The organism is Virgisporangium aurantiacum, from assembly GCF_016863635.1.
Lineage (GTDB): Bacteria > Actinomycetota > Actinomycetes > Mycobacteriales > Micromonosporaceae > Virgisporangium > Virgisporangium aurantiacum.
Genome location: NZ_BOPG01000047.1, coordinates 1 through 114,805, shown reverse-complemented (window position 1 = coordinate 114,805; position 114,805 = coordinate 1). Strand labels below are relative to the sequence as shown.

103 protein-coding genes, 1 tRNA gene and 1 pseudogene (1 of these 105 cut by a window edge) are annotated in these 114,805 nt (G+C 71.4%); 39 read left to right on the top strand and 66 right to left on the bottom strand.

What is annotated here, in order from left to right:
* A protein-coding gene (locus tag Vau01_RS35155) for an acyl-CoA dehydrogenase family protein (protein ID WP_204002051.1) crosses the window boundary here: on the bottom strand, positions 1-807 show its 5' portion. Its footprint begins 327 nt before the window's first position; the window shows 807 of its 1,134 coding nt (coding positions 1-807); the start codon lies at positions 805-807; its stop codon lies off the left edge, out of view.
* Positions 800-1,954: a CaiB/BaiF CoA transferase family protein gene (locus tag Vau01_RS35150; protein WP_204002047.1), complete on the bottom strand. Its 1,155-nt coding sequence runs from the start codon at positions 1,952-1,954 to the stop codon at positions 800-802. Before Vau01_RS35150 ends, Vau01_RS35155 begins: the two co-directional genes overlap by 8 nt.
* Positions 1,955-2,010: 56 nt before the next feature.
* Between Vau01_RS35150 and Vau01_RS35145 the strand changes: the two genes are divergently transcribed.
* Positions 2,011-2,658, top strand: coding sequence for a GntR family transcriptional regulator (locus Vau01_RS35145; protein ID WP_204002045.1), 648 nt, complete (start codon positions 2,011-2,013; stop codon positions 2,656-2,658).
* Here Vau01_RS35145 and Vau01_RS35140 read toward each other — a convergent pair.
* The gene (locus tag Vau01_RS35140; protein ID WP_204002043.1) at positions 2,655-3,872 is read right to left on the bottom strand and encodes an acyl-CoA thioesterase/bile acid-CoA:amino acid N-acyltransferase family protein; all 1,218 of its coding nucleotides are present in this window, start codon (positions 3,870-3,872) and stop codon (positions 2,655-2,657) included. The two genes, Vau01_RS35145 and Vau01_RS35140, sit on opposite strands and share 4 nt — an antisense overlap.
* Positions 3,873-3,935: 63 nt before the next feature.
* On the opposite strand from Vau01_RS35140, the gene Vau01_RS35135 reads away from it, so the two are divergent.
* A complete protein-coding gene (locus Vau01_RS35135; protein ID WP_204002034.1) occupies positions 3,936-4,328 on the top strand; it encodes a helix-turn-helix transcriptional regulator in 393 nt (130 codons plus the stop codon).
* On the opposite strand, the gene Vau01_RS35130 is transcribed toward Vau01_RS35135, so the two are convergent.
* Both Vau01_RS35130 and Vau01_RS35125 read right to left on the bottom strand, forming a co-directional pair.
* The gene (locus tag Vau01_RS35130; RefSeq protein ID WP_239152107.1) at positions 4,318-5,169 is read right to left on the bottom strand and encodes a glycoside hydrolase family protein; all 852 of its coding nucleotides are present in this window, start codon (positions 5,167-5,169) and stop codon (positions 4,318-4,320) included. The two genes, Vau01_RS35135 and Vau01_RS35130, sit on opposite strands and share 11 nt — an antisense overlap.
* 20 nt (positions 5,170-5,189) lie before the next feature.
* Positions 5,190-6,014 carry an amidohydrolase family protein gene (locus Vau01_RS35125; protein ID WP_204002031.1) on the bottom strand — a complete coding sequence of 275 codons (825 nt, stop codon included), beginning with the start codon at positions 6,012-6,014 and terminating at the stop codon, positions 5,190-5,192.
* Between the two features lie 74 nt (positions 6,015-6,088).
* On the opposite strand from Vau01_RS35125, the gene Vau01_RS35120 reads away from it, so the two are divergent.
* Both Vau01_RS35120 and Vau01_RS35115 read left to right on the top strand, forming a co-directional pair.
* Entirely contained in the window at positions 6,089-6,535 is a 447-nt protein-coding gene (locus tag Vau01_RS35120) for a MarR family winged helix-turn-helix transcriptional regulator (RefSeq protein ID WP_204002028.1), read from the top strand.
* Entirely contained in the window at positions 6,532-16,938 is a 10,407-nt protein-coding gene (locus tag Vau01_RS35115) for a non-ribosomal peptide synthetase (RefSeq protein ID WP_204002025.1), read from the top strand. The genes Vau01_RS35120 and Vau01_RS35115 overlap by 4 nt, the downstream gene beginning before the upstream one ends.
* Here Vau01_RS35115 and Vau01_RS35110 read toward each other — a convergent pair.
* Positions 16,868-17,554, bottom strand: a complete 687-nt coding sequence (locus tag Vau01_RS35110) for a GntR family transcriptional regulator (protein ID WP_204002012.1) — start codon at positions 17,552-17,554, stop codon at positions 16,868-16,870. The two genes, Vau01_RS35115 and Vau01_RS35110, sit on opposite strands and share 71 nt — an antisense overlap.
* 49 nt (positions 17,555-17,603) lie before the next feature.
* On the opposite strand from Vau01_RS35110, the gene Vau01_RS35105 reads away from it, so the two are divergent.
* Positions 17,604-18,875: an aspartate aminotransferase family protein gene (locus Vau01_RS35105; RefSeq protein ID WP_204002009.1), complete on the top strand. Its 1,272-nt coding sequence runs from the start codon at positions 17,604-17,606 to the stop codon at positions 18,873-18,875.
* Here the strand turns inward: Vau01_RS35105 and Vau01_RS35100 are convergent.
* From Vau01_RS35100 to Vau01_RS35090, 3 genes are all read right to left on the bottom strand, one after another.
* Positions 18,872-19,903, bottom strand: coding sequence for a glycoside hydrolase family 6 protein (locus Vau01_RS35100; RefSeq protein WP_204002006.1), 1,032 nt, complete (start codon positions 19,901-19,903; stop codon positions 18,872-18,874). The genes Vau01_RS35105 and Vau01_RS35100 overlap by 4 nt on opposite strands.
* 671 nt (positions 19,904-20,574) lie before the next feature.
* A complete protein-coding gene (locus Vau01_RS35095; protein WP_204002003.1) occupies positions 20,575-21,069 on the bottom strand; it encodes a DinB family protein in 495 nt (164 codons plus the stop codon).
* On the bottom strand, positions 21,066-21,656 hold the full coding sequence (locus Vau01_RS35090) for a TetR/AcrR family transcriptional regulator (RefSeq protein WP_204002000.1): 591 nt from the start codon (positions 21,654-21,656) through the stop codon (positions 21,066-21,068). Before Vau01_RS35090 ends, Vau01_RS35095 begins: the two co-directional genes overlap by 4 nt.
* A 14-nt stretch (positions 21,657-21,670) precedes the next feature.
* Here Vau01_RS35090 and Vau01_RS35085 point away from each other — a divergent pair, with 14 nt between their 5' ends.
* The 4 genes from Vau01_RS35085 to Vau01_RS35070 are packed head-to-tail and all read left to right on the top strand — an operon-like array spanning position 21,671 to position 23,348.
* Positions 21,671-22,117 carry an SRPBCC family protein gene (locus tag Vau01_RS35085; protein ID WP_204001997.1) on the top strand — a complete coding sequence of 149 codons (447 nt, stop codon included), beginning with the start codon at positions 21,671-21,673 and terminating at the stop codon, positions 22,115-22,117.
* Between the two features lie 52 nt (positions 22,118-22,169).
* Positions 22,170-22,421, top strand: a complete 252-nt coding sequence (locus tag Vau01_RS35080) for a hypothetical protein (protein ID WP_204001994.1) — start codon at positions 22,170-22,172, stop codon at positions 22,419-22,421.
* Entirely contained in the window at positions 22,418-22,900 is a 483-nt protein-coding gene (locus Vau01_RS35075) for a DUF6325 family protein (RefSeq protein ID WP_204001992.1), read from the top strand. The genes Vau01_RS35080 and Vau01_RS35075 overlap by 4 nt, the downstream gene beginning before the upstream one ends.
* A gap of 1 nt (position 22,901) precedes the next feature.
* Positions 22,902-23,348, top strand: coding sequence for a hypothetical protein (locus Vau01_RS35070; RefSeq protein ID WP_204001990.1), 447 nt, complete (start codon positions 22,902-22,904; stop codon positions 23,346-23,348).
* 2 nt (positions 23,349-23,350) lie between these two features.
* Here Vau01_RS35070 and Vau01_RS35065 read toward each other — a convergent pair whose 3' ends face one another.
* From Vau01_RS35065 to Vau01_RS35050, 4 genes are read right to left on the bottom strand one after another with little or no spacing between them, the layout of a single operon-like run.
* Positions 23,351-24,007: a Rossmann-fold NAD(P)-binding domain-containing protein gene (locus tag Vau01_RS35065; protein ID WP_204001988.1), complete on the bottom strand. Its 657-nt coding sequence runs from the start codon at positions 24,005-24,007 to the stop codon at positions 23,351-23,353.
* A complete protein-coding gene (locus Vau01_RS35060; RefSeq protein ID WP_204001985.1) occupies positions 24,004-24,705 on the bottom strand; it encodes a hypothetical protein in 702 nt (233 codons plus the stop codon). The genes Vau01_RS35065 and Vau01_RS35060 overlap by 4 nt, the downstream gene beginning before the upstream one ends.
* Positions 24,702-25,508 (bottom strand): ATP-binding cassette domain-containing protein, encoded by an 807-nt coding sequence (locus Vau01_RS35055; RefSeq protein ID WP_204001983.1) that lies wholly within the window; start codon positions 25,506-25,508, stop codon positions 24,702-24,704. The genes Vau01_RS35060 and Vau01_RS35055 overlap by 4 nt, the downstream gene beginning before the upstream one ends.
* Positions 25,505-25,843: a PadR family transcriptional regulator gene (locus Vau01_RS35050; RefSeq protein WP_204001980.1), complete on the bottom strand. Its 339-nt coding sequence runs from the start codon at positions 25,841-25,843 to the stop codon at positions 25,505-25,507. The genes Vau01_RS35055 and Vau01_RS35050 overlap by 4 nt, the downstream gene beginning before the upstream one ends.
* Before the next feature lie 279 nt (positions 25,844-26,122).
* Between Vau01_RS35050 and Vau01_RS35045 the strand changes: the two genes are divergently transcribed.
* Entirely contained in the window at positions 26,123-30,382 is a 4,260-nt protein-coding gene (locus tag Vau01_RS35045; protein ID WP_204001977.1) for a galactose-binding domain-containing protein, read from the top strand.
* A 48-nt stretch (positions 30,383-30,430) separates the two neighbouring features.
* Here the strand turns inward: Vau01_RS35045 and Vau01_RS35040 are convergent, their stop codons facing one another.
* Complete coding sequence (locus tag Vau01_RS35040) at positions 30,431-31,108, bottom strand: carbonic anhydrase (protein WP_204001962.1); 678 nt, start codon at positions 31,106-31,108, stop codon at positions 30,431-30,433.
* 192 nt (positions 31,109-31,300) lie between these two features.
* On the opposite strand from Vau01_RS35040, the gene Vau01_RS35035 reads away from it, so the two are divergent.
* Positions 31,301-33,628 (top strand): M20/M25/M40 family metallo-hydrolase, encoded by a 2,328-nt coding sequence (locus Vau01_RS35035; protein WP_239152106.1) that lies wholly within the window; start codon positions 31,301-31,303, stop codon positions 33,626-33,628.
* A 12-nt stretch (positions 33,629-33,640) separates the two neighbouring features.
* Here Vau01_RS35035 and Vau01_RS35030 read toward each other — a convergent pair whose 3' ends face one another.
* On the bottom strand, positions 33,641-34,282 hold the full coding sequence (locus Vau01_RS35030; RefSeq protein WP_204001959.1) for a GNAT family N-acetyltransferase: 642 nt from the start codon (positions 34,280-34,282) through the stop codon (positions 33,641-33,643).
* 121 nt (positions 34,283-34,403) lie between these two features.
* Here Vau01_RS35030 and Vau01_RS35025 point away from each other — a divergent pair, with 121 nt between their 5' ends.
* Positions 34,404-36,029, top strand: a complete 1,626-nt coding sequence (locus Vau01_RS35025; RefSeq protein WP_204001956.1) for a M20/M25/M40 family metallo-hydrolase — start codon at positions 34,404-34,406, stop codon at positions 36,027-36,029.
* Here Vau01_RS35025 and Vau01_RS35020 read toward each other — a convergent pair.
* Positions 36,009-36,440: a VOC family protein gene (locus Vau01_RS35020; RefSeq protein WP_204001943.1), complete on the bottom strand. Its 432-nt coding sequence runs from the start codon at positions 36,438-36,440 to the stop codon at positions 36,009-36,011. The genes Vau01_RS35025 and Vau01_RS35020 overlap by 21 nt on opposite strands.
* 37 nt (positions 36,441-36,477) lie before the next feature.
* Here Vau01_RS35020 and Vau01_RS35015 point away from each other — a divergent pair, with 37 nt between their 5' ends.
* Positions 36,478-36,999, top strand: a complete 522-nt coding sequence (locus tag Vau01_RS35015; protein ID WP_239152105.1) for an RNA 2'-phosphotransferase — start codon at positions 36,478-36,480, stop codon at positions 36,997-36,999.
* On the opposite strand, the gene Vau01_RS35010 is transcribed toward Vau01_RS35015, so the two are convergent.
* From Vau01_RS35010 to Vau01_RS35000, 3 genes are read right to left on the bottom strand one after another with little or no spacing between them, the layout of a single operon-like run.
* Complete coding sequence (locus tag Vau01_RS35010; RefSeq protein WP_204001923.1) at positions 36,992-37,648, bottom strand: SRPBCC family protein; 657 nt, start codon at positions 37,646-37,648, stop codon at positions 36,992-36,994. The two genes, Vau01_RS35015 and Vau01_RS35010, sit on opposite strands and share 8 nt — an antisense overlap.
* Positions 37,645-37,998: an ArsR/SmtB family transcription factor gene (locus tag Vau01_RS35005; RefSeq protein WP_204001920.1), complete on the bottom strand. Its 354-nt coding sequence runs from the start codon at positions 37,996-37,998 to the stop codon at positions 37,645-37,647. The genes Vau01_RS35010 and Vau01_RS35005 overlap by 4 nt, the downstream gene beginning before the upstream one ends.
* A 44-nt stretch (positions 37,999-38,042) precedes the next feature.
* The gene (locus Vau01_RS35000) at positions 38,043-38,969 is read right to left on the bottom strand and encodes a proteasome assembly chaperone family protein (RefSeq protein WP_204001916.1); all 927 of its coding nucleotides are present in this window, start codon (positions 38,967-38,969) and stop codon (positions 38,043-38,045) included.
* A gap of 129 nt (positions 38,970-39,098) precedes the next feature.
* Here Vau01_RS35000 and Vau01_RS34995 point away from each other — a divergent pair, with 129 nt between their 5' ends.
* Positions 39,099-40,682: an ABC-F family ATP-binding cassette domain-containing protein gene (locus Vau01_RS34995; protein WP_204001913.1), complete on the top strand. Its 1,584-nt coding sequence runs from the start codon at positions 39,099-39,101 to the stop codon at positions 40,680-40,682.
* On the opposite strand, the gene Vau01_RS34990 is transcribed toward Vau01_RS34995, so the two are convergent.
* Positions 40,654-41,112 (bottom strand): MarR family winged helix-turn-helix transcriptional regulator, encoded by a 459-nt coding sequence (locus Vau01_RS34990; RefSeq protein ID WP_239152104.1) that lies wholly within the window; start codon positions 41,110-41,112, stop codon positions 40,654-40,656. The two genes, Vau01_RS34995 and Vau01_RS34990, sit on opposite strands and share 29 nt — an antisense overlap.
* A gap of 51 nt (positions 41,113-41,163) precedes the next feature.
* On the opposite strand from Vau01_RS34990, the gene Vau01_RS34985 reads away from it, so the two are divergent.
* Together Vau01_RS34985 and Vau01_RS34980 are read left to right on the top strand one after the other, a co-directional pair.
* A complete protein-coding gene (locus tag Vau01_RS34985; RefSeq protein ID WP_204001910.1) occupies positions 41,164-41,751 on the top strand; it encodes a TIGR03086 family metal-binding protein in 588 nt (195 codons plus the stop codon).
* A gap of 9 nt (positions 41,752-41,760) precedes the next feature.
* Positions 41,761-42,447, top strand: a complete 687-nt coding sequence (locus Vau01_RS34980) for a VOC family protein (protein ID WP_239152102.1) — start codon at positions 41,761-41,763, stop codon at positions 42,445-42,447.
* Here Vau01_RS34980 and Vau01_RS34975 read toward each other — a convergent pair whose 3' ends face one another.
* Genes Vau01_RS34975 through Vau01_RS34965 form a run of 3 tightly spaced genes read right to left on the bottom strand, consistent with a single transcriptional unit; the run spans position 42,448 to position 43,666 of the window.
* Positions 42,448-42,843, bottom strand: coding sequence for a GNAT family N-acetyltransferase (locus tag Vau01_RS34975; RefSeq protein WP_239152101.1), 396 nt, complete (start codon positions 42,841-42,843; stop codon positions 42,448-42,450).
* The gene (locus tag Vau01_RS34970; RefSeq protein WP_204001907.1) at positions 42,840-43,361 is read right to left on the bottom strand and encodes an SRPBCC family protein; all 522 of its coding nucleotides are present in this window, start codon (positions 43,359-43,361) and stop codon (positions 42,840-42,842) included. Before Vau01_RS34970 ends, Vau01_RS34975 begins: the two co-directional genes overlap by 4 nt.
* Positions 43,358-43,666 (bottom strand): ArsR/SmtB family transcription factor, encoded by a 309-nt coding sequence (locus tag Vau01_RS34965; protein WP_239152100.1) that lies wholly within the window; start codon positions 43,664-43,666, stop codon positions 43,358-43,360. Before Vau01_RS34965 ends, Vau01_RS34970 begins: the two co-directional genes overlap by 4 nt.
* 57 nt (positions 43,667-43,723) lie before the next feature.
* Between Vau01_RS34965 and Vau01_RS34960 the strand changes: the two genes are divergently transcribed.
* Positions 43,724-44,725, top strand: a complete 1,002-nt coding sequence (locus Vau01_RS34960; protein WP_373320345.1) for an aminotransferase class V-fold PLP-dependent enzyme — start codon at positions 43,724-43,726, stop codon at positions 44,723-44,725.
* On the opposite strand, the gene Vau01_RS34955 is transcribed toward Vau01_RS34960, so the two are convergent.
* Positions 44,712-45,437: a ZIP family metal transporter gene (locus Vau01_RS34955; protein WP_204001901.1), complete on the bottom strand. Its 726-nt coding sequence runs from the start codon at positions 45,435-45,437 to the stop codon at positions 44,712-44,714. The genes Vau01_RS34960 and Vau01_RS34955 overlap by 14 nt on opposite strands.
* Positions 45,438-45,491: 54 nt before the next feature.
* On the opposite strand from Vau01_RS34955, the gene Vau01_RS34950 reads away from it, so the two are divergent.
* Together Vau01_RS34950 and Vau01_RS34945 are read left to right on the top strand one after the other, a co-directional pair.
* Positions 45,492-46,250 carry a class I SAM-dependent methyltransferase gene (locus Vau01_RS34950; protein ID WP_204001898.1) on the top strand — a complete coding sequence of 253 codons (759 nt, stop codon included), beginning with the start codon at positions 45,492-45,494 and terminating at the stop codon, positions 46,248-46,250.
* 122 nt (positions 46,251-46,372) lie between these two features.
* Positions 46,373-47,137, top strand: a complete 765-nt coding sequence (locus Vau01_RS34945) for a hypothetical protein (protein ID WP_204001896.1) — start codon at positions 46,373-46,375, stop codon at positions 47,135-47,137.
* Here Vau01_RS34945 and Vau01_RS34940 read toward each other — a convergent pair.
* The 5 genes from Vau01_RS34940 to Vau01_RS64765 form a co-directional block, all read right to left on the bottom strand.
* Positions 47,131-48,441 carry a hypothetical protein gene (locus tag Vau01_RS34940; RefSeq protein WP_204001894.1) on the bottom strand — a complete coding sequence of 437 codons (1,311 nt, stop codon included), beginning with the start codon at positions 48,439-48,441 and terminating at the stop codon, positions 47,131-47,133. The two genes, Vau01_RS34945 and Vau01_RS34940, sit on opposite strands and share 7 nt — an antisense overlap.
* Positions 48,442-48,492: 51 nt before the next feature.
* Positions 48,493-49,401, bottom strand: coding sequence for an aminoglycoside phosphotransferase family protein (locus Vau01_RS34935; RefSeq protein WP_204001893.1), 909 nt, complete (start codon positions 49,399-49,401; stop codon positions 48,493-48,495).
* Positions 49,402-49,429: 28 nt separating this feature from the next.
* The gene (locus Vau01_RS34930) at positions 49,430-51,646 is read right to left on the bottom strand and encodes a hypothetical protein (RefSeq protein ID WP_204001875.1); all 2,217 of its coding nucleotides are present in this window, start codon (positions 51,644-51,646) and stop codon (positions 49,430-49,432) included.
* A gap of 423 nt (positions 51,647-52,069) precedes the next feature.
* Positions 52,070-54,640: a M14 family zinc carboxypeptidase gene (locus Vau01_RS34925; protein WP_239152099.1), complete on the bottom strand. Its 2,571-nt coding sequence runs from the start codon at positions 54,638-54,640 to the stop codon at positions 52,070-52,072.
* A 118-nt stretch (positions 54,641-54,758) separates the two neighbouring features.
* Positions 54,759-55,103: a DivIVA domain-containing protein gene (locus tag Vau01_RS64765; protein ID WP_275423983.1), complete on the bottom strand. Its 345-nt coding sequence runs from the start codon at positions 55,101-55,103 to the stop codon at positions 54,759-54,761.
* Between the two features lie 50 nt (positions 55,104-55,153).
* On the opposite strand from Vau01_RS64765, the gene Vau01_RS34915 reads away from it, so the two are divergent.
* Positions 55,154-55,903 carry an NAD-dependent epimerase/dehydratase family protein gene (locus tag Vau01_RS34915; RefSeq protein ID WP_204001870.1) on the top strand — a complete coding sequence of 250 codons (750 nt, stop codon included), beginning with the start codon at positions 55,154-55,156 and terminating at the stop codon, positions 55,901-55,903.
* Here Vau01_RS34915 and Vau01_RS34910 read toward each other — a convergent pair.
* Positions 55,900-57,795 carry an ABC transporter ATP-binding protein gene (locus Vau01_RS34910; protein WP_204001868.1) on the bottom strand — a complete coding sequence of 632 codons (1,896 nt, stop codon included), beginning with the start codon at positions 57,793-57,795 and terminating at the stop codon, positions 55,900-55,902. The genes Vau01_RS34915 and Vau01_RS34910 overlap by 4 nt on opposite strands.
* Positions 57,796-57,853: 58 nt before the next feature.
* On the bottom strand, positions 57,854-58,312 hold the full coding sequence (locus Vau01_RS34905; RefSeq protein ID WP_239152098.1) for an XdhC family protein: 459 nt from the start codon (positions 58,310-58,312) through the stop codon (positions 57,854-57,856).
* 30 nt (positions 58,313-58,342) lie between these two features.
* Here Vau01_RS34905 and Vau01_RS34900 point away from each other — a divergent pair, with 30 nt between their 5' ends.
* Positions 58,343-59,719 carry a M1 family metallopeptidase gene (locus tag Vau01_RS34900; protein WP_204001866.1) on the top strand — a complete coding sequence of 459 codons (1,377 nt, stop codon included), beginning with the start codon at positions 58,343-58,345 and terminating at the stop codon, positions 59,717-59,719.
* Positions 59,720-59,725: 6 nt separating this feature from the next.
* Here Vau01_RS34900 and Vau01_RS34895 read toward each other — a convergent pair whose 3' ends face one another.
* A complete protein-coding gene (locus tag Vau01_RS34895) occupies positions 59,726-61,285 on the bottom strand; it encodes an acetolactate synthase large subunit (protein ID WP_239152097.1) in 1,560 nt (519 codons plus the stop codon).
* Positions 61,275-62,216 carry an anti-sigma factor RsbA family regulatory protein gene (locus Vau01_RS34890; RefSeq protein ID WP_204001862.1) on the bottom strand — a complete coding sequence of 314 codons (942 nt, stop codon included), beginning with the start codon at positions 62,214-62,216 and terminating at the stop codon, positions 61,275-61,277. The genes Vau01_RS34895 and Vau01_RS34890 overlap by 11 nt, the downstream gene beginning before the upstream one ends.
* A 159-nt stretch (positions 62,217-62,375) precedes the next feature.
* On the opposite strand from Vau01_RS34890, the gene Vau01_RS34885 reads away from it, so the two are divergent.
* On the top strand, positions 62,376-63,983 hold the full coding sequence (locus Vau01_RS34885) for an amidase (protein ID WP_204001860.1): 1,608 nt from the start codon (positions 62,376-62,378) through the stop codon (positions 63,981-63,983).
* Here Vau01_RS34885 and Vau01_RS34880 read toward each other — a convergent pair.
* A complete protein-coding gene (locus Vau01_RS34880; protein ID WP_204001846.1) occupies positions 63,965-67,153 on the bottom strand; it encodes an AfsR/SARP family transcriptional regulator in 3,189 nt (1,062 codons plus the stop codon). The two genes, Vau01_RS34885 and Vau01_RS34880, sit on opposite strands and share 19 nt — an antisense overlap.
* 54 nt (positions 67,154-67,207) lie before the next feature.
* Positions 67,208-68,296, bottom strand: a complete 1,089-nt coding sequence (locus tag Vau01_RS34875; protein ID WP_239152096.1) for a serine hydrolase — start codon at positions 68,294-68,296, stop codon at positions 67,208-67,210.
* Between the two features lie 110 nt (positions 68,297-68,406).
* On the opposite strand from Vau01_RS34875, the gene Vau01_RS34870 reads away from it, so the two are divergent.
* Positions 68,407-68,865, top strand: a complete 459-nt coding sequence (locus tag Vau01_RS34870) for a PPOX class F420-dependent oxidoreductase (RefSeq protein WP_204001842.1) — start codon at positions 68,407-68,409, stop codon at positions 68,863-68,865.
* Between the two features lie 32 nt (positions 68,866-68,897).
* Entirely contained in the window at positions 68,898-69,323 is a 426-nt protein-coding gene (gene arfB, locus Vau01_RS34865; RefSeq protein ID WP_204001840.1) for an alternative ribosome rescue aminoacyl-tRNA hydrolase ArfB, read from the top strand.
* Here arfB and Vau01_RS34860 read toward each other — a convergent pair.
* Complete coding sequence (locus Vau01_RS34860; protein ID WP_204001838.1) at positions 69,289-70,008, bottom strand: CmcI family methyltransferase; 720 nt, start codon at positions 70,006-70,008, stop codon at positions 69,289-69,291. The genes arfB and Vau01_RS34860 overlap by 35 nt on opposite strands.
* Positions 69,983-70,948, bottom strand: coding sequence for a hypothetical protein (locus Vau01_RS34855; protein ID WP_204001836.1), 966 nt, complete (start codon positions 70,946-70,948; stop codon positions 69,983-69,985). Before Vau01_RS34855 ends, Vau01_RS34860 begins: the two co-directional genes overlap by 26 nt.
* 3 nt (positions 70,949-70,951) lie before the next feature.
* Here Vau01_RS34855 and Vau01_RS34850 point away from each other — a divergent pair, with 3 nt between their 5' ends.
* Entirely contained in the window at positions 70,952-71,281 is a 330-nt protein-coding gene (locus Vau01_RS34850) for a hypothetical protein (RefSeq protein WP_204001834.1), read from the top strand.
* On the opposite strand, the gene Vau01_RS34845 is transcribed toward Vau01_RS34850, so the two are convergent.
* Positions 71,262-71,408, bottom strand: a complete 147-nt coding sequence (locus Vau01_RS34845; protein WP_204001831.1) for a hypothetical protein — start codon at positions 71,406-71,408, stop codon at positions 71,262-71,264. The genes Vau01_RS34850 and Vau01_RS34845 overlap by 20 nt on opposite strands.
* Before the next feature lie 138 nt (positions 71,409-71,546).
* Here Vau01_RS34845 and Vau01_RS34840 point away from each other — a divergent pair, with 138 nt between their 5' ends.
* Positions 71,547-72,419: a DUF559 domain-containing protein gene (locus Vau01_RS34840; protein WP_239152095.1), complete on the top strand. Its 873-nt coding sequence runs from the start codon at positions 71,547-71,549 to the stop codon at positions 72,417-72,419.
* Here Vau01_RS34840 and Vau01_RS34835 read toward each other — a convergent pair whose 3' ends face one another.
* The 5 genes from Vau01_RS34835 to Vau01_RS34815 are packed head-to-tail and all read right to left on the bottom strand — an operon-like array spanning position 72,420 to position 78,544.
* Entirely contained in the window at positions 72,420-73,283 is an 864-nt protein-coding gene (locus tag Vau01_RS34835; RefSeq protein ID WP_204001827.1) for an endo alpha-1,4 polygalactosaminidase, read from the bottom strand.
* Positions 73,280-73,912 (bottom strand): spherulation-specific family 4 protein, encoded by a 633-nt coding sequence (locus tag Vau01_RS34830; protein ID WP_204001825.1) that lies wholly within the window; start codon positions 73,910-73,912, stop codon positions 73,280-73,282. Before Vau01_RS34830 ends, Vau01_RS34835 begins: the two co-directional genes overlap by 4 nt.
* Entirely contained in the window at positions 73,909-75,246 is a 1,338-nt protein-coding gene (locus Vau01_RS34825; protein ID WP_204001822.1) for a hypothetical protein, read from the bottom strand. The genes Vau01_RS34830 and Vau01_RS34825 overlap by 4 nt, the downstream gene beginning before the upstream one ends.
* Positions 75,243-76,646: a GT4 family glycosyltransferase PelF gene (gene pelF, locus Vau01_RS34820; RefSeq protein ID WP_204001819.1), complete on the bottom strand. Its 1,404-nt coding sequence runs from the start codon at positions 76,644-76,646 to the stop codon at positions 75,243-75,245. Before pelF ends, Vau01_RS34825 begins: the two co-directional genes overlap by 4 nt.
* Positions 76,643-78,544 (bottom strand): hypothetical protein, encoded by a 1,902-nt coding sequence (locus Vau01_RS34815; protein WP_204001810.1) that lies wholly within the window; start codon positions 78,542-78,544, stop codon positions 76,643-76,645. The genes pelF and Vau01_RS34815 overlap by 4 nt, the downstream gene beginning before the upstream one ends.
* 118 nt (positions 78,545-78,662) lie before the next feature.
* Between Vau01_RS34815 and Vau01_RS34810 the strand changes: the two genes are divergently transcribed.
* The gene (locus tag Vau01_RS34810; protein ID WP_239152094.1) at positions 78,663-79,484 is read left to right on the top strand and encodes a DUF1206 domain-containing protein; all 822 of its coding nucleotides are present in this window, start codon (positions 78,663-78,665) and stop codon (positions 79,482-79,484) included.
* 44 nt (positions 79,485-79,528) lie between these two features.
* Here the strand turns inward: Vau01_RS34810 and Vau01_RS34805 are convergent, their stop codons facing one another.
* Positions 79,529-79,960, bottom strand: a complete 432-nt coding sequence (locus Vau01_RS34805) for an SsgA family sporulation/cell division regulator (RefSeq protein ID WP_203928863.1) — start codon at positions 79,958-79,960, stop codon at positions 79,529-79,531.
* Between the two features lie 557 nt (positions 79,961-80,517).
* Here Vau01_RS34805 and Vau01_RS63760 point away from each other — a divergent pair.
* On the top strand, positions 80,518-81,243 hold the full coding sequence (locus Vau01_RS63760; protein ID WP_239152093.1) for a TIGR02611 family protein: 726 nt from the start codon (positions 80,518-80,520) through the stop codon (positions 81,241-81,243).
* Between the two features lie 68 nt (positions 81,244-81,311).
* Positions 81,312-81,383, top strand: a tRNA-Val gene (locus tag Vau01_RS34795).
* A 309-nt stretch (positions 81,384-81,692) separates the two neighbouring features.
* On the opposite strand, the gene Vau01_RS65360 is transcribed toward Vau01_RS34795, so the two are convergent.
* Positions 81,693-81,920, bottom strand: a complete 228-nt coding sequence (locus tag Vau01_RS65360; RefSeq protein ID WP_373320344.1) for a LexA family protein — start codon at positions 81,918-81,920, stop codon at positions 81,693-81,695.
* On the bottom strand, positions 81,917-82,150 hold the full coding sequence (locus tag Vau01_RS65355; RefSeq protein WP_373320343.1) for a LexA family protein: 234 nt from the start codon (positions 82,148-82,150) through the stop codon (positions 81,917-81,919). Before Vau01_RS65355 ends, Vau01_RS65360 begins: the two co-directional genes overlap by 4 nt.
* Between Vau01_RS65355 and Vau01_RS65350 the strand changes: the two genes are divergently transcribed.
* The gene (locus Vau01_RS65350) at positions 82,052-82,411 is read left to right on the top strand and encodes a DnaB-like helicase N-terminal domain-containing protein (protein WP_373320342.1); all 360 of its coding nucleotides are present in this window, start codon (positions 82,052-82,054) and stop codon (positions 82,409-82,411) included. The genes Vau01_RS65355 and Vau01_RS65350 overlap by 99 nt on opposite strands.
* Before the next feature lie 539 nt (positions 82,412-82,950).
* Here the strand turns inward: Vau01_RS65350 and Vau01_RS34780 are convergent.
* Genes Vau01_RS34780 through Vau01_RS34765 form a run of 4 tightly spaced genes read right to left on the bottom strand, consistent with a single transcriptional unit; the run spans position 82,951 to position 84,579 of the window.
* Positions 82,951-83,361 carry a hypothetical protein gene (locus Vau01_RS34780; protein ID WP_204001805.1) on the bottom strand — a complete coding sequence of 137 codons (411 nt, stop codon included), beginning with the start codon at positions 83,359-83,361 and terminating at the stop codon, positions 82,951-82,953.
* A 35-nt stretch (positions 83,362-83,396) separates the two neighbouring features.
* The gene (locus Vau01_RS34775) at positions 83,397-84,044 is read right to left on the bottom strand and encodes a hypothetical protein (protein WP_204001804.1); all 648 of its coding nucleotides are present in this window, start codon (positions 84,042-84,044) and stop codon (positions 83,397-83,399) included.
* The gene (locus tag Vau01_RS34770) at positions 84,041-84,301 is read right to left on the bottom strand and encodes a hypothetical protein (RefSeq protein WP_204001800.1); all 261 of its coding nucleotides are present in this window, start codon (positions 84,299-84,301) and stop codon (positions 84,041-84,043) included. The genes Vau01_RS34775 and Vau01_RS34770 overlap by 4 nt, the downstream gene beginning before the upstream one ends.
* Before the next feature lie 14 nt (positions 84,302-84,315).
* On the bottom strand, positions 84,316-84,579 hold the full coding sequence (locus tag Vau01_RS34765; RefSeq protein ID WP_204002340.1) for a hypothetical protein: 264 nt from the start codon (positions 84,577-84,579) through the stop codon (positions 84,316-84,318).
* A gap of 251 nt (positions 84,580-84,830) precedes the next feature.
* Here Vau01_RS34765 and Vau01_RS34760 point away from each other — a divergent pair, with 251 nt between their 5' ends.
* The 5 genes from Vau01_RS34760 (at position 84,831) to Vau01_RS34740 (ending at position 95,583) form a co-directional block, all read left to right on the top strand.
* Positions 84,831-87,440, top strand: a complete 2,610-nt coding sequence (locus Vau01_RS34760) for an FtsK/SpoIIIE domain-containing protein (protein WP_204001797.1) — start codon at positions 84,831-84,833, stop codon at positions 87,438-87,440.
* 190 nt (positions 87,441-87,630) lie between these two features.
* Complete coding sequence (locus tag Vau01_RS34755; RefSeq protein WP_204001794.1) at positions 87,631-87,930, top strand: hypothetical protein; 300 nt, start codon at positions 87,631-87,633, stop codon at positions 87,928-87,930.
* A 2-nt stretch (positions 87,931-87,932) separates the two neighbouring features.
* The gene (locus Vau01_RS34750) at positions 87,933-90,275 is read left to right on the top strand and encodes a DEAD/DEAH box helicase (RefSeq protein ID WP_204001791.1); all 2,343 of its coding nucleotides are present in this window, start codon (positions 87,933-87,935) and stop codon (positions 90,273-90,275) included.
* A 73-nt stretch (positions 90,276-90,348) separates the two neighbouring features.
* Positions 90,349-91,260: an SEC-C domain-containing protein gene (locus Vau01_RS34745; RefSeq protein ID WP_204001789.1), complete on the top strand. Its 912-nt coding sequence runs from the start codon at positions 90,349-90,351 to the stop codon at positions 91,258-91,260.
* 102 nt (positions 91,261-91,362) lie between these two features.
* A complete protein-coding gene (locus Vau01_RS34740) occupies positions 91,363-95,583 on the top strand; it encodes a HEAT repeat domain-containing protein (RefSeq protein WP_204001786.1) in 4,221 nt (1,406 codons plus the stop codon).
* Here the strand turns inward: Vau01_RS34740 and Vau01_RS34735 are convergent.
* Both Vau01_RS34735 and Vau01_RS34730 read right to left on the bottom strand, forming a co-directional pair.
* Positions 95,555-96,535, bottom strand: a complete 981-nt coding sequence (locus Vau01_RS34735) for a TrmH family RNA methyltransferase (RefSeq protein ID WP_204001783.1) — start codon at positions 96,533-96,535, stop codon at positions 95,555-95,557. The genes Vau01_RS34740 and Vau01_RS34735 overlap by 29 nt on opposite strands.
* On the bottom strand, positions 96,532-97,230 hold the full coding sequence (locus tag Vau01_RS34730; protein WP_204001780.1) for a hypothetical protein: 699 nt from the start codon (positions 97,228-97,230) through the stop codon (positions 96,532-96,534). Before Vau01_RS34730 ends, Vau01_RS34735 begins: the two co-directional genes overlap by 4 nt.
* Positions 97,231-97,350: 120 nt before the next feature.
* On the opposite strand from Vau01_RS34730, the gene Vau01_RS34725 reads away from it, so the two are divergent.
* The 4 genes from Vau01_RS34725 to Vau01_RS34710 all read left to right on the top strand — a co-directional run bounded on the left by Vau01_RS34725 (position 97,351) and on the right by Vau01_RS34710 (position 101,888).
* On the top strand, positions 97,351-99,696 hold the full coding sequence (locus tag Vau01_RS34725) for an acylase (protein WP_204001778.1): 2,346 nt from the start codon (positions 97,351-97,353) through the stop codon (positions 99,694-99,696).
* 184 nt (positions 99,697-99,880) lie between these two features.
* Positions 99,881-100,312, top strand: a complete 432-nt coding sequence (locus Vau01_RS34720; RefSeq protein WP_204001776.1) for a hypothetical protein — start codon at positions 99,881-99,883, stop codon at positions 100,310-100,312.
* Entirely contained in the window at positions 100,309-100,674 is a 366-nt protein-coding gene (locus Vau01_RS34715) for a YciI family protein (RefSeq protein ID WP_204001773.1), read from the top strand. The genes Vau01_RS34720 and Vau01_RS34715 overlap by 4 nt, the downstream gene beginning before the upstream one ends.
* Positions 100,671-101,888, top strand: coding sequence for an RNA polymerase sigma factor (locus tag Vau01_RS34710; protein WP_204001771.1), 1,218 nt, complete (start codon positions 100,671-100,673; stop codon positions 101,886-101,888). Before Vau01_RS34715 ends, Vau01_RS34710 begins: the two co-directional genes overlap by 4 nt.
* A gap of 6 nt (positions 101,889-101,894) precedes the next feature.
* On the opposite strand, the gene Vau01_RS34705 is transcribed toward Vau01_RS34710, so the two are convergent.
* The 14 genes and pseudogenes from Vau01_RS34705 to Vau01_RS34640 form a co-directional block, all read right to left on the bottom strand.
* Positions 101,895-102,359: an alpha/beta fold hydrolase gene (locus tag Vau01_RS34705; protein ID WP_204001768.1), complete on the bottom strand. Its 465-nt coding sequence runs from the start codon at positions 102,357-102,359 to the stop codon at positions 101,895-101,897.
* Positions 102,360-102,363: 4 nt separating this feature from the next.
* On the bottom strand, positions 102,364-103,443 hold the full coding sequence (locus Vau01_RS34700) for a VWA domain-containing protein (protein ID WP_204001765.1): 1,080 nt from the start codon (positions 103,441-103,443) through the stop codon (positions 102,364-102,366).
* Positions 103,443-104,402 (bottom strand): VWA domain-containing protein, encoded by a 960-nt coding sequence (locus Vau01_RS34695; RefSeq protein WP_204001762.1) that lies wholly within the window; start codon positions 104,400-104,402, stop codon positions 103,443-103,445. The genes Vau01_RS34700 and Vau01_RS34695 overlap by 1 nt, the downstream gene beginning before the upstream one ends.
* The gene (locus tag Vau01_RS34690) at positions 104,399-105,325 is read right to left on the bottom strand and encodes a DUF58 domain-containing protein (RefSeq protein ID WP_204001760.1); all 927 of its coding nucleotides are present in this window, start codon (positions 105,323-105,325) and stop codon (positions 104,399-104,401) included. The genes Vau01_RS34695 and Vau01_RS34690 overlap by 4 nt, the downstream gene beginning before the upstream one ends.
* Before the next feature lie 5 nt (positions 105,326-105,330).
* Positions 105,331-106,317, bottom strand: coding sequence for an AAA family ATPase (locus tag Vau01_RS34685; protein ID WP_204001757.1), 987 nt, complete (start codon positions 106,315-106,317; stop codon positions 105,331-105,333).
* Between the two features lie 17 nt (positions 106,318-106,334).
* Positions 106,335-107,102: a S1C family serine protease gene (locus Vau01_RS34680; protein WP_204001755.1), complete on the bottom strand. Its 768-nt coding sequence runs from the start codon at positions 107,100-107,102 to the stop codon at positions 106,335-106,337.
* A 54-nt stretch (positions 107,103-107,156) separates the two neighbouring features.
* Complete coding sequence (locus Vau01_RS34675; RefSeq protein ID WP_204001753.1) at positions 107,157-107,942, bottom strand: ABC transporter permease; 786 nt, start codon at positions 107,940-107,942, stop codon at positions 107,157-107,159.
* Positions 107,942-108,763 carry an ABC transporter permease gene (locus tag Vau01_RS34670; RefSeq protein ID WP_204001743.1) on the bottom strand — a complete coding sequence of 274 codons (822 nt, stop codon included), beginning with the start codon at positions 108,761-108,763 and terminating at the stop codon, positions 107,942-107,944. Before Vau01_RS34670 ends, Vau01_RS34675 begins: the two co-directional genes overlap by 1 nt.
* Positions 108,760-109,740 (bottom strand): ABC transporter ATP-binding protein, encoded by a 981-nt coding sequence (locus tag Vau01_RS34665; protein ID WP_204001735.1) that lies wholly within the window; start codon positions 109,738-109,740, stop codon positions 108,760-108,762. The genes Vau01_RS34670 and Vau01_RS34665 overlap by 4 nt, the downstream gene beginning before the upstream one ends.
* 337 nt (positions 109,741-110,077) lie before the next feature.
* Positions 110,078-110,827: pseudogene (locus tag Vau01_RS34660) on the bottom strand (ABC transporter ATP-binding protein); the annotation flags it as partial.
* The gene (locus tag Vau01_RS34655; RefSeq protein WP_204001721.1) at positions 110,827-111,651 is read right to left on the bottom strand and encodes an ABC transporter permease; all 825 of its coding nucleotides are present in this window, start codon (positions 111,649-111,651) and stop codon (positions 110,827-110,829) included. The gene Vau01_RS34655 and the pseudogene Vau01_RS34660, both read right to left, overlap by 1 nt.
* Complete coding sequence (locus tag Vau01_RS34650; RefSeq protein WP_239152091.1) at positions 111,648-112,460, bottom strand: class I SAM-dependent methyltransferase; 813 nt, start codon at positions 112,458-112,460, stop codon at positions 111,648-111,650. Before Vau01_RS34650 ends, Vau01_RS34655 begins: the two co-directional genes overlap by 4 nt.
* Before the next feature lie 4 nt (positions 112,461-112,464).
* Entirely contained in the window at positions 112,465-113,577 is a 1,113-nt protein-coding gene (locus Vau01_RS34645) for an ABC transporter substrate-binding protein (protein WP_239152090.1), read from the bottom strand.
* Positions 113,578-113,592: 15 nt separating this feature from the next.
* Positions 113,593-114,805 (bottom strand): ABC transporter substrate-binding protein (locus Vau01_RS34640; protein ID WP_204001719.1); only part of this gene is annotated, 1,213 nt, incomplete at its 5' end.

Sequence of the window (114,805 nt, the reverse complement as noted above, 5' to 3'; positions counted from 1 at the left end):
CCGGTCCTTGCAGTACGCCAGCGTCAGCTCGAAGACCTTCTCCGCGGCCGCCAGCGCCGCGGTGGCGATCGACAGCCGCTCGGCCGGCAGGTTGCGCATGAGGTACAGGAAGCCCTGCCCCTCCTCGCCCAGGAGGTTCGCGGCCGGAACCCACACGTCGGCGAAGAACAGCTCGGCGGTGTCCTGCGCCTTCTGGCCGATCTTCTCCAGGTTTCGCCCGCGGTCGAACCCGGCCATCCCCCGCTCGACCACGAGCAGGCTGATGCCGCGGTGGCCCGCGTCGGGATCCGTGCGGGCCACCACGATCACGAGGTCGGCGAGGATGCCGTTGCTGATGAACGTCTTCTGTCCATTGAGGACGTAGCTGTCGCCGTCGCGTACGGCCGTGGTGCGGATCCCCTGGAGGTCGCTGCCGGCACCCGGCTCGGTCATCGCGATCGCGGTGATGATCTCGCCGCTGCAGAAGCCCGGCAGCCAGCGGCGCTTCTGCTCCTCGGTGGTGAGGTCGGTGAGGTACGGACCGATGATGTCGTTGTGCAGACCGAACGCCGGCCCGCTCGCACCGGCGCGGGCGGCCTCCTCGGCGAACACGGCCGAGTAGCGCCGGTCACGCACGCCCGCGCCGCCGTACTCCTCGTCGACGAAGAACCCGAGCAGGCCGGCCTTCCCGGCGGCGAGCCACACCTCGCGGTCGACGACGCCGGCGGCCTCCCACCGCTCGTGGTTCGGCACGACCTCCTTGGCGAGGAACGTACGGCACAGTTCCCGGAACGCGTCGTGCTCCGGCGTGAAGATGGTCCTACGCATCCGATGCCTCCTTGGCCGCGCCGTCGCTGATCCATGACTCGATGCCGTCGACACCCCACGCCTCGAGGGCCGACCGGGTGTGTTCGCCGGGAAGCGGCGGCGGAAGCGGTGCCGGGCCACCGTCGGCGTCGCCGGAGAACCGGGGCGCCGCCGCCGGTTGGACGACGCCGTCGCGCTCCTCGTACGTGCCGCGCGCGACGAGGTGCGGGTCGTGCGGCGCCTCGGTGACCGACAGCACCGGTGCCACACAGGCGTCGGTGCCGCTGAACACCTTGGTCCACTCCTCGCGCGTGCGCGACGCGAACACCGCGGCGATCCGCTCACGCATCTCCGGCCAGCGGTCCAGCTCGTACTGCGTCGGGAAGTCGGGTCGGTCGAGGCCGAGCAGCCGCACCAGTTCGGTGAAGAACTGGGGTTCCAGCGCGCCGACCGCCATGTGGCCGCCGTCGGACGTCTCGTAGACGTCGTAGAACGGGGCACCGGTGTCGAGCAGGTTGGCGCCCCGGTTCGGCGTCCACCGGCCACCGGCCATGAGGCTGTGCACCATCGTGGTGAGATGTGCGGCGCCGTCGACGATCGCGGCGTCGACCACCTGCCCGCGTCCCGTTGCTTCAGCCTGGCGGAGCGCGGCCAGGACGCCCACGACCAGATAGAGGGAACCGCCGCCGAAGTCGCCGACCAGGTTGACCGGAACCTGCGGCGGACCGCCCGCGCGGCCGATCGGGTGCAGCGCGCCGGCGACCGCGATGTAGGCGATGTCGTGCCCGGCGGAGTGCGCCAGCGGACCCTCCTGGCCCCAGCCGGTCATGCGGCCGTAGACCAGTTTCGGGTTGCGCGCCCAGACGTGTTCGGGACCGACACCGAGCCGCTCGGCGACGCCCGGCCGAAAGCCCTCGATGAGGACGTCGGCCCGCTCGGCCAGCGCGAGCACCACCTCCGCCCCGCGCGGGTGCTTGAGGTCGACGGCCACCGAACGCTTGCCGCGGTTGAGCAGGTTGAGCCGGGGGTCGCCGGTGATCGGTGACACCGGGCCCGGCCGGTCGACGCGCACCACGTCGGCACCGAGGTCGGCGAGGTGCATCGCCGCGAACGGACCCGGACCGATGCCGGCCAGTTCGACCACCCGCAGCCCCGACAGCGGCCCCATGCATACCTCCGCAGATTTGATATTTGATACCGTATCCCGGCCGGGGAGGAGGAGCAATGAGACCGCAGCTTTCCGAGGAGGTCGCGGGGCACCTGCGGTCGCAGATCATGTCCGGTCGGGTGCGGCCGGGCGAGCGGATCCGGTTGGAAGAGGTCGCCGAGCAGCTCGGCGTGAGCATCACCCCGGTGCGGGAGGCGCTGCTGACGCTGCGCGGCGAGGGCATGGTCGAGCTGGAGCCGCGGCGAGGGTACGTGGTGGCGCCGATGTCGCGCCAGGACATCCTCGACGTGTTCACCCTGCAGGGCGACATCGCCGGTGAGCTGGCGGCCCGGGTGGCCGCCCGGATCACCGCCTCCGAGCTGGCGGAACTGTCCACACTGGACAGAAAGCTCGGCACGGCCACCCGGACCCGCCGGGTGACCGACATCGAGCGGCTGGAGTTCGAGTTCCACCGCGCCGTCAACCTGATCGCCGAGGCGCGCAAGCTCGCCTGGTTCCTGCGCACCGCGACGCTGTACACCCCGGCCCGGTTCCTGTCGTCCGATCCGGGCTGGCGGGCCGCGATGCGCACCGACCACGAGGCGTTGCTGGCGGCGCTGCGCGACGGCGACGCGGCGGGCGCCCGGGCGTCGATGAGCCGCCACTTCACCGACGGCGCCGACCGGTTGGTCAAGCACCTCGACGATCTCGGGCTGTGGAGCTAAAGGCTCGCGAGGAACGCGAGCACGCGGCGATGGGCGTCGGCCCGGGCGGCCGCCGTTGCCGCCGGCGTGCCGCCGTGCCGGAACCGCACTCCGGGGCCGGGGCCGATCGAGACGGTGGTCGGTGTGTACGGCGGCGCGGCGATGAGATGACCGGCACCGGCGTACACGACGTGCTCGTGCGGCCGGCCGTGCGCCGCAAGGCGGTCTGCCGCCACCTGATGGAACGCCGGGCCGTAGCCACCGTCGTCCTCAGTGGACAGTAACAGCACCGGTCCGGAGATCCGTTCGACCGGGATCGTGGCGGCGGCCAGGATGTCGAGCGACAGGCCGGGTTCGAAGACGTCGCGCAGCCGCACCGGCTCCCCGTCGGCGATCGCCTTCTCCACCTCGGGCGTCACGACGTTCGGCACGAACGGCAACGGTTTGCCGCCCTGCGTCCAGTTCGGGACCGGGGTGGTGACGATGTCGAGGAACGAGCCGGTGAAGATGCTCTGGTCGATGCCCTGCGTCATGACCCCGCTGCCGACGATGCTGACCACGCCGGCTATCCCGGGCCACGTGGCGCCGGCGACCAGGGCCGCCTCGCCGCCCTTGGAACCGCCGACGAACGCCACCTTGCCGGGGTTCACGACCGGTAGACCACTCAGGTGTTCCAGTGCCCGGGCGAAGTACTCGACCGGGATGTCCTTCATCGTCGGTGGGCGGTTGGGCGCGCCGTAGACCGCAAGCGCGAGGGCCGCGTATCCGTGCGCGGCGAACAACGCCGCGTCGTCCTCGTGGATGCCGCCTTCGGCGCCGCACAACAGCACCGCCGTGGTGAGGTTCGCCGCCGCTTCCGGGTGATAGAGGACGCCGTACAGATCGCCGTCGGTCACCTCGGTGCGCACGAGACCGGCCGGAATCCGGTGCCTCACAACGGTTGTGGCGACACCCGACGCGCTGAGCGTCAGCTCCGGCGGGTCGCCGACCGCATCGTCCGCCGGGCGCATCGACCACACGGGTCCCATCGGGTCGACGCCCTCGTAGGAGCCGGCAACGGGCGCGTCGCGGGCCAGATCGACCGTGCCGTCGGCGTCCACGACGAAGTTCGCCTCCGACGCCCAGCCGGGCTGCGAGGCGCGCAATCGCACCGTTTCGCCGGGCGGGAAGCCGGTGAGGCGGATCCGCAATTCGGTGTCGAGGGCGGGTTGGTCCGGGGAAATCTCGATCCGCATGTTCCGACCGTAGGATCGAATAACCGACCGCGCTATGTCGGTCTTTGGAAATTGGGGGTGCCCGTGCCGCGACTGGTGGGACCCGGCAACCGGGCCGGCTTCGTGCAACTGCATCAGGCGCTGCCGCTGATCGAACGGCAGCACGCGTTGATCGAGGAGCTGCGCGCGCGGGCGCCCCGGTTCGTCCCCGGCCGGGATCTCGCGCTGCGCACCGGAACCACGGTTCGCACGGTCGAGCGCGACATCGCGCGGCTCGTGGAGGCCGGCGTTCCGGTGCAGGTGCGGCGGGGACGCGGTGGCGGTTACCGGATCGACGCCCGGCGCGAACTGCCGGCGGTGACGTTCACGCCGGGCGAGGCGTCGGCCCTCCTGGCGTCGCTGGTGGCGGTCGGGCCGTACATCTCGGCGTCGGCGCAGTCGGCGCTGCGCAAGCTGTTGGACGCGCTCACGCAGTGACCAGTTCGGTGCGGAGTTCGTGGCTGCCGTCGGGGAGCGGAGCCTCGTAGTAGAGCCGGAATCCGCCGTCCGGCAGGGGCAGCACGTCGAGATAGCGCACCGCCGCCACCGGTTCGCCGGCCGCTTCGAGACGCCCGTCGACCGGGTCGGCGACGCCGGTGCGCTCGTCGAAGTTCTCCTCGGCGGTGGCCCGGCCGTCGTACGCCGCCCGGCCGTCGGGAAGGATCGCGGTGACGCGGGCACCGCGCGCGTCCCACTCCCCCGGGCGACCGGCGAGCACGGTGCCGTGCCACTCCCAGGTGAGGCCGTCGTCGCTCGTGGCGTAGGCGGTGGTCATCCGGTCCTCGGCATCGACGATGTCGAGCGGGTGGCAGCAGATCCAGGCGTGCCAACGGCCGTCGATCACCCGGATCACCGGGTCCTTCACGCCCGTCCTGTCGTCGCCGGGGAAGACGGTTCGCGGCTCGGCCGTGGCGAGGCCGGCGAGATCGTCGGCGTCGAGGGCGTCGATCCACCAGTGCTTGCTGCCCGGCGTCGCGCAACACACGTAGACGCGCCACCCACCGTCGGGCCGACGGACGAGCGCCGGCCGCTCCAGGGACTCCGCGCCGAAGCGGTCCTTGTCGAGCGTGGCAACGGTTTCGGTGCGCACACCGTCCACTGAGGACACGATGACCACCGCGGCGCCGCGCTGATCGACGCGCCTCAGCCGGTACGCGATCGCGATCCCGTCGTCGGTGAGCGCCGCGCTGGGCGCGCCCACCCACTGCCCGAAGCCGGGCGCGGGTGCGGGAACGACGACGGACGGCGTGGCGGAACCGGGAATCGGGAAGGTGCGCATACGTGATCTTATCGCCGGGGTCACGACCTCGCGAAGAAGAGGCGCCTCGCGGTGCCGGCGAGGAACAGGGCCCGCGCCTCGTCGTCCAGACCGAGTTTGTCGAGGTGTTCGAGGCATCGCGCCGGGCTCAGCATCGGCCAGTTCGACCCGAACAGCACCCTCCCCCGCCCGCGGCCACGCATGAAGTCGACCAGTTCGGGCGGCAGCCGGTGCAGCGCGTAGGCAGAGGTGTCGATGTGGAAGTTCGGGTACTTCGTGGCCAGCGACAGCACCTCGCCCATCCACGGATAGCCGACGTGGCCACCGATCACCACGAGGTCGGGGAAGTCGAGCAGCACCTCGTCGAGGTACGGGATGGGGCGTCCCGGCTCGGACGGGAACAGCGGCCCGGTGTGGCCGATCTGGGTGCACAACGGCACGCCGAGTTCGACGCACGTCACGTAGAGCGGATAGTAGCGGCGGTCGTTCGGCGGCAGTTTCCACAACCAGGGGACGATGCGGACGCCGACGAAACCCAGTTCGGTGACGGCGCGGCGGATCTCACGCACGGCGGCGACGGGGTTGTCCAGGTCGACCGCGGCGAGCCCGGCGAACCGGTCCGGGTGCGCCGTGACCACCTCGGCGACCTCGTCGTTCGAGATCAGTGATCCGGTCGGTGCGTGCCATGCCGACAGCAGCGCCGTCCTGACGCCGGCCTGGTCCATAGCACCGACCGTGGCCTCCACCGGCAGGGTGCGGCCGACGGTCGGGCCGGCGCTCTGGGTCCACCGGAGCAGCGGCTCCAGCCACGGCATCGTGGTGAACCGCTCGGTCGGGTGCTGTGCCCAGACGTCGACGATGTCCATGCGTCACCTCACTTCAGTAGTGAAGTGAGCCTAGGAAGCCGGGTCGGTGGGGTCAAGTCTGTCAGGATGACGCGATGGGTGACGAGGCCGACAGCGAACCGGACCAGCGCGTGTTCCTGCTGCTCCAGCAGGCCGCGCACCGGTTGCGGATCTGGGCCGACCGGCGCTGCGTCGACCTCGCCGGTGTCACCACCGCACAGACCGGTGCACTTTTCGCACTGCACGACCGTCCGATGAGCACGCAGCGGGAGCTGGCCGCCGCACTCGGGCAGCGGGAGTCCGCCGTCACGGCGATGGTGCGCCGCCTGCTCGACGCCGACCTGGTCAGCCGCCATCCCAGCCCGGACGACCACCGCGCCCACCTGCTCGCGCTGACCCCCGCCGGAACGGCCGCCCTGAACCTCGTACGCCCGATGGTCGCCGAGTTCAACACGATGTTGAAGCGGGTGCTGGGCGCCGACGGTCCGGCGTCGCTCGCCGCCGCGTTGCGGACCCTGCGCGACACCGACGAGTTCCGGTGACCCTCGTCGACGTGCTCCTGCACGCGGCCGACGAGGCGCCCGACCGGGTGATCGTGCACGTCGACGGCGACGGCGCCGAGCACCCGGTCACCTTCCGCGAACTTCGCGACGACGCGTTGCGGGTGGCCGGGGGCCTGCGCGCCATCGCGGGAGCGCCCGGCACACCGGTGATCCTGCGCCTCGACCGGAGCGCGGACTTCCAGGCCGCGTTCTGGGGAGCGGTGCTCGCCGGACTCGTACCGGTCCCGCTGGCCCCGGACCAGGCCCGGGTCGACGCCGTGTCGACGGCCCTCGACCATCCACCGATCGTCACGCGGAGCGAGCTGGATTCGTTGCGGCGCAACGCTTCCGTGGAGCCGCACCGGCCGGCGCCGGGCGACCTGGCGTTCCTGCAGTACTCGTCGGGCAGCACCGGCGATCCGCGGGGCGTCGAGGTGACGCACGCCAACGTCGTCGCGAACCTGGAGCAGGCGGCGGTGGGGGGCGGGCTCACCGCGTCCGATGTGATCGTCACCTGGTTGCCGTTCCACCACGATCTGGGCCTGATCGGCGGCCATCTCGCGCCGCTCGCCGCGCGGATGGGGCAGGTGGTGCTGAGCCCGGTCGCGTTCGCGAAGCGGCCGGCGCGGTGGCTGGAGATCGCCGCGCGGCACCGCGCGACCGTGCTGCCGGCGGTGAACTTCGCGCTGGCGCTGGTGGTCCGGCGGGTACCGGACCGGGTGCTGGCGGGCCTCGACCTGAGCGCGGTGCGGCTGTGCGCGGTCGGCGCCGAACCGATCGCGCCGGCCGTGTGGCGGTCGTTTCTCGCGAAGACCGCTGCCGCCGGACTCGATCCCCGTGCGCTGCAACCGGTGTACGGGCTGGCGGAGGCGACGCTCGGCGTGTGCGCGCCGCCGCTGGGCGAGATCGCGGTTCCGCTGGAACTCGACCGCGCCGCGCTGGCCGCCGGCCGCGCCGTGCTGACGGCCGACACGGCCGCGCTGGCCGCCGGCCGCGCCACGCCGGCGGCCGACACCGTCGCGCTGGCGGCCGACACCGTCGCGCTGGCGGCCGACACCGCCGCGCCGGCGGCCGGCCGGGCGGAACCGGGTGGGGACGTCGCCGAGTTCATGGACGTCGGGTTCCCCGTGCCGGGGTGTACGGTCCGGATCGTCGACGACGGCCGGAACCCGTTGCCGGACAACCGGATCGGCCACATCGAGGTGCGCGGGCCGAACGTCGCCCGGGGCTATCACCGCGATCCGGAGGCCACGGCCGAGTCCTTTGTGGACGGCTGGCTGCGCACAGGCGACCTCGGGTTCCTCCGAAGTGGACGGTTGTGCGTCACGGGGCGGGCCAAGGACGTGGTGTTCGTCAACGGGGCGACGTTCCACGCGTCCGACCTGGAGGCGGTGGCCGCCGCCACACCGGGCCTGCCGGCGGGACCGTGCGCCGTGGTCGGGTCGCCCGATCCCGCCACCGGCGCCGACCGCGTGGTGGTGTTCGTGCCGCGCCGGGCACCGCTCGACGCCGTCGCGAAACGGATCGCCGCCGCGACCGGGCACTCCGACGTGCGCGTGGTGCCGCTCGCGACGTTTCCCCGCACCACGAGCGGGAAGGTGCGCCGCGGGCTGCTCCGCGAACGGTTCGAGGCCGGCGGGTACGCACCCGTCTCCGCCGACAGCGTCGTGCGGCGCGCATGGGGTCGCGCGTTGCGACGCGATCCGGCGACCATCGGGCCGCACGACCGGTTCCTGGAGATCGGTGGCACGTCGCTGACCGCGATGGAGGTGCTCGCCGATCTCGAGGACGCGTACGGCGTCGACCTCGATCCGGTGGTGCTCCGCGACCACGGGACGATCGCGGCGTTGACCGGGCTGTTGAGCGGGCAGCGTTCGCCGGCCGCGCGGACCGGACCCGGCGCCGGGCGGGACGGTGGGCCGGTCGCCGTCATCGGGATGGCGTGCCGGTTTCCGGGCGCCGACACACCGGAGGAGTTCTGGGACGCGCTCCTCGCCGGGCGCGATGCCGTCACGGCGTCCGCCCGCTGGGCCGGATCCGGTTCCTTCCTCGCCGATCCGGCCGCGTTCGACGCCACGTTCTTCGGAGTGGACGCCGACGAGGCGCGCCACACCGACCCGCAGACCCGCATCCTGCTGGAGGTGGCGCACGAGGCGCTGGAGCGCGCCGGCTACGCGGGCGTGCGCCGGAACGGCCTGCGGGTCGGGGTCTTCGCCGTCGCCGGCGAGAGCGGATACCTGGAGCTGGTGCGCCGCAACGCCTCCCCCCGGGCCGGCCTGATCGGCGGTCTGCGCAACCTCGTGGCGGCGCGCCTCGCGCACGCGTTGGACCTCGACGGCCCGGCCCTCGTCGTCGACACCGCGTGCTCGTCGGCCCTCGTGGCGCTGCACCTGGCCCGGCTCAGCATCGCCGCCGGCGAGTGCGATCTGGCCGTCGTCGGCGGGGTCAACCTCAACCTGACCGCCGACGCGTACCACGCACTCGACGACGCACAGGCGATCTCGCCGACCGGGCGGTGCCGGGTGTTCAGCGCCGACGCCGACGGCATCGTGCCGGGCGAGGGCGCGGCGGCGCTCGTGCTCACGGGTGCGGCGGCCGCCCGCCGGCGCGGCGATCCGGTGCTGGCGCTGGTGCGTGGCAGCGCGGTCAACAACGACGGACGCTCGCTGAGCGTCCTGACGCCGAACCCGCCCCGCCAGGCGGCGGTGATCGCCCGCGCGTACCGTGACGCCGGCGTCGACCCGGCCCGGGTGTCCTATGTGGAGGCTCACGGCACCGGAACGGTGCTCGGCGATCCGATGGAGGTCCGGTCGCTGGCCCGCGCCCTGCCGCCGCGGGCGGACGGCGGGCCGCGCTGGCTGGGCTCGGTCAAGGCCAACCTCGGTCACCTGCTGAACGCGGCCGGCATGCCGGCGCTCGTCAAGGTGGTGCTGGCGTTGGGCCACCGGCGGCTGCCGCCGTCGCCGCACCACGAGCCGGTCTCGGCCCGGCTCGGCCTCGACACCGCCGGGCTCGCCGTGGTCGACCACCCGGTCGAGTGGACGGGCACCGGCCCGTTGCTGGCCGGCGTCAACGGATTCGGCTTCGGCGGAACGAACGTCCACGTGATCCTGGAGGAGGCGCCGCCACCGGTCCGGTCGGGCCGGCGGCCGGGGCCGCATCTGCTCACCCTGTCGGCGCACACGCCGGCGGCCCTCACGGCGGCGATGGCCGCGCTCCGTGCGCACGCGCTCGCCCGGCCGGACCTCGGGGCCGCGGATATCTGCGCGGCGGCCGGGACCGCCCGCGATCACGGGCCGCACCGATGGGCGGTGGTCGTCGACGGCGACTCGGCCGATGACGTGGCCGCGGCTCTGCCCACGGAGCCGCCCCGGGACGGCGGCGGGACCTCGGCTGGGCGGGTCGCGTTCGTGGTGCCCGGGGTCCGGCCGGCGGTCGGGGTCGGCGTCGCGTTGGCGCGGCGACTCGTCGCGGCCGGGATCCGGCCCGACGCGGTGCTCCGGGCCGGGAGCCGGGACGGGAGCATAGCCGGGTTCGACGTCGTGGTGGCCTTCGCCTGTTCGGCTCCGGTGCCGGGTGGCCGCGTCTACGACGTGCCCGCCGACGCCGACGGGCGGTGGCTGCTCGCCCTCGCCGGGCGGCTCTGGGAGAGCGGCCTTCCGCTGGATCGCACCGCACTGGACGCGGGAACGGTTCGGGTGCCCGTGCCGACCTACCCGTTCCAGCGTCAGCGGTACTGGATCGATCTCCCGATCGCGCTGCACCGTCCGGTCTTCCGGCCCGCACCGATCGTGGATACCGGCACCCGTCCCGTGGTGGTGCACCGGGTCGGATCGGCATCCATTGTGGACAGTGTCGAGGCGCTCGACGCGGCGGTCGGTGCGGCGGTCGCGGCCGTCCGGGAGTTGACCGGGCTTCTCGTCGAGCGGCCCGCGGTGCTCCTGGTGACCGAGGACATGTGCGGCACCGGTGCGCCCGGCGAGGTGGTCCGGCCGACGCAGGCGGTGGCGGCGGGGCTGGCGTTGGCGCTGCCGGCCGAGTTGGCCGGGGTCGGCGTCCGGGTGGTCGATCTCTCCACGATGGACAGAGCCGGTGAGCACGCCGCCGCCCTGGCCCGGGAGCGGGCCGCACCGCCGTCGCCCGGCACGGCCGAGGTGGTCGCGTGGCGTTCCGGCACCCGGCTGTCCCGCGTGCCGGAGCGGGTCGACGTCGCCGGTCCGTCGCGGAGCGCTGGCACCTGTCTCATCACCGGCGGCACCGGCGGCGTGGGCCGCGCACTGGCCCGCGACCTGGCCGCGGACGGCTCGGCGCGGCTGCTCATCCTGGCGGCCCGCGCGGCCGAATCACCGGACGGACTGTTGCCGGAGCTACGGGCGCTCGGTGCGCGAGCCCGCTACATCCGGTGCGACGTCACGGATCCGGGCTCCGTCGACGCGCTCGCCGCGGCCGTGGCCGACCTGACCCCCACGCTGGATGCCGTGTTCCATCTGGCCGGCGCGCTCCGCCCGGGCACGCTGACCGCCAAGGGGGACGACGAGATCGGCGCCGTACTGGCGCCCAAGGTGCGGGGCACGTACCTGCTGGCGGCGGCGCTCGACCGGCACGACCGCACGCCGCGCCGGTTCGTGTGCGCGTCGTCGATCGTGGCGATCCGGCCGGACCTCTCGGGGACCCTCGCCGATTACGCCGCCGCCAACCGCTTCCAGGCGGCGTTCGCCGCGGGCCGCCCCGGTGCCGTGACCGTCCACCTTCCGGTGCTGGCGAACACGGGGATGGCCACGCCGGGGTTGACGGCGGCGTTGACGGCCGGCGGGGTGCCCGTCCACGAACCGGCCACCGCGCTGCGGGCGCTGCGGGCGGCCCTGACCGCCGACGGCCCGGAACTGATCGCGGGCGACGGCGCGGGGAACGGCCGGGCCGCGGTGCGGCGCGGATCGCGGACGGACGACGCCGCGTCACCCGGAACCGGGCGCGCCGACATCAGGCTTCTCATCGAGCGGCACATCGGCCGGGAACTGCGAACGGACGAGTCACTGCTACGACAGGGAATCGACTCGTTGACGGCGGTCGACCTCGTCAAGAAGCTGGAGCAGCGGCTGGGGCGCGAGCTGCCCACGACGCTCCTCTTCGAGCACGACACCGTCGACGCGCTCGCCGCGTTCCTCGACGCCGAAGGCGCCCCGCTGACGCCCGTGCAGCTCGCCTTCCACACGGCCGGCCGCATGTATCCGGACGTGGCCGCGTTCGGCTACGTGCGGCAGACGGTCGCCGGCCCGCTGGACGGTGCCCGCGTCGGCCGCGCGTTGGCGGTGCTGGCGGCGCGCCATCCGATGCTGCGGATGCGACTGGTCGGGCCCGAGCCACGGCAGGTGATCGGGCCACCGGACACAGTGGACGGACCGCCGCCGTGGTTCACCGAGACGGAGTTGCGGACGTCCGTCGCGGCGCTCGAGGAGGAGGCGAGCAACCGGCCGATCGACCTGACCCGGGAGGCGCCGTTGCGAGCGGTGCTCGCCCGCGAGCCACGCGACGACGTGGCGCATCTGGTGCTCGTCGGCCATCACGCCGCCGTCGACGGGTACAGCCTGCACCGCCTGTGCCAGGAACTGTGGACGATCTACCGCGACGGTGCTGATTCTGCACCACCCGGTCCGTTCACAGCACTGCCGTCGGCGCAGCCGTCCCCAGCGGATCTCGCCTATTGGCGGACGGCGCTCGCCGGTTATCCACAGGGCCTGCGGCTGCCGTACGACGGCGACCCGTCCGAGTCACCCGCTCCGCCGCTGGTCTCGTACCAGGTGCGGACCGGCGCGGATGCGTTGGTGGCGACGGCTGCCGCGGCCGGCGTCTCGCTGTTCCACCTCGTGCTCGCGTCCTACCTGCGGTGCCTCGCCACGTGGACCGGGCAGGAGCGGATCGCGGTGAACGTGGCCCGGTCCGGCCGGCATGTCCGGGTTCCCGGGATCGAGACGCTGATCGGGCCGCTCGCCGACGTCCTGCCGGTGGTGGTCGACGTGCGGCCGGCGGACGGCGTCGCCGACATTGCGGTCCGGGTGCGGCAGGCGTGGTTGGAGTCGGAGCGGCACGGCTCGGTGTCCGGTGTGGACATCGGGCGGCTCGCGTCGGCCGCCGGTGGGCGGGCACCGGCGGCGGGGTTCAGCTTCGCCCGCTTCCCGGTCACCGTCGACACCGACGGCCTGCCGGAGGTGACGGCCACCGCGGCGGGCACGGGGTCGGCGGCCACCCGGCTCAGCCTGCTCGCCTGGGAGGTCGACGGCGTCCTGCACCTGTCGTGGAACTTCCCGTTGGCACTGTTCCGCCGGGACACCGTCGCCCGTCTCGCGGACGAGCACCTCGCCGCGCTGACGACAACGGACGCGCGGAGTGTCGTCCGGCGGATCCTCGACCGGTGTGCCGTCGCACCGACCGCGGTCGCCGTCGACGACCTGAACGGTGGACGGCTCACCTACGGGGAACTGGAACGGGCGTCCGCGCGGCTGGCCGGTGCGCTCCGCCGGCGCTCGACCGGTGCGCCTGTCGGGCTGTTGACCGCGCCCGGCGTCGACACCGTCGTCGGCGTGGTCGGTGTGCTGGCCGCCGGTGCCGCGTACGTCCCGTTGGACGCCACGCATCCGCCCGGCCGGCTGCGCGATCAGCTCGACCGGTGCGGCGCCCGGCTGGTCGTGTGCCACGCGGCCACCGCGGCGACGGCGGCCGCGATCGGCCTCGACCGGCTCGACCTCTCGACCGTCGACGACGACGCGTCCACTGTGGACCCTCAGCCGGGCGACCTCGCCTACATCATGTTCACGTCCGGGTCGACCGGACGCCCGAAAGGCGTTCCGGTGACGCACGGCGCGCTCGCCAACTACCTCGACTGGGCCGTCGACACGTTCGGCTACCGGCCGGGCGACCGGATGCTGCAACCCGCGCCGATCTGTTTCGACGCCTCCGTGCGGCAGATCCTGGCGCCGCTGCTCGCCGGAGCGACCGTGGTTCCGGTCGGCCGTGACCTGCTGCTGGACCCGGATGCGTTGCTGCGCCTGGTCGAGCGCGGCCGGATCACCGTGTGGAGTTCGGTGCCGGCGCTGTGGGAACGGCTGCTCGTCGCCGCGGAGAAGCGGGGGGACCGGCCGGAGCTGTCCGCGCTGCGCTGGGTGCACGTCGGCGGCGAGCCCCTGCGGGCGGATCCGGTGCGGCGGTGGTTCGACCTGTTCGGCGCCGGGCCGCGGATCACCAACCTGTACGGCCCGACGGAGACCACCATCAATGCCGCGTACCACGTCGTCGACCGCCGGCCCGACGACGGCGCCCGCACGGTTCCGATCGGACGGCCCGCCGCCGGTGCGACTCTGGTGATCGTCGACGACGAGTTGCTGATCGGCGGCCCGGGCCTGAGCCCCGGCTACCTCGACGATCCGGAGCGCACCGCGGCCGCGTTCCGGTGGCACGAGGGGCAACGCCTGTATGCCAGCGGCGATGTCGTGCGTCGACGGCCCGACGGTGCGCTGGAGTTCGTCGGCCGCCGTGACGACCAGGTGAAGGTGCGTGGTCACCGCGTCGAGCCCGGCGAGGCCGAGGCCGTGCTGCGCGGACATCCCGACGTCGAGCACGCCGCCGTGCTGCCCGACGGGAACCGGCTCGTCGCGTACGTCCAGGTGCGCGCCGGGTCCGGTGCCGACCTGCGCGCGTACCTCGACGAGCGGTTGCCGGAATATCTGGTGCCCGCGCGCGTTCACACGGTCGCGGTGCTGCCGTTGACCGCGGCCGGGAAGGTCGACCGGAGCCGACTGGTCGAGGCGCCGCGCGAGGGCGCGATCGGCGGCCCGCCGCGCGGTCGCACCGAGGAGTCGGTCGCGGCGGTGTGGTCGCTTCTGCTCGGCGTCGGTCCGGTGGGACGCGGGGACGACTTCTTCGCGCTCGGCGGCGACTCGATTCTCGCCCTGGACCTGTTCGCCCGCCTCGCCGACGAGTTCGCCGATCTCCCCCGCCCCACGGCGATCTACCGGAACCGCACCGTGCAGGCACTGGCCGCCGCGATAGACACGGCCGGCACAGACGCCGGCACAGACGCGGCCGGCACAGACGCCGGCGGCGCAAACGTCGGCGACACCGGCGGCAGCCGGCCCGGGCGACAGCCCGCACCGGGCGGCAGCGCGGAACCCTTCCCGCTCACCGCTTCCCAGCGCGGCTTCCTGCTCGCCGAGGCCGTCGACCCGGACGGCAACCACGGCTGGCTCGCGCGCGTCCGGCTCCGGGGACCGCTCGACCGCGACCGGTTCCAGCGCGCCGTCGACGCGCTCGTCGAGCGGCACGGCATGCTGCGCACCGTGTTCCCGGCCGGCGCCCGGCCGCCCGTGCAGCAGGAGCTGCCGCCTTCCCTGCGCCTGCCGGTCACCTATGAAACGTCCGAAGTGGACACCGCGGTCGCCGATGAACGGGCGCGCCGCTTCGAGCCGTGGGCGTGGCCGCTGATCCGCCTGCGGCTGGTGCGCGTCGGCGCGGACGAGCATGTGCTGATCGTCCACGCGCACCACCTCATCGGTGACGGGTACAGCGCGGCGCTGTTGAGCCGCGAGCTCCTCGACCGCTACCGCGACCCGGACCATCGGCCGCCGCCGCTGCGCTGCACGTTCCGCGACTACGTGGCGATCGCCGATGCCGGCGCCACGCTACGGCCCCGCCCTGCAGAAGCGAAAACCAGCACCGCCGAGTCCCTTGTGGACACCCGCACGACGGACCGGCTGCGCCGGCTCACCATGGCGCACGGCGCCACCCCGCATGCCGCCGTGCTCACCGCCTACCTGCGCGCGTTGCGGCGGCACACCGGCCGGCGCGACGTCGTGATCGGCGTCGCCACCACCGGACGCGAGTACCCGCTCCCCGACCTGAACCGCCTCTTCGGCCCGTGTGTCGGCGCGATCACCATCCGCCCCGCATCGGGTTCGACGTTCGACGCCGACCTGCGTCACACGATCGCCGCGGTGACCGCCGCCCGCGAGGCCGAAGACGCGGGAACGCCTGACGGCGACGTCGACGCCTTCTTCACCTACCTCGACTTCAGTGCCCTCGCACGAACCACGGAACCAGCCACCGGGCTGACCGCCGAGTGGGAACCCGGCACCGAACTCGAACCGCCCGCCGCCGGCACGGACTTCTTCCTCGCCGCCCGCCCGACCGCCGACGGGCTGCTGCTCACCGTGCGCGCCGCCGGCGAATCGCAGGCCCTCGTCGACGAGATCCGCACGGACCTGATGCGGGCCACTGCGCACCGGAGCGCCGGGTCGTGGAGCGGGACGCTCGACGCCGCGCTCGTCGGATACCTTCCGTCCCCCGCGCATCTCGCCGCGCTGGCCGGCCTCCCGCTGAACGCCGTGCCCCGCGACCACATCAGGACGGCGCTGTTCCCCACCGGCGAGCCGCGCCTCCTCGAGGTCACCGAGACGGCGCTCGGCCGGTCCGGCTACGTGTGCCTGCCGCGGTTCGCCGACGAACTGTCCACGGTGGACGATCTCGCCGCCGAGGTGACCCGGGCGGTCGCCGTCGCCGGCACGGAATCCGTGTCGCTGGCGGGCATGCTGCCCTCGCTCACCGGCTACGGGTTCGCGCTGCAGAACACGGACACGGTCACCACCGGCCATGCCGCCACCGCCGTGGCCGTCGCCGGCACCGTGCTCGCCGCCCTCGACGCCGCCGGCCGGAAGCCGGGCACTATCGCGTTTCTCGGCCTCGGTTCCATCGGCCGGGCCACCCTCGACCTCGTACTCGCCCTGCTGCCGGAGAAGCCGCGGAGACTGCTGCTCTGCGACCTCCCCGCCACGCTCACCATGCGATCGGACCTGTGCCAGCGCCTCCGGGACGCCGGCTACGACGCGTCCACCGGCGACTGGACCGACGCCGACCTCATCGTCGCCGCCACCAGCGCGACCACCGCGCCGCTCGACGCCGCGACGCTGAGACCGGGCACGATCGTCGTCGACGACTCCTTCCCACCCGCGATCGATCCCGTCGCGGCGCTCGATCGCATGCGCCGCCGGCGCGACATCCTCGTGGTGGGCGGCGGTCTGCTCGCCGTCGGCGCGGTCGACCGGATCACCGCACCGGACCTCCCGCCCGACGTGGTGGAACGCTATGCCGCCCAGCCGCGCGTGCCCGGAACGCTCGCCTCGTGCCAGGTGGAGTCGCTGGCGCGCGCCGCGGATCCGGGCCTACCCGCGGTGCGCGGCCTCGTGGAGCCCGCGGTGGCGGAGCGGTACCGGGACGCGCTCACGCGGCTGGGCGTCGGCACCGCGCCGCTGCATCTCATGCACGAGGTGATCGACCCGGGACTGATCAGAGTTCCGCGTCCAGAACCGAGGGGGTACCGGCGAGGATCTGAAGAAGATCGTCGCGGAAGCGGCTGATCGCCGACGCCATCGCCCGTTCGGCGTTCGCCGCCTCGCCGGCGGCCAGCGCCTCCAGCAGGGTCAGGTGTTCGCCGCGCACGCGGGTGGCGCCGCCGGGGACACCGGCCGCGAACGCCACCGCGATCGCGCGTTCGCTCTCGTCGAGGAGGCGTTGCACCAGCGCCTCCTGGCGGGAGTTGCCGGCGGCGGCCGCGACGGTGACGTGGATGTCGCGGTTCACCGCGAGGAATTCCTCCACTGTGGACTCGTCGGCCACCGACAGGGTGTTCACCCGCGCCGCGAGGCCGGCGACCGCGCCGGCGCTGAGCACGGTGGCCGCGGTGCGGGCGCCCGCCGGCTCGACCAGCAGCCGTAGGTCGTAGATCTCCCGGACGTCGCGCAGCGTCAACGGCGCGATCACGTGCCCGCGCCGCGGCTCGGCCAGCACGAGGCCCTCGGCGCGCAGCCGCGCCAGTGCCGACCGCACGGCCGCCTTCGACAGCCCGAACCGGTCGCCGAGGTTGGTCTCGGAGACCGGCAACGACGGGGGCAGTTCCAGCCGGACGATCGCCCGGCGCAGCCGGTGGTATGCGGCGTTGCCCGACGAGGTTGCGGTAACCGCGGAAGTGCTCACGGCGTCCCATTGTATTGACATGTCAAAGCCGGAGTGCTGACATGTCAGAGTGACCACCGACAACCTCATCCGATACGGCGGCGAGTTCGCCGCCGAGCTCATCGAACGCGCGGAGGGCAGTTGGCTGACCACCGAGGGTGGCCGGCGGATCCTCGACTTCACGTCCGGGCAGATGTGCGCGACGCTCGGGCACGGCCACCCGGAGATCCTCAAGGCCATCACCGGGGCCAGCGGCAAGGTCGTCCACCTCTTCAGCGGTTTCCTGTCGCGCGACGTCACCGAACTGGCCCGCGAACTGATGGCGACGCTGCCGGAACCGTTGGCGCGGGCCATGTTCCTGTCGACCGGCGGCGAGGCGAACGAGGCCGCGCTGCGGCTGGCGAAGCTGACCACGGGCGGCTACGAGGTGCTGGCGTTCGCGGGATCGTGGCACGGGATGACGGCCGGCGCGTCGTCGAGCACCTACAGCGCCGGCCGGCGAGGCTACGGGCCGGGAATGCCGGGCACGATGGCGCTTCCCGCGCCGAACGCGTACCGGTGCCCGATCCGGCACTGCCGCGACAGGTGCGACTTCACCTGTCTCGACACGGGAATGGCGCTCGCCGACACGATGTCGACCGGCGCGCCGGCGGCCGTGATCGCCGAGCCGATCCTCAGCGCGGGCGGCATCGTGCCGCTGCCGCCGGGCTATCTCGCCCGGCTGCGCGAGCACTGCGACCAGCGCGGCATGCTGATGATCCTCGACGAGGCGCAGACCGCGCTCGGCCGCGTCGGCGCGATGTACGCGTTCGAGCAGCACGACGTCGTACCCGACATCCTGACGCTCAGCAAGACGCTCGGCGGCGGGCTGCCGTTGTCCGCAACGGTTACCACGAAAGAGATCGAGGAGGACGCGGCGGAGAAGGGCTTCCTGCACTTCACCTCGCACGTGAGTGACCCGCTGCCGGCCGCGGTGGGGCGGGCCGTGCTGCGCACGGTGCTCGCCGACGACCTGCCGGCGCGGGCGGTCAAGCTCGGCGACCGGCTGCGGGCCGGACTGCTGGAACTGCAGCAGAAGCACGAGACGATCGGCGACGTGCGCGGGCAGGGCCTGCTGCTCGGCGTCGACCTCGTGGCCGACCGCGACACCCGGGCCGCCGCGCCGGACTACTCGGTGCGAGTCACCAACCGGGCCCTCGAACTCGGCGTGAACATCAACATCGTCAAGTTCCCCGGCTTCGGCAGCGTGCTGCGGATCGCGCCGCCGCTCACGGCGTCGACCGACGAGATCGACCTCGGCCTGGAGATGCTCGACACCGCGCTGAGCGAGGTGAAGCTTTAGGACCGGCGGGCGAGCTCCAGCGCGTACTCCGGCCACCACCTGCCGGCCGCCGGCTCGCCCGGCCGGCAGGCGCCGTCGGACTCCCCCGGACGCTTGACCCACAACAGCGCCGCCGCGCGCGGATGGCCGGTGTCCACAGTGGGCGGTTGGCCGAGCATCCGGCCGCGCGGATTGCACCAACCGGGTGCACCGTCCGCGACGGTCGCCGGGCCGGCGCCGTTGCGGCTCGTGTCCACCACGTACAGCTTGCCGCCGAGCGCGGTCGACAGCCGGTCGCCGTACGCGAAGTTGTCGGCCGTCGGGATGAAGTTCGAGACGTTGAGGGAGAAGCCGTCGGCGGCGTCGGCGCCGGCCCGGCGCAGCGCGACGGCGAGGCGGCCGGTGTCGGTGACCCACGCGGGATGACCGGCGTCGAGGTACACGACGGCGTTCGGCGACGACTTGAGCGTGCTGACCGCGTCGCGCAGCAGCGCGTAGCGCGCCTCCTCGTCGCCGCCGCAGCCGTCGACGATGTGCGGCACCGCGTCGGGTTCGACGACGACGACCGCCGGGCGTCCGTTGAGGCCGGCCGCCACCGTGCGGATCCAGGCGCGGTAGGCATCGGGCGTCGCGGCACCGCCGGCGCTGAAACTCCCGCAGTCCCGGCCCGGGATGTTGTACGCGACGAGCACCGGCAGCTGACCCGCGGCGGCGGCCCGCGTCACCAGGCCGTCGACCTCCTTCGTCGCGTCGGTGCCGGCCGTCAGCCAGTGGGCCACCGCCCGGTCGCCGATCTTCCGCAGTTGCTGGGCGTCGGCGGTGCGCTTCTCGGCGTCCCACTTCGCGGCCTGCCGGCTCGCCGGGTTCACCGGATCGACGTAGAACACCTTGCCGGCCAACGGATTCGGCGGAAGCGGAGGCTCGGCCTGAACGGCGGTGGCCGACGGAACACCGGTCCCGATGGCAGGCGGCCGCCCGTCGGACCCGCATCCGGTGAGGACGCCGGCCGTGAGCGCGGCGACGACCGCGAGCCGCACAAGTCTCGTCATGAGTTCACTAACGAACGAGATCGCGGAGGGCTCCCCTGTGGAGTCCTCCGCGACCGTTACCTGTGCCGATCTGACCCGCGGGGCCAGTCATGGTGCCAGGAGGGCCGGACCTGCGACACCACGGTCGGTGCGCGAGCGGCCCGGCGGCACGACGCTGGCGGCGCCGACCGGATCGGGGTGTGACTGCCGTTCTGTCGACCTGTTTCTGCCGGGGTTCCCCATGTCGTCACCGGCCCGCTCGTAGCGGCCGTCGGGAACGTTTGTCGGCGTGGCAGTGCCGGGTGTGGCCCCACTAAGTCGACGCTCCGTCAATTCCACCGTCCGGTGTGGACATCGGTGCGGTGGCCGGGTGTGCGTCGGTGGTCACGGGCGGCCGAGGTCGGCGATTCGGCGTGGGCTGCGCCGGCGCTATGTGTCACGCGTCATTGGCGCGGCCACCGGTGAATCCTCCATTCATGTCCCCGGTCATACTGCCGGCCGGGTCGGCGGTCGAGGTGCGTCAAGCAGGTTGTCGTCTCCCCTTCTCCAGGCGGTCCGCGCTCCCGCGCGGCGCGCCGGCTCGGACGGGCTCTTCGCCCTGTCCCCGCAACTCGTCTGCGCGCCATATGCTAAGTGTCACCACTTCGCGACCATCAGTACAAGGCTTGGCAACCGACCTGCACCCGGCGACGTCACTCGCCGACGGCGCCGTCGATGCGTTCCCGCAACAGGTCGGCGTGGCCGAGGTGCCGGGCGTACTCCTTGCCGAGATAGTGGAGGACCCACCGCACCGTGTACGGCCGCTCGGTCCCGAACTCGTCGTCGAGCCCGAGCCCGGCGAGCACCTCCCGCGACCGTGCACAGTGGACGGTGTACACGTCGAGGTTGTCGGCGGCCGTATCGGCGGAGACGTCGTCGAAGTCACCGTCGGGGCTCTCGTCGGTGCAGTACAGCAACGCGATGTCCGGGTCGGCGAGCTTGTGCGCGTACATCCGCTCCATCTCGGTGAGGTGGCGGATCAGCCCGATCATCGACATCGGCGACGGCGGGCACGACTTCTCGGCGAGCTGAGCCGGCGAGAGCCCGGCGCACTTGTGCACGATGCTCGCGCGGTAGTAGTCGAGCCACGATTCGAGCATCACGCGCTCGTCGGCGATGCGGGGCGGCTCAACGCGGTCGGGAGTCATCCGGGGACCGTACCGCCCCGGTACAGCACGAGGAACCGCTCCATCGCCGCCCGTACCCCCTCCTGGTCGCCGGTGGCGAGCAGGTCGAGCAGCAACCCGCGGGTCACCGCGACGCTGAGGCGGGCCGTCGCGCGCGCGTCGGCCGGCGGAACGCCGTTGCGGACATTGAGGTCCGCGATCGGGGCGACCCACGACTCGACGATCCCGTCGAGGAGTTCGGCCGTGTGCGGTCGCGACCGCAGCGCCTGGCTGTAGATCTCGAAGAACAGCTTCTCGTAGGGCCACATCGCCGGGTCGGCGAGGCGGTCCCACAACCGCCGGCCGAGTTCCTCGGGCGGCACGTCGCCGTCGAGATCGGCGAGGAACTGCCGCTGCCGCGCCTCGACCTCGCGCACCACCGCGACCAGCAGGGCCTCCTTGGACCCGAAGTGGTACACGAGCATGCGGTGGCTGGTGCCGAGCGCGGCGGCCAGTTGGCGCAGGCTGAGGTCGCTGATGCCCTGGTGCGCCGCGTATTCGACCGCCGCGTCGAGCAACTGCCCACGGCGACCTTCGTCTCGTGCCTCTTCCCTGTCGATGTACCGCATGGTACATGTACCACATGGTACAGAGAATCGAGACCACCGCCCGATCGTCCGCCGACGCCCCGACCGTCTACTCGCTCTTGATCGACGGGAAGACCTGGCCCGTCTGGTCGCCGCTCGAATCCTTCACGCTGGAGGCCGAGGCGCCGGGTGGCGGTGAAGGGTTGGGCGCGATCCGCGTCTTCCGCACCGGTCGCACCGTGAGCCGCGAAGAAGTCGTGGAGCTGGTGCCAGACCGGCGATTCAGCTACGCGTTGCTGTCCGGGCTGCCGCTGCGGAACTACCGGGCGAACGTCGATCTGACGCCGGTCGACGGCGGAACCGTCATCCATTGGCGCAGCAGTTTCACGGCGAAGGTGCCCGGCACCGGTTGGATCTACCGCTGGGCGCTGGGCAAGTTCATCCAGCGCTGCGTCGACGGCCTCGCCGCGCACGCCCGGAACCATCCCGCGCGGAGGATGTGACCCGGCGTCGACGGCGGCCAGTATCTGGACGTCCGTCGATGAGGAGCAGCCGATGCTGTTGGTGCCCAGGCAGCTGTTACGTGCGGGGATGACCGGCAACGTGCCCTATTACGGTGGCCGCCTGACGCCCGCGCAGGCCTACGCGGCGTCCCATCCGCCCGCCCCACCGCCGCCCGCCCCACCGCCGCCATCGCCCGCGGCCGCGCCGGCACCGGATCCGCTGGTCGCGCTGCGGCACCTGTTCGACACCGGCGTGATCACCGCCGAGGAGTACGAGGATCTGCGTTCGCGGGTGGGCCGGTGAAGGGGCCGGTGCAGGTTCTCGTCGTGGGCTTCGACCACCCGGCGTTCTCCGGCGAGGTGCTCGCGGAGTTCACCCGGCTCCGGGACGCCGGGATCGTGCGGCTGGTCGACCTGCTGCTCGTCTCGCGCGCGGCGGACGGCAGCCTCGAAACCCTGACCGCACCGGACGGCGTCGACGCGGGCCTCGGCGGACTCGCGGTCGCGCTGCTCGCCCAGCGCGACGGCGGCGGGGCGTCGGCGGAACCGGAGGCGGAACCGGCAGCGGGCCCGGAGGTGTGGTCCCTGGCCGACGCGATCCCGGTCGGCACCGCCGCGGCGGTCGCCCTGATCGAGCACCTCTGGGCCGGGCCGTTGACGGCGGCGATCCGGCGGGCCGGCTCCACCCGGTCGGCCGAGACCTGGCTGGCCCCCGACGACCTCGCCCTGCTCGACGCCCTCATCGAGCAACACGCGATGTCGGGACACGAGAGATGGAGTTGAGATGACGACACACGCCGACTTCTCCCCCGAGGAGTGGAAGTCGATCCTCGAGGGTCCACCGAGCGCCGGCATGATGGTCGTCATGGCATCGCGCGGCGGGATGTTCCGCGAAACGATGGCAATGGCGAAGGCATACGCGGAGGCCCGCGCCGCGCACGGCGAGAGTCAACTCCTCGACGAGATCGTGGCGGCCAAGCCGAAGGCCGACCACACGAGGTACCACTCACCGGAGGCACTCCGCGAGAACGTCCTCCGGCACCTGCGTACCGCGGTCGCGTTGCTGGAGACCAAGGCGACGCCCGAGGAGGTCGAGGGGTACCGCCGGTTCGTTCTCGCCGTCGCCGACAAGGTCGCGAACGCGCACCGCGAGCACGGCCAGGCCGTGAGCCCCGAGGAAGCCGTCGCCATCGACCTGATCGCCACGGCCCTCGGCGCGACCGCCTCCTGAGGTCAGCGCGCGCCCACGGCGTTGATGTCCGGAGACTCCAGCACCCGTTCCGGCGCGCCGTCGGTGGCGACGTTGACCATCGCGCGGCCCAGCAGCTCCGTGGTGGTCACGCTCTTCGGCATCAGCCGGCGCAGTACCGGGTACAGGGGACGGGCGACCGGGAGGAGCGCCCGGTACACCCGCGACCGCGGCTTCTCGCCGTTCATCGGATGGATGTACCCGGGGCGGAACATGTATGCCTTGGGCAGCAGGGCGAGCAGGTCGTTCTCCGTCTTTCCCTTGACCCGGGCCCACATCGTGCGGCCCTTCTCGGTGGAGTCGGTGCCCTGGCCCGACACGTAGACGAAGGTGACCTCCGCGGGGAACGACCGGGCGGCCGCCATCGTGAGGTCGTAGGTGATGCGGCGGTACGCGTCTTCGGACATGCCCGCCGACGACACACCGAGGCAGAAGAAGCACGCGTCGGCGTCGGCGAGGTCGGCGCGGATGGGCGCGAGGTCGAACATGTCGGCGTGGGCGATCTCGCGGAGCTTCGGATCGGTTCGGCCGGTGACGGCGCGCCCGACCGTGAGAACCTCGGTGACCGACGGGCTGAGCAGACACTCGCGCAGCACGCCCTGACCGATCATCCCGGTGGCACCGAACACGACGACCTTCACGTCCGCACCCCCTCCAGTTCGGCAGCGTAGCGCAGATGGCGACGCCGCCGTTGCCGCGCCACGACGACGAGACCGACGAGCAGCACGAGCCCGACGGTGTACACCGTGCCGTGCACCACCCCGCGGGTCAGGTGGTCGGTACCGGTGTGGTCGACGGCGAACGTGCCGATCTCGCGGCTGGACCAGAACGGGGTCACCTTCGCCACGGTGTCGGCCGGGTCGAGCAGCATCTGCATCGACACGGCCGTGAGGAGAACGAGCGTGCCTTCCAGTTCGCGCGGCAGCAGGATCCCGATGAGCATTCCGAACGGCGCCGCGATCGCGACGCAGAAGGCCATCGCGAGCGTCACGGCGTCGAAGCGTACGCCGGGCGCGTCGAACCGGATCAGCACCAGGAACGGCACCGCCAGCGCCGCGCCGGCCACCCACAATCCGAGCAACCGGCCCACGTACACCTGGTAGACGCGGTAGCCCGCCAGCACGAGCCGCGGGTCCACCGAACGCGCCGCCGCCGTCGCGAAAAGCGCCGCGGTGCTCACCGCCCAGCCGATCCCGAGAAACACCGACCGCACCGACTGGCCCACGTACTCGTGCCGCACCACGTAGAACACCAGCGGCAGCAGGAGAAGGAACGCGAGCGCGCGCCTGCGACGCGCCAGTTCCCGCAACGTCATCTCCGCGACGGTAAGGATCTTCATGCCGCTGCCTTTGTGAGGTCGAGCACGAGGTCGACGCCGTCGAGTTGGTTCAGCAGGTGGGTGACGACCACGATCGCCTTCCCCTCGTCGCGCAGGCGGTACAGCTGGTCCCAGAAATTCACGTATGTACTTCTGTCGAATCCTTGGTACGGCTCGTCGAGCAGCAGCACGTCGGGCTCGGTGAGCGTCGACATCACCAGGTTCAGCTTCTGGCGCGTTCCGCCGGAGAGGTGCCGGGCCGTGGGGGCGTCGGCCGCCGTCCACCCCAGGGCCGCGGCCGAGTCACGGCCACGCGTTTTCGCGGTGACGCGCGTGAGCCCGGCGCCGGCGCCGACCAGCACGAAATGCTCGTCGGGACGCAGGAAGTCGGCGACGCCACCCTCCTGCGGGCAGTACCCCAGCCGGCCGTCGACGCCCACCTCCCCCGAGTCGGGGCTGACCAGCCCGGCGCAGATGCCGAGGAACGTGCTCTTGCCGCAACCGTTGGCGCCGACGACGGCCGCGATCTGCCCGGCCCGCACCGTGAGGTCGACGTTGTCGAGCACCACGCGCCGCCGGTACCGCTTGCTGATGCCCCGCGCCCGCAGGCGGACCGGCCCCGGCGCCCGCCTGGCCCGGTTGCCGATGATCTCGATGACCGCAGCGGCGTAACTCTCCGCCCGGCCGAAGACCGTGACCGGATTCTCGCCGCTGTCGGTCAGATGCGCCGCGGCCTCCGCGACCACGTGGGCCGCGGTGTCGGGACCGGTGCCGCGCCGCCGCAGTTCCGCGTCGAGTTCGGCCAACCACGCCTGCGCATTCATCGGCTCTCCACCTCTGTCAGGAGTCCGTTGACCTGATCACTGAACCGCCGCCAGTCGGATCCGGTGCTGCGCAACGCATCGGCACCGGCGGTGGTGAGACGGTAGTACTTGCGCGCCGGGCCGGACTCCCCCGCGTGCCACCGCGCCGTGACGAGACCGGTCTTCTGCAACCGCATCAGCACCGGGTACAGGGTGCCACCCTGAATCGGCCCGATACCCGCCCCGTGCAACGACTGGGCCAGCTCGTAGCCGTAGGACTCGCGGTTGGCGAGCAGGGCGAGCAGGCACAGATCGAGCACACCGCGCAACCACTGCCCACGCCGATCGGAATCCACGGTGGGAGAGAGTAGCCGCGCCACCTAGCTAGCACAACTACCTAGTCAGCGCCGAGGTCGCGGTGCGCAAGAGAGCGATTGGATTACGCAATTCTCTTACATTGATGGTTGACGTCGTCGGCGTGGTCTGAAACATTTGGGCCTCGCGGCGAAAAAACCTGATCTCCCCCGCCCAAGAGCCGCGTACCCGCCCATTCCCCGTTGCCCGTCCGGCGTCGCCGGTCGGGTTGTCGCCGCATCCCGGTCGGTCCACCGACCCGCCCCCAACGCGAGGACGCGATGAGAAGAAGAAGTCTGGCCGGTGCGCTGGCCGCGATCACCCTGGCGGCCACGGCGCTGGTCGCCACCGCCGCCGGAACCGCATCCGCCGCGGGCGGCCCGAACCTGGCCGCCGGCCGCACGGCCGCCGCGAGCACCGTCAACGGACCGTACGTCGCCGCCAACCTGACCGACGGAAACCAGGGTAGCTACTGGGAAAGTTCGGGCGCGCTGCCGCAGTGGGCGCAGGTCGACCTCGGCGGCGAGCAGACCATCGACCAGATCGTGCTCAAGTTGCCGGGCGCCTGGGAGGCCCGCACGCAGACGCTGTCGGTGCAGGGCAGCACGAACGGGTCGAGCTTCGCGACGATCGTCGCGAGTGCCGGACGCTCGTTCGCGCCGGGCGGCAACAACACCGTCACCATCAACTTCACCGCGACGGCGGCGCGCTACGTGCGGGTGCAGATCAGTGCGAACACCGGATGGGCGGCCGCGCAACTCGCCGAGCTCGAGGTGTACGGGGCCACCTCGTCGAGCGCGAACCTCGCGCAGGGCAAGGCGTTCACGGCCAGCGGGTCGGTGTCGCCGTACGGCCCGGGCAACGCGGGCGACGGGAACCAGGGCAGCTACTGGGAGAGCACGAACAACGCGTTCCCGCAATGGATCCAGGTCGACCTCGGCAGCGGCGTCAGCGTGAACCGGGTGGTGCTCAAGCTTCCGTCGACGTGGGAGGCCCGCACCCAGACGCTGTCGGTGCAGGGCAGCACCGACGGGTCGAGCTTCGCCACGCTCGTCGCGAGCGCCGGCCGCGCGTTCGATCCGGGCAGCGGCAACACGGTGACGCTCGCGTTCGGCGCCGCGACCGCGCGGTACGTGCGGGTGCACGTCACCGCGAACACGCAGTGGCCGGCGGCCCAGCTGAGTGAGCTGGAGGTGTACGGCCCGACCCAGGGCGACACGCAGGCACCCACCGCGCCCGGCAGCCTCGCCTACACGCAGCCGGCCACCGACCAGATCCGGCTCTCGTGGACGGCGAGCAGCGACAACGTCGGCGTCACCGCGTACGACATCTACGCCAACAACGTGCTGCGCACGAGCGTCGCCGGCACGGTGCTGGCGTTCGTCGACACGCAGCCCGCGAACGTCACGGTCACCTACTACGTGAAGGCGCGCGACGCCGCGGGCAACCAGTCGCCGAACAGCAACTCCGTCACCCGGAACGGCACCGGTGGCGACACGCAGGCGCCCACCGCGCCCGGCAACCTCGCCTACACCGAGCCGGCCGCGGGCCAGATCCGGCTCACGTGGACGGCGAGCACCGACAACGTCGGCGTCACCGCCTACGACGTCTACGCCAACGGCACCCTGCGCGGCACCACGGCCGGCACGAGCTACACCGACACCCAGCCCGCCACCGTGACGGTGAGCTACCACGTGAAGGCCCGCGACGCGGCCGGCAACCAGTCGGCCGACAGCAACACGGTGACGCGCGTGGGCACCGGCGGCGGCGCGAACCTGGCCGTCGGCAAGCCGATCACGGCGTCCTCGACGGTCTTCACGTTCGTGGCGGCCAACGCCAACGACGACAACCTCACGACCTATTGGGAGGCGGCGGGCGGCGCGTACCCGAACCTGCTGACAGTCCAGCTGGGAGCGAACGCCGCCGTCACGAGCGTCGTCGTGAAGCTGAACCCCGATCCGGTGTGGGGCACCCGCACGCAGAACATCGAGGTGCTCGGCCGCGACCAGGGCTCGTCGACGTTCACCAGCCTGCGCGCCGCCGCCGACTACACGTTCAACCCGGCGTCGGGCAACAGCGTCACGATCCCGGTGACGGCGAGCGTGGCCGACGTCCGGCTGCGCGTCAACAGCAACAGCGGTTCGTCGGGCGGTCAGGTGGCCGAGCTCCAGGTGATCGGCACGCCGGCGCCGAACCCGGACCTCACCGTCACCGCGCTGTCGGCGTCGCCGGCCTCGCCGGTCGAGACCGACACCATCTCGGTGACCGCGACCGTCCGCAATGGAGGGACGGCATCCTCCGGCGCGACGAACGTCAACGTCTACCTGGGCACGACGCTGGCCGGCACCGCGGCGGTCGGTGCGCTCGCGGCGGGCGCGACCGCCACCGTGACGGCGAACATCGGTACGCGCAACGCCGGCTCCTACCCGCTGGTCGCGAAGGTCGACGAGGCGAACACGGTCATCGAGACCAACGAGACCAACAACTCCTTCACCGCCGGCAGCCCGCTCGTGGTGCGTCCGGTCGACAGCTCCGACCTGGTGCCGGTCGCGTCGTGGGCGCCGGGCACGCCGGCGGCCGGCAACACGGTGACGTTCACCGTGGCGATCCGCAACCAGGGCACGATCGCCTCGGCGGGCGGCGCGCACGGCATCACGCTGACGCTGCTCGACGGCAACGGCGGCACGGTGCGCACGTTCACCGGCACCTTCACCGGCGCCATCGCCGCGGGTGCGACGAGCGCGGGGGTGAACCTGGGCACCTGGCCGGCGGCGAACGGTCGGTACACGGTGCGCACGGCGATCGCCGTCGACGGCAACGAGCTACCGGTCAAGCAGGCCAACAATACGGCGTCCCAGTCGCTGTTCGTCGGTCGCGGCGCGAACCTGCCGTACGAGATGTACGAGGCGGAGGACGCCGTGCGCGGCGGCGGCGCGGGACTCGTCGGTCCTAACAGGACGGTCGGCGACCTCGGCGGCGAGGCGTCGGGACGCCGGGCCGTGACGCTCAACAGCACCGGCGCCTACGTCGAGTTCACGCTGCGGGCGTCGACCAACACGCTCGTGACCCGCTTCTCCATCCCCGACGGCACGAACACCTCGCTGAGCATCTACGTCGACGGTGTCTTCCACAAGACGATCGACCTCACGTCGAAGTATGCGTGGCTCTACGGGAACGAGGCGACGCCGAACAACTCCCCCGGCTCGGGCAACCCGCGGCACATCTACGACGAGGCCAACGTGATGCTCAACGGCACCGTCCAGGCGGGCAGCCGGATCCGGTTGCAGAAGGACGCGGCCAACACCAGCCAGTACGCGATCGACTTCATCAACACCGAGCAGGTGGCGCCGATCGCGAACCCCGACCCGGCCCGGTACGCGGTGCCCGCCGGCTTCGCCCAGCAGGACGTCCAGAACGCGCTCGACCGGGTGCGCATGGACACCACCGGCAACCTCATCGGCGTCTACCTGCCGGCCGGCAACTACACGGCGCAGCAGAAGTTCCTCGTCTACCAGAAGGGAATCCGGGTCACCGGCGCCGGGCCGTGGTACACGCGGATCTCCGCACCGGCGACCCAGGAGAACACCGACATCGGGTTCGACCTGCAGGCCGGCGCCAGCGGCACGACCGTGAGCAACCTCGCCGTCTTCGGCAACTACACCTGGCGCCAGGACGGGCCGGGCAAGGTGTTCGACGCGAAGAACCTCACCGACCTCACCGTCGAGAACGTGTGGATCGAACACTTCCTGTGCCTGTTCTGGGGCACGAACGTCGACAACAGCACGATCCGCAACACGCGGTCGCGGGACACGTTCGCCGACATCGTGAACCTGACCAACGGCAGCACCGGCAACCTCGTCACCAACAACGAGTCCCGGTCCTCCGGCGACGACAGCTTCGCGCTGTTCTCGGCGACCGATCTCAACTCGGGCGAGATCTTCGGCAACACGTTCGAGAACCTCACGTCGACGTTGACGTGGCGGGCGGCCGGCATCGCGGTGTACGGCGGCTACAACAACGTGTTCCGCAACATCTACGTCGCGGACACGCTGGTGTACTCCGGCATCACGATCAGTTCGCTCGACTTCGGGTACCCGATGCACGGGTTCGGCGCGAGCCCGCCGACCCGGTTCGAGAACATCTCGATCGTCCGCGCCGGCGGCCACTTCTGGGGCGCGCAGACGTTCCCGGCCATCTGGGTGTTCTCGGCGTCGAAGGTGTTCCAGGGCATCCGGGTGTCCGATGTGGACATCGTCGACCCGACGTACCACGGCATCATGTTCCAGACCGACTACAACCCCGGGCCGTTGTTCCCCGTCGCCGACACGGTGTTCACGAACATCTCGATCACCGGGGCGCAACGCAGCGGTGACGCCTACGACGCCAAGTCGGGCTTCGGGATCTGGGCCAACGAACTGCCCGAGCCCGGCGAGGGACCGGTACGCGGCTCGGTGACGTTCAACAACCTCCGGATGTCGAACAACTTCCGGGACGTCCAGAACCTGACCCCGTCGACGTTCACCATCACGATCAATCCGTAGGTTCCAGCGAGGCCGGCCCCGCCCTCTCCGCCGAGGAGGGCGGGGCCTTCACGTCAGCTCCACTACTCCCGTGTCGACGTCGTAGTACGCCCCCACCACGGCGGCGGTGCCGCCGAGCATGGTCTGCAACCGGTCGACGGTGCGGGCCGTGTGCCGGCGGCTCACCGGATCGACGGCGGCGATCCGCTCGGGATCGGTGTCGCGGATCGCGTCGGTGATGTCGTCGACCACGTAGCCGACGCTGCCCTTCGGTCGCCGCCCGGTCTGCCAGGCGTCGACCGCCGCGGCCACCGCCGCGCACCGCCGGTGCCCGAGGACCAGAACCAACGGGACGCCCACCGAGCCGACCGCGATCTCGATCGACCCCAGCGCGGCGCGGTCGAGCACGTGACCGCCCGTGCGCACCACGAACAGCGACCCGAAGTCCTGGTCGAACACGGCCTCCACGGGCACCCGGGTGTCCATGCAGCCGACCACCACGGCGAACGGCGCCGGCCTGGTCGCCACGGCCACCGCCCGGACCACCTGGTGGCCGTACTGCGGCCGGCCGGAGGCGAACCGCCGGTTGCCGGCGACGAGGGCGGCGAGCCCCGCGTCGGAACCGTCGGGTACCGGGCCGCGGCCGACGGACGGCGTCGCGCCGACCGGCAACAGGGGTGACAGTGGTGCGGGCGGGAACACTGCCACGGGTGGTGGCGCGGTCGGGTCCGGAACCAGCGGAAACATGATCCCAGAATGAACATGAGAAGACGCGAGCGCACCGTCTCGACGCGGAGCGAGTCCGAAATCACTGACCCCCGGCGACAGAACCAGCCGCTGCCGGTTCCGCACCGGAACGCCTCCGCGCGCCGGTTGGGCTTTACACCCGTATCATCACGTGCCGAAACGGCCACCCGTCCGAACACCAGGGAGTCGCCCGTGCCGGACCGCTCGTATGTCTCGCCGGCGCGCCGGCCGCTGGTGGCGGCGGTGCTCCTCGGTCTGCTGCTCCTGCTCACGGTCGGCGCCGTCGCCGACATCCAGCCGCCCTCGCCCGCCGGTGAGAACGCGCCGGCCGGTGAGTTCTCGGCGGGTCGCGCGTTCCGGCACGTCGAGCAGGTGGGCAAGGACCGGCACGTGGCCGGCAGCCCGGCCGGTGACCAGGTGCGCGAGTACATCCTGGCGACGCTCCGCGGCTACGGGCTGGAGACGGAGGTGCAGGAGGCCACCGGGCTCATCGCGGCCCGCGACGGCGAGGAGGGGGTGGCGGCGCGGGTGCGCAACGTCGTCGCGCGGATTCCCGGCACGGCGTCCACCGGTCGCGTCATCTTCGTGGCGCACTACGACGCCGCGCAGGTCAGCTACGGCGCGAACGACGACGGTGCGGGCGTCTCGACCCTGCTGGAAACGGCCCGGGCCCTCAAGACCGGCCCGGCCCCGCGCAACGACCTGGTCTTCCTCTTCACCGACGCCGAAGAGGCCGGAATGATCGGCGCCGAGGCGTTCGTGAACCTGCACCCGCTCGCCGGCGACCGGGCCGTCGTCCTCAACGTCGAGGCGCGCGGCAGCAGCGGCCCCGCGGTGATGTTCGAGACGTCGGAGGGCAACGCCAACCTCATCGACGTGTTCGCGGGCGTGCCGCACCCGGTCGGCTCCAGCATCGCGGTGGAGATCTACCGGTTGCTCTCCAACGACACCGACTTCACCCCGTTCCTCGCCCACGACCGGTTCACCGGGCTGAACTCCGCCTACATCGACGGCTCGTTCACCTACCACACCCCGCTCGACCGGCCCGGCTCGATGAACAAGGGCAGCCTGCAGCACCACGGCGACAACACGCTGGCCCTGGCGAAGGCGTTCGGCCGGGCCGACCTCGGCCCGCTGATGCGCCCGGCCGGCCACGACGCCACGTACTTCCCGCTGCCCGGTTTCCTCATGCGCTACCCGGGCTGGCTGGTGTGGCCGATCGCCGTGCTGGCGCTGCTCGGCGTCGGCGCGCTGGCGTTCCTGGCCCGGCGGCGCGGCCTGACGTCGTGGCCGCGCGCCGCCGCCGGCCTCGGCCTCGCGCTGGTGCCGCTGGTGGTCGCCGCGGTCGTCGCGCAGGTGCTGTGGATGATCCTGTCCACGCTCCGCCCGGGCTACGACCTCATGATCGACCCCAGCCGGCCGGGCTGGTTCCGGATGGCCGTGATCGCGCTGACCCTGGCCGTGCTGCTCGGCTGGTACGCGCTCGTGCGACGGCGGATCGGCCCGGTGCCGCTGGCCATCGGCGGCCTCGGCCTGCTGGCGGTGTTCGGGGTGCTGTTCGCGGCCCTGATCCCGGGCGGCTCGTACCTCGCCGCGCTGCCGGCGCTCTTCGGTGCCGCGGCGGGGATCGGCGCGCTGTACGTGCGCGGGGCGCTCGGAAAGGTGGCGGTGCTCGGCGCGGGTGCGGCCGTCGCCGTGCTGGTGCTCGTCCCCATGCTTTTTCTGTTCTTTCCGGCGCTCGGCCTCGGCGCGGCCTATGCGTCCGCGATTTTCCTGACGCTGCTGGGCCTCGCCCTTCTCCCGGTCCTGGAACTGCTGTGGCGCCCCACCGACCGGCCCCGCCACCGCGTGTCCGGCGCCGCACCCGCGACGGCCGCGCTGGCGCTGGCGCTGGTGTTCGCCACGCTCGGCCTCGCCGTCGACCGCTGGGACGAGCGGCACCCGCTGCCCACCCACCTGATGTACGCGCTCGACCACGACACCGGAACGGCGCAGTGGGTCAGCCTCGAACCGTCACCGAACACGTGGACGGCGCGGTTCGTGCGCGGCAAGGCCGACCTCAGCGGGCAGTTCCCCGTGCTGCCGACCGGCAAACTCGCGGTGGGGCCGGCCCAACGCGCCGCGATCGCGGCACCCGACCTGAAGGTCGTGGCCGACGTCACCAACGACGGCCAACGCCGGTTGCGGTTGCGGCTCGAGCCGAGAAGGCCGGTCCGCCTGCTCGGCGTCTACGGCGACATCGGTAACCGGCGCGTGGTCCGCGCCGCGATCGACGGCCGCGAGATCGCCCCGTTCCTCACCGACCGCGACCGCTTCGGCCTCCAGTTCCACGCCGTCGCCAACGACGGTTTCGAACTGGACCTGACAATCTCCGGCGCCGAACCCCTCCGCCTGAGACTGATCGACGGCAGCGACGGCCTCGACGGCCTGCCCGGCTTCCGCCAACGCCCGTCCAACGTCGGCGTGGCCGGCACCCACAGCTCCGACCTCGTGGCCGGCGCCATCACCGTCACAATCTGACCTCAGGTGTGTCTAGCGCACCGGCAGAATCACGGTCTCGCTGCCGATCGGGGTGAAGCCCAGCCCCAGGAACGTCCGCAGCGAGCGGGCATTCCCCGGCGACACCGCGGCGAACACGGGTTCGCCGTCGGGGACCAGGCTCAGGGCGTCCACCAGCAGGGAGCGGCCCCAGCCCCGACCCTGGCCGGCCTCGGCCGCCTCGATGCTCAGTTCCGGGCGACCGGCCAGGCCGCGGCTCAGGGTGACCACGCCGCGGTCGTCGCCGTAGATGTGGACGTCGTCGCGGAAGCCGAGGGCGAACTGGACGCGCGGGTGGTCGATCAGGTCGGGCCGGGGCGGCAGGCGGTCGCCGCCGGTGCCGCGGGCGAACAGCGTCACGTCGGTGACGTGGACGTCGCCGGTGGGGCCGGCCAGCCAGCGGAGGAAATCGGGCAGGACGGTGGGACCGAAGCCGTCGACCTTGCGGGCGTGGACCTCGGCTGGCGGCAGGGCGGTGGCGATCACGGCGTGGCCGGTAAACGCGAACGAGCACTCGCGGCCCATTGCCAGTTCGGGAACGACGGTGACGCCGCCGTCGACCGGGGGAAAGCGGCCGTCTATCGCTTCGTACAACAAATCGCGTAAAGGGTGCCGATCGGGCGCGTCGTCGAACATTCCGTGATCCTATGATTTGGACCCTTGCCCGACCCGCGCGACCAGTGCAAATACTTTCTCACACGCAGCGATCTCCATAGATTGTCTATCCGGTGCACAGTGTCCGGAAGGAGAACACAGCATGGCGTTTGGCTCACAGGGCCGAGTTTCACGGATAGCGGCCGCCGCCGCAGCCATGATTCTGGTCGGCACGTTCGCGACGGCGCATCCCGCGGCCGCGCACGGCAAGCCGAAGCCGGGGAACAGCACCCCGGACAAGCTCACCCGCGCCGTCACGCTGCCCGGCCTGCTCCGCCACATCGGAGCGTTCCAGTACATCGCCGACACCCACGGCGACACGCGCGCCTCCGGCACCCCCGGCTTCGACCGCAGCGCCGACTACGTCGCCTGGACGATGAAGCTCGCCGGCTACCGGGTCACCCGCCAGCCGTTCGAGTTCACGTACTGCGAGGACTCCAGTTCGGCCTTTGACAAGACGGCGCCGGCGCCACCGGTGACCTACGTCGACGGCACCGACTACCAGTTGATGAGCTGCACCGGCGCCGGCAACGTGACCGCCGCGGTGCAGGCGGTCGACATCAACCTGACCCCGCCGCGCGCGTCGACGAGTGGCTGCGAGGCCGCCGACTTCGCCGGGGTGAACGTCACCGGCAAGATCGCGCTCATGCAGCGGGGCAGCTGCGACTTCTTCGTCAAGGCGACCAACGCGGCGGCCGCCGGCGCGGTCGGCGCGATCATCTTCAACCAGGGTAACGGGACGCCCGAAGCCAACCCCGACCGCTACGAGCTGTTCGGCGGCAACCTGGGTGGCGAGGTCTCGATCCCGACCATCTCGGTGCCGTACGCGCTCGGCGAGCAGTTCGCCGGCACCGCCGGGCTCACCGTGCACCTCGCGGCCGAGGCCATCTCGGAGGACCGCACCACCGAGAACATCATCGCGGAGACGCCGGGCGGCAACCCGGACAACGTGGTGATGCTCGGTTCGCACCTCGACTCGGTGCCCGCCGGCCCCGGCATCAACGACAACGGGTCGGGCAGCGCGGCGCTGCTCGAGATCGCGTACCAGATGCGCAAGGTGAAGCCCACCAACAAGGTGCGCTTCGCGTGGTGGGGCGCCGAAGAGGGCGGCACCATCGGGTCGGACAACTACGTGGCCGGGCTCACCGAGGCGCAGGCGGCGCAGATCAAGCTGTACCTGAACTTCGACATGATCGCGTCGGCCAACTACACGCTCGGTGTCTACGACGGCGACGACTCCGCCGGCGAGGGCGCCGGCCCCGGACCGACCGGTTCGGCCGAGATCGAGGCCCTGTTCCAGAGCTTCTTCGCCGGTCGTCGCCTGCCCACCGAGGCGGCCGACTTCACCGGGCGGTCGGACTACGGCGCGTTCATCGCGGCCGGCATCCCGGCCGGCGGCCTGTTCACCGGTGCCGAGGTTCCGAAGACCGCCGACGACGTCGCCAAGTGGGGCGGCGTGGCCGGCGCGCAGAAGGACCCGTGCTACCACGAGGCGTGCGACAGCCTCACGCCGGTCCGGGACGGTGCGGACGCTGCTCTGTACCGGCAGCTCGACCGGCAGTACCCGATGATCGGCAACATCAACCTGCGGGCGTTCGACGTCAACGCCGACGCGGTGGCCACCGCGGCGATCACGTACGCGTTCGACACCTCGTCGATCCCGGACCGGGCCCCCGCCGCGGCGGCCCGCAGTGCGGCAACAGAAGCGTCATCGGTGGGTAAGTCGTAGGTAGTACCCGTCCGGGTCCACGACCCGGAAGTCCCACAGGCCCCACGGCCGCTGCCGTAGATCGTCGACCACCACGTCGGCGGCCAGGCAGCGGTCGTGCAGGGCCGCCACCTGGCCGAGGTCGTCGAGTTCCAGCACGATCTCGACACCGCCACCGCGGTCGTCGGCGAGCCGGCGCCGGCTGAACCCCGGCCCGCGCCCGGCCGCCCACGCCGGCGCCGACGGCCCCGGCCAGGGACGGTCGTCGTCGGCGGGGAGCTTCGCGACCGGGCCGAGGCCGAACAGCACGGAACCGCGACGGACGCTCACATAGCCGGGCTGCCGGCCGACCACCTCGAAACCGAGCACGCCGGTGTAGAAGTCCTCCGCGACGGCGAGGTCGTCGACAAACAGTTCGAGTCTCAAGCGCACGCCAGCAATACTGCTACTCACTATGGAACACGCACACATGGTGAAGCTGAGCAAACGGATGTCGAAGGCGTTGCGCCACGACCCCGGGCGGATCGGCCTCACCCTCGAACCCGGCGGCTGGGTGCCGGTCGCCGATCTCGTGGCCGCCCTCGGCGTCGAGCGCGCCGACGTCGACACGGTGGTGGAGAACAACGACAAGAAGCGCTTCTCGATCGTGCGCGGGCCCGACGGCGTCGAACGCATCCGGGCCAGCCAGGGGCACTCGGTGCCGGTCGAGCTCGGGCTGGTGCCGGTGGAGCCGCCGGAGCGGCTGTACCACGGCACCAACGCCGCCGCCGTTCCCTCGATCCGTGACACCGGCCTGAACCGGGGCGGGCGGCACGACGTCCACCTCTCCACCGACGAGCCGACCGCGCGCCGCGTCGGAGCGCGGCGCGGCGGCCCGGTGGTCATTCTCGAAGTGGACGCGGGTGCGATGGCCCGCGACGGCCATGAGTTCTACCGCAGCGACAACGGCGTGTGGCTCACCGCCGAGGTGCCGCCGCAGTACATCAACTAGCGTCCGGCTCCAGCGGCGGAACGTAGAACGACTTCGTGTTCGCGGCCATGCTCCTGGCTTCGGCCTCGGGGATGCCGCCGGCGATCGACGCCGCCTCCCACGCCTCGCAGCTCGCGGTGGTGAACTCCCGGGCCTCCGGCGACTTCTCGAACTCCTCCGGGTTGCCGATCGTCTCCTTGCGCAGGTGCGCACCGAGGCCGAGCAGCGTGAGATCCCAGCCGACGCCGACCGCACCGGGGCCGAACTGGTTCCAGAACGTGGGGTCGGCGGCGATCGCGACGTGGTCGAGCGTGAACTCGGTACCACCGTCTACTTCGGACAGTCGCAGCTCGACCTCGCTGAGCTCGCCCTCCTTGACCTCGCCCATCTCCCACGTGACGAGCAGGCGCCGCGGCGGCTCGCAGGCCTTGATGATGCCACCGGCGTTGCCCTGGGTCTGAAACCGGCCGCCGAGCTTGAGATCCCCGGTGACCGGCAGGAACCAGCGGGCGATCCGCTCGGGATCGGTGACGGCGTCCCACACGTCGTCGATCGGCGCGTCGTAGTGCCGGGTCAGCACGACGGTGCGGGCCTCACGGGCGTCCGGGCCGACCTGACGGGTGCCGGTCGACCGGTGCACCGCCTTCAGGTCGTTCAACAGGTCAGTCATGTATTGCGCTCCTCGTCGGATGAAGGCTTCTTCGCGCGCTTCCCTCGGGCGATCTCGGTGGCCAGGGCGTCAAGCCGCTGGTTCCAGAACGCCCGGAACCGGTCGAGCCACAGGTCGGCCTCCCGCAGCGGTGTCGCGTCCACCGCGTACAGGCGACGCGTGCCCTCGGCGCGGACAGTGGTGAATCCGTTCTCCCGCAACACCCGCAGGTGCTGCGAGACAGCGGGTTGGCTGATGCCGAAATCGCGCCGGACGACCTCCGTGATCGCACCGGCGGTCTGTTCGCCCTCGGCGAGCAGTTCCAGGATCCGGCGCCGGACCGGATCGCCGAGGATGTCGAACGCGTGCACGAGCGCTACTCTATCACCACAGTCTTATATAAGCGAGGAGTGAATCATCCGGTCGTGGGCGGCGGATCCGGCGGCCGGTTGTGCTCGGCGAGGAAGCGCTCGAGCTCGGCGCCCAGTTCGTCGGCGGTGGGCAGCGCCGCGGTGTCGGCGGCCAGCAGGTTGGGGCCCTGACGCCCCTCCGAGAAGCTGTCGTACTGCTGCTCCAGCATCTTCACCAGCGCGGTGGCGTCTTCGGCGGCGGCCACCTGCTTGTCGACCTCGACCCGCACCAGCTCGGCGGCGTTGCGCAGCTCCTCGGTCGGCAGCAACAGGCCGGTGGACCGCGACAGCCGCGTGATCAGCTCCTCGGCCGCCGCCGGGAACGGGCTCTGCGCGAGGTAGTGCGGCACGTGCACGGCGAACCCGATCGCGTCGTGCGCGTGCTTGCCGAGCCGGAACTCCAACAGGTTCGCCACGCTCGCCGGCACCTGCACCTGGCGCAGCCACGGCTCGTACCCGGCGATCAGCTCGGGGCGGGTGGCGTGCGCGGTGACGCCGATCGGGCGGGTGTGCGGCACCGCCATCGGGATCGCGTTGAGCCCCACGGTGATGCGGACGTCGAACCGCTCGACGAGCGTCATCGCCGCCGCGATGAACCGCTCCCACTGCAGGTCGGGTTCCGGGCCGGCCAGCATCAGGAACGCCGTGCCCTCGTCGTCCTGCACGTGGTAGAGGCCGAGCACCGGCTCGTCGTAGGACTCCCAGTGGTCCTCGACGAACTTCATCGTGGGCCGGCGCGACCGGTAGTCGAGCAACTGGTCGATGTCGAACCGGGCGATCAGCCGCGCACCCCGCGTGGACATGACATGTTCGCGGGCAAGTTGCACCGCACTACCGGCGTCGACGAATCCGTCGAGCGCCTGCAGCAGCACCGGCCGCTCCAGGTGCGGCGCGTCGTCGACCATCTCGAAAAGCCCGTTCGGGTCCAGCACCACTCAACGGTATACTCCCTCGTGTTGTCGAACGTCGTAGGAGGCCTTCCGGTGCAGATCTGAGCCGAGACACCTTTCCCGGGTGTCTCTCCGCATGTCGTCGAATCTCGACCCATTCCGGAGCGGCTCATGTCTTCTATTCCCCCTGCCATCGTTCTCACCGATCTGTCGTTCGCCTGGCCCGACGGGCAGATCGTCTTCGACTCCCTCACCGGCACGGTCGGCGCCGGCAGATCAGGGCTCATCGGCGCCAACGGCACCGGCAAGTCCACGCTGTTGCGCCTCATCGCGGGCGATCTCACACCGACGAGCGGCACGGTCCGCGTCGACGGCGGTGTCGGCCATCTGCGTCAGGACCTCACCCTTTCAGCGACAATGCGGGTGGACGAGGTGCTGGGCGTCGCCCGTGCCCATCGCGCCCTGCGCGCGTTGGAGAGCGGCGTCACCGACGACGCCACGCTGGCCGCGATCGGCGACCGGTGGGACGTGACCGAGCGGGCCCGGGCGACGCTCGACCGGCTCGGCCTCACCCACGTCGACCTCGACCGGCCGGTGGGCCGGATCTCGGGCGGCGAGGCGGTGCTGCTCGGTCTCGCCGCGCAGTTCCTGCGCCGGCCCGCGGTGCTGCTGCTCGACGAACCGACGAACAACCTCGACCTCGACGCCCGCGAACGCCTCTACGACGCGGTCGAGGCGTACCCGGGCGTGCTCGTCGTGGTGAGCCACGACCGGGAACTGCTCGACCGCGTCGACCAGATCGGCGACCTCCGCGCGGGCGGAATCCGTTGGTACGGCGGGAACCTGTCGGGGTACGAGGAGGCGGTCGCGGTCGAACAGGAGGCGGCACAACGGCTCTACCGGATGGCGGAGTCGCACGTGCGGCGCCAGGAACGGGAACTGGTCGACGCGCGGGTCAGGCTCGCGCGGCGGCAGCGCTACGCGCAGAAGATGTGGGACACCAAGCGGGAACCCAAGAGCATCATGGGCAACCGGCGCAGCGCCGCACAGGTGTCGGCCGGCAAGTACCACTCGATGCATCAGGGAAAGCTCGCCGAGGCGCGCGGCCGGCTCGACGCGGCCGAGGAGGCGGTGCACGACGACCCGGCCGTCCGCATCCACCTGCCGGCCACCACCGTGCCGGCCGGCCGCGAGGTGCTGGCGCTGCGCGGGGTGCGGCTGCGGTCGGGGAACGTCGTGGACCTCGACGTGCGCGGGCCGGAACGGATCGCGGTGGTCGGGCCGAACGGCGCGGGCAAGACGACGCTGCTGCAGACCATCGTGGGCGACGTGGCGGCGCGGGCCGGCACCGTGGCCGTCCACGTGCCGGTCGGGTACCTGCCGCAGCGGCTCGACATCCTCGACGACGACCTGTCGGTGGCCGGTAACGTCGCCCGGTCCGCGCCGCGCGCGTCCCATAACGCCGTTCGCGCGGGGCTGGCCCGGTTCCTGTTCCGGGGCGCGCGGGCCGAGCAGCCGGCCGGGCAACTCTCCGGCGGCGAACGGTTCCGGGCGAGCCTCGCCGCGTTGCTGCTGGCCGATCCGGCGCCGCAACTGCTGCTGCTCGACGAGCCGACCAACAACCTCGACCTGGCGACCGTCGCGCAGCTCACGGCGGCGCTCAGCGGGTACCGCGGCGCGCTGCTGGTGGCCAGCCACGACCGGCCGTTCCTGCACGACCTCGGGATCACCCGGTGGATCGAGGTTGGGCGATAGCGGCGACGTCGTCCACATCGGACAGTGCGCGGAGGGTACGGAGGAACGCCCGCCGGTCGGCGGCCGGCAGGAGCGCCAGCACGCGCTCCTCGCCGGCCCGGATGCCGGCCCGCGTGCGGGCGAACGCGCGGCGGCCGGCGGGTGTGATCGCCAGGAGGCGCACCCGCCGGTCGGCCGGGTCGGGCTGACGCTCGATGAGGCCGCGCTCCTGCAGGTCGTCGAGCACCGGGATGATGCGGGTCTTGTCGGCCCGGATCGCGCGGGCGAGGGCGGCCTGCGTGCGGGTGGGGCCGGTGGCGAGCGCCGTGAGCACCGAGTAGGCCCACATCGTGAGGTCATTCGCCGCGAGCACGGGTTCCTCGGCGTCGATGAGGGCCCGGGTCAACCAGAGCAGCATGGCCGCCAGGTCGGGACGGTCATCGGTGGTCACCGTCACACGATACGCCTTGACATACCGTGTGCACTTGTAGATCGTAAGCGCATGCATATTATCGAGCTCGACCGCCGGGCGGTCGCGGAGAGCGTCTGGGTGGTGTCGCTGGTCGAGCCGGCCGCTCTCGGCGGGCCGACCCCGTGTGCACAGTGGACACTCGGCGACCTGATCGCGCACATGACCGTGCAGCACCGCGGGTTCGCCGCGGCGGCCCGCGGCGCCGGCGCCGACCCGCGGGTGTGGGAGGTCGCGCCGCTGGGCGACGACCCGGTGGCGGCGTACGCGGCGGCCGCCGAGGATGTGGTCGCGGCGTTCGCCGAACCGGGTGCGGCCGGCGCGCGGTTCGCGCTGCCGGAGTTCAGTACCGAGGTGACGTTCCGGGGCGAGCGGGCGATCGGGTTCCACTGCCTCGACTACGTCGTGCACACGTGGGACGTCGCGAGCGCGCTCGGCGTCCCCCTGGATCTTCCACCCGATCTGGTGCGGGCCGCGCTGCCCCTCGCGGAGGCCGTGCCCGACGGGCCGGGGCGGGCCGAACCCGCCGCGGCGTTCGCGCCGCGCCTGGCGGCCGCGCCCGACGCCACCGACCTCGACCGGTTGCTGGCGTTGGTCGGCCGCTCGCCCGACTGGCGGTAAGGTCGCCGGGTGAGCGAACAGATGAAGAGCGCCGTGATCTCGGCGGCCGTCGACGACCTCGGCTGGCGGTACATGCTCGGACTCGTGCGCACCGCGGTTCCGGTGGCATCGTTGGCGGCCGCGGCCGGCGCGGCGGAGCGGGTGACCGCGGCCGCCGGCGACGACGCCGACGGGCACCTCTGGCTCGACGTGCGGGCCGATCGGCTCATCGTGTCGGTGCAGACGCGCACCGTCGCCCGGATCACCGACACCGACCTCGACCTGGTGCGGCGGATCACCGCCGCGCTCGCCGAACACGGCCTGCGCACCGAACCGGGCCGGGCGTCGTCGGCGCGGCCGGTGCAGATGCTCGAGATCGCGATCGACGCGATCGACATCGCCGCGATCCGGCCGTTCTGGAAGGCCGTGCTCGGCTACGTCGACGAGCCCGGCCACACCGGACCCACCGACCCGCTGGTCGATCCGTACGACCAGGCGCCGGCGCTCTGGTTCCAGCAGATGGACGCGCCGCGGCCGCAGCGCAACCGCATCCACTTCGACATGTCGGTGTCGCCCGCCGAGGCGCCGGGTCGCATCGAGGCCGCGCTCGCCGCCGGCGGCACGATGGTGACCGACGTGGCGGCGCCGGCGTTCTGGGTGCTCGCCGACGCCGAGGGCAACGAGATCTGCGTGTGTACGTGGGAAGGCCGCGACTAGCTACTGAAGGGCGATGAGGCCCGCCTGGGTGGGCTCGAACCCGCACGCCTCGAAGTAGAAACCGGCCAGGTGGTCCTCGAAGTCGACGTGCAACCACTCGCACCCGGCCTTCGAGGACTCGCGGGCCGCGATCGCGACGAGTTCCGTCGCGATGCCCTGCCGCTGCAGCCGGACGGCGGTGAGCGTGTCGATGATGAACGCGTGGATGGCGCCGTCCCACGGCACGTTGACGAACCCGACCAGCTCGTCGCCGTCGTACGCGACCACCCAGCCGAGGCTGTGCCGGTTGACCTGGCCCCACCAGTCGTCGTCGAGCAACCGGTGGCCGAAGCCGTCGGCGTGCAGCCTGTTGAGCGCGTCGTTGGTGAACTCGCCGCGCCATTCGTAACGGATCAAGCGTCCTCCTCGAGGTCCAGCCTCGCAGCGTAGGCGTCGGCCAGGTCCTGCCAACCGTATTTCTTCGCCTCCGCACCCCGGATCACGGGTACCGGGTTACCGGCCAGCAACCGGTCGGCGACGTCGAGGCAGATGTGCCAGCCGGCGGCGACCTTCGGCAACTGGTCCTCGGCCTGGACGGTGTGCCGCAACGTGAGCCGGGTTCCGCCGTCGACCTCGGCCAGCTCCCAGCGCAGGAGATCGTCGCCCCACCGGTACTCCAGCAGGGCCGGCGGGTCGGCCTTCTCGACGACGGCCGGGGTGTCGACCTCGTACGCGCCGTCGACCATGGTCAGGGTCGCCGGGCCGGTGGTCCCCAGGTCGCGGTCGGTGCGGAACGGCGACCACGCGTCGAGGTGCGCGGGATCGGTGAGCGCGGTCCACACCTTCGGGCGCGGGTGCCTGAGGTCGCGGACGAACACGAGCGTCCAGCGGTCTTCTTTTCTGATCGGCGCGATCGGGCCGGGTTCGAATGTCATGACTCCTCCATCGTCTCCAGGTGCTGTTCGAGCTGGTCGAGGTGCCGGGTCCACAGCTGGCGGTAGGGCTCGAGCCAGCGGTCCAGTTCGCTGAACGGCGTCACCTCGATGCGGTAGACGCGGTGCTGCGCGGCCACGCGGGAACTCACGAACCCGGCCTCGCGCAACACCTTCAGGTGTTTCGACACCGCCGGCTGACTGAGCGCGAGCGTGTCGACCAGATCGCCGACGGTGTGCTCTTTGAGCCGCAGGCGGTCGAGAATGCGGCGCCGGGTCGGCTCGGCGAGTGCGGTGAACGCGTCCACCTGTTTATATTCCCCTTCGGTCATATGCCTGTCAAGGAATACAGTAGGGTCTGGATCATGTGGGATCCGATTCCTGGTTGGCTGAACACCGCGAGCTACGGCCTGCCGCCCCGGCGGGCCTTCGAGGCCATGCAGGCGATGCTCGCCGACTGGCGCGTCGGCCGGACCTCGTGGGAGGGCTGGGACACCGCCACCCAGCGCTCGCGGGAGTCGTTCGCGCGGCTCATCGGCGTCCCCTCGGCAGACGTGTGTGTCGGCGCGCAGGCGTCCCAGGTCCTCGCGCCGGTGGCGGCCGGGCTCGCCGGACGCCGTTTCCTCGTGCCCGCCGGGGAATTCACGTCGAACCTGTTCCCGTGGTTGGTCGGTTCTCCGGTGCGGACCGTGCCGGCGGCTTCGTTGGCCGACCGCATCGACTCCACTGTGGACGTTGTGGCGTTCAGCCTCGTGCAGTCCGCCGACGGCACGGTGGCCGACTACGCCGCCGTCGTGGCCGCGGCCCGCGCACATGGCGCGCTGGTCGTCGTCGACGCGACGCAGGCGTGCGGCTGGCTGCCGTTCGACGGGTCGCTCGCCGACGTGGTGGCCGCCAGCGCCTACAAGTGGCTCATGTCGCCGCGCGGCAGCGCGTTCGCGTACCTGGCGCCGCACGTGCGCGAGCGGTTCGTGCCGTTCGCGGCCGGGTGGTACGCGGGCGAGGACGTGCACGATTCCTACTACGGCGGGCCGTTGCGGCTCGCGTCATCGGCGCGGCGGTTCGACATCTCGCCGTCGTGGCCGGTGTACTCCGGCACGGCGCCGGCGCTGGAGGTCATCGAGGAGATCGGCGTCGCGGCGATCAACGCCCACAACGTGCGGTTGGCGAACCGCTTCCGGGACGGGTTGGGGCTGCCGCCGGGCGACAGCGCGATCACGGTGGTCGACGTGCCCGAGGCCGAGGAACGGTTGCGGCGGGCGGGCATCCGCGCGGCGGTGCGGGCGGGACGCGTCCGCGCGTCGTTCCACATCTACACGACCGATCGTGACGTCGATGCGGCGTTGACCGCGCTCACAGATGGCTGACCAGGAATGCCGTGACGAAGCCGGCGCTGGTGAGGAGACCGGTGAGCCGGCCGTCGTCCTGGAACGCCTCGGGCATCATCGTGTCCGCGAGCATCGTCAGGATGGCGCCGGCCGCGAACGCCTGCACGACCGCGACGGACGCTGCTGACGCGTCACCCAGCAGGGCGTAACCCAGCGCGGCCGCGACCGCGCTGACCACCGCGACCACCGACCAGAGCGCGAGGATCGCGCGCGCCGAGTGGCCGGCCGTGCGCAGGCCGACGGCCGCCGACAACGACTCGGGGACGTTCGACAGGAAGACCGCCACCACGACGGCGACGCTCACGGTGCCGCCGCCGAGCAGCGACACACCGATCGCGGCCGACTCGGGGATGCCGTCGAGCACGGCGCCGAGCACGATCGCCGCGGAGGCGCCCGCCGCCTGCTGCCCGCCCGACCGCTTGCGTTGGTCGCCACCCCGGCGGTCGATGATCGCGTCGCCCAGAAAGAACGTGAGCGCGCCGGCCGCGAGCCCGCCGAGCACCGGCCCGGTTCCGGCTTTTTCGAAGCCCTCCTCCACGAGGTCGAACGCGACGGCGCTGATGAGCACGCCCGCGCCGAACGCCATCACGCCGCCGACCACGCGCTGCGGCAGCCGCGCTTTGAGGCCGATCACCGCGCCGACGAGCAGGGCGAACCCGCCCACGAATCCCCAGAATGCCGCTTCCAGCATTCGTTCATGGTCCCACCCTGGACTTTGGTTTTTCGTGTAAGTAGCCTACTGACTATGACTCCTTACGTCTTTGATGCTTCCGCGTGGCAGGAGAGCTGGGACCGCCAGCAGGAGGGGTTCATGCCGGACCGAGAGCACCGCATCGCGGCGATGCTGGATACGGTCTCGGCGGTTGCCGGCGATTCGGGGCCGCGCGTGCTCGATCTCGCCGGCGGAACCGGGTCGATCACGTTGCGCGCGCTGGCCCGGTTCCCGGCGCTCGTATCCACTGTGGTCGATCAGGATCCCGTGCTCCTGACGCTCGCCGAGGCGTCCCTGGCCGGCCGGGCGACCGTGGTCTCCGCCGACCTCAACGACCCGTCGTGGGTGAACGTGTTGCCGCACAGGCCCTACGACGCGGTGCTCACCGCGACGGCGCTGCACTGGTTCCAGCCCGAGCGGCTGACCGTCCTCTTTGGAGAGATCCGGTCGGTGCTGCGTCCGGGTGGCGTGTTCATCAACGCCGACCACATGCCCGAGGAGTCGTTGCCGTTGTTGAACGCACGCACCGAGGAGTGGGCGCGGGCGCGACGCGAGGCGCTGTACGCCACCGGCGCCCGGCTGTCATGGACGGCGTGGTGGGAGCGGGTGGCGCTGGATCCGGCACTGGCACCGTTGGTGGAGAAGCGGAAGCAGATCTATCCGGGCGGGCACAGCGCGGAGTGGCACCCGCCGTCGGGCTGGCACGTAAAATCGTTGCGGGAGGCGGGATTCAGCGAGGCCGGGGTCGTCTGGCGTGGCGGTCTCGACGCGGCGGTGGCCGCTCTGGCTTGATCTCTTTTTAAGCCTTCTTTGATCAACTACAACGCTCCGCTTGTGGGGCAGCACGCTGCGCGACGGGTTGCTATCGTCGGCCTCCGGCGTCGGATTTCCGGCGTTGTCCTGGGGAGGACCACATGCGTGTTATCAGGATGTTTGCTGCCCTCATCACGGCGTTGGCGCTCGTCGGTGGCTGCGGTTCCAGGGGTGTTGTCTCGTCGACCCCCCGGTCCCCCGCCGATCCCAAGGAACAACTTCTCGCCGGCATCAAGGCATTGAACTCGGCGACGTTCCGCATCGCCGGCAGTTCCACGCTCAACAGCGTCTCGAGCACGTCGGAGGGAGTCGCCGATCCGGGCCGCCGGGCCATGCGGCTCACGCAGTCGGCGTCGGCGGCCGCCGGAAAGGCCACGAAGACCGACGTCGTCGTGCTCGGCACCGACGTGTACCTGCGGTTCGACGTGCCGGCGCTGCCGGGCGTGCCGAGCGGTCGGTGGGCGCACATCGACGGGCGGCGGCTCACGTCGTTCCGGGCGGTGGGTGTCGGCGGCCCCGACGACCTGAGCGGCAAGCTCGCGCTGGTCTCCGCGCTCACGTCGATCGAGCGCACCGGGCCGGATGAACTGCGCGGCACGGTCGACCTGTCCACGGGCGGAAGCGTGCTGCCCGAGGTGGCCGGCGCGTTAGGCGACGGGTTGAAGAACGCGCAGTGGCAGGCCCGGTTCGGCCCGCAGGGGCGGTTGACGTGGGTGTCGGTGACGGTTCCCGCGTCCGGCGGCATTCCCGCCATCACCACCGACACGACGTACTCGGGATTCGGCGAACCGGTCGTGGTCGACCGGCCATCCGCCGGTGACATCGTCGAGGCGCCGGAGAACGTCTACAAACTCCTCGGTCAATGAGCGGCCGCCGGGATCAGCCAGCACGCCCCGGTCGCCGCGGCGACCCGGTCGGGGTCGAGGTCGGCGAGCAGCCGGGCGAGCAGGCCCGGGTCGGGGCGCCGGCCGGCGCGCAGGTCGCGGAGCAGGTTCTGCAGGAAGCGGGCGGGTTCGAGGATCGACAGCACGGTCTCCGCCACCTCCGTGCCGGCCGGGTCGAGCACGGTGAGGAACCGGCCGCGCGCGGTGGCCTCGTACCGGAAGCCGTCGGCGTCGACCGCCACCGTCGGCGGCTTCACGTGGTGGGTGGTGCCGGCGACGGCCCAGTTGGCCGTCAGCACGATCGAGACGTCGCGGATCGCCGCCCGCTGCCGGTCGGCGAGCGGGCGCACGAACGGGGCGGCGTGCGCCGCGAGGTGGGTGAGCGCGGCCGGCCCCCGGCCGACCGATCGCATCACGGGTTCGAGCACGCCGTTCGCCTCGCCGAAGGCGAGCAGCATCGCGACCCCGTCGGCGTGTTCGGCCGGCACCAGCGACGCGGCCAGGCGACGGGCGGCCGCGGCGTCGAACTCCGGTGGCCCGGGCCAGCCGCCGGGTGGGCCGTCGACCGTCTCCGGTGGACGGTCGGCGGTCGGCCGCCACACCACGCTGGCGTACCAGCGGGTCGGCGGATGGCCGGGCCAGCGTGGTTCGCGGTAGAGCGAGAGCGTGCCGCCCGCGCCGTCCCGCCACAGTGCCAGGCGCGCCATGCCCAACGCCTCGGTGTGGTTACCTGCCGATGCCGGCCCGAGTTCGCAGCCGAACGCCCGCAGGCGCTGCGGATAGTCGGCGAGCGGCGCGCCGTCGCGGCGCCAGGCGACGTGCTCACCACCATCGGGCAGGCGCTGGGCGAGCACGGGTTCGGCGTCGTCGGGCACCGGGAATCCGTCGGGGAAGCCGGGCAGCAGGCCGCGTCCGTCGAGGTTGGTCCGCTCCCCCTCGAAGATGCCGGCACGGTGGTCGGCCTCGTAGCCGGGATCCGGCCACCGGTACGGCTCCAACCGGCCGTCGGCGCCTGCCGCCGCGATGCTGTCGAGCAGGATGCGCGCCACCCGGCCGGCGTAGTCACGGTTGTCCTGCATGTCGAGGTGGAAGACCGGCACGCCCTCACGCATGACCGCCGTGCACCAGTTCGGCAGGGAGTGGTTCGGCTCGTCGGGGTGCGGGATGCCGCCCACCGCACGCGCGGCCGCGTCCAACGCCGCCAACCCGCGGGCGGGATCGCTGCTGCCGTACAGCCCCAGCGACGTGGCCGACGAGTGCTCCGCGACGAATCGCTCCAGGTCCATTTCCAGCACCCGGCGAATCCTGCCACGCCCGGCTCCTCGAGCGTGGTCCCGCTAGAGCAGGGGTTCCAGCGCCCGCGCCACGTCGAGCGGCTTGCCGTCCGGTTCGCCACCGTCTTCGCAGGTCCACACCTCCGAGAGCACGGCCATCACGAAGCCCCAGGCCACCACGCGTTCGCGCGGTTGGCCGGCCCCGGCGGTGAGTTGTTCCAGCCGTGCCGGCAGCAACGCCACGGCGTCGGGTTCGGGCGCGCCCGGATCGGGGTTGTACAGCAGGCAACCCAGGTCGAAGCCGGGGTCGCCCACGTAGCCGTGCGGGTCGATCGCGAGCCAGGGCCGGCGGCCCGCCCGGAGCACGTTGTCGTGGTGCAGGTCGCCGTGCAGCAGCACCCGTGCCGGCGCCGAGTCGCAGAGCTCGTCGAACAGCCGGGCGGCCGTCCGCACCCAGCGCTCCGGCAGCGGTCCGCCGTCCGGGAACCGGTGCAGGTATTGGGCGAAGCCTCCTGCCAGGTCGCGCAGGTCCGGTATCCCCGTCGCGGGTGGCGGGGTGGCGTGCAGGCCGTGCATCACGTCGAGCAGCACGCCGGTGGCGGTCGCGTCGTCGTGCGGCACGAGCGTCGCCGCCCGCGTCCCGGGTTCGGCCCGTTCCATGAGCAGCGCACCCCGGTCGAGGTCGTGTTCGAGCAGCCGCACGGCGCCGTTGCCCGCCCAGGTCCGGAGCGCGGTGGCCTCCACGCGCAGGTGCTCCGAGGTGGGTACGCCGAGCTTGAGCACGGCGGCTTCGCCGCTCTCCCGGGTCACCGCCATCACCCAGTGGTAGGTCAGCGCGAACGGGTCGCCCGGCGTGAGGCGCCACCGGTCGAGCACCTCGGTGAGCAGGGCGGGCAGGCCCGCAAGCCAACTGCGGCCCGCGTCACCCCAGACGCCCGTCACGTTGCGGGTCAGCAACGGCGAGATCTTCACGCGGGCCAGCCTGCCATGGCGGGCGCCGTCATCCCGTGGGGTACGACTCGGCGTCGACGTCCTCCACCGTGGCGTTGCCGCTCTCCGTCGGCGAGAGGGTGATCGTCCACTCGGTGTAGGTGCCCCGGTTCGTCTTGAACTCAAGGGGGTCGGTGAACTTCATGAACTCGCAGTCGCGGCTGAACACGCGCATGCTCGAATCCCAGTCGACGCCGGCCGTCGTGAAGACCAGGTAGTTGCCGTCGGTGATGCCACGCGCCGTGAACGACGACTTGGCACGCACGTAAACGGTCAGCCGCGGCGCGGTCTCCCCCGCCAGAACCAGGCTGACGGCGGTGTCCCTGGGCCCCTCGTTGTTGACCTTCAGCAGCCCCGAGCCATTGGTCGACGTGCGCTTCAGGTAGGTACCGTTCCCCAGCTGCCGGGTCAGAAGCTCGGTCGGCGCCGGCAGGAACGTGCCGAACACGTACCGCGCGTCAACCGCCTTGAGCTGCTCGGCCGCCGCCCGCACCAGGACGGCCGGCGTGGTCCGAGCCACCGAGGCCGCTCCGGCCGGCCCGGTGCACGAAGCACCGTCCACCCGCCCCTCGATGTCGACCCCCGACGGTTCCCACTGCAGCTGGTTCAGCCCGTTGACCAGCAACTCGTGCGCCTGTTTAGCCGGCGCCGGCGGTCGCACGGCCGAAAGCTTGTCCGTCTCCGCGTCGATGGCCAAGGCCAGCGACGTCGCTGTCGAGTCGAGCGCCGCCGGCCCCGGCGCCGTCGCGAACCGCCCGAAGGACGCGGCGAGCGCGGCATCCGCCGACGCCAACATCTGCTGGTACTCCTCCGGCGTCAGCACCGCCGGCGCCGAAGACCGCGTAGCCGCCGGAGCGGCCGTCTCCCCGCTCTCCTCCAGCGCGTCCAACCCCACATACATCCCGACGGCCACCATGATCGCGAGAATCACGGTGAAGACGCCGACCAACCACGCCTGACGCCGATCCGCCTCCCGACGCAAGATCGGCTCGACGTTGACCGGCGGTGCGGGGTAGGGGACGAAGGCTGCGGGCGGGGTGGCACCGGGGATGGCCGGGCCGCTCAGGGGTTGCGGGGTGTAGACGGGCAGCTGGCCAGCGGCGGGCGGGTCGACGGCGCGAGGTGTATCGAGGGCTGCTGGGGCCGCATCAGAAACCCGGGCCGGGGTGGACTCAGCCGGAATCGGCTCGCCCGAGGTCGGCTCGCCCGAGGTCGGCTCGCCCGAGGTCGGCTCGCCCGATGCGGCCGGGCCTGGCTCGGCCGACACGGCTGGGGTTGGCTCGGCCGACACGGCCGGGGTTGCGGCAGCGGTCGGGGTTGGCTCAGCAGCACTTGGTGTCTGAGCGCCGGGCGATTCGGTGGCGGATGTCGCCTCAGCGGCAGGGAGCGCCGCGCCTGCGGCGGGTGGCTGCAAGGCGGCCGGCTTCCCGGCCTGGGCCAAACCAGCGGGGGGCTCCTCGGGGAGCGGAACCACGGACAGCGCGCTCTCGGGCTGGGCGTCCTCGGGCTGGGCGTCCTCAGGCTGGGCATCCTCGGATCGCGCATCCTCGGACCGCAGGCTCTCGGGCTCGGCGTCCTCGGACCGTGCGCTCGCGGCCTGGTCATCCTCGGATCGCGCGTCCTCGGACTCCGGCGATTCGACGGCCGGGGCCAGGGCGGGGGGTGGGGCGAGGGCTGGGGCTGCGATGGCTGGCGGCCCTGCGGGCGGGTGCTCGGGTCCACGCTCCTCAGCTGCGGGTTCGCTCGGGTTCGGCTCCTCGGATCCCGGCTTTCCGGCTGCCTCCGATTGCGGAGCCTCGGTCTTCGGGGCCTCGGTTGCCGAATCCTCGGATTGCGGATCCCTGGCCGATGCGCCCTCGACTACCGGATCCTCGGCCGCTGAGGCCTCGGCGGGTCGGCCCACGGCGGCTGGCTCGGCGGTAACCGGCTCGGCGGTAACCGGCTCGGCGGCAACCGGCTCGGCAACCGGGTCGTCGGCAACCGGGTCGTCAGTACTTGGCTCGTCGGTAACCGGCTCGGCGGTAACCGGCTCGGCGGCAACTGGCTCGGCGGCAACTGGCTCGGCGGCAACTGGCTCGGCGGCAACTGGCTCGGCGGCAACTGGCTCGTCGGCAACTGGCTCGTCGGCGGGTTGCGGTTTGTCGATGGGTTGGTGCTCGGCCGCGGGCTCTTCGGCGTCCTTCCCGAGATTGGTCCTGGCGTCGATCCGGTCGTTCTCCCCCTGCACGCAACGTAGTATGCGACGTTGCCGGCATATCCATAACCGGCAAATTGACATCTGTTACCGCTTCGGCACGATCCTGGGTGTGGTCGGTGCCGCAACGGCACGTGACGGGTGGGCCTGTTTGCGCGGCGGCTGACGTCGTCAGGTCGACCGGTCAAGATCACCGTTTCAGGAACAGTGACAGCTGCTGTGACCGCCCCAGGCGAGTCGATCTTGCAGTTGTGGTGGGCCGCAAACACGGGCAAATACGGGCGAACAAGGCACCACAACTGCAAGATCGACGCCGGAGGACAGTGCTCGGTTCTCGATCTTGCAGTTGTGCCCGCCCTTTCGTCTGGAATTCGCCTGTTTTTCGGCGTGCACAACTGCAAGATCAGCGGCGGTGGGTCCGCTGTGGACCCACTGCCTGAGAGGTGTGGCGACGGGTTAGACCTGGGCGGGTACTGCGGCGGTGGCCCAGAACGCGGCCCTCGCCACCTGGGCGAAGGTGCCCTTCGGGTGATTACGGAACATCGGCTCGGTGCCGAACAGTACCGTCGCCGTTCCGGCCGGGGCCAAGCCGGACACCACCGCGGCCTGGCCGGCGGCCTGTTCGGGACCGCCGGCGCCGGTGGCGTTCGGGAGCCAGTGGCCGGCGATCAGGGGGTTGCCGGGCGCGTAGCGCTGCTCGACCGAGACGCCCGGGCCGACGTTGGTGAAGAACAACGGCGAGTAGACGAACGCGGTGGTCGTCGCGCCGTTGCCGAGCAGGCCCGGTCCGTTGGTCAACGAGACCACGCCGTTGGCGTCGCCGCGGCCGGCGACGGCGGTCACCGGGAGCAGGTGGGCGTCGGCGTTGAAGCGGGCACCGGTGGCGCCGCGGGTCACCACGCCGCCGGTGGCGAGGAACTCGTCGACGCGGGCGCGGGCACTGGCATTGAGCGCGGTGTATGTCAGGCCCGAGGACACGTAGAGGACGTCGATGCCGGCCAGCTCGGTGCCGGCGTTGAGCGACGCGGTTGAAACGGTGCGTACGTCGAAGCCGAGTTCGCGCAGCGTGAACAGTTCGTCGGAGCCGGCCGCGGCGGCCAGCACCGGGCGGCGCACGGTGGCACCGGTGGCCCCGTAGGGCGCCGACGTGAACCGGACGCCGTACCGGTCGGCCACCGTGGCGGCGGCGCGGCGGTGCGCGGCCGGCACGAGGAGCGCGCCGCTGGACGTCCAGCGGGCCGGCACAGCCATCTCGAGCAGCGCGTTCGCGGCGCGGACGTCGTTCTCCGAGACGATCGTCAGCATCAGGTCGCGACCCGACGGCGACGGCAGCCCGCCGGTGGGCCGCGCGACGCTGATCGGCACCGTGATCGCCGGCATGTACCTGCCGCGCACGATCTCGACGCTCGCGCCCCACAGCAGGCGATGGCTCCACCCGGAGATGTCGTACATCTGCGGAACCAGCGCGGACAGGTCGCGGCCGGCCTCCAGCATCGCGTTGGCCAACCCGCGCTTGGGCTGGTGCATGTTCACCACGTACGAGCCGGCCGGGTAGAACTTGCCGTCGTTCCAGAACGGCAGCACCGCCTTCGTGACCCGGATGTCGTGTGCGATCAGGTGGTCGACCAGCCGGGCGGCCGCCTGCTCGGACCGCTGGCCGGTGCCGACCGGGATCACGTACGCCCGCGGGAACGTGGTGGTGAACCGGTCCTCCGGGCCGAATCCGGGCACGTAACCGTCGGGGATCTGCCGCTGGCTCTCGCCCTCCCAGCCGCGCCGGAACAGCTCGATCTGATCACCGATCAGGGCGGCGCGGTTGGTGTCGGCGAAGCCGACCGCGGCGCGGATGGTCGCCTCGACGACGTCGACGTTGATCCGGGCCCGGCGTTGCAGCTCCTCGACCGGCAGCGTCTGGTAGTCGCCGCGGTTGACCCGCAGCGGCAGTTCGACGGTGTGCCCGATCGCGCCGTGGTACATCGCGTACATGGGAGTGAAGATCGGCGGCCAGTCGTCCCAGTCGCCGGGGGCGTAGTCGCGGAACGGGATGTCGGCCCGCGCCGTCTCCGGGTAGCCGAGCGCCTGGATGGCCTTCTCCATGCCGAGCGCGTTCGGGTACGCGTGCTTGATGTACAGGTCGTAGTCGTAGTTCTGGCCGTGCGGCGCGGTGCTCGGCTCGATCAGCGTGGGGCCGACGTAGCCGTGCTCGTCGAGCATCACCAGCGGCTGGGTGGCGATACCGACGTCGCGCATCGCCCGCGACTCCGGCTGCGACGACGTGGCGAAGTCGCGGTTGATGTCGAAGCCGTTGCCGTTGGGGCGCTGGCCGAGCACCCGGCCGTCGGGGTTGTTGGTGACCGTGAAGTACAGGCGCATCCGCGAAAGCAGCTCGGCGGTGGCGCGATCGGTCGCGGTCGCCAGCTTCTCGATGAGGCGCATCGACCCGTCGAGGCCCTCGTACTCGTCACCGTGGATGTTGCCGTTGATCCAGACCGGCGCCTTGTACCGGGCCTTCAACGAAGAATCGCGGGCGGCGGCGCGAGGATTGTCCTCGATGAGACGGCGCCACGCGTCCTGCTGGCGGGTCTGCTCGGCCTTCTCGGGCGCGGTGACCGTCACCAGGTACAGGTCGCGGCCCTGCGCGGTCTGGCCGATCACCTCGACCGAGACGCGGTCGCCGAGCGCCTGCAGCGCGTTCAGCTTCGGCGCGACGGCGTGGTAGGGCAGCAGGCCGAGCTTGATCGCCGAGTCGGCCGGGTTCTCCGGGAACACGCGGAGCACCTGCTGGCGGGGGTAGCCGCGCTGGCGCCACTGCTCGGTGGTCAAGGGCGAGGCGGCAGCGGAGAAGACCGCGGCGGGCGGATCGGTGGCGGCGACCTCGTTCCGCTCGGGACCGTTGCCGGGTTCGCGGGTGGCCCGCGCCGGCGCGGCGGGGTCGGGCGGCTCCGCGTACGCGGGAGCGGCCACCGCGCCGGCAGCGCCCACCGTGACGATCGCGGCCAGAGCGGCGACGACGGATCGGATACGCACAGCGGGCCCTCCGGCAGCGGGAAGAGACAGCGGAAAGAAATACGTAAATCTCTGAGTACCGGACGGACACCGGGGCCACAACCCTCGTGTCGCCCTTTGACCGCGGTAACCGCAACGGCTACCGGATCGTCACGGCGTTCTCGATCCGGGCCAGCCGCAGCTTGATCTGGTCGAGTTCGGCGAGGATAGCCCGTTCCGAGGCGGTGGGTCCGCCGTTCACGTGGACGAGCGCGCCGTTGCTGGGGCCGGCCGGCAGCGCCAGTTGCCCACCGGCCCGGGCACCCACGCCGCCGGGGGTGGTGGGTTCGCCCCGGAGCAGGGCGATCTGGTGGTACAGGACGGCGAGCGTCTGCTCCACCGCGTCGAGGAACGAGTCGACCTCGGTCTCGTCGTAGCCGCGCCGGCCGGGGGGCGGCTTGCTGAACGCGACCGCGCGCACGTCACGGGGCTTGAGCGGCTCCACGGGCATCCCTCCTTCCCATGAATACGCACGCAACGTGCTGAAATCATCCCATGGCGAACGAGTTTCCGGTTGTGGTCACGGGTGCGGCGGGGCTGGTCGGCGGCCTGGTGGTCGCGGGCCTGAAGGACCGCTACGACCTGCGTCCGACCGACATCGAGGACGGCGATCTGCGGGACAGGGCGTTCGTCGACCGGGCCATAGCCGGAGCGGGCGCGGTGGTGCACCTGGCCGCCAACGCCGATCCCGACACCACCTGGGAGCACCTGCGCGGCCCGAACGCCGACGCGGTGGTGAACGTGCTCGACGCCGCCGCACGCAGCGCAACGGTGACGACGGTCGTGCTGGCCAGTTCCCTGCACGCGATGGGCGGCCACCTCGACGCCGGCCGCACCGGCATCGGCACGGACCTGCCGCCGTACCCGTGCTGCGCCTACGGCGCGACGAAGGTGTTCGGCGAGACGCTCGGCCGCGTCTACGCGGACCTGCACGGTCTGTCGGTGCGCTGCCTCCGGCTGGGCGGGGTCGCGCGGCGCCCGGAGGCCAGGAGCTGGCTCGGTGGGTGGTTGAGTTTCGGAGACGTCGTGAGCCTGGTGGAGGCCGCGCTGACCGCCCCGCCGGCGAGCACGGCGAGGTACGGCGTTTACCACGGGATCTCCGCCAACACGGGCACCATGTGGGACGACGCGACGACCCGCCAGGAACTCGGCTACCGGCCCCGCGACGACTCGAAAGAGTACGCTCACGACGTCACAAATGATCTTGAAAATGCGGATGGCGCGCGACTGGCGCATCTGACCTAAACCGACGCGCGGTAGCCGCTCGCCTGGAGCTCGAACAGCTCGCGGTAGAGCCCGCCCTGGTCCATGAGCGCGTCGTGACCACCGTGCTGGACGACGCGGCCCTCGTGCAGCACGTAGATGTGGTCGGCGTGCCGCACGTTGGCCAGCCGGTGCGTGATGAGCACGATCGTGCGGGCCGGATCGGCGCGGAGCTGCTGGAAGATCGCGTGCTCGGCGCGGGCGTCGAGGGCCGACGACGGCTCGTCGCAGATCAGCAGCGCGGCGTCGCGGTAGAACGCGCGCGCCGACACCAGCCGCTGCCACTGGCCGCCGGACAGGTCATGGCCCTTCTTGAACGCCCGGTCGAGCAGCGTCTCGTAGCCGAACGGCAGCTTCTCGATCATGTCGTGGGCGGCGGCCGACCGGGCGGCGTCGGTGATCGACGGGCCGCCGTCGCCGGTGCGGTCGTGCCGGCCGATCAGGATGTTCTGCTCGGCGGTGAACGGGAACTTCCACCAGTCCTGCGTGGTGACGGCCACGTGCCGGGCGAGGCTGGCCCGGTCGAGATCGGTGATGCTCACGCCGTCCCAGCGGATGACCCCCTCCGCGGGTTCGTAGAGGCCCGCGATCAGCTTGGCCAGGCTCGACTTGCCGGAGCCGTTCTCGCCGACGAGCGCGATCACCTGGCCGCGTCGCAGCGTCATCGAGACGCCGTCGACGGCCGGTGCGTCGGTGTCGGGGTAGCGCAGGCTGACGTCGTCGAGCCGGATCTCGTCGAAGCCCTCGACCGGCGTGCCACCGGGTTTCGGGAGGTGGTTCTCGGCCCGGTCGAGGAACGCGCGGTAGTCGCCGTAGTAGAGCGCGTCCTCGTAGAGCATGTTCGCCGCGTAGATCGCGGTGTACTGGCTCATCCTGGCCTGTTGCAGGGCGATCAGCGCGGTGGCGGCCGCGGCGAGCGGGATGTTGCCGGCCAGGAGGAGGCCGCCGAGCGCGGCGTAGAGGGCGAAGGCCGCGCCGCCGCTGAAGACGGCGCCGGCCAGCCGCGTCCCGGTCTGGGTGCGGACGAGCGACAGCAGCGCGCCGGTCTCCGAGTGCATGATGCGGCGGTACTCACCGAGCAGGAAGCCCCGCATCTGGTACGTGCGCACCTCGGCGGCGGTGAGCCGGTTGGCCATCAGGTTGGCGAGCATCCACAGCCGTCGACGGCGGGTGATGCGGCTGAGCAGTGTCACGTACTCGCGCCGCGCGACCCGCACCGCCGTGATCGCCGACGGCAGCGACGCGAGGATCAGGCACGGCAGCAGCAGCGGCTCGATCACGGTGACCGCCGTCGCGGTGGCCACCACGCCGACGGCGCCGGTGACCAGGTTGACCGTGCTGTCCACCAGCGACGCCGCCTCGGCCATGCCGCGTTCGCGGGCGCGGTCCATGTCCTCGGCGAAGCCGGCGTCGTCGAACGCGCCGAGCTCCACCGCCGTCGTGGCCTCGAAGAGGCGGATCTCGATGGCGAAGTTGATCTGCGGCGCCATCCGGGCCTGCGCCCAGCCCGCGGCGATCGTGAGCCCGCCCTTGGCCGCGGTGGCCAGGGCGGCGACGATCAGCGCGGGCATCGCCGCCCGCACCTTGTCGGGGGTGGGGCCGGCGGCGAACAGTTCCCGCAGGACGCCCGCGGTGGCGAGCAGGCCGAGCGTGGTCATCACGCCGCCGACGAGGTTCAGGCCGATCGCGGCGACGGTGTCGCGCTTGCTGGCGGTCCAGGCGATGCCGACCGATTCCCTGACGATCGCGGGCAGGCGCCGGGCCACCGACCAGAAACTGGTGCTGGCGAACGCCTCGGCGTGGTGCAGCCAGCGGGAGTCGGCGAGTTCGGGGGCGGTGTAGCCGTCGTCCTTGGCGTCCTCATCGCTGGCCATGTCTTTCAGCGTATGGAGATGTGACGATCCCGCTACACGTTTAGCCCGATGGAGGTACTTACCATTCGAAACCGCCCGGGCGGCCGTTGCGGTCGGCGATCAACCCGGCCAGCGTGGCGATCGCGATCTCGCCCGGCGTGCGCGACCCGATGTTGAGGCCGATCGGCCGGTGGACGCGGGCGATGTCGGCGTCGCTGACGCCGAGTTCCTTCAGCGCGGCCGGGTGCGGCGCCGGGTGGCGCGGGCTGCCGATGACGCCGATCCAGCGGGACCGGCCGGCGAGCGCCTCCTTGAGCACCTGCCCGAGTTCGGGGCGGTGGTGGTCGGCGATCACGATGTCGGCGTCGTCGTCGCCGGGAATGGCGGTGATGTCACCCTTCGGATCCACCAGTACCGTGCGGAACCCGGCGTGGCGACCGAAATGCAGCAGTTGGTCGGCGACCGGCCCGGCAAAGACCGCGATGAGTGTTCTGGTACCGGTTTGGTCCGGCGGGATCTCGCATTCCGCGTCTTTCACGGTTCCGACTGTGCCATTACTGTCCACACGATGAGAAGGCTGGCACTGCCCGCGGTTGCGACCGCGGTGGCACTTCTGATCGCCACGCCCGCGGACGCGAGCGCGGCCAGGCCCGGTGCGCCGGGCGTCGGCGACGCGTACTTCCCGCTGGCCGGCAACGGCGGGTACGACGTGCGCCACTACGACCTCGACATCCGGTACACGCCGGCGACCAAGGCGTTCGTCGGGGTCACGTCCATTTCGGCGCGTGCGGAACAGGCGCTCTCGAGCTTCAACCTCGACCTGCGGGGCTTCACCGTGCGATCCATAACGGTGGACGGTCGCGCGGCCGCGTTCACCCGCGACGGGCAGGAACTGACGGTGACGCCGCGGCGCGATCTCCGCCGTGGTGCGGACTTCACCGTGGTGGTGCGCTACGACGGGACCACGGGCCAGCCGACCGACAACACCGACGCGCTCTACGGCTGGGTGTCGTACGCCGACGGTGCGTTCGTGGCCAACGAGCCCGAGGGCGCGTCGACGTGGTACCCCGTGAACGACCACCAGACCGACAAGGCCACCTACGACTTCACCATCACCGTGCCCGACGGCAAGACCGCCGTCGCCAACGGCGAACTGGTCGGGCGGCGCAGTTCACGGGGCTGGACGACGTTCAAGTGGCACGCCCGCGACCCCATGGCCAGTTACCTGTCCACCGCCTCGATCGGGGACTACGACCTGCGGTTCAGCCGCGGCCCGAACGGCCTGCCGATCATCGACGCGGTCGACCGCGACCTGCCGGACACGGCCGACGACGGCATCGCGCGGACGAGCTCGATCATTTCCTACTTCAACGACGTCTTCGGGCGTTATCCGTTCTCCTCGTTCGGGGCGATCATCGACGACGACGAGGACGCCGGATACGCGCTGGAGACCCAGACCCGTCCCATCTACTCGGGTGCCCCGAGCGAGTCGACGGTGGCACACGAACTGGCGCACCAGTGGTACGGCAACAGTGTCAGCCCGTCGCTGTGGAAGGACATCTGGCTGAACGAGGGCTTCGCCACCTACGCCGAGTGGCTGTGGGAGGAGCACAACGGCGGCACCACGGCCGCCGCCCAGTTCGACGCCCTGTACGCCCGTCCCGACACGGCATCGTTGTGGCGCAACGTCGTCGCCGACCCCGGAGCCACGAACCTGTTCGTCGCGTCGGTGTACGACAAGGGCGCGCTGACGCTGCAGGCGCTGCGCGAGAAGATCGGTGACCGGTCGTTCTTCGCGTTGCTGAAGGCGTGGTACGCGCTGCACCGGAACAGTGACGCGAGCACGGGCGACTTCATCGCGCTGGCCGAGAAGATCTCCCGCCAACCGTTGCGCCCGTTCTTCCAAACCTGGCTGTACACGGCCGGCAAACCGGTCACCTGGTAGCGGCGGTCAGAGGACGGCCTCGATGAGGTGGGGGCCGGGTTCGGTGTAGGCGTGGCGGAGGAGCTTGACCAGGTCGTCGGCGGTTCGGGCGCGGCCGGCGGTGAGGCCCATTCCCCGGGCCAGGTGGACGTAGTCGGGGGTGGGGTCGGTGAGGGTGAGCATCGCCTTCGCGCGGGTGCCGCCGGCAACCGCTCCCACCTTCGACAGTTCATGGTGGAGGATCGCGTACGCGCGGTTGTTCAGCAGCACCGTCGTGACGTTCAGGCCCTCCCTGGCCTGGGTCCACCAGGCCTGCATCGTGTACAGGGCGCTGCCGTCGGCCTGGAGGTTCAGCACCGGGCGGTCGCCGCCGGCGATCGCGGCGCCCACGGCGACGGGCGGGCCCTGGCCGATCGCGCCTCCGGTCAACGTCAGGAGGTCGTGGCGGGGGGCGCCGGCGGTGGCCGCGGGGACGGCGACGCCCGAGGTGTTCGCCTCGTCGACCACGATCGCGTTCTCGGGCAGGGTGGCGGCGATCGCGGCGGCGAACGAGGTGACGTCCAGGGCGCCGGTCGGATCCGTAAGACTGCCGGCGGGCGCAACCGGGGCCGGATCGCGCGCGCCGAGGTCGTCGGCCAGGGCCTCCAGGGCGGCGACGGCGTCGTCGCCCGGGCGGGCGAGCACGTGGGTCACGCAGCCCGTCGGGGCGGGGCGGCTCGGGGTGTCGGGGTAGCCGAAGAACGTCACCGGCTCGGCGGCTCCGACGAGCACCAGCGTGTCGAGGCCGGCCAACTGCTGGGTGGCCAGCTCGGGCAGGTAGGCGATCCGCTCGACGGCGGGCAGGCCGGCACCGCGTTCGAGGCGGGCGGGGAACGTCTCGCAGAGCAGGCGGGCGCCGGTGGCCGCGGCGATGCGGGCGGCCGCCGTCAGGCCCGGTTCGCGGAGCGCCGCGCCGCCGAGGAGCAGGGCGGACTTCGTCGTTCTCAGAGCGGTGGTCGCTCCGGTGACGCTCATGGCGTCCACCGAAAGAAGTGGGCGCGGGCCCGGCGGCCGACCGATGGCCGCGCCCGGCGACCAGCTCAGGTCGGCCGGAACGATCAACGTGGCGACGCCGCCCGGCGGCGTGAGCGCGGCCTCGACCGCGGCGGACGCGTCGGCGCCGACCCCGACGACGCTGCTCGACGTGCGCACCCAGCCGGAGACCGGGCCGGCGAGTGCCGCGATGTCGCTCTGCAGCGGCGCGTCGAACTGCTGGTGGAACGTGGCGTGCTCGCCGACCACGGTGACCAGCGGGGTGCGGGCGCGGCGCGCGTTGTGCAGGTTGGCCAGGCCGTTCGCGAGGCCCGGGCCGAGGTGCAGCAGCGCGGCGGCGGGGCGGCCGGCGATCCGGCCGAAGCCGTCGGCCGCGCCGGTTGCCACCCCCTCGAACAGCGTGAGGACGCCGCGCATCGCCGGCACGCGATCGAGCGCCGCGACGAAGTGCATCTCGGAGGTGCCCGGGTTCATGAAGCACACGTCGACCCCGGCATCGACGAACGTCCGCATCAGCGCCTCGGCGCCGGTCAATACCTCAGATTCATCCGACACGCTGCTCATCCAACCGCACGGTGAGGCACATCCGCACGGTGGTGGCGTCGGTTCCGGTGTAGACCCGCACGAGGTCCGCGAGATGGTTGACCACAAGCAGGCCGCGCCCGTGGTCGGCGTCGACGTGTACCGGCTCGCGGCCGGCCAGCGGATCGCCGATCCGGCCACCGGAGTGGACCTCGCACCACACCCGGTCGCCCTCGGCCCACATGTGCACCGCGCCGGTGCCGGCACCGTGCCGCACCGCGTTGGTGGCCAACTCGTCGACCATCAGTTCCAGGTCGTCGCGCTGCGCCTCGGCCAGGCCGTGCAGGGCGGCGCCGGTGACCACGAAGCGGCGCAGGCCGGCCAGGCTGTCGACGTCGAACGGGAGCATGGCGGCGTCGGCCGGCGCGGGCGGGAGCGGCCGGTTGTAGCGGGCCACGACGCCGTCGGGGTCGTAGTCGTCGCTGACCCGCTCGCGGTCGCCGGTGATCAGCACCGGGTGGGTCGCGCGGGCGTCGGCCAGCGCGGTCTCGTCGAGGCCGTTCGTGTCGTACGGGCACAGGATCTCGACGTCGCGGCCGGCGAACGCCCGGTTGATCAGCGCCTCGTGCTGCGCGCAGGCCGGGTACTCCAGCGCCGTGCGCCCGGCCCAGATCGGCTCGCCGATGATGCGGACCCGGCGGCCGGGATTCGCGTCGACGAACGCCCGCAGCACGCCCGGGATGATCCGCCCCGGGTTGCGCCCGACCCGGGCCATGTCGAGGAACTGCACCAGGCCGACGTCGGCACCGAGGCCGCCGGCCAGGATCGCCAGGTTCTCCGGTGGTACGGCGACCGCGACCGGCTCGCCGGCAACGAGGCCGGCGCGCACGAACGGGACCGTGCCCGCGAGATAGTCGTCGACACCCGAGTAGAACAGGGCCGGATGCCGGAATTCTGAGGTCACCGAGCTCCTCGGTTACGGATGGTGCCTGAGTGACGCCAGACACCATAGCGCACCGGTGGGAGGTGATCACGGAAAGTTGCGAAATCCATGTCGGGTAGCGTGCCGGCGCGTATAGGTCTAGACCTATACGCAGTCGAACCCGTCGATTCGGAGGCCTCGATGCGGATACCCAGGCGACTGCTCGCCCTTCCGGTGCTGTTGACCCTGCTCATCACGCTTGTGGGAACCCCGGCCGGTGCGTCTTCCGGGGCGGTGCGCTTCGGCGGCGTCGACCTCGACAAAGCGACCGTCCTCGATCTGCAGAAGGCGTTCCGGGACCGGAAACTCAGCTCGGCCGGACTCACCTCGTTCTACCTCGCCCGGATCAGGGCACTGAACCCGCGGCTCCACGCCGTGATCGAGACGAATCCGGACGCTCTGAAGGCCGCTCAGATGAGTGACCGGCACCGCCGCCAGCACGGCGCGCGCAGCCTGCTCGAAGGCGTTCCGGTGCTGCTCAAGGACAACGTCGACACCGCCGATCGGCAGCACTCCACCGCCGGGTCGTTCGCGCTGGTGCGGTCGACCCCGGCCCGCGACGCGCACCTGGCCAGGCAGCTGCGGGACGCGGGCGCGATCCTGCTCGGCAAGGCGAACCTCTCCGAGTGGGCGAACTTCCGGTCGACGAACTCCAGCAGCGGCTGGAGCGCCCGGGGCGGGCAGGGCAACAACCCGCACGTGCTCGACCGGAACCCGTGCGGGTCGAGCAGCGGCTCGGGGCAGGCGGCGGCCGCGAACCTGGCCAGCGTCACCATCGGCACGGAGACCGACGGGTCGATCGTGTGCCCGTCCGGCGCCAACGGCGTGGTCGGGATCAAGCCGACGCTCGGGCTGGTCAGCCGCTCCGGCGTCGTCCCCATCTCGGCCCAGCAGGACACGGCCGGGCCGATCACGCGGTCGGTGACCGACGCGGCGGCCGTGCTCTCGGTGATCCAGGGCGTCGACCGGCGCGACTCCGCCACGATCGAGGCCGGCCCGTACGTGCGGCGCGACTACACGCGGGCGCTGGACCGGAACGCGTTGCGTGGCAAGCGGATCGGGGTGTGGCGGGTCAGCGGCGGCAACCCGGTGAACGACGCCGCGGTCAACGCGGTGATCGACTCCAGCGTGGCGGCGCTGCGCCGGCAGGGTGCCACGGTGATCGACAACCTGACGCTGCCCGGCCTCGACGTCGTCGACGCCAACGAGTACCCAGCGCTGCTGGTGGAGTTCAAGCACGACCTCAACGCGTACCTCGCGGGGCGGCCCGGGCCGCACCCCGGCGACCTGGCCGGGCTGATCGAGTTCAACCGCCGCAACGCGGCGATCGAGATGCCGTACTTCGGCCAGGAGATCTTCGAGCAGGCGCAGGCGACCAGCGGCGACCTGAGCGACCCGACCTACAAGGCCCAGCGCGCGGCCGCCACCGACGGTGCCCGCGCCGCGATCGACGACACGATCCGGGCCAACCGCCTCGACGCGATCATGGCGCCGACCAACGGACCGGCGTGGAAGACCGACCTGGAGAACGGCGCCGACTTCGAGGGCTTCATCGGCTCCTCGACGCCGGCGGCGGTGTCGGGGTACCCGAACGTGACGGTTCCGGCCGGCTTCGCGCGTCAGTACCTGCCGATCGGGGTCTCGTTCTTCGCCGGGCGGTGGAGCGAGCCGACGCTGGTGTCGGTGGCGTTCGCATTCGAGCAGGCCACGAACGCGCGGCGGGCACCTACCTACCGGGAAACGTTGTAACGGTTGACGAACGCGCGCAGCGACTCGTGATCCATCTGCTGCCCGCGTTCGTAGGCCGCGTCGTACCCCGGCCCGGCCCCGTCGCGCACCCGCGCGGCGAGTTCCGAGGTGACCGGTCGGGCCGGGCCGATCCCGCTGTTCAACAGGTGGGCCGTGCCGAGCAGCGTCGCGGCGGTGTCCGCGTCGCCGTTCCGTAGCGACAGGTCGGCCAGCGCGTACACCGCGTCGGCCGCCGTGTACGGGCTCAGCTGCTGCAGCGAGTTGTCGAGCGCCCGCCGGTACCAGGTCTCGGCCTCGGCGGTCTCGTGGGCCTGTTCGGCGCACCGCCCCACTTCCACCAGGATCATGGTGCGGATCGCGGACGGGCCGAAGCCGTCGGCGGGGCAGTTCGCGAGCGCGGCGTCGAACAGCTCCCGGGCCCGGACGAGGTCGCCGTCGAGCCGGGCCAGCATGCCCAGGCCGGCGTCGGTGGCCGCGAAGAGTTCGGCCGCGCCCGACCGGCGCGCGAGCCGGGCCGCCCGCTCGTAGTCGGCCCGCGCGGCGACGAGGTCGCCGACGGCGATGCGCCGGTCGGCCCGCCGGCAGAGCAGTTCGGCCACCTCCGCCGGGGCGTCGAGCTGCGCCGCCACGGCCAGCGCCTCGTCGGTGAGGGCCGCCGCCCGGGCCAGGTCGCCCTGGGCGTCGGCCAGGTCGGCGGACGCGGCCAGCGTCGTCGCCAGGGCCCACCGCTCTCCGACCACCCGGAGCTGGGCGACGCCCGCCGCGAACTCCTCGGCCGCGCCCTCGCCGTCGCCTCCGTACCACTTCACGTATCCGACCCCGAGGTACCGCAGCGCGGTCAGCCACGGGTCGTTCGCCAGCTCGTACCGGCGGACCATCCCGAGCAGGTACTCGGTCTCGTCCATCGGCGGGCCGCTGTTCACCGCCCACATCACGTTCAGGAACGGCTGCTCCGGCAACGCCTCCAGGCTGCTCATCAGCGCGTCGACGTTCTTCAGCTGCACCCGCAGGTCGCGCACCGGCGGACCGCTGGCGGCGTGCAGCACGCACAGCGCGTACTCCTCCTCCAGGCCGGGCACCGGGTCGTCGGACAGGTCGGCGAGCAGTTCGGCGGCCAGCTCCGCGCCGACGCCCCGGATGCCGCGCAGCCACCAGTACGGGGTCAGCGCCGCGATCAACCGCAACGCGAGGCCGGTGTCGCCGTGGACCATCGACTGCCGCAGCGCGGCGTGCAGGTTGTCGTACTCGTCGTCGAGCCGGCGCAGCCAGTCGAGCTGCTCCGACCGCAGCAGGTGCGGCCCGGCGGCCCGGGCGACGTCGAGGAAGTAGCGGGCGTGCGCGGCCCGGAGCTCGTCGGCCTCGCCGGCCGCGGCGAGCTGTTCGGCGCCGAAGGCGCGCACGGTGTCGAGCATCCGGTAGCGGCGGCCGCCGTCGACCGCCTCGACCAGGGACTTGTCGGCGAGGCTGGTCAGCAGGTCGACCACGTCGTCGACCCCACACACCTCTTCGGCGGCGGCGAGCGTGGCACCACCGGCGAACACGGTCAGGCGGCGGGCCAGGGTGCGCTCGTCCTCGTCGAGCAGGTCCCAGGACCACTCGACCACCGCACGCAGCGTGCGGTGCCGGGCCACGGCGGTGCGGCTCCCCCGGGACAGCAGCCGGAACCGGTCGTCGAGCCGCACCGCGACCTCGCCCACCGGCAGCGCCCGCAGCCGCGCGGCCGCGAGCTCGATGGCGAGCGGCAGGCCGTCGAGGGCGCGGCAGATCCGCACGACCGGTTCGAGGTTGGCCGGGTCGAGGCGGAAGCCGGGCAGCACGGCCGCGGCCCGGTCGACGAACAGCCTGATCGCGGGGTATGCGGTGGCGTCGGCCACGCCGGCCTCCGCCGGGGGCAGGCTCAGCGGGGGGACGGGGCTGAGCGTCTCGCCCGTGATGCCGAGCGCCTCGCGGCTGGTGGCCAGCACCTTCAGCTGCGGGCAGGCACCGAGCAACCGGGCCAGCAGCCGTGCCACCTCGTCGACCACGTGCTCGCAGTTGTCGACCACGAGCAGCAGGTCGCGCCCGGCGAGGGCGGCGGCCAGCCGCTCGGTGGCGTCGGTACGCGTCGGGCCGGTGCGGTCGGGCCCGGCGATCATGCCCGATTCGCGCAGGCCGAGCGCCCCGAGCACGGCCCGCGGGACGTCGGCCCCGTCGGCGATCGGCGCGAGCTCGACGAAGCACACCTCGCTGCCGGCGCCGGTGCTGGCGCGGGCGGCCGCCTCGACCGCCAGGCGGGTCTTGCCGGCGCCGCCGGGGCCGATGAGCGTCACCAGCCGGGTCCGCGCGAGCAGCGCGGCCAGCCGGTCCAGTTCGGCCTCGCGGCCGACGAAACTGGTCAGTTGCGCGGGCGGTGCCACCCGCAGCGGGGTGGCGTCCGCCGGTGGCCCGGGTTCGGCGCTCTCACCCCGAAGAACAGCCACGTGGACGGCCGACAGCTGCTCCGACGGGCTCGTGCCGAGCTGGTCGGCGAGCAGTTCCCGGGCCTCCTCGTACGAGGCGAGCGCCTCGGCGGCCCGGCCCGAGGCGGCCAGCGCCCGCATAAGCAGTCCCCGCAGCCGCTCGCGCAGCGGGTGGGCCGCCACCAGCGGCGCCAGCTCGGCGGCACAGGCGGCGGCGCGCCCGAGCGCGAGGTCGGCCTCGGCCCGGTCTTCGAGCGCGCCGAGCCGCACCTCCGCCAGCCGGGCGGCCTGCACGGCCGCGAACGGCGCGCCGCCGACGTCGGCGAACGGGGTGCCCCGCCACAGGTCCAGGGCCGCCGTCAGGTCGCGGGCCGCGCTCACATGGTCGCCCGTGGCGAGCGCGCGCCGCCCGGCGGCCGCGAGCCGCTCGAACCGGTGCAGGTCGGTGTCGTCGGGCTCGACGGCCAGCCGGTAGCCGGCCGGGTGGAACTCGATCGCGCCGGTGCCGCCCAGCGCCCGCCGCAGCCGCGATACCTGCGACTGCAGCGCGTTGGCCGCACCGGCCGGCGGGTTCTCCCCGTACAGCCCGTCGATCAGGCGCTCGGCGCCGACGATGCGACCGGCGTCGACCACGAGCATGCCGAGCAGCGCCCGCAGGCCCGTTCCCCCGAGCGCAACCTCGTCACCCGCCGACGACCGGGCCTGCGTCGGCCCCAACACCCCGTAGTACATGCCGGCAATTGTCCCCGGTGCCCCGGAGCCGACACAGTGGTGCTGGCACCACCGTCAATCGCCCTTGTACGGCACGAACGGTGCCGGACTGTAGTGGCTCCGCGCCGCCGCCGCCGTCGAGGTGGCGATCGAGTCGAACATCACCCGGCCGATCACCGCGTGTGCCTGCACCACCGGGTGGGTGGCGCCGTAGTTGCTCTGGTCGGGGTGGGCGTCGGCGAACATCGCGTAGGTGAGCTGGGGCGAGCCGTCGGTGCCGAACATGACCCCGGCCTCGTGGCGCGAGCCGCCCAGGGTGTTGAAGTCGGCGCCGTACTTGGTGGCGACGCGGCTGCGCTCGTCGGACGACATCTCGCGGCGCACGCCGTCCATGTAGCCGTTGACCCAGCGCAGCACCCGCAGGAACCACTGGGTCGACGCCGCGCTGAGCAGCGTGCCGCTGACCAGCCGGGTGAGCATGTCGTGGGTCTCGCGGGGCGTGGTGACGCCGAGGAAGAACCGGTTCGGGTTGGCCACCGGCTCCACGCGGGTGTGCACGAAGCCCTTGGCCTCGAGGATCTGGTTGATCTCGGCGGCCGGTACGTGCAGGCCGCTCAGCCGCACCGACGTGTTGTCGGAGACGAGCAGCATCGCGGTGAGGAAGTTCGCGACGGTGATCGAGTCGCCGTACGCGCCGCGGTGCAGGTGGAAGATGCCGCTGCCGCCGGCGATGATGTCGGCGGTGAGGACGACCTTCGTGTCGAGGGTCAGCGGCACGCCGTTGACCAGCCCGCCGCGGTCGATCTTGTCGAGCACGCACATCGCGACGTACAGCTTCTGCACGCTGTACCCGTTGATCACGAAGTCGGCGTCGTCGGCGACGACCTCGGTCTTCGTGCCGTCGGCGTTCAGCAGCGCGATGTGCGAGTGCCAGCGGCCACCGGCGCGCACCTTGCGCGACTCGTAGCAGTGCCGGATGCGGCCCGGTCCGTTCGGCTCGACGCTCGGCACGTTTCCCGCCTCCACCGGTGGGGCCACGTTCCCGCCGGCCGGGGTCGCCGCACCGGCACCACCCGGTGCCGCCATGGCCGGCCCGGCCGTCACCGCGACCGCGGCACCGGCCGCCAGCGTAGCTCCGGCACCGATGGCGGCGCGCCTGCTCACTTGATTCGCCATAGTCTCCCCGTTCTACGTATCGACCGTGGTCAGATTCCCCCGCCAGAGACTAGACGGCTCGAACCGCGGGCGCGGTTGCACCCGCGTAGGCTCGGTTCATGAAGATCGCCACCGCTGATCGGGTCGAGCGGGCCGAGCTCCTCGAGTTCATCCGTCCACGGCACAACCTCGTCCTGGTCACCACGCGGGCCGACGGACGCCCGCAGCTGTCGCCGGTGACCGGCGGCGTCGACACCGACGGCCGGATCGTCGTCTCCAGCTACCCGCAGCGGGCCAAGTCGAAGAACGCCAAGCGCGACCCGCGCGTGTCGGTGCTGGTGCTCTCCGACAGCTTCGGCGACGCCTGGGTGCAGGTCGACGGCCGGGCCGAGGTCATCGAGCTGCCCGACGCGGTGGAGCCGCTGGTCGAGTACTTCCGGTGCATCTCCGGCGAGCACTCCGACTGGGACGAGTACCGGGCGGCGATGGTCCGCCAGGGCAAGTGCCTGATCCGCGTCACGATCGAGAGCTGGGGCCCGATCGCCACCGGCGGCTTCCCGCCGGAGCTCGCCGGCTGAAACCGGTTGTCGGCGCTGGCATCCTTGTAATCATGGCCGATGAGATACCTCTGCGCGGTGGGGTCGCGATCCCGCGGTCCGAGCTGTCGTGGCGGTTCTCCCGGTCGAGCGGCCCGGGCGGGCAGTCCGTGAACACCGCCGACTCGCGGGTCGAGCTGCGCTGGAACCTCGCCGAGAGCGGCGCGCTGCCGTCCGTCCTCCGGACGCGGGCGCTCGAACGGTTGGCCGGCCGCCTGGTCGACGGTTCGCTGGTCGTCTTCGCGCAGGAGCACCGCGAGCAGTTGCGGAACCGGCGTGCCGCCGAGGCCAGGCTGGTCGCGCTGGTCACGGCCGCGATCGCGCCGGGCCCGGCGGCGCGGCGACCCACCAGGCCGTCGCGGGGAGCGGTGCAAAGGCGATTGGACGGTAAACGCGCGCGCGCCATCACCAAGCAGCAGCGCCGCCGGCCGGAGGACTGACCCGCTCCAGGTAGCCGCCGGGGAAACAGGTCAGGCCGTACCGTTCCAGGTCGCGCCGCACGCGGAACTGCTTTCCGTCCGCGCCGGCGAGGAAGTCGTGGATCGCGGGCAGCACGCCGCGCGGCAGGTCCTTGTCGGGCCGCAGGTCGGGGACGTCGACGATGCCGTCCTCCACCACGAAGAAGCCGCCCGGTGGAACGAAACGGGCGAACCCGTCGAGTGCGGCCTTGGTCGTCTCGTACGCGTGCAACGTGTCCTCCACCACCAGGCAGCGGGCGCCGGGCCTGAGGAGCGCGCTCACGCGGTCAGCTAGCTCTTTGTCCCCGAGATCGGCCGTGAGCAGCGTGATGCCCGGCGGGTCGGCGCCGATCGCCTTCCGCGCCTTCGCGTGGTCGCGGTCGATCGAGATCACCTGTGGGTGCCGGATCCGCCCGTAGCCGGTGGCCATCGTGGTGAGCCGGTCGCGGAACCACAGCGCCGAGCCACCGTGGTTGGTGCCGAGTTCGATCACCGTGTCGGCCCGCGAGATCCACAGCAGGTGCTCGTAGACGCGCAGATCCTCGGGCATCTTCTGGATGCGGACGCCCGCGTACACGTCCTTGACGTGCTGGGCCTCCCGGTCGAGCCAGAAGTCCCGCAGCGGTGCGGCGAGGTCGGCCTCAACGGCCGGCGGCAGTAGCTCCATCAGCCGACAATGCCGGAATTGTGTTACGTCCGCCCGACGATGTCAGTAACAAGGCCAACAGCACGGGAAACTCGAGGTACGCGTGGTAGGTGGCGAGGGCCGCGTACACGGAGCGGCCGCTCCAGTAGTCCACCGCGAACATCGCGGCGAGCACCAGGCCGCCGGCGACGCCGAGCGCCCACACCCTTCTGTTCGGCAGCGCCGGAACTCTCTGCTCGAACGCCGCGGTGGCGTCGGGGGCGTACCGCGGCAGGAACCACACCCACACCACGTAGTGCATGGTCTGCAGGAACGCGAACACCACGAGGAACCGTGTTCCGACGACCGTGTCGACGGCGGACGGCGGCGCGCTCACGGCGACGATCTTGTCTGTGAACCCGCTCGTGCTGAGATCGCCGGTCCAGGCGTCGGCGGCGCCGGCCAGGATCAGCGCCGGCGCCGCGAGCACCCAGGCGACCTGTACCGCGCGGAACCCCGCCCGCGCGGCGTTTGTCGGAAGGCGCCGGGCCCATTCCCACAGAAAAATCAACGGGACGACGTTGTGCAGGTGCGCCAGCACCACGAAGTGGTACGCCGGCCAGCGGATGCTCGCTCCCACGGCCACCACGAGCGCCGCGAGCACCAGGTATCGCACCCTGTTGCGGGCGACCACGGTCGCGGCGGCGAGCACCGCGTACCCGATGACAATCTCCGCATACCGGGCCGGCGCGCCGACCACCAACGCCGCGACCCGGCACACCACGATGCCGCTCACCAGCGCGACGAGCGATACCAGGAACCGTCCCTTGAGGACATGCTGGAACCGCCCGGTGACGTACCGCAGTTCGAGGACGTTGTGGAGCACCCCGAACGCGATCAACCCGAGCACCGTGGTGGCGATCGGCGCGTTGACCGCGAGCGCGAACGCCCCCACCGCGGCGAGCACCATCAGTACGGTCACGGGGTGCCCCAGGTGACCGCGCTGCTGCTGACGCTGGCCGTGGAGGTCCCGCTGTACGTTGCCGCCCTGGTGTCGTTGCGGCTGGCGCCGCTGTGGCGGGCGGTGGCGCTGGCGCTGGTCGTCAACCTGCTGACCCACCCCGTCCTCTGGTCGGCCCTGGGCGAGCGCCCGCCGGTGCTGCGCGTCGCCGCCGCCGAGATCGTGGTGTGGCTGGTGGAGGCCGCCATACTCTGGCTGGCGGTGCGCCGCCGCCCGACGCTGATCGCCCTGGTGGCCGCCGGTGCCAACGCCGGTTCGATCCTGGCCGGTGCCCTCATTGCCGGTTTCGCCTGACCACCAGCACAATGACGATCACGATCGCCGCCACGAACAGCAGGCACAACCCGCCCAGCAGGCCGAGCGTGAGAACAACGTCGGACGGCTCCGGCTCCGGCGCAACATCGGCAAGCACCTCATTCACGCCGACATCGTAGGCGCCCGCGCTAGCCGGACACTTTTTGTAGTGATAGCTGCAAAAAGTGTCCGGCTAAGTTGGTTATCCACAGGCGCGAAGATCGCGCGTGACACATATGCGGCCGCGGGGTCACACTTCCCCACCGTGAGTTCGCGCGACAATGACGTCCTCGGCCAACTCCTGCTGCGGCAGGACAACGTGATCAGCCGGCGGCAGGCGCTACGGCTGCTCGGCCCGGGAGCGGTCAGGCACCGCCTGGCCACCGGGCGATGGCAGGTGGCGCACCGGGGTGTCTATTTCGCCGGCTCGGAGCCGTTCGTCTTCGCGAACGAGAACCAGCGTCAATGGGTCGCTTCCCTCAGCGCGGGCGGCGGCCGCGCGGCTCCGCTCGGCGGTGTGACCGCCCTGACGGTGCTGGGGTTGCGCGGTTTCACCGAGCACGACATCCACGTGGTTCTTCCCGAACGCATGCGGCACCGAAAGCCGCCGATCTTCGCCGTCGTACACCGGATCGCCGGCCTCGCGCGGGAGCGGTGGACCTGTTTCGACGACCGGGCCCGCGCATTGATCGCCGCGGCCCATCAACAGCGACTGGTCGACGGTGACGAGGTGGAGCGGATCGTTGCCGCGATGCCGAGGGTGCGCCGTCGTGGCCTCATCCTGGAGGCGGCCCGGGACGCGCAGGGCGGCGTTCACTCACTGCCCGAAGCCGAGTTCATCCGGTTGTGCCGCGACGCCGGTTTTCCCCGGCCAACCTGCCAGGTGATACGCGACGACTCGGCGGGCCGGCGGCGCTACCTCGACGCGGTCTTCGAGGGATGGCGGGTACACGTCGAGATCGACGGGGGCCAGCACATGGACGTTCGGCAGTGGTGGGCGGACATGAAGCGGCAGAACGACCTTTGGATTCCCGGTGGGCGGGTGCTGCGGTTCCCGTCGTGGGCCGTGCGGCACCGGCCCGAGGAGGTGGCCGACCAACTGCGGGCCGCACTCGTGGCGGCAGGATGGCGGCCGTGATCAGCAGGTTTCGCGCCAGGCGTCGAGTTCGGGTTTCTTGCGCATCGAGGAGAAGCCGAGCCGTCGGGATTCGGGACAGAAGCGGCCACTCTCCTTTTCGTACTCTACGTGGAAGACGGGCTTGCCGGCCTTCACGAACACCGCGAGCTTGTCGCACTCGTCGTACTGGGCGCACTCCTCGTTGACCGCGAAGTCGAATTGTGGGGCCAGTTCGGCGGCCTGGTCGACGTCGTTCTTCAGGCCTACCGCCAGGCCGCGCCGGTGGGCCAGGTCGGCCAGCCGGCGGTTGAACGTCAACTGGTCGGCCGCCTTCAGGGGGAAGCCGGACTTGTTGGCGTAGCCGTCGACGTTGTCGGGCTCGACGGCGTCGAAGCCCTTGGCCTTGCAGGTGTCGAAGCGGGCCGCGAGGATCGGCTCCAGGGTCTTCCACTGCCGGATGTCGAGCCAGCGCTCGCCGGGCCAGCCGTCGAGTTCCTTGCCCAGCACGGACTTCGGGAACTTTCCGGCGTCGGGGCGCCACTTCTCCCAGGCACCGGCGTTCACGTAGCAGATGGTGCGGCGGCCGGCGGCCCTCAGGGCGGCCACGTCGGCGGCGGACGTGTCCTGGCCGTCGACGTCGTACACCTGGGCGTCGACGGAGCGGTCGAGCTTGCCGCTGAGCTGCCACTGCCAGGTGAGCCCGGCGCGCGGGCGCCACCACTCGCCGACGGTCACGGGGGAAGCGTCCACAGCGGACGGTGACAACGGCGGGGGCGCATCGGCGTCATCGATGTTCTTTTCGGAGCGGAACGACCACAGTGCGATGCCGGCGGCCAGCGCCACGACCAACGCCGCGCCGCCGAGAACGAGCCGGAAAGACCTCACGCCACCACCCCGGCCGGCACGCGCAACGGCGCCGGCAGGCCCCGGTACGGGTTCGTGCCGGCGAGATCGGTGACGAGGCCGTGCGCCACGCGGCGGTAGAGCCGGCGGGTGGCCTCGGTCAGGTCCGCCACGGGTACGTCGTACACCAGATGCGCGGCGTTCGGCCAGTCGGGCTCGGCGGGCGTGGCCCGGTACCGCGGCCACGGACCCTCGTACGTGCACACGAGATCGGCGAGCGCGGCGTAGCCGGGATGCGGCCGCACGCCGGGATTCAGCACGATCCGGCCGCGCACGGTGGCGACCGCGTGCGTCATCCACCGCAACGACGCCAGATCGGACGGCACCTGGTCGAAGAACACGCCACCGACCGGATAGGCGCGCCAGGCAAGGATATCGGTGCGGACGTCGTCGATGGGACGCCCGGCGTAGTCGACGTCGACGTAGCCGAGCATCGGCACCTCCGCCTCGGCGAGGGCCGCACACGCGTAGCCGTAGGCGGGATCGTACCGCCGTCCGGGTCCATTGTGGACGTTCACGATCACCGTGACGTCCCACCGGTTCTCGGCCACGGCCGCCCACGCGTCGGGGTCGTCGGCGGGGTACACGTACAGCGGCAGCAGCGTCGTCACCGGTAGCTCCAACGGTCCTTCAGCACCATCGCCACCACACCGAGCGCCGGCACGCACACCGCGAACAGCACCACCGCCACGAGCATGTCGATCAGCTGGGTCGTCGCACCGGGCAAGGCCCGATAGAGGACGCCGATGAGCACGGCCGGCCACCACACCAGCAACGCCGCCAGGCCCAACCGGCGGTGCGCGACGAGCACCAGGCACAACCCGTTCACGGCCGCCAGCAGCACCACCGCCGCGAGCCGGCCCGACTCCGACGCCGTCAGCAACGCACCGGCCGCCACCGGAACCGCCAGCACGCCCAGCGTCGCCAGCGACACCCGGGTGAGCCGGCGCGGGTACTGCCAGCGGTCGGTGAGCGCGGCCCGGGTGACCGCGACCCGCCGCTGGTGCCACACCAGCACGAGTTCGGCGAGCGGAACCCCGACCAGCAAAGGGATCACGGCGACCGGTTCGCGGAGCAGGTCGCCGCCGGCGAGCACCACCGACGCGAACAGCACGGCCTGTCCGGCACCGACGGCGCCGTTGGCCAACGCCCGCGCCGCCTCCCGCGGGCGCGGCCGGTACCACTCGCCCTTCCGCGTCGCGGGGCCGTACGCGACGATCACCAGCACCCCGATCGCGGCGCCGACGATCCACAGACCGGTGCCCGCGTACACGGCCCCGGCGGCGATCCAGACCCCGGCGGCGGCCGCGAGCACCCGCTTCTCGGTGCCGGTCACCAACGCGACGGCGGTCGAGGCGAACAGCGCCACCTGCCCGGCCGCCACGGCGTGGGCCAGCGGATCGGTGACGCCGAACGCGACGAGCAGCCCCGCCCACGCCGCACCGGCGGCCACGAACCCGAGCGCGAGCACCCGGACCGCGGCGACCGCACCGATGGCGCCCAGCGCCCGGTAACCCAGGAACGCCAACGCCTGCGCCGTCGCCCAGCCGTAGATGAGCGCGCCCGCACCGGCCGGCGCGGGCACCCCGGCGAACTCGGTCGCGCCGCCGACGGCGACCACGGCCGGCGTCAGGTACAGCGCCGAGCGGACGAGCGTCACCCCGACGCCCGACGCCGGGCCGACCCGGTCGGGCGCGACCGCGTTGGGGTCGTGCCCGCCGGGCGCGTAGCCGGCGGTCGGGTAGGCCGCGTGGTCCGCGCGCAGCCGGGCCGCTAGCGAGAAGACGCTCGTGACGCCGTAGTCCCGCTCCGCCACCCGGTCGTTGACGCCGCTCGCCTCCAGGTACGCGGCCACTTCCCCGGTGTCGACGGCCGACCGGCAGACCGGGGCCATCCGCTGTTCCAGCGACGCGTACAACTCGTCGGTCACCACCATGGTGATCACACCAATGCCCCTAGCCGCCGGTAGTGGCCCCGATACGTGGACAGGCATCTGTCCAATGTGTACTCACCCAGTGCCCTGGCCCGGGCCCGCCGGGCCATGTCCGCCCGTCTGGCGGGGTCGGTCAGCAGTTCCAGACAGGCGTTGGCGAAGGCGCGCGGGTCGCGGGGCGACACCACGAGCCCGGTGTCGCCGACCGCCTCGGCGACGCCGCCGACGTCGGTGCTCACCGTCGCCCGGCCGCACATCATCGCCTCGATCACCGTGTACGGCATGCCCTCCGAGACGCTCGACAGCGCCACCACGTGGCCGGCGGCGAACGCCTCGCGGCTGCACGCCACCTCACCCGCGAACGTCACCGCGTCGGCGATCTGGAGGTCGGCGGCGAGCTTGCGGCAGGTGGCGGCGTACGCCTCGTTGCCGGCCGGAACCGGGCCGGCCAGGTGCAGCCGCGCGGTCGGCAGCCAGGCCCGCACGTAGCCGAACGCGCGGATCAGCGTCTCCAGGTCCTTCAACGGGTCGACGCGGCCGACCCACGTGATGGTCGGCCGGTCGGGTTCGCCCTCGATCGGCGCGAACCGGCCCGGGTCGACGCCGTTGGGAATCACCGCGATGCGGGCCGGGTCGGCGCCGTGCCGTTCGGCCCAGCGCCGGTTGAACCCGCTCACCGGCGCGATCAGCGCGGCCTCGGCGTAGGCGAGCTTCGCCAGCGCCCGGTGGAACCGGAGCAGCGTCGCCTTCACCCCCGGCGCGAGACCCCGCGTGGAGAAGTACCGCTCGCGCAGGTACACGCCGTGCTCGGTGAGCACGAACGGCCGCCGGTCGCGCCACTTCGAGGCGAGCGCGATCAGCGCCGCGAGGCCGTTTGCGTTGGCGTGGCACAGGTCGACCGGCGGGAGGACGGCGGCGAGCGGGCGCACCGAGTGTTCGAGCAGGACGGCCGCGTCGTCGGCGTCGCGCATGGTGAGCCGGGGCAGCGCCGGGCTGCCCGCCCACGCGTCCAGGAGGATGTCGGTCAGCGGAGCACCCGCCAGCGGATGCCGGCCGGCCGGCGAGCGGAACCAGCGGCGCGGCGGGACGGCCGCGAACGCCAGTTCCCGCAGCCCCTCCGCGAACACCGCGAGGTCGGCCGGTGTGTTGCCGAGCATGCCCCGGCACATCCGGGCCGCGGCGCGCTCGGCCTTGTACCGACCCGGCCGCTCGATTCCCCACATCGGCACCGGTTGCACGGCGTCCACTGTGGACGGCAGCGGCGCCGTCACCGGCGGCGGCGTGTCGCCGGACGTGATCGAGACCAGGTGCCAGCGCACCTCGGGCAGCCCCCGCACGAGGTGGTCGCACCAGGTGCTCACCCCACCCGGCGCGTACGGGTAGGTGCCCTCGTTGATCAGCGCGATCCTCATGATGGCAGCTTCACGGCGACCGGCTTGTTCCGGGCCAGGCTCTGCCACGCCGACCGTTGCCCGCCGTACGCCTCGCCGTACGCGTCACCGGGTACGCCGACCCCGAGCAGGTTCAGGCTCACCTTCCGGGTTCCGGTCGGCGCGGTCAGCGGGGTGTCGATCGCGGCGGCGCCGGTGTTGACGATCGTCACCGTGTCGCCGATCCGGTAGCCGGTGACCGTGCGCGCCGCGACGGCCTTCCGCCACGCGTCCTGGCGCGCGAACAACTGGCCGACCGCCGACATGCGCGGGTTCACCAGTCCGGTGTTCGCGGCGTAGACCGCTTTGTATCTTGTCAGAAGCCCGTCGAGCACCGGGTACAGCACCTTGTCCTCCGTGATGTTGGACTGGTGCGCGTAGTGCGGACGCGGGTCGGCCGCCGCGACGTGGTCGAACGCGATGCGCACCTCGGTCGGCACGATGTAGCTCGTGAAGCCGTTGGCGCCCAGCGGTGTGATGCACGTCGACGCCGGGTTCGTCTCGCAGATCCCGCTGCCGCCGTTCGCCCGCGACGTGTAGACCCAGTTGTACTCGTCGACCGCCTCGGCAGCCTTGCCGGTGTTGTAGTAGATGTTCATCGGGTGCCGGGGCACCGTGCGGGCGGGTCCGATCACGCGGGAGAACTGCTCGCGCGACGCGTCCGCGGCGATCGAGGTGATGCCGGCCGCCTGCAGCGCCGGGCCGAGGTTCGGGTTGTCCGCCGGCAGCTCCGGCAGCGACCGCAGCCCGGAGTGCTCGCCGGTCACCAGTTCCTGCTTGTCGATCGTGACGCCGTTGGTGCGGGCCCAGTCGACGTTCTTCGTGATCTCGGCCGTGATGTCCGCGGCAGCCACGGACCCCAGATGCAGGTGGCTCCAGGTGTGGTTCAGCCAGCGCAGGTCGGCCTTGCGGGCGAGCAGCCGCGTGGTGAGCGGGTCGGTCGCCTTGGCGCCGAAGGCGTTGTAGGCGACGTCGAGCTTGAGCCCGTTCTTCTGCTGCCACGCGACGAGCGTGTCGACGTCGGCCGGCAGCATGCGGATTTCCGGCGCAGTCAGGTCGGACGGGCAGTCGGCGCCGACCGTGCAGTTGCCGCCGGTGTGCCAGCGGTCGTCGGGCAGCAGCACGTCGTCGACGTGCAGGCTGAAGAAGTTTCGCCAGTAGCCGAGGTTGACGCCCTTGGTGAGCCAGGTGATCAGGCCGTGCCCGAGCACCAGCCCGTGGGTCAGAAACCGGTTCAGCGCAGTGGTGACGACGAGTTGCTCACGTCCGTCCACTGTGTACACACCGGCGACGGACCCGGCGCCCCCGCCCTTCGCCTGGCCGGTGACCAGCGGGGTGAAGCCGGCACCGGCGGTGCCGAGCGTCGCGAACGACTCGGGGACGCTCGGATCCCGGTCGTCGACGGGGATCGCCCCGGCGAGGTAGCCGAAGCCGGCCGCCTTGCCGGCCGCGGTGACGGTGAGCGAGCCGCCGTCGAGCGGACCGCTCCACGCCGTGGTCTGGCCGGCGTGCGGCCCGGCCCAGGTGTAGGCGACCAGGCGCCGCACGCCGAAGCCGCGCTCGTAGTCGGCCAGCGCGGTCGCCTCGGCGGCCGGCAGCGGGTTCTCGTTCGGCACCACGACACCCTGGTACTTCCCGTGGTCGGCGGCGGCGGTGAGCAGCGCCGGGGTGACGGTGGGGCGGCCGGCCAATCGGGTGTCGATCGAGTCGTAGGGGACGCCCTCGCGTTCGAGTTGCGCGCTCACCGCGTCGACGCCGGGGGTGCCGTCGGTGAGGACCAGAACGCGAAGGTCGATCCGCTTGCCGGCGTCGGCGGCGCCGGCGGGACCGGCCACGATGAGGGCCGCGACAGCGGCGACCGCGACTCCACTGGAAACCACGCCACGAAGGTTCACGTACGGGGAAACGACGCGGCCCCGGCCGCGAAACCTCACCCGTCCCATCCTTAACCGAACGGCCAAAGGTTTGAGGAAGGCCGTAACCGGACATGAAAACCACGTGACGACCGTTAATGAGGCCAGTGCGACCGCCCGCCGCCTGGGCAACAACAAGTGGCTGGAGCGGCTGACCCGCATCGGCCTCGTCGGGTACGGCGTGACCCACCTGATCGTGGGATGGATCGCCCTGCAACTGGCGTTCGGCAAGGCCGCCAAGGAGGGCGACCAGGCCGGCGCGTTCAAGACGCTCGCCGAGCAGCCCGCCGGCAAGTTCCTGCTGGTCGTGGTCACCATCGGCCTCGCGGCCATGGCCGTGTGGCAGGCGCTGGAGGCGGCGGTCGGGCACCTCGAGGACCGCGGACGCGAGCGCACGTTCGAGCGCCTGGGGTCGGTGTTCAAGACGGGCTTCTACGCGTACCTCGGGTACAAGGCGGTGACGGTGCTCCAGGGCGCCGGCAAGTCGTCCGGCGACCAGCAGCAGCAGGCGACCAGCTCGATGATGGACAACACCGGCGGGCGGCTGCTCGTCGGCGCGATCGGCATCGCGATCGCCGCGGTTGGCATCGGCCTGATCTGGTACGGCATCGCGAAGAAGTTCGAGAAGCACCTGAAATCCGGCCAGATGTCCGGGCGCGAGCGCAGCGTCTCGCGCGGGCTGGGCATCTCCGGCTACGCCGCCAAGGGGACCGTGTACGGCACGCTCGGCCTGCTGGTGCTCGTCGCCGCGGCGCAGCACGACGCCGGCAAGTCACGCGGACTCGACCAGGCGCTCAAGACCCTCGCGGAGCAACCGGCCGGCGACTTCCTACTGATCGGGGTCGCTGTCGGCCTCGCCGCGTACGGCGTGTTCTGCCTGTTCCAGGCGAAGTACCGCAAGGTCTGAACGTCGAGGGGACGCGCTCACGCGCGTCCCCTCTCTCTTTTTGCCTAGCGGCCCGCGAGTAGGCGGGTGACCGCCGCGTCCACATCGAGGTGGTCGCCTTCGCGACCACGCGGCACGGCGATGTAGGTCCGCCGCAGGAACCGCACGAGAACGCTGCGCGGCACCTCGAAGAGCGCGTTACCGTCGGGCGACGACAACGCCAAAGCCACAAAGTCACCGCGCGGGCTGGCCCACGGCCAGACCCGGACGTCGCCGATACCGGCCGGCTCGTCGAGCCCGGTCACCAGCAGTTCACGGGCGAACGACCAGCTGACCGGCTCGCCGCCGGCGGTCTCGGCATGAAAGAGGACGTGCACCGCGTACGGGTCCTCCGGGTCATACCGGAGACTCGCGCGCACCGGTAGAGCCGTCGCATCCGGCGCCACAAGCCGAAGCGACGTCTCCACCTCCACCGCTGTGGGTCGGATTGCACTCATGTCGAACTCCCCCCGGCACCCCGCGAGGCATACACGCCTCGCCCCTCCCAATACTCAGCGCTCATGAAGTGTTACGCTCCGCCATCCGCTGATCTCACCCGGTAGTGGGACCACGAACCCGATCCGCAGCGGGAAAAGCTGGCCAAAGGTACGATCGGCCCGCTCTCGACTTCGCCCGGTATGGTGTCTGATGGGCTACAGTCTCGGGTCTGTCCCTATATGTTCTTGCTGTGTTTTTGTTTCACTTCGCGCTTGTGTGCCGCTTTTTTGCTGCTTGTCCGCTGCGGAGTCAGCCGCTTGTCTGTTGCCTTGTCAGCTGCCTTGTCTGCCGCTTCGTCTTGCCGCTTGTCAGCTGCCTTGTCCGCTTCGTTGTCAGCCGCTTGTCAGCTGCCTTGTCTGCCGGTTGTCTGCCGCTTTGTCCGCGCTTTGTCTGCCGAGCCGGCAACGCGATGTCAATGCGGTAACGCCCGGCGCCTGCAGGCGGTGACGGCTCTCCGGGTTGTGTCCGGGTTTCGCCCGGTGCCGGGCGGGGGATTGGTCACGTAGCTTTGGGCAGCGTGGAACGCTCCCGTGCTGCCTCTTCTTCCGCGTCTTCCCCTGGCATCTTTTCCGGGGCATCTCCTGCCGCCTCCTCTGCGGGGTCTCCTGCGGCCTCTTCTGGTGCCTCCCCGGCTGCGTCCTCTAGCGCCTCTCCAGCCGCGTCTCCCGGGGCCTCCTCTGCCGCCTCTCCCGAGGCCGCTCCTGCCGCGTCTCCCGGGACCTCCCCTGCCGCGCCCTCTGGCGCCTCCCCGGCCGCAGCCTCTGGAGCCTCCCGTGCCGCGTCCTCTGGCACCTCTCCTGCCGGCTCCTCCGCGGGCGGTGCTGGGGCGACCAAACCGCGCCGCTGGCGCCGGACGCGAGCCCGGGCCCGAACCGCCAGACTTCGGGTCTACGCACTCCCTGGCGGCCGAACCATCTTCAGGGTCGGCATCGCCGCACTGGGTGGCCTGATCGTCGCCCTGGGGCTGGTACTGGTCCCCCTACCCGGCCCCGGCTGGGCGATCGTGTTCGGGGGCCTGGCAATCTGGGCGATAGAGTTCGCGTGGGCCGCCCGCCTGCTCCACTGGGTCCGGCGCCAGGTCCGCAACTTCACCCAGATGATGAAGCGCCTGCACTGGTCCCTCCGGGCCGCATCCAGCGTGGCGGTGATCGCGGTGCTGCTGTCGATCGCGTGGCTGTGGGTCAAGCACCAGTACGGCTTCGAGACGCTGAGCCAGTTCTGGGAGTACATCACCACCCACTGATCCGCCGGTCGGACGGGGATACCGGTGTGCGTGTGGGGGGCGGGATCGGGTACAGTCCGTGGGGTCCCGGGCGATTAGCTCAGCGGGAGAGCGCTTCGTTCACACCGAAGAGGTCACTGGTTCGATCCCAGTATCGCCCACTCCATTTCCGCAGGTCAGAGGCCAGATTCCCAGCCTGGGAATCTGGCCTCAAGATCTTTGTCCGCAGATTCCGCCGGCATCTGGCCGATTTTGGCGGCAGATCGGACCGGGCGGGTGCTCGTTGGCACAGTCCCTCTGACGCCGGCCGTCACCCAATGCGGGACTGCCGCGCCGTTGATTCCGGGCAGCCTTGGAGCTCGCATGTCGATCATGATCTCAGCTGATCGAGCGAGACCCTGGGCCCTACCGCGCGCGAACGTGGCACTGCGAGCGGGCGCGACCTACGGCGCGGATGAGGTGGCGCGGGGCTATGGCGCCACAGGACGCAGACGACGTTGCCGAGGATGGTGGCGTGGTCGCGGGATGGGCCGGTACTCCGGGTTGCGGGGCGCGGGTTCGGTGCAACCGTTGCGAGTGCGGCGGTAGACCTTGACGGTCGCTTCGCCGTCGAGCATGGCCGCGACGACATCTCCGCTTTCAGCGATCGGTTGTTGGTGGAAGACCGTGTCTCCATCGCAGATGGCGCCGTCGATCATCGAGGCACCGCACACGCAGAGGGCGAACAGGTCGCCCGTGCCCGACCAGGGAGGCAGGCAGGGTCAGTTCCTCCTCGACATGTTGCTCGGCGAGCCGGCGGCAAATGGTGCCCAGCAAGGAGGGTCGCGAGGTGGTGTGCGACCGAGGAGTGCGAGCCCAACCCGACAGCGGCGCCGAACTCCCGGACGGTCGGCGGGTATCCGTTGCGCTCCGCCCAGTAGCAGATCACGGTGAGGATGCTGCGCGACTCGCAGTTCAGATTCCGGCGGCCCTGGCAGACCGCGAAGACGCCCTACTCGGGGGACTCCTTCAACATCCTGAGCAGGTCGACGACGTCGCCGCGTTCCTTCCGGCCGAAGCGGTCACCGACCCGGAACGGCGAAGCTCATACAAGGCCATCCTCGTTTTGGCCGAGACGGCCGAATCTATCGATGAAGTCATCGTCGCCTGGGACTCGAATGCCAACGCGCCGAGGCCCGGCCGTTCCTGACCGGCCCGGCTTGGGCTCGCCTGGCGTCTCTCCAAACGAATCCGACCTTGCCTACCTGGAGCTGCTTGCAGCTGCGCCGGTGCAGGCGACCGCGTCGAGACTGGGCGAGCCATACTCGCGGATCACCTTCGCAGGAGTCTCGGACATCGCCACCCGGACCTCGGCGTGGCTGACCAGCTCCACGGATCGACCGGCAGGTAGCCGTGGTTATGAACATCGATCCGACCGGCTCCGCCGCCGATCAATTGTGGCGTGAACGCACGGGCGCCGGGTGTTTCACCGACGACTGGGCGGGCCCTCCGGTTGGTCCGTCGACGTCATTCGTGTCGCCTTCAAAAGAACCCGTCGAGTCCCGCCCCAGACATCTTGAGTCGAGTGCCATTGGCCTCGGCGTCACCGCCGACCATCGTTCGCAGGTATTCAACCAAGTCCGCGATGGTTATCTAGTCACAGAACCCAGCAGCGGGGCTCCAAGTCGAGGATCGCAAATGACACACCAAGGATGGTATGGGCGCGCCGTCGATACCCTTTGAAACGGATCAATCAATTTCCAGCCTAGCAGACGCGAGCTTCTTTGCCTCCGCAAAGAAGCTGTCGAGCTCCACGTCTGACATATTGGATCTAGTGAGCACCGCATAGACGACAGCCGTCTCCACGTGGCCCAGCATTTCCTGATCCAATGCGTTGGTGTCGATATCCATATCCTCGTCCAATACCGAGCGGATCAACCGCTCGGCCATAACTGGGTCGATGCTGGGGCCGTCATCGCCCACCCATGCTCGAATATCCGCAACGAATCGCACGATCTCACCCGCGTCGGCTGGCCTCTTGAAGTAACGATCAACTGCCAGGTAGAAGCAGTACGCCAGAAAGATAGGCCAGCCCGTCCATCCCTCCGCGTCGAGCTTGCGCTCGATGCGGTCGTTGGCCTCCGCGTCTCCCTTCACCATTGTCCGAAGGAATTCCGCCAGATCGTTTGATACCACTATGGGCTCCTATCGCGTAGTTGCTTCCATCGTTGCTTGATTGCTTTGCCAGCTACGACTGCAGCGAGCGCCGCGGCAACCACCGCCGCCGTAGCGTCCGCTGCTGAGCTATGCGGTTGTGTCGGCGCCTGAGAGTGCGGTACCGCCGTCTGCGGCACTCCGCTTCCTGCCGGTGCGTCGCCGGTCTTCGACCGGACGATCTTGCTCCAGGTCTTCGCGCCCCCCTCGATCGGTTTTCCAACCTCGGCGACACTGTCCTTCACCTCGTCGGCCTTCTTACTGGTACGACGAAACCAGCGGTCCGCTCCGTGTTCCTCTGACTCCGCGACCACCCGCTCGCCATGCGGCATCGTGTCGTCGGAACGACTTCCGAGCCCGGAACCCGGGGCGATGATGTCGGCGTAGTCGGCGAAGTCCTGGATGGCCTGGGTCAGCAGCACGGCGACCTTCCGGAGGTCTTTGCCGCCAGTGTCCGCGCCGGTGATGGCGCTGCGCATGTCGGTGTCCTGGGTGCCTGTGCCGGCCTCGTTGAATGCGGCGTGGGCGTCGGTGACGTGCGCCTTGGCCCGCATGACGGCGACTACCGCCTGGTCGATCTCCGCGATGACCGTCTTCAGCTGGGTCAGGACATCCTCGACCGAGGTCATCCGATCCGCCTCACGTAGGCCTCGGCGGACTGGATCGAGGTGCTGAGGAGATTCACGATTCTCTCGATGTCCTGTTTGGCCTGGTCGAGTTTGGCGAGGCCGCCGGTGACCTTCGGATGCTGGCTGTCGTGGGTGGTGTGCTGGGCGCCGCCGAGTGCGTCGTCGATGGTGTCGGTCACCTTGGCGAGCAGGCCGATGGCGATGTCGGCGTCTCGCGTTCCAGCGGCGATCTGCGCCTTGACCTGCCCGACGTCCATGTCGACCGACCCTCCTAGCCGAGGACCCCGATGTAGTCCTGAGCGGCCTGCGCGGTCGCGTGGGCTCGGTTGACCGCCTCCCCGAGGAGCTGTTTCTGCTGCTCCGCGGCGGCGATCGCCTCCTGCACCTTCGGGTGGTTGGTGCCCCGGGCTGCGGCCTGGAGCATGGCGATCGTCTCGTCGACCCCCGCGATGCAGGCCCGGGCCTGTTGGCCGGTTTCCTGAGCATGCTGGGCTGCCTGCATGAGGGCCGCTTTGACCTCTTCGACGCTTGCCACGGTCAGGGCATTCCTTCCTGCTGAAGGATCGACGCGCACAGGTCCACCGCGGACCTGATCACCGTGAGGCTACCGAGGAGCGGCGAACAAGTCCCGCGCCCCGTGCCGGCCACGATGCCGGCACACACAGTATCGAAGTCATATCGCACCGTGGGGTCGCCTGCCGGCGAACGGACGCGCACAGATCGTCACATGCAGTTGCCGTTGGGTAGGCTCCATGCCGGCTTCGATGTGCGAGCGGTGGGAGCGTCATGGCGTCTGCGTCGTCGAGTTTCAACCGGGCTGTGGCGTTGCACCGGGAGGCGTCCGCGCATACCGAGGCGGCCAGGGCGGAACTTGCCCGGCGGGAGTCACTTGCTCCGGCGTCCAGCCATGCGGCGACCTACGCGCGGTTGGCCGAGCAGCTCAACGCCGCCGCCGCGTCGATCCTGCCGGGCTGGCTCGGCTGCGATCTCGACGGTTCGGCCCGCTCGCGCAAGATGGGAATCAACGCCCAACTCGGCCGGTCGATGCACGTTCGGATCGGTACCGCGAGCCCAGCTCCGGGGGCCGCGTTCCTCGTACCCGCGCCATTCCTCGGCGCCGGTCACATCGCGATCGACCGCGACGCCCGGGATCCTCAGGTGGCGGGCTGGCTGCAAGGGCTCCTCCTACGTGCGCTGGCCGCGCTTCCCGAGGGCGCGCTGCGGGTCCTGCCGGTCGACGGTGGCACGTTGGGCGCCGTGTTCGCGCCGTTCCGACAGCTGGTCGAGGCCCAGGTGTGGCGCCGGCCAGTCATCGACGTCGATGGTCTGCGAGCGGTCCTCGACGAGGCGGAGGAGCAGATCGGCGTCTCCCAGTCCGGCTCGGCCCACGAATTGCCGTACCTGCTCATCGCCTCCGGTGCGCTACCGGCCGGCTGCGGCGGAGGCGACCATGCCCGGCTGGCCGCCATCGCGCATGCGGGCCCTGCCGCCCGGGTCCATCTGTTGCTGGCCGGGTATCCACCGGCCGGTCCGGCGGGCTTCAACTCGCCGCCCCGCCTGGACTACACGACCTACATGACTGAACAAGACGACCTGTTCACCATGTCGGAACCCCCGGGACGCGAGCAATTGGACGCCCACAGCGGTGGCCTGGCCTGCCCGGTCCACCTCGCCGCCGGTCCCGTCGACGGGCTGATCGAAGCGATCTGCCGGCCGTTGGCGTCCGCCGCCCGGGTGCAGCACTCGGTCGACTTCACCTCGTTGATGCCGAAGGACATCTGGACCGAGTCCTCCGCCGGCGGGTTGCGGGTCACCATCGGTCGTGAGGGACGCGGCTGGTGCGAACTCGGCCTCGACGACGTGACGCCGCACTGGCTGGTCGGCGGCCGGACCGGATCCGGCAAGACGGTCTTCCTCCTCGACGTGCTGTACGGCCTGGCCAGCCGGTACAGCCCGGACGAGCTGGTGATGTACCTGCTCGACTTCAAGGAAGGCGTCTCCTTCGCCGACTTCACCCCGACCCCGATCGACGGCACCTGGATCCCCCACGCGCGCACCGTCGGCATCGAGTCCGACCGCGAGTACGGCATGGCGGTACTGCGCGAGCTGTCCCGGGAGATGAACCGGCGGGCGCTGGAACTGAAGAAGGCCGGCGTCACCCGCATCGTCGACCTGCGCGCCGGCCGGCCCGATCTCGCCATGCCACGCATCGTCGCGGTCATCGACGAGTTCCACGTCCTGTTCATCGGCAACGACCGCCTCGCAACCCAGGCCGCCGCCGCGCTGGAGGACCTGGCGCGCAAGGGCCGCTCCTACGGCATCCACCTCATCCTCGCCTCACAGACCATCGCCGGCGTGGAAGCCCTGTTCACCAAGGGCGAATCGATCTTCGGGCAGTTCCCGCTGCGGGTCGCCCTCGCCGGCGGCGGCGGTGTCCTCGACCACCTCAACGACGCCGCCGACAACGTGCCCATCGGCACCGCCGTCATCAACGACGCGGCCGGCGTCAATGGCGCCAACCGCCTGGTCCGCTTCCCGAACACCGAACCGGCCGCCGTCACCGCGCAGCGGCACCGGCTGTGGCAGTCCCGTACTCCCGGTGCCGGCCCACCGGCCGTGTTCGCCGGCTACGCCGAACAACACATCGACGACGACCCGACCTTCCAGCGCCTCAATGCCAAGGTCCGCCGCAGGCAAGCGCTCGTCGGCCGCGCCGTCGACATCGGATTGCCGGCGGCGTCGTTCACCCTCGACGCCTCCCCCGGCCGGCACATCGCAGTGCTCGGCCCCAGCGTCGTCGGCGCGGACATCCTGCACGCCGCCGCCGTGTCGCTGGCCCGCCAGCACCCACCGGGGGCGGCCACCTTCGTGCTCATGTCCCTCATCGCCGCCGCCGACCACGCCGCCGACGACACCGCCGAGAAGATTCAGGCCGCCAACCACCTCGTCGAGGTCATCGATGCCTCCGGAGTGCGCAGATACATCAAAGGACTGGCCGAAACCCTCGACTCCGCCGGGCCCACCTACCTGGTCATCTTCGGTGCCGACGCGGCGAGCGGCCTTCTCAAGATCTCCGAACCCGGCACGTTCCACACCGGACTCGACGACCTGCGCACCGTCCTGCGCACCGGACCGTCCCGCGGAGTGCATGTCCTGGGCTGGTGGCGCGGTGCGCGTCGCTTCGTCGACGACATCGGCGGCTCCACCAACCTCGAAGACGTGGCCTGCATCGTCGCGCTCAACATCTCAGGGAACGACCTGGGCACACTGATCGGCGACTACAAGCTCGAGTGGCACGCCCGCCCCAACCGGGCGATGGTCATCGACCGGCATGACCAGAAAACCCAGCTCATCGTCCCGTTCGTGCGGCCCGGGACGTACGACCAGGTCGACTGACGAGCGGGTCTTTCGGCCGAGGCGTGGGCCCTACCCCGGCTGACGGATCCCTGGTGGCAAGCGCACGGCAGTCGGGCGAGCCTGAGCAGCCCACGTGGGTTCAAAGGTCTGGTCGAGTTCGAGCGACTGGCGGAGCACAACCATCACGGCCGAGCCGGTGGGTGGCAGCGAGTCCAGTATTCTCGCGGTGATGTCGGATCTGGACCGGTTGGCCGATGGCTGTGCGTTGCTGTCCCGGGCGCAGACCCTTGCAGGCTGGGTCGGTGCGGGCAGGCCCGTCACTCCGAAGGATGTCCTGCGTCCGGGCGAGGTGTCTGATGTCGCGGCAGCGCTCGGGGTCGAGGTCCCGGCCACGGTGCGGTCCGCGGCCGATGTCGGCGACGCCCCGGTCGAAGACTGGTTCCCCGACTGCGGCCGCGACCCGACACCCTTCGACGTCGCCGAGATCAACCGGCACCTTGCCGGCGAGGACGGACCGGTGGGCTCGTAGCGGTGGCCGACGGTGAGCTGGAACGGATCCGCCGCGAGCTGGACCGCCTACGGGCGGAGAACGGCCGGCTGTCGCGTCTGCTGGACCTGCGCGGTCAGAGCACGGAGCCGTCACCGGAGCAGTTGGCTGTCGCGTCCCCGGGTCTGGTGACGATGTCGTCGCCGACGGCGGACAAGGTGGCGCTCTACCGCGACCGGTTCCGGGGTCGGTCGGATGTGTATGCCGAGCGGTGGGAAAGCGCGCGGACCGGTGCGGCCGGATGGAAGCCGGCGGTGGCCGGCGGTTGGCGCAAGGGAACAGACCGGCGCAGTGCCGTGTACCTCCCGTTGACGGCGGAGGTGGTGGACGCTCACCTGCGCGGTGACGTGTTCATCAGGTTGTACCCGTTGCTGGGCGACAACACGTGCCGGTTCGTCGTGGCCGACTTCGACGGGCAGACAGCGATGCTCGATGCCCTGGCCTACATCAAGGCTGCCCGCGCGAGCGCGGTTCCGGCGGCGTTGGAGATCTCACAGTCCGGCCGTGGCGCGCACGTGTGGGTGTTCTTCACCGATCCGGTCCCGGCGACGGTGGCCCGCTCCGTCGCAACGGTACTGCTGCACGAAGCGATCGTGCTGCGCGGCTCGATGGACCTGCGGTCCTACGACCGGCTGTTCCCGAACCAGGATGTGCTGCCGGATGGCGGCTTCGGCAATCTGATCGCCGCCCCGTTGCAGGGCGCGCGACGCCGTACGAACGGGCTGACCGTGTTCCTCGACCTCGCGACCCTGGAACCCCACGACGACCAGTGGCTGTTCCTGTCCACTGTGGACCGGCTGAGTCCCGGGGACGCCGAGCGGGTGGCACGCCGGGCGAAACGGACCCCGGTCGGCACCGAGGTCACCAGGATGAGCCGGTCGGGCGCGACCCGGGTCCATCCGCCCTTGCCGCCTGTGGTCCAGGCGGAACTCGGCGCCGCGCTCACCCTCGACGCCACGCAGCTCACCGCCGCCGCGATCGCGACGTTCAAACACGCCGCCTCCATGGCCAACCCGAAGTTCTACGAGCTGCAGCGGCTACGGAAGTCCACCTGGGACACGCCACGGTTCGTCCGCGGCTACGACGTCACCGTCGACGACCGCCTCGTGCTCCCCCGCGGATTGCGTTATACCGTCGCCGACATCGTCGAGCGGGCCGGGTCGCGGCTGGCCGTCACCGACAGCCGGAATCCCGGCCGCGAGATCGACGCGACACTCGCCGCGGACCTCACCGCCCGGCAGAGCACCGCGGTCAGCGCACTCCTGGCCCACGACGACGGCGTCCTCGTCGCCCCACCCGGCTCCGGCAAGACGGTCATGGCCTGTGCGGTCGTCGCCGAACGCGGGACGTCGACGCTCGTGCTCGTCGACCGGAAGGCGCTGGCCGAGCAATGGGCCGACCGAATCCACCAGTTCCTCGGTATGAAGCCCGGGCAGTTCGGCGGCGGCCGACGCAAACTGACCGGCGTCGTCGACGTCGCCATGCTGCCGTCGCTGGCCCGACGCGACGATATCGCCGAGTTCACCAGCGGCTACGGCCATGTCATCGTCGACGAATGTCACCACCTCGGCGCGGCGGCGTACGAACATTCGGTCAAGGGGATCGCCGCGCAGTTCTGGCTCGGCCTCACCGCCACTCCCGCCCGTCGGGACGGCCTCGGCCCCGTCGTCGCCTGGCAACTCGGCCCCGTCCGGCACACAGTCACCGATGACGACCAGGGCACCCTCGCCGCCCCGTGGGAGGGTGACAGCGGCCCGCGACGGCTGCTGTTCGTCCACGAAACACAGTTCACGACCGGTGACATCGACATGTCGGCCCCGGGCGCGCTGGCCGCCGTCCACGAGGCCCTTGCCGTCGACGAGAAACGCAACGTCACGATCGCCGACGACCTCGTATCCGCACTGGCCCGCGGGCGGAACTGCCTCGTCCTCACCCGGAGGGTCGCCCACGTCGAGGCCCTCGCCACGTTGCTTGCTGCCCGCGGACATCGGCCGATCGTGCTGCAGGGGTCGATGACCACCACCGACCGCAGAGCGGCCGTGAGCCGCCTCGCCGACGCCAAGGTCGGCGAGGGCCTACTCGTGATCGGCACCACGCCGTTCATCGGCGAGGGCTTCGACGCGCCGGCCCTCGACACGCTCTTCCTCGCCGGCCCGATCTCCTACGACGGGCTCCTCGTCCAGTGCGCCGGACGCGTCATCCGGACCGCACCGGGCAAGCACACCGCCGAGGTCCACGACTACCACGACCCGGCCGCACCGATCATCGCCGCATCCCTCCAACGCCGCATGCCCGGCTACCGCGCACTCGGCTTCACAAGGCCATGACATTTCCGCAGGTCAGAGGCCAGAATCGGACCCCCGTCGGCACCGCCCGCCCGGGTGGCTAAGGTGGCCTTTCGTGACGTCGAACCCGGTGGAGTTGGCACGGTCGCTGGAGAAGGATGCGGTTCGGTATCCGGAGGAGCGGGCGGAAATCCTGCTGGAGGCCGCCGACGCGTGGCGGATGGCCGGTGAGTACGACCGGGCTGCTTCCCTGCTGGCGGACTTGATCGAGGCCGGTGGCGAGGACGGGTGTCACGCCCGGTTCCAGCTGGCCGAGGTCTACTTCGAACGCGGTTCCGACGATCTGGCCTCGGCCGAGCTCGCATTGCTGGCGCGTGACCCGGCGCTGGACGACGGTCACTGCACCTTCGTGGCCGAACTGCTCGACGAGCGCGGTGATCTGGCCGGCGCGGCACAGTGGTACGACCGGGCCGTCGCGCGTCTCGACGACGAGACGATCGAGGATCTTCGCAAGCCGGACGGGTGGGTCAGCATGATGACCGGCGTCCTGCTGGGCAACCGGCGCGATGTCCGGGAGCGGTTGGGGTTGGCGCCGGATGCGATGGACGAGCTGGCACCGCCGCCTTCCACGCAACCTGTCGACCTGGACGGTGTCCGCGAGCGGATGGCGGCCGGCGCACGGCCGAAGGAGGTGCGCCTGCTGACGTTCCAGCGCTCCGAGCGGATCGAGGCGCAACGACGCTGGCCCGAGTACCAGGGCGAGGAGTATTACGCACTAGCCGAGCAGCAATGGCGGAAACTGGCCGACGACGGGGTGCCGTCGATCCTGGTGGTTCCGGCTCTGGTGGACGAACTGGTCGCGTTCGCCGAGCGGACCGGTGGGTCGCCCCTCGACCCGGAGGTGAAGGCGGCCTACTGCGGAACGGTGCCCGAGCAGCGGACGATCGCCTGGCCGCCGCCGCGCAACGCGGTGTGCTGGTGCGGGTCGGGGGTCAAGTACAAGAAATGCTGCGGCCGGCCGGGCTAACCGGGCGCTGTGGGACAACGGGAATCCCCACCGCGGAGGACCGTCACCCGGCTCCGCCAGGACGGGTGACGGAACTCCCGCATTGCCGCCTACCATCGACGGATGGGGTCCGAACAGCCGATGCCCGTACGGATCGCCCGGTTGCGCGCGGAGATCGGCGCCGATCCGGCCACGATCGGTCGGGTCCCGCGCGACGAGTTGGTGTACCAGGCCGTCGAAGGGCTGGTTGGCGCCGATGTCCGCGATCTCGCCGCGCTGGTCGACGTCCTCACCGGTGACGCCGATGCGGTGCTGCGTCGTGCCGGCCTTCGCCTGCTGCGCCACGGTATCCGGTCCGGGGCGCTCGCTCCCGACCGCGCGCGGGCCGGCCTCGACCGGCTGTTGCGACCCGACCCGGCGCACGGGACCAGGGCGGATCCGGCGAATGGAACCGGGGCGGATCCGACGAACGAGGCCGAGATGGAGACGCTCGCCGCGGCGCTGCGGGAACTCGCCCAGCCGTGGGCGACGCTGGATCGGGTGCCCGCCGAGCGGTTGCGTCCGCACCTCACCGGTGATCCGGCCGTCTCCGGTGCCGCGCTCGGCGCGGCCGTCCGGCACCGGCACGCCGGGTTGCTGCTCGACGCCGTGACCGACATCCGCCTGCCCGCCCGCGTCCGCCAGCACGCGCTCGGCGACCTGGGCACGCTCGCCGGCCGCGGCGAGATGCCGGCGGTCCTCGCGATCGCGGCGTCGGACCCGTTGCTGTTCGCCGAACCGGCGATCGCCTGCCTGCTCTCGATGCACCGGCGCGGGCTGTTCCCGCGCGACGAGGCGGCAGTGTCCATTGTGGACCTCGCGCTGACCGTCCACTCGGCACCGGTCGACGACGTGGCCACGATCCTGTACACGTGCCGGCACGCGGCGCTGCGCGCGCTGACCGGACCGGGCGAGGAGTCCCGCCGGCTGGCGTTGCTCGCGGCGCTCGCCCGGCAGGCGCCGGCTGACCTCCCGGTCGGCGCGGCGGTCGCCGGCCTGCTGCACCGGCTCCCACCCGCGTCGCGGGCCCGCGTCGACGCGCTCGCCGTGCTGCGCGAACTGCGGTACGAGCCGGCCGAGGAGGCGGTGCTCGACGCGCTGGTCGACCTGCCCGGCCCGGCCCTGCGCACCCTGGAAGCGATCGGCGGCCGGCGCACCGTCGAGGTTCTGGCCGGCGATCCCCCGTACCTGGCGCCGGTCCGGCGGCAGGCGCTCGAACTGCGCTGGCACCTCACCGACGACCCGGACGAGCGGCGTGCGCTCGTCGCCCGGCTGAACCCGCACGACCTGCCGCCCCGGATCGCCGCCGACCTCGGCGGGCCCGACCCGCTCGAACTCGTCGTGCTCCGCCTGGGTTTCGACGCCGACAACCCCGCCGACGCGCTCGTCCGCCTCGCCCGCACCGGCGACGCCGGCACGGTACCGATGATCACCGACCTGCTGGCCCGCGTGATCGGGGACCGGACAACCGGAGACGACGACACCGTCCCCCCGACGGTCGTGACCGCGATCCGCGAGCTCGGCGCACGGCTGCACCAACGGCGACGGATCCGCCCGGTGTGCCTGCTCGACGCGGCCGACGCCGCCGAGGCCGGCAACGCGCTCGTCACCGCGATCGCGTTCGAACTTCTCGACCGGCCCGACCGCCCGGAACGGGAACAGGCGATCCTTCTGTCCCTGCTGAGCAGAGACACGAGACGCGTGCACCGCCTGTTGTGGCACCGGGACCGCCACGTCCGCAAGCACGCGATCGCCGCGCTGGCAACCGATCCGGCCACCACCCGGGCGTTGTCGGCGAGCCTCGCCGTGCTGACCCGCGCCGACGACCCGCAGACCGTGCGGCAGGCCGTCACCGCGCTCGGCGCGGCGGGTGCCGTCTGGGCCGGCCCGCTGATCGCCGACTGCCTCGAGCATCCGGTGATGAACGTCAAGAAGGCCGCCGCGGAGGCGCTCGCCACCGCGGGCACACCGGCCGAGGTGCCGGCGATCCTCGGGTGGCTCGGCCGGCACGACAACCCCGGGCTGCGCGGTTCGCTCGGCGCCGCGCTCCGGTCCGTGCTCGGAAACGCCTGCGTGGCAACGGTTCTGGCCGCCGCCGAGAGAGCGACCGACGAACGGACCCGCGACCTCCTCCTGACCGCGCTCGATCGAATGCTCACCGTCGAGGCCGTGCACGCGATCGCCGAGCGCGGGTCGCCAGTGACGCACACGGTTCTCACGATGCTCGCCGACGGCCGACTGCGACTCGGCGAAAGCGCGGGCGCGAACGAGGGCGCGGACGACGGCGAGCGCGCGGGCGACGGTGAGGGCGCGGGCGACGGTGAGGGCGCGGATGCGGGCAACGGCGCGGGCGACAAAGCGGGCGCAGGCAACGGCGCGGGCACCGTCGCCGATCTCCGGGACCGGTTCCTCGCCCACGGGATCACGCCGCCGACCCCGGAACCGTCCGGGGAGGCGCGGCTGAGCGCCGACATCGCCACGCTGGTCGAGCACGGGTGGCGGCCCGAACCGGGCGAACGCGTCGTCGACACGTTCGTGCGGTCGCCGTACCTGTTCGGCCGCGACCGGACGGCGAAGCTGCGCCCGCTGCTCCCCCACTTCTTCGAGCTGGCCGCCGAACGCCCGGCCGCCCTGGCGCTGGCTGTCCACATTGGACGCACACCCTGGCCGGCCGGGGAGACCCGCGTCTACGTCTCGGCGGTCCGTACCCTGATCGCCGTGCTGCCCGCGATCACCCATGACGACAGGGACACCGCCCTGCGGTGGCTGGAGACGGTGGTGCCGCACCTGCCCGCGGAGGACAGGACCGAGACGGCCGAACGCATCCGGACCTTCCCGGCCACGGGGTCCGGCCGTCGTTCGGTGCTGCCGTTGCTGCGTCGGTGCGGCGCGGTTCTCACCCGGGCCGACCTCGACCGGGCCCTCGCCGCGGCGCGGGTCGGTCCGGACCCGTGGGAGGTCGAGCCGGCCGTGCTGCGGCAGGCGTTCGACACCACCGCCGGGGAGGACGACCCGATCCCGTCCCGCCGCCGGCTCGCGGCGCTCATCGCCGCCTACCCGGACGCCGACGCGACCGCGCGCCCCGCGCTCGTCGACGAGATGGTTGCGCTCCAGCCGCTCGGCGCTCCACAGTGGACGATCACCGAGCGCGCGACCGTACGCCACGTCGAACGGCGGGACACGGACCTGCCGCGCTCGGCGGCGCTGCGCCGGCGGTTGCTCGCCGACCTCGACGCCCCCTCGCCCGGCGACCGGCTTGCCGCCGCCCGCACGCTGCTGACGTGGCCCGAACCCGCGGCCCGCAACGCCGTGCTCGCCGCATACCTGGCCGGCCGGATCGACGGCGTCGACCTGCCGCCGCTCGCCGCCGCACTGTCCACGATGGACCTCGAAACCCTCACACCGGACCGGTACGAGCGGGCCGCCCGCGTCATCTTCCACGTCGACCGCGACGACCGGCACCGGCTGCTGCCGCACCTGCTCCGCTGGTGGCGGGAGACCGGCAACCCGACGGTCCGGAACGAGCTCCGGCGGATCGACCCCGATGCGCTCGCGCTCGCCATCCAGGACCCGCTGGCGGCCGGCGCGTGGAGCCTGCTCGACCTCCTCGACGGCCAACGGGTGACCGCCACCCCGGCGTTCACCCGCGTGCTGCGACGGATCCGCGAGGCCGGCCGGCCCGACAACGTCGTTCTCGTCGACGGTCCGCTGCGGGAACCGGACGCGCTCGGCACCGACCTGGCCGCACTCGCCGCGCTGCGCGTCGCCGCCCCGCCGGCCGAACCGGAACCGACCCGCGCCGCCCTGTTCGAGACGGCACGCACCGGCGACGACGCACCGGCCCGCCGGGCGCTGGCCCGGCTGGCCGAGATCGACGAGGACCGCGGCGCCGTCCGCGACGCCGCCGACCCGGAACTGGCCGCGCTGTTGGGCGACCTCGTGCGCCACCCGCGGCGGCGGATGCGGCTGCTCGCCCACCGCACGGCGCGCCGCCTGCTCGACCGGGACACCTACCTGCGGTACACCGCGGACCTGCTCGCGGACACGCAGCCCGACATCGTGCGCGCGGCGCTCCGGACGTTGTCGCACGGCGGCTACCTGCCCGCCATCCGGGCCGCGGTGGACCTGGTGGACCACACCGACCCGGTCATCCGGCAGGCGGCCGACGCTGCGCTCGTCCACTATGGACTGTCCGCGGCGCCGGCACTCACCCACGCGATGGCCCGGGCCCGGCCGGACCGGCGGCGCCGCTACGCCGAGCTTCTCGACCGCATCACTAGTACGCCCGCAGTTCCGACGGAGTGACGAGGTCGGCGTCGGGCGGGGTGAGGGCGAGCGTGCTCTCGTGCGCGAAGGGCCCGCGGCCGGGCCGGGCAGGAGGCCGGATTCCCAACTGCCGCGCGGCTTCCGCGAGCACGATGCTGGCGACGAGCCGGTACCGGCAGCCCCCGCCGGGCAGCTCGACGCGGGCGAACCCGGTGGCGCCGCCGGCGTACCCGCCGGTCTCCTCGTCGGGAATGACGAGCAGCGCGCCGGTCAGATCGACCCGGTGCACCGGTGGGCCGGCGACCCGGGTGCCCGCGACGATGACACGCCGGTGACCGTCGACCGATCCGTCCGGCACCACGCGCAACGGGTTGCGGTGGCTGCGCGCGGCCGCCCGGCCCTCGGTGCGCACCGGACGCGGCGTGCCGAACCACACCTTCTCGCGGTCGTCGAGACCGACCGTCTGCCAGCCGAACGCGGCGGCCGTGCGCAGCGCGCTGCCGGCCTCGACATGATCGCCCGGGCCGGCGAGCAGCACCGCGGGGCGCCGCGCTTCCGCACGCGACGAGCGCGGGCTGCGCCGACCGGTCGCGCCGAGCAGGTAGTACATCGCGACCGCGGCCGCCGCGGCGACGTTGAGCGTGTTGATGCCGCGACCCGACGTCGGGATCTGCACGCTCGACCCGGCGGCCGCCAACAGGTCGGGCCGGATGCCGCGGCGCTCGTTACCGACCACAATGGACGGTCGACCCGCCGGCAGCCGCGCGGTGAACACCGATTCGGCGCCGGGCGTGTTCTCGACCGCCACGATCGGCCGGGCCCGCAGTTCGCCGAGATCGGTGCCGGCCAACGGCTCGCCGTGCCACCGGCCGGCCAGATCGCGCGTGTCGCGGAACCGGCACGGCACGCCGAACATCGCGGCGACGTCGAGCAGCGCCCGCGCGTTGGCCGGGTTCTCGACCCCGTCGCCGACGAGATCGGCCCGGCTCACGCAACCGTCCACAGTGGACTCAACGCCGCACGGCAGGCCGCGGCGTAGGCGTCGGCGCGGCGTTCGTGGTCGGCGGTGCGCATCCGCCGGTCGCCGTGGTCGAGAACGTGATGGCCGATCTCGTGCATGAGACCGTCGAAGAGGACGAAGTCGCGCAACGCACGGTCGGTCCATTCGACGAGAACATGTGACGCCGTGGCGCGTACCCGGGCGCCGGCCCGCTCGAGCCGTTCCCCGGCCGCAGCCGGCAGCCGCCCGGCGAGGAGCCACGGCGGGTCGGGCTGTTCGAACAGCACGACGACGCCCGGCGGCACGTACCCGGCGACCCGGATGCCGGGCCCGGCCCCCGCGGCGCGCTGCCGCAGCGAGATCCGACGCAGGCCGTACCGCGCCGGCGGACCGAAGAACTCCAGCACCCGCGCGAGATCGGCGGCGGTGGCGGGGTGGCGGAACCCGGGCCGCGGACGGCCGACGCGGATCTCGACCCGGTGCCCGTCGGCCGGCGCGAAACCGGCCGGCGCGAAACCGGCCGGCACGAAACCGGCCGGCGCGAAACCGGCCGGCGCGAAACCGGCGGACGCGAAACGGGCCCGGCGTCGGGACACGCGTGGCTCGTCGGTGCGGCGGCGACGCGGTGCGGCGACCCGCCGCGCGGCGCGCAGCGGGTACGGGTCGGTGTGCAAACTGCGACTCATCGCCCCGATTGGTATCAGGGACGACCCCGACGCCACCACCGGTTTCCACCCGTCTCATCGACACATGGGCCTCCGTCGTGATACCTCCTAGGGTCAACCGCCCGAGGCAAGGAGGCTTCGATGGTCCGGCTGGGTGTACGAGTCATCGCTGTGGGTGCGGCAACGGTGGTGCTGGCCGCGTTGGCCGGTCCGCCACCGGCCGTCGCCTCGGGGCATCGGCCAGAAAGTCAGGCACAACTGCGGGCGAAGATCCAGCGGGCGTCGTACGGCGTCCCGCACATCACCGCCGACAGCTTCGCGGGCCTCGGCTACGGCGTCGGCCACGTGCAGGCCGAAGACAACATCTGCGTCATCGCCGACCGCGTGGTCACCGTCGACGCGCAGCGGTCGCGGTACTTCGGCGGCACCGGCCCGGCCGATGCGAACGTGCGCAGCGACCTCTTCTACCAGAAGGCGAAGGACGACCGCATCGCCGAGAGCTGGCTCCACGGCCGGCCCGACGGCGTCGACGCGCCCTCCCGGCAGGCCCGCGATCTCGTGCGCGGCTTCGTGGCCGGCTACAACGCATACCTGCGAAAGGTCGGGGTGACGGGCATCAGCGACCCGGCGTGCCGCGGCAAGGCCTGGGTGCGTCCCCTCACCGAGCTCGACATGTGGCGGGGGAACTGGGCGAGCATCGTCCGGGCGAGTTCCCGTGCGGTACTCGACGGCATCGTCCTCGCCGCGCCACCGGCGGCGGGCGCACCCGCGTCCACCGAAGCCCTTGACCCGATGGCCGCGACCGCCGCGATCGACGCCGCCACGGCGAATGCCGGCAGCAACGCGTACGGTCTCGGCCGCGGCGCGACCGCCGGCGACGGCGGCATGGTGCTGGCGAACCCGCACTTCCCGTGGGACGGCGCGGAGCGCTTCTACCGCATGCACCTGCGGATCCCGGGCGTGTACGACGTGGAGGGCGCCGCGCTCATCGGCGACCCGATCGTCGAGATCGGACACAACGCCACGCTCGGCTGGAGCCACACCGTTTCCACCGCCCGGCGGTTCGTGTGGCACCGGCTGACGCTCGCACCCGGCGACCCGACTTCGTACATTGTGGACGGTCAGGCCGAGAAGATGCGCCGCCGCGACGTCACCGCGGCGGGCATCACGAAGACGTTCTACGACACGCGGTACGGCCCCGTGGTCGTCGTTCCCGGGTCGTTCCCCTGGACCACCACCACCGCGTTCGCGATCACCGACGCCAACACCACCAACAACCGCACCCTCGACGGATGGCTGCGGATGGGCCAGGCGCGCACCGTCCGCGACCTCCGCGCGGTGCTCGACCGGCACCAGTTCCTGCCGTGGGTCAACGTGATCGCCGCCGACTCGACCGGCACCGCGCTCTACGGCGACCACTCGGTGATCCCGCGGGTCACCCAGGAACTCGCCGACGCCTGCATCGACGCGCCGTTCAAACCCCTGTACGCGAGCAGCGGCCAGGCCGTGCTGGACGGTTCGCGCACCGCATGCGCGCTGGGCGCCGACCGCGATGCCGCCGTTCCCGGGATCCTCGGGCCGAAGCGGTTGCCTGTGCTGGTGCGCAGCGACTACGTCACCAACTCGAACGACAGTTACTGGCTCGCGAACCCGGCGCAGCCGCTGACCGGCTTCCCCCGCATCATCGGCAACGAGGGGACGCCGCGCAGCCTCCGCACCCGCGTCGGGCTGGAGCAGGTGCAGAAGCGGATCGCCGGCACCGACGGGCTGCCCGGCCGCGAGTTCACGTCGCAGTCGCTGTGGGACGTCACGTTCGGAAACCGCGTGTACGGCGGCGAACTCGTGCGCGACGACCTCGTCCGCGTCTGCACGGCCAACCCGGTCGCGACCGCGAGCAACGGCGCGAGCGTCGACCTGACGGCCGCCTGCGGGGCGTTGCGGGGCTGGAACCTCACGGCGAACCTCGACAGCCGCGGCGTGGCGGTGTTCCGCGAGTTCGCGCTCGCCGGCGGCATCCTGTTCAGCGATCCCATGACCGATCCCGTGAACACACCGCGCCACCTGGCCGCCGACGACCCGCGGGTGCGCACCGCCCTCGCCGACGCGGTGCAGCGCCTCGCCGGGGTCCCGCTCGACGCGCCGCTGGGCGCGATCCAGACCGAACCCCGTGGCACCCAACGGATCCCGATCCACGGCGACGTCCACCAGACCGGCACGTTCAACGTCATCACCGCACCGCTCGTGGCCGGCGTCGGGTACCCGAAGATCGTGCACGGTTCGTCGTTCGTGATGGCCGTGTCGTTCGGCCGCGGCGGCCCGTCGGGGCGGCAGATCCTCACGTACTCGCAGTCGACGAACCCGAACTCGCCCTACTACGGCGACCAGACGAGGCTGTACTCCGGCAAGGGCTGGGACACCGTCAAGTACACGCAGTCCCAACTCGCCGCCGACCCGAACGTGCGCACCTACTACGTGACCGAGCGGTAACGCCCGCTCCGCAGAGGTCGATCTTGCAGTTGTGCTCGCTCAAAAACGGGGCGAACCCGGGCGAAAAGGCGAGCACAACTGCAAGATCGACCCGTGCCTGAGATTTATTGGGCGATCTTGTCGAGAATGGGGACGGGGCTTCGAGGTAACCGCGACGGTTTACTGGATACCGGAGGAGTTACCCGTGAGCGAACGAGAGTATCGGCCCAGCGCGGCCCTGCGACGGCTTGACCGGCTGGTGGGCACGTGGAAGGTGACCGGCGGTGCCGAGGGCACCGTGACCTACGAGTGGATGAACGACTTCTTCCTCACCCAGCGGGTCGACCTGGATCATGACGGGCACCGGTCCACCGGGCTCGAGATCATCGGGCACAACCGCCCCTTCGGGCAGGAGCCGGGCGACGACGTCGTGTCGCGCTACTACGGCGACAGCGGGGACACGCTCGACTACGTCTACGAGATCGACGGGGACACGCTCACGATCTGGGGCGGCGAACGGGGGTCACCGGCCTACTACCGGGGGACGTTCAGCGCCGACGGTGACGCGGTGGACGGTGCCTGGGTGTTTCCCGGCGGCGGGGGCTACGAGTCGACCATGAGGAGAATTGGATCATGAAGTACATTCTGCTCGCCTACACCAGCCGCGAGGGTTGGGACTCGGTCGACTACTCCAGCCCGGAGTTTCTCGAGATGTGCAGGTTCTACGAGGACCTCGGCAAGGAGCTCGCCGCCACCGGCGAACTGGTCTCGACCGAAGGGCTCGGCGAACCGGCGTTCACCCGCACCGTGCGCCGCCGGGACGGGGTGCCGGTGGCCGTCGACGGGCCGTACGCGGAGGCGAAAGAGGTGCTCGCGAGCTTCTCGATCGTCGACGTCGCCAGCCACGACCGGGCGATGGAGATCGCGGCCCGGGTGTGCGCGGCTATCGGCGACAGCATCGAGGTCCGGCCGCTCCCGGAAGCGCCACCGGGCGTTTGACAGAACAGAAGGTCGAGGACCTGCTGCGTGAGCTCGCGCCGCAGGTCCTCGGCGCGCTCGTCCGGCGGTACGGCCACTTCGACGCCGCCGAGGACGCGGCACAGGAGGCATCGCTCGCGGCCGCGCTGCAGTGGCCGGTGGACGGCGTGCCGCGGGAGCCGCGTGCGTGGCTGATCCGCGTGGCGTCCCGGAAGATGATCGACATCCTGCGCAGCGAGCAGGCCCGGCGCGACCGGGAGGTGGTGGCGGAAGCGACCCGCGTGCCGGCCGCGCCCGTCGAGGCAGAGGACGACTCGCTCGTGCTGCTGTACATGTGCTGCCACCCGGAGCTGCCACCCGCCGCCCAGGTTCCGTTGACGCTGCGGGCGGTCGGCGGCCTCACCACCGCCGAGATCGCGCACGCGTTCCTCGTACCGGAGCCGACGATGGCGCAGCGCATCAGTCGCGCGAAGCAGCGGATCAAGCTGTCCGGCGTCCCCTTTCGCCTGCCCGCGCCGGAAGACCGCGACCTGCGCCGCGACGCCGTGTTGCAGACCCTCTACCTGATTTTCAACGAGGGCTACACGAGCAGCTCCGGGCCGGGCCTGCACCGGGTGGAGCTGTCGGCCGAGGCGATCCGGCTGGCCCGCATGGCGCGGCAGCGCGAACGGCCCGACGACGCGGAGGTGACCGGGCTGCTCGCGCTGATGCTGCTCACCGACGCCCGCCGGCCGGCCCGCATCGACGCCGACGGCGCGCTGGTGCCGATGGCCGAGCAGGACCGGTCGCTGTGGAACCGGGCCGCGATCGAGGAGGGCACCGACCTCATCACGCGGGTGATGTCGGCCGAAACGCTGGGCCCGTACCAGATCCAGGCCGCGATCGCCGCCGTGCACGCCGAGGCCGCGACGGCCGACGACACCGACTGGCCGCAGATCCTGGCCCTGTACGCATTGCTCGAACGCATGGGCGCAAATCCCGTGGTGACGCTCAACCGCGCCGTCGCCGCGGCGATGGTGCACGGTCCGGAGGCCGGTCTCGCGCTGCTCGCCACCGTGGCCGCCGACCCGCAGCTGGCCCGCGACCACCGCCTCGACGCCGTCCGCGGCCACCTGTTCGAGCTCGCCGGCGACCCGGGGACGGCCGTGGCGCACTACCGGGCAGCGGCCAGCCGCACCACGAGCCGGCTCGAACAGCGCTACCTCACGGCCCGGGCCGCCCGCCTCACCGGGTAAGCGACGCTAGCGCCGGCAGCTCGGCGCGAGGTGCGACAGGACCCGCTTCCACATCGGGCCGAGCAGATCCGGGCCGCCCTGCGGGTTCATCTCCAGCCGCGCGTCGGGCAACCGCTGCTGCCACCACCGGCCGTGCGTCGACCCGGTCGCCAGGTCCTTGGCGCCGAACAGGAGCAGCGTCTTGACGGTGACGGTGGACAGGTCGAGCTCGAGATCGTCGGGGATCGGGGTGGCGATCAGGGCCAGCCGGTCGACCCGCTCCGGGTGACGCGCGGCGAACGCCAGCGCGGCCGGACCCGCGTCCCCTTGCCCGGCGACCCCGATCGGCCCGGCATCATCCGGCGGATCGGCATCGGAGCCGGCGGCGTACAGCGTGACCCCGCGCGCGAACGTCAGTTCCGGCCCCGGATCCTCGTCGATCCCGAACACCACGACCGCCCGGCCGACAGTTCCCTCGATCAGCATCCGCATGGTGCTAAGTGGACACCGGAACGGGCCGGTTCCACCACATCGACAGGCCGAGCCCGACGAACACCAGCAACGCGCCGACGAGCGTGAACCAGACCGTCACCTCGATGTCCTGCTTCTGAAGGGTGATCCGGTTCGGCAGATTCGTGAGCACCTGGACCAGCTTCTCCGAGCTCTCCGCCCGGTAGTACTCGCCGCCCGTCACCTCGGCGACCTTGGTCAGCGCCTCCTCGTCGAGCTGCTGGTACCGACGGCCACCGCCGCCACCACCGCCGAAGCCCGGGCCGCCGAAGCCGCGCCCGTCGCCGCGGAAGGCGTCACCGCCGCCGGCGAGCTGGTCGGGGGTGCAGACCATCTGCGCGGGGTTCGTGGTGCCGAAGCCGATCGTGTAGACGCGGATGTGGCGGGCCGCGGCCTGCTCGGCGGCGGTCACCGGGTCGACGCCCTGGGTGTTGGCGCCGTCGGTCAGCACCACGATCGTGTCGGCCTCGAAGTCGGACGCCGCCGCAACGGCGGGCAGCTCGACGCCGGTGGGCGGCACGTCGGGGTTGGTCTCGGCGATCGCGTCGAGCGAGGTGAGGATGCCGAGCCCGATCGCGGTGCCGCGGGCCGTTTTCAGCCCGTCGACCGCCGCGAGCAGTTCGTCGCGGTCCTCGGTGGGCTTCACCAGGAGACCCGCGATGCCGGAGAACGCCACCAGCCCGATCTTCGTCCCGTCGTCCTGTTTCCGGATGAACCGGCGGGCCGCCTCGCTGGCCGCGGTGAGCCGGTTGGGCTCGACGTCGGTCGAGCACATCGAGTTCGACACGTCCATCGTCAGCAGGATCGACGTGGACGACGTCGGCACCGCCGCCGACACCTGCGGCCGGGCCACGCCGGCGCCGAGCACGAGCAGGCCGGCGACGAACAGGATGATCGGGATCTTGCGCCGCCAGAGCGTGCGGCCGGGCAGCGCGGCCTGGATCAGCGCGACGCTCGACAGGCGCACCGCCACCCGCCGCCGGCGCCGGTTCAGCCACCACCGCACGAGGAACAGCAGCGGCACCACCAGCACCGCCGTGAGGGCCCAGGGCCAGGTGAGGGACATCAGACGACCCTTCCGTACCAGCGGATCATCAGGAGCGCGCCGATCGTGAGCAGCACGATCGCGGCGATGGTGAACACGGCGGTGAGCTCGACGAGCTTCTCCTGCAGGGTGATCCGCAGGTCGATCGACCTGGTCGCCTCGCGCAGCGACTCGGGGTCGCCGGCCGGGTGGTAGGAGCCGCCGGTGGCGTCCGAGATCATCGTCAGGACGTCCGCGTTCAGCGCGGTGGACAGCTGGAACCCGTCGACCTCGATGGTGGCGCCGCGCTCGGTGCCGATGCCGACGGTCTCGATGCGTACGCCGGCGTCGGAGGCGAGCAGGGCGGCCGCCTCGGCGTCCGGGCCACCGGTGTTCTCGCCGTCGCTGAGCAGCACGATCGTCGCCGACCGCCAGTAGCCGAGGTCGGCCGGCGGCGGGTCGTCGGGGTTCTCCGGCAGGCTCACCGGCTTGCCGACGATCGCCGACAGCGCCGCCAGGATCGCCTGCCCGAGCGAGGTGCCGCCGCCGGTCTTCACCCGGTTGATCGCGGCGATCGCGTCGTTGTGGTTGTCGGTGGGCGTCTGGGTGTTCAGCGCCGTCTGCCCGAACACCACCACGCCGATGTCGACCGAGGTGGGCTGGGCCTTCACGAAGTCGGTCGCCGCCTGCTGGGCCGCGCCGAGCCGGGTCGGTTCGAGGTCGGTGGCGGTCATGCTGTTGGACGCGTCGACCACCAGCATCACCGTCCCCGACGCCCGCGGCACCTTCACCGGCGCCTCCGGCCGGGCCGCGCCGACGAGCAGCACCGGGACCGCGGCGAGCAGGAAGACGTACGGAAGGTGTTTCGTGGACCGGCCGACCGCGAGCCCGGTCCCCGCCAGCGCCCGCACGCGGCGCCGGTGCAGCGCCACGTACATCGCCACGGCCGCCACCGTGACGACGCCCGCCACCACGAGCATGAACGGATAGGAGAACGTCACCGCCGTCTCGCCCCCGATCTCCGCACCATGTCGACGAGCACCCGGGCGAGGTCCTGGTCGGTGGTCACGCGGTGCGCGGTGACCCCGGCCCGGCGCATCACGTCGTCCACCGCGGTCTCGCGCGCCGCCACCTGCGCGGCCAGCCGCTCGCGCAGCAGCGGGTCGCTGGTGTCGACGAGCACCTGCTCACCCGTCTCCGCGTCCTCGACCACGACCAGTCCCAGGTCGGGCAGGTCGAGTTCGACCGGATCGACCACCCTGATCACGACCACCTCGTGCCGGTGGCCGAGCATCATCAGGGCCCGGTCCCAGCCCGGATCCCCGATGAAATCGGAGATCACGAAGACCAGGCTCCGTCGCCGCGCGGTGCTCGCGGCCATCGTCAGCATCGCGGCAAGATCGGTGGTGACGCCCTGCTTTTGTGGCTTTTTCCGGGACCAGCGACGCGCCTCCGGTGCGGGCCGCGCCGCCACCGGTTTCGTGATGTCGTTGGCCAGCCGCAGCGTGTGCACCTTGCCGGAGCTGGGCGGGATCACCTGCCGCGACTCGTTGTCGTAGAGGATCGCGCCCACCCGGTTGCCGGTGCGCGTCAGCAGTCGCGCGAGGCACACGGCCAGCTCGTTGAGCACCGAGTCCTTGCCGTTCTCGGTGTCGCTGAACCGCATCGAGGCCGAGCGGTCGAGCACCAGCCAGGCGGTGATGTCGCGGTCTTCGGTGTACTTCCGCACGTACGGCTCGTCGAGCCGCGCGGTGACGTTCCAGTCGATGTGCCGCACGTCGTCTTCCGGCGTGTACTCGCGCAGGTCGGCGAAGTCGATGCCGTGCCCGTGCCACACCGTGCGGTACGCGCCCTGCAGCCGCCCGTCGAGGCGGCGGACGACCTGCCACTCCAGGCGTCCGAGCAGCCGGTCGATGACGGTCATGTTCGTTACCGGCCCGCGAGTTCCGGAGCGGGCACCGCGGCCATGATCTTCGTGAGGATGTGGTCGGGGGTGACGTCGTCGGAGAGCGCCTCGTAGGAGAGCACGAGCCGGTGCCGCATGATGTCGAGCGCCAGCTCCGTGAGGTCGGAAATGATCACGTAGTCGCGGCCGCGGATCAGCGCGAGGGCCCGCGCGGCAAGAACAAGATTGATGGACGCCCGGGGCGAACAACCGTAGGTGACGTACTTCCCGAGGTCGCCCAGCCCCACGCCGGCCGGTTCGCGGGTGGCGTTGGTGAGCCGCACCGAGTACTCGATGATCGACGGGTCGACGTAGACGCGGTCGGTCTGCTGTTGCAGGTCGATGAGCCGCTCGGGGTCGATGATGAGCTGGATCGGAACCGTCGGTGCGATCGCCCGCTCGACGATCACGAACTCCTCGGTGGAGCTCGGGTACCCGACGAGCACCTTCATCATGAACCGGTCGACCTGCGCCTCCGGCAACGGATAGGTGCCGTCGGACTCGATCGGGTTCTGCGTGGCCATCACCAGGAACGGCTTCGGTACGAGGTGCGTCTCGCGGCCGATCGTCACCTGCTGCTCCTGCATGACCTCCAGCAGCGCGCTCTGCACCTTGGCCGGCGCGCGGTTGATCTCGTCGGCCAGCAGCAGGTTGGTGAACACCGGGCCGAGCGACACCTGGAACTCGCCGGTGGGCTGGTGGAAGATCCGCGTGCCGACGAGGTCGGCCGGCACCAGGTCGGGCGTGAACTGGATCCGCTGGAACTGCCCGCCGATCGCCTCCGCCAGCGACTTGACCGCGAGCGTCTTCGCCAGGCCCGGCACGCCCTCGACGAGGATGTGGCCGCGGGCGAGCAGCGCGACGAGCATCCGTTCGAGCAGCTCCTCCTGCCCGACGATCGCCTTCTTGACCTCGTAGCGCACCTGCTCCACCAGGTTGCCCTTGGATCCGTTCGGCGACGGCTGCGTCATGTCCACGTCCTTCTGCTCTAGCGCTGCGGTGGTTGCTCTTCGCCGGCGCCGGCCGCGGCGCCGATCGGTACGGCGAAGCCGATGCCGATGAACGTGCCGGCGTCGGTCGGGTTGGCCAGGGCGACGACGATGCCCACCGTCTGGCCGCGCATGTTCACCAGCGGCCCGCCGGAGCTACCGGGGTTCACGGCCGCGTCGAACTGGATCAGCCCGGGCAGGACGTGCCCGGTCGGCACCGGCACGGACCGGTCCAACGCGGACACGACACCGGTGGTCGTGCTGTCGACGAGGCCGAGCGGGTGGCCGATGGCGACCACGTCGTCGCCGACCGCCACGGCGCCGCCGAGCGTCGCCGGCACCACGACGGCGGGCAATGTCTCCGGCGCGAGCACCGCGATGTCGATGGACGGGTCGGCCGCCGCGACCGTGGCCGCCGACTTCGTGCCGTCGGCGAACGTCACCTCGATCGAGACGGCGCCGTCGACGACGTGGTTCGCGGTGAGGATCGTTCCGTCGATGTTGGCGACGACGCCGGTTCCGCTGCTCGCGCCGCCGGCCAGGGTGGTCCGGATCGCGACCACGGAGGGAAGCAGCACCTCGTGGACCTGGGCCACGGTCAACGGCCCGGAGGCGCTGGGCGACGGCGAGGGCCTGGTGGCGGCGCGCGGCTGGTCGTCGTCGCTCGACGCGCCCCACCGGAACGCCACCAGCGCGGTGACCGCGAGCGCCAGCAGGACGCACAGCGCGACGATGCCGCCCCGGTACCTCGCCAGAAGGCTCCCCATCAGCCGAGACTAGGCCGCTTACCTCAAAACCCGGTAATAGTCTGAGCAACCAAATCAGGAGGAAGCGCCGTCGTAGTGGCGCACACCGACCCGCCAGAGCACCCGGGCGATCACGCTGAGTACCGCGGCGAGCGCGACGGCGCCCGCGAGCGTCGGCCCGCTGAGCTGCCCGGTGACCGCCTGGGCCGGCACCGTCACCGCGAACCCCACCGGCACCACGACGGTCAACCCGATCCGCAGCCACCCCGGATAGATGCCGACCGGCCAGCGGCCGGCCTGGTAGATCCCGTCGAAGGACTCGATGAAGCTGTCGACCCGCACGAACCAGAACGCCGTGGTGGCGAGGATCAGCAGGAACGAGTACAGGATCACGCCGGCCAGCACCAGCCCGGCGACGAACCCGAGCACGTCGGCCGGCGCGGGCGACGGCGTCAGCCCGGCCGCGCCGACCACGACCACCACCGCGCCGACGACCATGTCGACCACCGGCCAGAACCGCACCGCCCGGATGCTCACGAGCAGTTGCGCGTCGGCCGGCTTGGCCAGCACGAAGTCGAGCTTGCCGTCGGCGACCTCCTCCATGAACTGCATCAGGTTCGGCTTGATCACCGACTGGACCAGCCCGCCGAGAACGGTGAACACGCCGAGCACCACCAGGAGCTCCGACCGGTTCCACCCGTTCAGCTCGGCGACCTGCCCGTACACCAGGGCGATCACGGTGAGGCCGGTGGCGGTGGCCAGCAGCGACTGGAACAGCTGCAGGAAGAAGTTGATCCGGTACTGCAGCTCGTACATCGCGACGACCCGCAGGTGCAGGACGATCAGCCGGAGCGCGTGCATCAGTTCCCCACCGCCGAATACCTCCGGACGGCCGCCCGCCACGCCAGCGACAGCAGGCCGGCGCCGATCCCGATCCACAGCAGCTGGGTGGCGAGCCCGAGCAGCAACGCCCGGGTGCCGAGGTCGCCGACCAGCACCTCGATCGGGAAGCCGAACGTCCACTTGAACGGCGTCCACGCGGAGACCTGTTGGACCCACGGCGGCATCAGCGACATCGGCACCAGCCGGCCGGAGAGCATCAGCTCGGCCACGATGTAGATCTCGAACAGCGCCGCCACCCGCGTGGTGAAGAACGTGACCATCCCGATCAGCCACTGGAACAGCGACCGGACGAGGTAGGCGCCCCAGATGGCGACCGCGAACACCGCGATCTCCACCGGCTCGGGGCTCAGGGTCGGCCGGAACACCAGCACCAGCGCGGCCGCGATCGGCAGCCACATCGTGAGCCAGACGACCTTCCAGCCGGCGAAGAACGCGAGGTCGTAGTGGATCGGGTGGGTCGGCCGCAACAGTTGGCCGGACATCTCGCCGCTGCGGATGCGCCACTCGAAGCCGTACGGCGTGAAGACCACGTTCATGTTCCGCACGAGCGTCCAGACGATGAAGTACGCGGCGAGCGTGCCCGGCGTGTACCCGCCGACCGATCCGCCGCGCTCGTTGGCCACGGCCGTCCACACGGCGAGGTAGACCACCGGCTCGGTGAGGAAGCCGACGAGCGTCATCAGGTTGCGCATGCGGAACTGGAACTGCACCGCCATCGCGATCCGGGCCACGACCCGGTACTGGTCGAACAAAGCCCGCGGGCGGTCCATCACACTCATGGCGCGACGCCTCGGCTGAACAGCAGCTCGATGACGTCCTCGATCGGCGGGTCCTCGACGGTGAGGTCGAGCACGGTGTGCTCGGCGAGCAGCCGCGCCGTGACCACGGGCGCCTGCGCCTTCGGCACCCGCAGCGTCACCCGGTCGCCCTCGCGGCCGCGGACGTCGCCGTAGTCGGCCAGGTCGACGTCGCCCTCGATCGTGACCGCCAGTTCCTTGTACGCGGCGAGGTCGGTGGCGAGCGCGGCGAGGTCGCCGTCGAACAGGATGCGGCCGTGGTCGATGACGATCACCCGCTTGCACAGCGCCTCGACGTCGGCCATGTAATGGCTGGTGAGCAGCACGCTCGCCGAGTAGCGCCGGTTGTAGTCGGCGACGAACGCCCGGATGCGCCGCTGCATCGTGAGGTCGAGGCCCAGCGTGGGCTCGTCGAGGAACAGCATCTCCGGCCGGTGCAGGAGGGCCGCCGCCAGTTCGACCTTCATCCGCTCGCCGAGGGAGAGGTTGCGGACCGGCTTGGTGACGAGGTCGCCGAGGTCGAGCAGGTCGACCAGTTCGGCCCTCGTGCTCCGGTACTCGGCCCACGGGATCTGGTAGATGGCGCGGTTCAGGTCGAACGAGTCGGCGGCCGGGAGGTCCCAGTGCAACTGGTTGCGGTTGCCCATCACCAGTGCCATCCGGCGCAGGTAACCGGTGCGCCGCCGGCCCGGCACGTCGCCGAGGACGCGCGCCTCGCCGCCGGTCGGCTGCAGCAGGCCGGCGAGCATCTTCAGCGTGGTGGTCTTGCCCGCGCCGTTCGGCCCGAGAAAGCCGACGATCTCGCCGGGCGCGATGTCGAACGAGATGCCGTCGACGGCGCGGACCTCGCGGTGCCGGCGCCGGAACAGGCTGCCGACCGCGGCCTTCAGGCCCGCCTCACGTTCGGGCACCCGGAAGACGCGCCGCAACTCGGCGACGCGGACGGCGGGCTCTTGCACCTACGGCCTCCCGGGCGTTGACACGACCGCCCAGTCTGGTCCGCTACCCGCCGTCCGGCCAACCGGTTTGCTACTGGTGTCCCGCGAACGGTGCCGCGTGTCCGGGCGGCGTCCCGTACTGCTGCGGCGGCATCTGTTGGTGCGGCACCTGCTGCTGCGGCACCTGCTGCTGCGGCACCTGCTGCTGCGGCACCTGCTGCTGCGGCACCTGCTGCTGCGGCACCTGCTGCCCGGGAGGCGCGCCCTGGTATGGACCCTGCTGCGGGCCCGGACCCTGGCCCGGACCCTGATGCTGGCCCGGGTACCCGCCCGGCAGCTGCTCCTGCGGGTGCGACAGGAGCAGCTCGTGCAGCTCCGCCATCACCTGCGACACCTCGGCGAGGTGCGCGCCGAAGCCGAGCGACCGCGGCTGCGGGATGTTGACCTCGATGATCTGCCGGATCCGGCCCGGGTGCGACGTGAGCACCACGACCTTGTCGGCGAGCAGCACCGCCTCCTGGATGGAGTGGGTGACGAACACCGTGGTCGCCGACAGTTCCTTGTGGATCCGCTGCAGTTCGGCCGAGATCTCCTCGCGGCTGAGCGCGTCGAGCGCGGAGAACGGCTCGTCCATCAGCATGACCCGCGGCTGCTGGATCAGGGCCCGGCACAGCGCCACCCGCTGCTGCATGCCGCCCGACAACTCGTGCGGCAGCCGCCGGTGGAAGTTGTTGAGCCCCACCATGTTCAGCAGGTCGATGGCGCGCTGCTGGTGCTCGGACCGCTTCCACCCGAAGACCTCGATCGGCAGCAGCACGTTGTCCAGCGCCGACCGCCACGGCAGCAGCGCCGGCCGCTGGAACATCATCGAGACGTCCTTGCGCGGCTCGGTGACCCGCGTGCCGCCGACGACGATCTGCCCGCTGGTCGGTTGCAGCAGCCCGGCGATCAGCCGCAGCAGCGTCGACTTGCCGCAGCCGGACCGGCCGATCACCGCGACGAACTGGCCCTCGGGAATGTTCAGCGTGATGTCGCGCAGCGCCTCGACGGTCTGCCCGCCTTTTCCGCGCGACCGGAAGATCTGCCCGACGTTCTGTACCTCGATCATCAGCCGGTGATCTCCCGCGCCCATGGCACCGTCAGCCGTTCGAGCAGAACGATGATGTAGAAGAGTGTCACGCTCATCACCGCCAGCAACGCGATACAGGCGAACGCCATCGGCGTGTCGGCCGACGACCCGGATATGACGATGACGGAGCCGAGCCCGACACCCGGGTTGGCGATCTCGGCGACGATCGCACCGACGACCGCGAGCGTGATCGCCACCTTGAGACCGACGAACACGTGCGGCAGCGCCCACCGCAGCCGGACCTTGACGAACATCTGCCCCCAGGAGGCCGACATCGACCGCCCGAGTTCGCTGAGCTCGGCCGGGGTGGAGTTGAGCCCCGCCATGGTCGACACCACGATCGGGAAGAAGCAGATCAGCACCACCATGACGACCTTCGGCGTCGTACCGAAGCCCAGCCACACCACGAGAAGCGGGGCGATCGCCGCCTTGGGGATCGAGTTCAGCGCCACGAACAACGGCATCGTCGCCCGCTCGATCACCCGCACCGCCGTGAGGAGCACGGCGATCGCGAGCCCGGCGGCCAGCGCGATCCCGAAGCCGACGAGCACCTCGTAGAGCGTGTGCCACAACTCCTGGAGCATGTAGACGGGTTCCCGGGAGAACGCCTCGATGACGTCGGGCGGGGCCGGGAGGAAGAACGAGTCGATGTCGAAGACGACCGTGATGCCCCACCAGACGACGATCGACCCCACCGTCCCGACGACCGGGAGCAGGATGTTGGAAAGCCGGGAAGAGCCCTGCCGCCGTTGTGGCTGCGGGAGCTCTGCCCGGCTGTTCACCGTTGTTGCAGTGGTTGTCATACAGGCTTCCGGCCGATGTTGGCATACATGAAGTGCCCCCGTATCACGAACTGTGGATCGGTGACGAGTGTGCGCAACTGCGCCATGCGGTCCTCACCGAAGCCCTCTTCGATGAACTCCTGACGCAGCTGTCCGACGTTCGCGAGGATGAGCAACGCGCCGGCCTCGCCGCCGCGCCAGGAGCGGGCATGGACGCCGGTCTCCACGTCGGTGAGACCGGCCCGGAGCATCAGCGAGTGCACGCGACCCGCCCAGGTCGGGTCGTTGCCCCGGCGGGGAATGATCCGGAACAACGTGTCCTGGTAGTCGTCGAACAGGTCGCCCGCCTCGGGCGAGGGCGCGTTCAACAGGATGCCGCCGGTGAACTCGCTCGCCCAGTCCTCGACGACGAGCGCGCCGCCCGGTGCGAGCGCGGCGGCGAGCCGGGCGAGGATCTCCTCCCGCTCGGGGATGTGCAGCAGGACCATCCGCGCGTGGATGAGGTCCCACTCCCCCGCGGGCACCGGCTCGGTCACCAGGTCGTGCTGCAGCACCGTGTAGCCGCTGCCGTCGTCGAGGTGCTCGGGCTTGAGATCGGTTGCCAGGACGTGCCCGGTGGGACCGACCTGGTCGGCCAACCACCGGGCCACGCTGCCGCCACCCGCGCCGACCTCGAGACAACGACGTCCGGTCAGATCGCCCACTGTGGACAGACGATCGAACGTGTAGGGATCCATGATGGTCGACAGGTACACATGCCGGTCGACCGCTTCCGGATCGTCGTTGTCGAACGAGTAGCCCGGAGTGCCGGGGTGGAGCTGTGCTGTCACGTTGTTACGCCTTCGGCACCATGTCGAACGCGACCGAGTCTTCCGCCTTCAGGTCGGCCTTGATGAGACCGGCGCCCTGCAGGATCGCGATCGCCTTGTTGACCTTGTCCTTGTTGATGTCACCGAACACACCGGAGCCGGTGGTGGTGTACGGGGTCATCAGCTTGATCTCGCTGACCGCGGACGCCTTGACCGCCGCCTTCTGTTCCTTGATCATGATGTCGGCGGCTTCTTCAGGGTGGTCGATCGTGTACTTGAGCGCCTTGAGCAAGGCGTCCCGCATCCGCTTCGTGCCTTCCTTGTTCTTCTTCAGGTAATCGTCGGTGACGACGATGGCGTTCCCGTAGAGGTCACGGAGGAAGTCGCTGTAGGGCATCACGTTCATCTTCTTCTTCGACCCGGCCTCGATGCCGCCCTGGCCGATGAGGAAGGTGCTGACGGCGTCGACCTGGTTGGCGGCCAGCGCCGCGGCGAGCCCGGTGTTCGGAACGTCCTGGACCGTGACCTTGCCGGGGTCGATACCGGCCAGCTTCGCGTACGCGGGGAACAGCAACTGGTTCACCGAGGCGGTCGCCATGCCGACCTTCTTGCCCTCGAGGTCCTTCGGCGACTTGATCGTCCCGTCCTGGGGCGCCATGATCGACACCAGCGTCTGCTGGTGGAAGGCGCCAATCGCCTTGACGTTCTTGAACTTGCCGTTGCCGTTGTTGATCATGATGGCGGTCAGGTCGAGCGAGCCGAACTGGGCCGCGTTGCCGGTCAGCTTCGCCAGGTTGGCGTCGGAGCCGGTGCCGAGCTGGATGTCGACGTCGAACCCGGCGTCCTTGAAGTAGCCCTTGTCCTTGGCCACCCAGGCGAGCGCGTCACGACCGACCGCGCCGAACGCGGTGATGTATGTGACCTTCTCGATCTTGCCGCTGGCGGCATTGGCCTCGTTCTTCTTGTCGTCGTCGCCGCAGCCGGCCACGCCGACCGTCAGCACGGCCGCCAGCGTCGCCGCCAGCAGCCTGCCGTATCGCCTGGACATACGTCTATTCCTCTCGGAGTTACGAATATCGATGTGATGGGCCGGCCGGGCCTGCTCCCGACCTGCCCGCCCCGATGTGTCAATGAGCACGGTGCACGGGGACGATCAGCCGAGCAGTCGCCACCGGCCACCCTTGGCGACGAACACCGCCAATGCCTGTGGCATCAGGCCCGAGTGGTTCGCGGGTCTGATCCGGATCGGGCCGCTGAGGCCGTCGGTCTCCACGGATTCGAGTACGCCGCGCATCGCCGAACGGTTCGCGCCGGCCCGGCCCACCGCGGTGGCCACCAGGTCGAGCGCGTCGGCGGCGAACGACGACTGTCCGTGGTATGCGCCGTACCGGGCGGTGTAGTCCTCGAACCACTGCTTGCGCGTCGCCTTGGCCGGCGTGGTGGCGATGACGTCGTCCATCGCGAGCGTCTGCGGGAACGCGATGGTCGCGCCCTCGATCGCGGCGTTCGCCAGGAATAGGCTGCCCGCCGCGGCGCCGTCGAGATAGATGGGCTTGGTGAAGTTCGCCGCCTTGAGGGCGGCGACGGCCTGGGCCGCCTGCGTGGGGAGCGCCCACACGAAGATGGCGTCGGGCTTGTCGGCCACCATCTCGACAACCTGCGGGGCGAGGTTGGAACCGTCGGCGGCGAACTCGACGTTGGTGACGACGGTGCCGATGTTCGCCACACCGGCCTGGCTCGCGATCGTCGGCTCGTCCGGCGGAATCGTCTTCGTCGCGTCCTTCGGATCGGCGACCGGGACCGGGTAGGCCCCCTGGCCCCGCAGCACCCCGACCTTCAGGCCCTCCCGTTTGCCCGTCACCCGGACCATCTCGGTCGTCAGCGCACGGACGTTGTCACCGCTGTTGGGCCCGAGCTTGAACACGAAGTTCTCGTTGAAGGGATTCCCGTCGGGCTTGGTGACACTGACGACGCCGTTGGCCGGCGCGAGCGAGATGAGCGGAATCTGACGCGTGTTCGCCACCTTGGCGGCTTCCATGGAGCACGCGCTGCAGGCGCCGGCGATGACCGCGGCGACCGACGGGTCGTTGGCGAACTCGGTGACGTGGGACGCCGCGGCATCCGGCTTCCCCTGGTTGTCCCGGGTGACCACGCGCAGCCGCCGCTTGCCCAGCACACCGCTGGCATTGGCGCGCTCGGCCTCGAGGTTGAGCGCGTTCTGATGGGCTTTCCCGATGTCGGCGTTGGGCCCGGTGAGTTCGAGGGTCGCGGCGACGACGAACTCCGGCAGAGTTTCGTCATCCTTGATGAACGAGCAACTGGCGACGCCCAGTAACAGAGCCATGACCACCAGGACACGCATGGCG

What these genes read in the sequence shown, in the direction of transcription:
- Vau01_RS35150 (WP_204002047.1), bottom strand. Translation starts at nt 1,954, where the DNA reads ATGGGGCCGCTGTCGGGGCTGCGGGTGGTCGAACTGGCCGGCATCGGT.
- Vau01_RS35145 (WP_204002045.1), top strand. Translation starts at nt 2,011, where the DNA reads ATGAGACCGCAGCTTTCCGAGGAGGTCGCGGGGCACCTGCGGTCGCAG.
- Vau01_RS35140 (WP_204002043.1), bottom strand. Translation starts at nt 3,872, where the DNA reads ATGCGGATCGAGATTTCCCCGGACCAACCCGCCCTCGACACCGAATTG.
- Vau01_RS35130 (WP_239152107.1), bottom strand. Translation starts at nt 5,169, where the DNA reads ATGCGCACCTTCCCGATTCCCGGTTCCGCCACGCCGTCCGTCGTCGTT.
- Vau01_RS35125 (WP_204002031.1), bottom strand. Translation starts at nt 6,014, where the DNA reads ATGGACATCGTCGACGTCTGGGCACAGCACCCGACCGAGCGGTTCACC.
- Vau01_RS35120 (WP_204002028.1), top strand. Translation starts at nt 6,089, where the DNA reads ATGGGTGACGAGGCCGACAGCGAACCGGACCAGCGCGTGTTCCTGCTG.
- Vau01_RS35100 (WP_204002006.1), bottom strand. Translation starts at nt 19,903, where the DNA reads ATGACGAGACTTGTGCGGCTCGCGGTCGTCGCCGCGCTCACGGCCGGC.
- Vau01_RS35095 (WP_204002003.1), bottom strand. Translation starts at nt 21,069, where the DNA reads ATGACTCCCGACCGCGTTGAGCCGCCCCGCATCGCCGACGAGCGCGTG.
- Vau01_RS35090 (WP_204002000.1), bottom strand. Translation starts at nt 21,656, where the DNA reads ATGCGGTACATCGACAGGGAAGAGGCACGAGACGAAGGTCGCCGTGGG.
- Vau01_RS35085 (WP_204001997.1), top strand. Translation starts at nt 21,671, where the DNA reads ATGGTACAGAGAATCGAGACCACCGCCCGATCGTCCGCCGACGCCCCG.
- Vau01_RS35080 (WP_204001994.1), top strand. Translation starts at nt 22,170, where the DNA reads ATGCTGTTGGTGCCCAGGCAGCTGTTACGTGCGGGGATGACCGGCAAC.
- Vau01_RS35070 (WP_204001990.1), top strand. Translation starts at nt 22,902, where the DNA reads ATGACGACACACGCCGACTTCTCCCCCGAGGAGTGGAAGTCGATCCTC.
- Vau01_RS35060 (WP_204001985.1), bottom strand. Translation starts at nt 24,705, where the DNA reads ATGAAGATCCTTACCGTCGCGGAGATGACGTTGCGGGAACTGGCGCGT.
- Vau01_RS35055 (WP_204001983.1), bottom strand. Translation starts at nt 25,508, where the DNA reads ATGAATGCGCAGGCGTGGTTGGCCGAACTCGACGCGGAACTGCGGCGG.
- Vau01_RS35045 (WP_204001977.1), top strand. Translation starts at nt 26,123, where the DNA reads ATGAGAAGAAGAAGTCTGGCCGGTGCGCTGGCCGCGATCACCCTGGCG.
- Vau01_RS35040 (WP_204001962.1), bottom strand. Translation starts at nt 31,108, where the DNA reads ATGTTTCCGCTGGTTCCGGACCCGACCGCGCCACCACCCGTGGCAGTG.
- Vau01_RS35030 (WP_204001959.1), bottom strand. Translation starts at nt 34,282, where the DNA reads ATGTTCGACGACGCGCCCGATCGGCACCCTTTACGCGATTTGTTGTAC.
- Vau01_RS35025 (WP_204001956.1), top strand. Translation starts at nt 34,404, where the DNA reads ATGGCGTTTGGCTCACAGGGCCGAGTTTCACGGATAGCGGCCGCCGCC.
- Vau01_RS35015 (WP_239152105.1), top strand. Translation starts at nt 36,478, where the DNA reads ATGGTGAAGCTGAGCAAACGGATGTCGAAGGCGTTGCGCCACGACCCC.
- Vau01_RS35010 (WP_204001923.1), bottom strand. Translation starts at nt 37,648, where the DNA reads ATGACTGACCTGTTGAACGACCTGAAGGCGGTGCACCGGTCGACCGGC.
- Vau01_RS34995 (WP_204001913.1), top strand. Translation starts at nt 39,099, where the DNA reads ATGTCTTCTATTCCCCCTGCCATCGTTCTCACCGATCTGTCGTTCGCC.
- Vau01_RS34985 (WP_204001910.1), top strand. Translation starts at nt 41,164, where the DNA reads ATGCATATTATCGAGCTCGACCGCCGGGCGGTCGCGGAGAGCGTCTGG.
- Vau01_RS34970 (WP_204001907.1), bottom strand. Translation starts at nt 43,361, where the DNA reads ATGACATTCGAACCCGGCCCGATCGCGCCGATCAGAAAAGAAGACCGC.
- Vau01_RS34960 (WP_373320345.1), top strand. Translation starts at nt 43,724, where the DNA reads ATGTGGGATCCGATTCCTGGTTGGCTGAACACCGCGAGCTACGGCCTG.
- Vau01_RS34955 (WP_204001901.1), bottom strand. Translation starts at nt 45,437, where the DNA reads ATGCTGGAAGCGGCATTCTGGGGATTCGTGGGCGGGTTCGCCCTGCTC.
- Vau01_RS34950 (WP_204001898.1), top strand. Translation starts at nt 45,492, where the DNA reads ATGACTCCTTACGTCTTTGATGCTTCCGCGTGGCAGGAGAGCTGGGAC.
- Vau01_RS34945 (WP_204001896.1), top strand. Translation starts at nt 46,373, where the DNA reads ATGCGTGTTATCAGGATGTTTGCTGCCCTCATCACGGCGTTGGCGCTC.
- Vau01_RS34940 (WP_204001894.1), bottom strand. Translation starts at nt 48,441, where the DNA reads ATGGACCTGGAGCGATTCGTCGCGGAGCACTCGTCGGCCACGTCGCTG.
- Vau01_RS34915 (WP_204001870.1), top strand. Translation starts at nt 55,154, where the DNA reads ATGGCGAACGAGTTTCCGGTTGTGGTCACGGGTGCGGCGGGGCTGGTC.
- Vau01_RS34910 (WP_204001868.1), bottom strand. Translation starts at nt 57,795, where the DNA reads ATGGCCAGCGATGAGGACGCCAAGGACGACGGCTACACCGCCCCCGAA.
- Vau01_RS34900 (WP_204001866.1), top strand. Translation starts at nt 58,343, where the DNA reads ATGAGAAGGCTGGCACTGCCCGCGGTTGCGACCGCGGTGGCACTTCTG.
- Vau01_RS34885 (WP_204001860.1), top strand. Translation starts at nt 62,376, where the DNA reads ATGCGGATACCCAGGCGACTGCTCGCCCTTCCGGTGCTGTTGACCCTG.
- Vau01_RS34880 (WP_204001846.1), bottom strand. Translation starts at nt 67,153, where the DNA reads ATGTACTACGGGGTGTTGGGGCCGACGCAGGCCCGGTCGTCGGCGGGT.
- Vau01_RS34870 (WP_204001842.1), top strand. Translation starts at nt 68,407, where the DNA reads ATGAAGATCGCCACCGCTGATCGGGTCGAGCGGGCCGAGCTCCTCGAG.
- arfB (WP_204001840.1), top strand. Translation starts at nt 68,898, where the DNA reads ATGGCCGATGAGATACCTCTGCGCGGTGGGGTCGCGATCCCGCGGTCC.
- Vau01_RS34860 (WP_204001838.1), bottom strand. Translation starts at nt 70,008, where the DNA reads ATGGAGCTACTGCCGCCGGCCGTTGAGGCCGACCTCGCCGCACCGCTG.
- pelF (WP_204001819.1), bottom strand. Translation starts at nt 76,646, where the DNA reads ATGAGGATCGCGCTGATCAACGAGGGCACCTACCCGTACGCGCCGGGT.
- Vau01_RS34805 (WP_203928863.1), bottom strand. Translation starts at nt 79,960, where the DNA reads ATGAGTGCAATCCGACCCACAGCGGTGGAGGTGGAGACGTCGCTTCGG.
- Vau01_RS65360 (WP_373320344.1), bottom strand. Translation starts at nt 81,920, where the DNA reads ATGATCGACGGCGCCATCTGCGATGGAGACACGGTCTTCCACCAACAA.
- Vau01_RS34780 (WP_204001805.1), bottom strand. Translation starts at nt 83,361, where the DNA reads ATGGTGAAGGGAGACGCGGAGGCCAACGACCGCATCGAGCGCAAGCTC.
- Vau01_RS34775 (WP_204001804.1), bottom strand. Translation starts at nt 84,044, where the DNA reads ATGACCTCGGTCGAGGATGTCCTGACCCAGCTGAAGACGGTCATCGCG.
- Vau01_RS34770 (WP_204001800.1), bottom strand. Translation starts at nt 84,301, where the DNA reads ATGGACGTCGGGCAGGTCAAGGCGCAGATCGCCGCTGGAACGCGAGAC.
- Vau01_RS34760 (WP_204001797.1), top strand. Translation starts at nt 84,831, where the DNA reads ATGGCGTCTGCGTCGTCGAGTTTCAACCGGGCTGTGGCGTTGCACCGG.
- Vau01_RS34755 (WP_204001794.1), top strand. Translation starts at nt 87,631, where the DNA reads ATGTCGGATCTGGACCGGTTGGCCGATGGCTGTGCGTTGCTGTCCCGG.
- Vau01_RS34740 (WP_204001786.1), top strand. Translation starts at nt 91,363, where the DNA reads ATGGGGTCCGAACAGCCGATGCCCGTACGGATCGCCCGGTTGCGCGCG.
- Vau01_RS34730 (WP_204001780.1), bottom strand. Translation starts at nt 97,230, where the DNA reads ATGAGTCGCAGTTTGCACACCGACCCGTACCCGCTGCGCGCCGCGCGG.
- Vau01_RS34725 (WP_204001778.1), top strand. Translation starts at nt 97,351, where the DNA reads ATGGTCCGGCTGGGTGTACGAGTCATCGCTGTGGGTGCGGCAACGGTG.
- Vau01_RS34715 (WP_204001773.1), top strand. Translation starts at nt 100,309, where the DNA reads ATGAAGTACATTCTGCTCGCCTACACCAGCCGCGAGGGTTGGGACTCG.
- Vau01_RS34705 (WP_204001768.1), bottom strand. Translation starts at nt 102,359, where the DNA reads ATGCGGATGCTGATCGAGGGAACTGTCGGCCGGGCGGTCGTGGTGTTC.
- Vau01_RS34700 (WP_204001765.1), bottom strand. Translation starts at nt 103,443, where the DNA reads ATGTCCCTCACCTGGCCCTGGGCCCTCACGGCGGTGCTGGTGGTGCCG.
- Vau01_RS34690 (WP_204001760.1), bottom strand. Translation starts at nt 105,325, where the DNA reads ATGACCGTCATCGACCGGCTGCTCGGACGCCTGGAGTGGCAGGTCGTC.
- Vau01_RS34685 (WP_204001757.1), bottom strand. Translation starts at nt 106,317, where the DNA reads ATGACGCAGCCGTCGCCGAACGGATCCAAGGGCAACCTGGTGGAGCAG.
- Vau01_RS34680 (WP_204001755.1), bottom strand. Translation starts at nt 107,102, where the DNA reads ATGGGGAGCCTTCTGGCGAGGTACCGGGGCGGCATCGTCGCGCTGTGC.
- Vau01_RS34675 (WP_204001753.1), bottom strand. Translation starts at nt 107,942, where the DNA reads ATGCACGCGCTCCGGCTGATCGTCCTGCACCTGCGGGTCGTCGCGATG.
- Vau01_RS34670 (WP_204001743.1), bottom strand. Translation starts at nt 108,763, where the DNA reads ATGAGTGTGATGGACCGCCCGCGGGCTTTGTTCGACCAGTACCGGGTC.
- Vau01_RS34655 (WP_204001721.1), bottom strand. Translation starts at nt 111,651, where the DNA reads ATGACAACCACTGCAACAACGGTGAACAGCCGGGCAGAGCTCCCGCAG.